The sequence below is a fragment of the Streptomyces sp. SDT5-1 genome, assembly GCF_052245995.1.
Classification (GTDB): Bacteria; Actinomycetota; Actinomycetes; order Streptomycetales; family Streptomycetaceae; genus Streptomyces.
In genome coordinates, this window is the sequence record NZ_CM125963.1 from 2457253 (window position 1) to 2569128 (window position 111876).

Annotated in this window: 106 protein-coding genes (2 of these 106 cut by a window edge); 41 read left to right on the top strand and 65 right to left on the bottom strand. The window is 71.0% G+C overall.

Features of this window, described 5'->3' with window-relative positions; translation table 11 throughout:
* Positions 1-244 carry the 5' portion of a hypothetical protein gene (locus ACTWJ8_RS11520; protein ID WP_443263749.1) on the bottom strand. 56 nt of this gene lie to the left of the window's left edge, so the window shows 244 of its 300 coding nt (coding positions 1-244); the start codon lies at positions 242-244; its stop codon lies off the left edge, out of view.
* Between the two features lie 93 nt (positions 245-337).
* On the opposite strand from ACTWJ8_RS11520, the gene dapA reads away from it, so the two are divergent.
* Together dapA and ACTWJ8_RS11530 are read left to right on the top strand one after the other, a co-directional pair.
* Entirely contained in the window at positions 338-1237 is a 900-nt protein-coding gene (dapA, locus tag ACTWJ8_RS11525) for a 4-hydroxy-tetrahydrodipicolinate synthase (protein WP_443263750.1), read from the top strand.
* 119 nt (positions 1238-1356) lie between these two features.
* Positions 1357-1680: an SCO4225 family membrane protein gene (locus ACTWJ8_RS11530; RefSeq protein ID WP_443263751.1), complete on the top strand. Its 324-nt coding sequence runs from the start codon at positions 1357-1359 to the stop codon at positions 1678-1680.
* A 62-nt stretch (positions 1681-1742) separates the two neighbouring features.
* Here ACTWJ8_RS11530 and dapD read toward each other — a convergent pair whose 3' ends face one another.
* The 11 genes from dapD to ACTWJ8_RS11585 form a co-directional block, all read right to left on the bottom strand.
* On the bottom strand, positions 1743-2744 hold the full coding sequence (gene dapD / locus ACTWJ8_RS11535) for a 2,3,4,5-tetrahydropyridine-2,6-dicarboxylate N-succinyltransferase (RefSeq protein WP_356388349.1): 1002 nt from the start codon (positions 2742-2744) through the stop codon (positions 1743-1745).
* A gap of 79 nt (positions 2745-2823) precedes the next feature.
* Positions 2824-3366, bottom strand: coding sequence for a TetR/AcrR family transcriptional regulator (locus ACTWJ8_RS11540; protein ID WP_443263752.1), 543 nt, complete (start codon positions 3364-3366; stop codon positions 2824-2826).
* On the bottom strand, positions 3366-3686 hold the full coding sequence (locus ACTWJ8_RS11545) for a DMT family transporter (RefSeq protein WP_356388345.1): 321 nt from the start codon (positions 3684-3686) through the stop codon (positions 3366-3368). The genes ACTWJ8_RS11540 and ACTWJ8_RS11545 overlap by 1 nt, the downstream gene beginning before the upstream one ends.
* 62 nt (positions 3687-3748) lie before the next feature.
* Complete coding sequence (locus tag ACTWJ8_RS11550; RefSeq protein ID WP_356388343.1) at positions 3749-4087, bottom strand: metal-sulfur cluster assembly factor; 339 nt, start codon at positions 4085-4087, stop codon at positions 3749-3751.
* On the bottom strand, positions 4084-4566 hold the full coding sequence (gene sufU, locus ACTWJ8_RS11555; RefSeq protein WP_443263754.1) for a Fe-S cluster assembly sulfur transfer protein SufU: 483 nt from the start codon (positions 4564-4566) through the stop codon (positions 4084-4086). Before sufU ends, ACTWJ8_RS11550 begins: the two co-directional genes overlap by 4 nt.
* A 19-nt stretch (positions 4567-4585) precedes the next feature.
* Positions 4586-5842, bottom strand: a complete 1257-nt coding sequence (locus ACTWJ8_RS11560; RefSeq protein ID WP_356388340.1) for a cysteine desulfurase — start codon at positions 5840-5842, stop codon at positions 4586-4588.
* Positions 5839-6603, bottom strand: a complete 765-nt coding sequence (gene sufC, locus ACTWJ8_RS11565) for a Fe-S cluster assembly ATPase SufC (protein WP_356388338.1) — start codon at positions 6601-6603, stop codon at positions 5839-5841. Before sufC ends, ACTWJ8_RS11560 begins: the two co-directional genes overlap by 4 nt.
* 7 nt (positions 6604-6610) lie before the next feature.
* Positions 6611-6934: a non-heme iron oxygenase ferredoxin subunit gene (locus ACTWJ8_RS11570; RefSeq protein WP_356388336.1), complete on the bottom strand. Its 324-nt coding sequence runs from the start codon at positions 6932-6934 to the stop codon at positions 6611-6613.
* On the bottom strand, positions 6934-8115 hold the full coding sequence (sufD, locus tag ACTWJ8_RS11575; protein WP_356388334.1) for a Fe-S cluster assembly protein SufD: 1182 nt from the start codon (positions 8113-8115) through the stop codon (positions 6934-6936). The genes ACTWJ8_RS11570 and sufD overlap by 1 nt, the downstream gene beginning before the upstream one ends.
* A 63-nt stretch (positions 8116-8178) precedes the next feature.
* Positions 8179-9603: a Fe-S cluster assembly protein SufB gene (sufB, locus tag ACTWJ8_RS11580; RefSeq protein ID WP_356388332.1), complete on the bottom strand. Its 1425-nt coding sequence runs from the start codon at positions 9601-9603 to the stop codon at positions 8179-8181.
* Positions 9600-10322, bottom strand: coding sequence for a helix-turn-helix transcriptional regulator (locus ACTWJ8_RS11585; RefSeq protein ID WP_356388330.1), 723 nt, complete (start codon positions 10320-10322; stop codon positions 9600-9602). Before ACTWJ8_RS11585 ends, sufB begins: the two co-directional genes overlap by 4 nt.
* A gap of 204 nt (positions 10323-10526) precedes the next feature.
* Here ACTWJ8_RS11585 and ACTWJ8_RS11590 point away from each other — a divergent pair, with 204 nt between their 5' ends.
* From ACTWJ8_RS11590 to ACTWJ8_RS11600, 3 genes are all read left to right on the top strand, one after another.
* A complete protein-coding gene (locus ACTWJ8_RS11590; protein ID WP_356388328.1) occupies positions 10527-11450 on the top strand; it encodes an ABC transporter ATP-binding protein in 924 nt (307 codons plus the stop codon).
* Complete coding sequence (locus ACTWJ8_RS11595; protein ID WP_443263755.1) at positions 11447-12235, top strand: ABC transporter permease; 789 nt, start codon at positions 11447-11449, stop codon at positions 12233-12235. The genes ACTWJ8_RS11590 and ACTWJ8_RS11595 overlap by 4 nt, the downstream gene beginning before the upstream one ends.
* 97 nt (positions 12236-12332) lie before the next feature.
* A complete protein-coding gene (locus ACTWJ8_RS11600; RefSeq protein WP_356388324.1) occupies positions 12333-13328 on the top strand; it encodes a COX15/CtaA family protein in 996 nt (331 codons plus the stop codon).
* 38 nt (positions 13329-13366) lie between these two features.
* Here ACTWJ8_RS11600 and ACTWJ8_RS11605 read toward each other — a convergent pair whose 3' ends face one another.
* The 3 genes from ACTWJ8_RS11605 to ACTWJ8_RS11615 all read right to left on the bottom strand — a co-directional run bounded on the left by ACTWJ8_RS11605 (position 13367) and on the right by ACTWJ8_RS11615 (position 15948).
* Positions 13367-14461 (bottom strand): amidohydrolase, encoded by a 1095-nt coding sequence (locus tag ACTWJ8_RS11605; RefSeq protein ID WP_443263756.1) that lies wholly within the window; start codon positions 14459-14461, stop codon positions 13367-13369.
* Positions 14462-14568: 107 nt separating this feature from the next.
* On the bottom strand, positions 14569-14904 hold the full coding sequence (locus ACTWJ8_RS11610; protein WP_356388320.1) for a hypothetical protein: 336 nt from the start codon (positions 14902-14904) through the stop codon (positions 14569-14571).
* Positions 14905-14997: 93 nt separating this feature from the next.
* Complete coding sequence (locus ACTWJ8_RS11615) at positions 14998-15948, bottom strand: heme o synthase (protein ID WP_443264871.1); 951 nt, start codon at positions 15946-15948, stop codon at positions 14998-15000.
* Between the two features lie 392 nt (positions 15949-16340).
* Here ACTWJ8_RS11615 and tkt point away from each other — a divergent pair, with 392 nt between their 5' ends.
* Genes tkt through pgl form a run of 5 tightly spaced genes read left to right on the top strand, consistent with a single transcriptional unit; the run spans position 16341 to position 22999 of the window.
* A complete protein-coding gene (gene tkt, locus ACTWJ8_RS11620; protein WP_356388318.1) occupies positions 16341-18428 on the top strand; it encodes a transketolase in 2088 nt (695 codons plus the stop codon).
* A 34-nt stretch (positions 18429-18462) separates the two neighbouring features.
* Positions 18463-19581 (top strand): transaldolase, encoded by a 1119-nt coding sequence (tal, locus tag ACTWJ8_RS11625; RefSeq protein ID WP_356388316.1) that lies wholly within the window; start codon positions 18463-18465, stop codon positions 19579-19581.
* Positions 19582-19585: 4 nt separating this feature from the next.
* Positions 19586-21121, top strand: coding sequence for a glucose-6-phosphate dehydrogenase (gene zwf, locus ACTWJ8_RS11630; RefSeq protein ID WP_356388314.1), 1536 nt, complete (start codon positions 19586-19588; stop codon positions 21119-21121).
* A complete protein-coding gene (opcA, locus tag ACTWJ8_RS11635) occupies positions 21118-22209 on the top strand; it encodes a glucose-6-phosphate dehydrogenase assembly protein OpcA (RefSeq protein WP_356388312.1) in 1092 nt (363 codons plus the stop codon). The genes zwf and opcA overlap by 4 nt, the downstream gene beginning before the upstream one ends.
* A 10-nt stretch (positions 22210-22219) precedes the next feature.
* Positions 22220-22999, top strand: a complete 780-nt coding sequence (pgl, locus tag ACTWJ8_RS11640) for a 6-phosphogluconolactonase (protein ID WP_356388310.1) — start codon at positions 22220-22222, stop codon at positions 22997-22999.
* Positions 23000-23060: 61 nt separating this feature from the next.
* Here pgl and ACTWJ8_RS11645 read toward each other — a convergent pair whose 3' ends face one another.
* The 12 genes from ACTWJ8_RS11645 to uvrC form a co-directional block, all read right to left on the bottom strand.
* The gene (locus tag ACTWJ8_RS11645; protein ID WP_356388591.1) at positions 23061-23282 is read right to left on the bottom strand and encodes a DUF2087 domain-containing protein; all 222 of its coding nucleotides are present in this window, start codon (positions 23280-23282) and stop codon (positions 23061-23063) included.
* 333 nt (positions 23283-23615) lie between these two features.
* Positions 23616-25271 (bottom strand): glucose-6-phosphate isomerase, encoded by a 1656-nt coding sequence (gene pgi / locus ACTWJ8_RS11650; RefSeq protein ID WP_356388308.1) that lies wholly within the window; start codon positions 25269-25271, stop codon positions 23616-23618.
* Positions 25272-25456: 185 nt separating this feature from the next.
* The gene (locus tag ACTWJ8_RS11655; RefSeq protein ID WP_003976875.1) at positions 25457-25792 is read right to left on the bottom strand and encodes an RNA polymerase-binding protein RbpA; all 336 of its coding nucleotides are present in this window, start codon (positions 25790-25792) and stop codon (positions 25457-25459) included.
* A 231-nt stretch (positions 25793-26023) separates the two neighbouring features.
* The gene (gene secG / locus ACTWJ8_RS11660) at positions 26024-26254 is read right to left on the bottom strand and encodes a preprotein translocase subunit SecG (RefSeq protein WP_306322637.1); all 231 of its coding nucleotides are present in this window, start codon (positions 26252-26254) and stop codon (positions 26024-26026) included.
* A gap of 118 nt (positions 26255-26372) precedes the next feature.
* Positions 26373-27128, bottom strand: coding sequence for a triose-phosphate isomerase (gene tpiA / locus ACTWJ8_RS11665; RefSeq protein WP_356388589.1), 756 nt, complete (start codon positions 27126-27128; stop codon positions 26373-26375).
* 39 nt (positions 27129-27167) lie between these two features.
* Positions 27168-28379: a phosphoglycerate kinase gene (locus ACTWJ8_RS11670; RefSeq protein WP_356388306.1), complete on the bottom strand. Its 1212-nt coding sequence runs from the start codon at positions 28377-28379 to the stop codon at positions 27168-27170.
* Positions 28380-28545: 166 nt separating this feature from the next.
* Positions 28546-29553: a type I glyceraldehyde-3-phosphate dehydrogenase gene (gene gap / locus ACTWJ8_RS11675; protein WP_356388304.1), complete on the bottom strand. Its 1008-nt coding sequence runs from the start codon at positions 29551-29553 to the stop codon at positions 28546-28548.
* Positions 29554-29745: 192 nt separating this feature from the next.
* On the bottom strand, positions 29746-32697 hold the full coding sequence (locus ACTWJ8_RS11680; protein WP_443263757.1) for a M14 family zinc carboxypeptidase: 2952 nt from the start codon (positions 32695-32697) through the stop codon (positions 29746-29748).
* A gap of 187 nt (positions 32698-32884) precedes the next feature.
* A complete protein-coding gene (gene whiA / locus ACTWJ8_RS11685; protein WP_356388300.1) occupies positions 32885-33898 on the bottom strand; it encodes a DNA-binding protein WhiA in 1014 nt (337 codons plus the stop codon).
* Positions 33889-34926 (bottom strand): gluconeogenesis factor YvcK family protein, encoded by a 1038-nt coding sequence (locus tag ACTWJ8_RS11690; RefSeq protein WP_356388298.1) that lies wholly within the window; start codon positions 34924-34926, stop codon positions 33889-33891. The genes whiA and ACTWJ8_RS11690 overlap by 10 nt, the downstream gene beginning before the upstream one ends.
* Complete coding sequence (gene rapZ / locus ACTWJ8_RS11695) at positions 34923-35987, bottom strand: RNase adapter RapZ (RefSeq protein ID WP_443263758.1); 1065 nt, start codon at positions 35985-35987, stop codon at positions 34923-34925. Before rapZ ends, ACTWJ8_RS11690 begins: the two co-directional genes overlap by 4 nt.
* The gene (gene uvrC / locus ACTWJ8_RS11700) at positions 35984-38077 is read right to left on the bottom strand and encodes an excinuclease ABC subunit UvrC (protein WP_443263759.1); all 2094 of its coding nucleotides are present in this window, start codon (positions 38075-38077) and stop codon (positions 35984-35986) included. Before uvrC ends, rapZ begins: the two co-directional genes overlap by 4 nt.
* 186 nt (positions 38078-38263) lie before the next feature.
* On the opposite strand from uvrC, the gene ACTWJ8_RS11705 reads away from it, so the two are divergent.
* A complete protein-coding gene (locus ACTWJ8_RS11705) occupies positions 38264-39190 on the top strand; it encodes a carbohydrate kinase family protein (protein WP_443263760.1) in 927 nt (308 codons plus the stop codon).
* 307 nt (positions 39191-39497) lie between these two features.
* Here the strand turns inward: ACTWJ8_RS11705 and uvrA are convergent, their stop codons facing one another.
* Positions 39498-42557 carry an excinuclease ABC subunit UvrA gene (gene uvrA, locus ACTWJ8_RS11710; protein WP_356388272.1) on the bottom strand — a complete coding sequence of 1020 codons (3060 nt, stop codon included), beginning with the start codon at positions 42555-42557 and terminating at the stop codon, positions 39498-39500.
* A 287-nt stretch (positions 42558-42844) separates the two neighbouring features.
* On the opposite strand from uvrA, the gene ACTWJ8_RS11715 reads away from it, so the two are divergent.
* On the top strand, positions 42845-43570 hold the full coding sequence (locus tag ACTWJ8_RS11715) for a maleylpyruvate isomerase family mycothiol-dependent enzyme (protein WP_356388270.1): 726 nt from the start codon (positions 42845-42847) through the stop codon (positions 43568-43570).
* A gap of 10 nt (positions 43571-43580) precedes the next feature.
* Positions 43581-44237 (top strand): MBL fold metallo-hydrolase, encoded by a 657-nt coding sequence (locus ACTWJ8_RS11720; protein ID WP_356388268.1) that lies wholly within the window; start codon positions 43581-43583, stop codon positions 44235-44237.
* Between the two features lie 49 nt (positions 44238-44286).
* Here ACTWJ8_RS11720 and aroQ read toward each other — a convergent pair whose 3' ends face one another.
* The 8 genes from aroQ to ACTWJ8_RS11760 all read right to left on the bottom strand — a co-directional run bounded on the left by aroQ (position 44287) and on the right by ACTWJ8_RS11760 (position 53391).
* Positions 44287-44760 (bottom strand): type II 3-dehydroquinate dehydratase, encoded by a 474-nt coding sequence (gene aroQ, locus ACTWJ8_RS11725; protein ID WP_356388266.1) that lies wholly within the window; start codon positions 44758-44760, stop codon positions 44287-44289.
* A gap of 87 nt (positions 44761-44847) precedes the next feature.
* Positions 44848-45948: a calcium:proton antiporter gene (locus ACTWJ8_RS11730; protein ID WP_356388264.1), complete on the bottom strand. Its 1101-nt coding sequence runs from the start codon at positions 45946-45948 to the stop codon at positions 44848-44850.
* Between the two features lie 83 nt (positions 45949-46031).
* Complete coding sequence (locus ACTWJ8_RS11735) at positions 46032-46334, bottom strand: hypothetical protein (RefSeq protein WP_356388262.1); 303 nt, start codon at positions 46332-46334, stop codon at positions 46032-46034.
* 128 nt (positions 46335-46462) lie between these two features.
* Positions 46463-47452, bottom strand: coding sequence for a TerC family protein (locus tag ACTWJ8_RS11740; protein WP_356388260.1), 990 nt, complete (start codon positions 47450-47452; stop codon positions 46463-46465).
* Between the two features lie 235 nt (positions 47453-47687).
* Positions 47688-49565: a TerD family protein gene (locus tag ACTWJ8_RS11745; protein ID WP_443263761.1), complete on the bottom strand. Its 1878-nt coding sequence runs from the start codon at positions 49563-49565 to the stop codon at positions 47688-47690.
* 10 nt (positions 49566-49575) lie between these two features.
* Positions 49576-50154, bottom strand: coding sequence for a TerD family protein (locus ACTWJ8_RS11750; protein ID WP_356388256.1), 579 nt, complete (start codon positions 50152-50154; stop codon positions 49576-49578).
* A gap of 151 nt (positions 50155-50305) precedes the next feature.
* Positions 50306-52456 carry an excinuclease ABC subunit UvrB gene (uvrB, locus tag ACTWJ8_RS11755; RefSeq protein WP_443263762.1) on the bottom strand — a complete coding sequence of 717 codons (2151 nt, stop codon included), beginning with the start codon at positions 52454-52456 and terminating at the stop codon, positions 50306-50308.
* 83 nt (positions 52457-52539) lie between these two features.
* Complete coding sequence (locus tag ACTWJ8_RS11760; RefSeq protein ID WP_443263764.1) at positions 52540-53391, bottom strand: MHYT domain-containing protein; 852 nt, start codon at positions 53389-53391, stop codon at positions 52540-52542.
* A 320-nt stretch (positions 53392-53711) separates the two neighbouring features.
* Between ACTWJ8_RS11760 and ACTWJ8_RS11765 the strand changes: the two genes are divergently transcribed.
* The 3 genes from ACTWJ8_RS11765 (at position 53712) to ACTWJ8_RS11775 (ending at position 56532) form a co-directional block, all read left to right on the top strand.
* Positions 53712-54536 (top strand): glycerophosphodiester phosphodiesterase, encoded by an 825-nt coding sequence (locus tag ACTWJ8_RS11765; protein WP_443264873.1) that lies wholly within the window; start codon positions 53712-53714, stop codon positions 54534-54536.
* Positions 54537-54577: 41 nt separating this feature from the next.
* Positions 54578-55150, top strand: coding sequence for a methylated-DNA--[protein]-cysteine S-methyltransferase (locus ACTWJ8_RS11770; protein WP_356388248.1), 573 nt, complete (start codon positions 54578-54580; stop codon positions 55148-55150).
* 101 nt (positions 55151-55251) lie between these two features.
* On the top strand, positions 55252-56532 hold the full coding sequence (locus ACTWJ8_RS11775) for an MFS transporter (protein WP_443264875.1): 1281 nt from the start codon (positions 55252-55254) through the stop codon (positions 56530-56532).
* A gap of 24 nt (positions 56533-56556) precedes the next feature.
* Here ACTWJ8_RS11775 and ACTWJ8_RS11780 read toward each other — a convergent pair whose 3' ends face one another.
* Entirely contained in the window at positions 56557-56931 is a 375-nt protein-coding gene (locus tag ACTWJ8_RS11780; protein ID WP_356388245.1) for a cupin domain-containing protein, read from the bottom strand.
* A 208-nt stretch (positions 56932-57139) separates the two neighbouring features.
* Between ACTWJ8_RS11780 and fdhA the strand changes: the two genes are divergently transcribed.
* The 3 genes from fdhA to ACTWJ8_RS11795 all read left to right on the top strand — a co-directional run bounded on the left by fdhA (position 57140) and on the right by ACTWJ8_RS11795 (position 60322).
* Positions 57140-58366 (top strand): formaldehyde dehydrogenase, glutathione-independent, encoded by a 1227-nt coding sequence (fdhA, locus tag ACTWJ8_RS11785; RefSeq protein WP_356388243.1) that lies wholly within the window; start codon positions 57140-57142, stop codon positions 58364-58366.
* A gap of 145 nt (positions 58367-58511) precedes the next feature.
* Positions 58512-59417: a pseudouridine-5'-phosphate glycosidase gene (locus ACTWJ8_RS11790; RefSeq protein WP_356388241.1), complete on the top strand. Its 906-nt coding sequence runs from the start codon at positions 58512-58514 to the stop codon at positions 59415-59417.
* Positions 59414-60322 (top strand): carbohydrate kinase family protein, encoded by a 909-nt coding sequence (locus tag ACTWJ8_RS11795; RefSeq protein ID WP_443263765.1) that lies wholly within the window; start codon positions 59414-59416, stop codon positions 60320-60322. Before ACTWJ8_RS11790 ends, ACTWJ8_RS11795 begins: the two co-directional genes overlap by 4 nt.
* Positions 60323-60400: 78 nt before the next feature.
* On the opposite strand, the gene ACTWJ8_RS11800 is transcribed toward ACTWJ8_RS11795, so the two are convergent.
* On the bottom strand, positions 60401-61198 hold the full coding sequence (locus tag ACTWJ8_RS11800; RefSeq protein ID WP_356388237.1) for a methyltransferase domain-containing protein: 798 nt from the start codon (positions 61196-61198) through the stop codon (positions 60401-60403).
* Between the two features lie 177 nt (positions 61199-61375).
* On the opposite strand from ACTWJ8_RS11800, the gene ACTWJ8_RS11805 reads away from it, so the two are divergent.
* The gene (locus tag ACTWJ8_RS11805; protein ID WP_356388235.1) at positions 61376-62503 is read left to right on the top strand and encodes a magnesium and cobalt transport protein CorA; all 1128 of its coding nucleotides are present in this window, start codon (positions 61376-61378) and stop codon (positions 62501-62503) included.
* A gap of 21 nt (positions 62504-62524) precedes the next feature.
* On the opposite strand, the gene ACTWJ8_RS11810 is transcribed toward ACTWJ8_RS11805, so the two are convergent.
* Complete coding sequence (locus tag ACTWJ8_RS11810; protein WP_443263766.1) at positions 62525-63157, bottom strand: uridine kinase; 633 nt, start codon at positions 63155-63157, stop codon at positions 62525-62527.
* Positions 63158-63201: 44 nt separating this feature from the next.
* On the opposite strand from ACTWJ8_RS11810, the gene ACTWJ8_RS11815 reads away from it, so the two are divergent.
* The 3 genes from ACTWJ8_RS11815 (at position 63202) to ACTWJ8_RS11825 (ending at position 66065) form a co-directional block, all read left to right on the top strand.
* Positions 63202-63879, top strand: a complete 678-nt coding sequence (locus ACTWJ8_RS11815; RefSeq protein WP_443263767.1) for a DUF2293 domain-containing protein — start codon at positions 63202-63204, stop codon at positions 63877-63879.
* A gap of 62 nt (positions 63880-63941) precedes the next feature.
* Complete coding sequence (locus ACTWJ8_RS11820) at positions 63942-64427, top strand: anthrone oxygenase family protein (RefSeq protein ID WP_443263768.1); 486 nt, start codon at positions 63942-63944, stop codon at positions 64425-64427.
* Positions 64428-64550: 123 nt separating this feature from the next.
* Positions 64551-66065 carry a glutamate synthase subunit beta gene (locus tag ACTWJ8_RS11825; RefSeq protein ID WP_443263769.1) on the top strand — a complete coding sequence of 505 codons (1515 nt, stop codon included), beginning with the start codon at positions 64551-64553 and terminating at the stop codon, positions 66063-66065.
* 66 nt (positions 66066-66131) lie between these two features.
* Here ACTWJ8_RS11825 and ACTWJ8_RS11830 read toward each other — a convergent pair whose 3' ends face one another.
* Both ACTWJ8_RS11830 and ACTWJ8_RS11835 read right to left on the bottom strand, forming a co-directional pair.
* A complete protein-coding gene (locus tag ACTWJ8_RS11830) occupies positions 66132-66404 on the bottom strand; it encodes a DUF397 domain-containing protein (protein WP_356388226.1) in 273 nt (90 codons plus the stop codon).
* The gene (locus tag ACTWJ8_RS11835; RefSeq protein WP_443263770.1) at positions 66405-67274 is read right to left on the bottom strand and encodes a helix-turn-helix domain-containing protein; all 870 of its coding nucleotides are present in this window, start codon (positions 67272-67274) and stop codon (positions 66405-66407) included.
* Between the two features lie 379 nt (positions 67275-67653).
* Between ACTWJ8_RS11835 and ACTWJ8_RS11840 the strand changes: the two genes are divergently transcribed.
* Complete coding sequence (locus ACTWJ8_RS11840) at positions 67654-68052, top strand: ATP-binding protein (RefSeq protein WP_443263771.1); 399 nt, start codon at positions 67654-67656, stop codon at positions 68050-68052.
* A 58-nt stretch (positions 68053-68110) separates the two neighbouring features.
* Positions 68111-68587 (top strand): hypothetical protein, encoded by a 477-nt coding sequence (locus ACTWJ8_RS11845; protein WP_356388223.1) that lies wholly within the window; start codon positions 68111-68113, stop codon positions 68585-68587.
* 24 nt (positions 68588-68611) lie between these two features.
* Here ACTWJ8_RS11845 and ACTWJ8_RS11850 read toward each other — a convergent pair whose 3' ends face one another.
* Together ACTWJ8_RS11850 and ACTWJ8_RS11855 are read right to left on the bottom strand one after the other, a co-directional pair.
* A complete protein-coding gene (locus ACTWJ8_RS11850) occupies positions 68612-68794 on the bottom strand; it encodes a hypothetical protein (protein WP_356388221.1) in 183 nt (60 codons plus the stop codon).
* A 186-nt stretch (positions 68795-68980) separates the two neighbouring features.
* The gene (locus ACTWJ8_RS11855; protein WP_356388219.1) at positions 68981-69673 is read right to left on the bottom strand and encodes a DUF899 domain-containing protein; all 693 of its coding nucleotides are present in this window, start codon (positions 69671-69673) and stop codon (positions 68981-68983) included.
* A 229-nt stretch (positions 69674-69902) separates the two neighbouring features.
* On the opposite strand from ACTWJ8_RS11855, the gene ACTWJ8_RS11860 reads away from it, so the two are divergent.
* Positions 69903-70865 (top strand): endonuclease/exonuclease/phosphatase family protein, encoded by a 963-nt coding sequence (locus ACTWJ8_RS11860; protein ID WP_443263772.1) that lies wholly within the window; start codon positions 69903-69905, stop codon positions 70863-70865.
* A gap of 1 nt (position 70866) precedes the next feature.
* Here ACTWJ8_RS11860 and ACTWJ8_RS11865 read toward each other — a convergent pair whose 3' ends face one another.
* Positions 70867-72657: an FUSC family protein gene (locus tag ACTWJ8_RS11865; RefSeq protein WP_443263773.1), complete on the bottom strand. Its 1791-nt coding sequence runs from the start codon at positions 72655-72657 to the stop codon at positions 70867-70869.
* Between the two features lie 139 nt (positions 72658-72796).
* On the opposite strand from ACTWJ8_RS11865, the gene ACTWJ8_RS11870 reads away from it, so the two are divergent.
* Entirely contained in the window at positions 72797-73324 is a 528-nt protein-coding gene (locus tag ACTWJ8_RS11870) for a 2'-5' RNA ligase family protein (protein ID WP_443263774.1), read from the top strand.
* Here ACTWJ8_RS11870 and ACTWJ8_RS11875 read toward each other — a convergent pair.
* The 3 genes from ACTWJ8_RS11875 to ACTWJ8_RS11885 are packed head-to-tail and all read right to left on the bottom strand — an operon-like array spanning position 73312 to position 76025.
* Positions 73312-74091: a nucleotidyltransferase domain-containing protein gene (locus ACTWJ8_RS11875; protein WP_443263775.1), complete on the bottom strand. Its 780-nt coding sequence runs from the start codon at positions 74089-74091 to the stop codon at positions 73312-73314. The genes ACTWJ8_RS11870 and ACTWJ8_RS11875 overlap by 13 nt on opposite strands.
* 9 nt (positions 74092-74100) lie before the next feature.
* Positions 74101-74532, bottom strand: a complete 432-nt coding sequence (locus ACTWJ8_RS11880) for a hypothetical protein (RefSeq protein WP_443263776.1) — start codon at positions 74530-74532, stop codon at positions 74101-74103.
* Positions 74533-74564: 32 nt separating this feature from the next.
* Complete coding sequence (locus ACTWJ8_RS11885; RefSeq protein WP_443263777.1) at positions 74565-76025, bottom strand: NCS1 family nucleobase:cation symporter-1; 1461 nt, start codon at positions 76023-76025, stop codon at positions 74565-74567.
* 146 nt (positions 76026-76171) lie between these two features.
* Here ACTWJ8_RS11885 and ACTWJ8_RS11890 point away from each other — a divergent pair, with 146 nt between their 5' ends.
* The gene (locus tag ACTWJ8_RS11890; RefSeq protein WP_443263778.1) at positions 76172-76855 is read left to right on the top strand and encodes a GntR family transcriptional regulator; all 684 of its coding nucleotides are present in this window, start codon (positions 76172-76174) and stop codon (positions 76853-76855) included.
* Here ACTWJ8_RS11890 and pip read toward each other — a convergent pair.
* From pip to ACTWJ8_RS11915, 5 genes are read right to left on the bottom strand one after another with little or no spacing between them, the layout of a single operon-like run.
* The gene (gene pip, locus ACTWJ8_RS11895) at positions 76807-77799 is read right to left on the bottom strand and encodes a prolyl aminopeptidase (protein WP_443263779.1); all 993 of its coding nucleotides are present in this window, start codon (positions 77797-77799) and stop codon (positions 76807-76809) included. The genes ACTWJ8_RS11890 and pip overlap by 49 nt on opposite strands.
* A 42-nt stretch (positions 77800-77841) precedes the next feature.
* Positions 77842-79047 (bottom strand): nitrate/nitrite transporter, encoded by a 1206-nt coding sequence (locus ACTWJ8_RS11900; RefSeq protein WP_443263780.1) that lies wholly within the window; start codon positions 79045-79047, stop codon positions 77842-77844.
* A 24-nt stretch (positions 79048-79071) separates the two neighbouring features.
* Positions 79072-79785 (bottom strand): uracil-DNA glycosylase, encoded by a 714-nt coding sequence (locus ACTWJ8_RS11905; RefSeq protein ID WP_356388200.1) that lies wholly within the window; start codon positions 79783-79785, stop codon positions 79072-79074.
* A gap of 18 nt (positions 79786-79803) precedes the next feature.
* Positions 79804-81336: a YfcC family protein gene (locus ACTWJ8_RS11910; RefSeq protein ID WP_443263781.1), complete on the bottom strand. Its 1533-nt coding sequence runs from the start codon at positions 81334-81336 to the stop codon at positions 79804-79806.
* Positions 81333-82709 carry a M20/M25/M40 family metallo-hydrolase gene (locus ACTWJ8_RS11915; protein WP_443263782.1) on the bottom strand — a complete coding sequence of 459 codons (1377 nt, stop codon included), beginning with the start codon at positions 82707-82709 and terminating at the stop codon, positions 81333-81335. The genes ACTWJ8_RS11910 and ACTWJ8_RS11915 overlap by 4 nt, the downstream gene beginning before the upstream one ends.
* A 117-nt stretch (positions 82710-82826) precedes the next feature.
* Here ACTWJ8_RS11915 and ACTWJ8_RS11920 point away from each other — a divergent pair, with 117 nt between their 5' ends.
* Positions 82827-83240 carry an RNA-binding S4 domain-containing protein gene (locus tag ACTWJ8_RS11920; RefSeq protein WP_356388194.1) on the top strand — a complete coding sequence of 138 codons (414 nt, stop codon included), beginning with the start codon at positions 82827-82829 and terminating at the stop codon, positions 83238-83240.
* A gap of 57 nt (positions 83241-83297) precedes the next feature.
* Here the strand turns inward: ACTWJ8_RS11920 and ACTWJ8_RS11925 are convergent, their stop codons facing one another.
* Both ACTWJ8_RS11925 and ACTWJ8_RS11930 read right to left on the bottom strand, forming a co-directional pair.
* Positions 83298-83708 (bottom strand): DoxX family protein, encoded by a 411-nt coding sequence (locus ACTWJ8_RS11925; RefSeq protein WP_443263783.1) that lies wholly within the window; start codon positions 83706-83708, stop codon positions 83298-83300.
* Between the two features lie 127 nt (positions 83709-83835).
* Positions 83836-84525, bottom strand: coding sequence for a class I SAM-dependent methyltransferase (locus tag ACTWJ8_RS11930; RefSeq protein WP_443263784.1), 690 nt, complete (start codon positions 84523-84525; stop codon positions 83836-83838).
* A 113-nt stretch (positions 84526-84638) separates the two neighbouring features.
* On the opposite strand from ACTWJ8_RS11930, the gene ACTWJ8_RS11935 reads away from it, so the two are divergent.
* Positions 84639-84953 (top strand): DUF6343 family protein, encoded by a 315-nt coding sequence (locus tag ACTWJ8_RS11935; RefSeq protein WP_443263785.1) that lies wholly within the window; start codon positions 84639-84641, stop codon positions 84951-84953.
* A 12-nt stretch (positions 84954-84965) separates the two neighbouring features.
* Here ACTWJ8_RS11935 and ACTWJ8_RS11940 read toward each other — a convergent pair whose 3' ends face one another.
* The 5 genes from ACTWJ8_RS11940 to rpsA form a co-directional block, all read right to left on the bottom strand.
* Positions 84966-85328 (bottom strand): tetratricopeptide repeat protein, encoded by a 363-nt coding sequence (locus tag ACTWJ8_RS11940; protein ID WP_356388187.1) that lies wholly within the window; start codon positions 85326-85328, stop codon positions 84966-84968.
* 91 nt (positions 85329-85419) lie between these two features.
* Entirely contained in the window at positions 85420-85851 is a 432-nt protein-coding gene (locus ACTWJ8_RS11945; protein WP_356388185.1) for a DUF3592 domain-containing protein, read from the bottom strand.
* Positions 85809-86417, bottom strand: coding sequence for a dephospho-CoA kinase (gene coaE / locus ACTWJ8_RS11950; protein ID WP_443263786.1), 609 nt, complete (start codon positions 86415-86417; stop codon positions 85809-85811). Before coaE ends, ACTWJ8_RS11945 begins: the two co-directional genes overlap by 43 nt.
* A gap of 42 nt (positions 86418-86459) precedes the next feature.
* Complete coding sequence (locus tag ACTWJ8_RS11955; protein ID WP_356388181.1) at positions 86460-87398, bottom strand: PAC2 family protein; 939 nt, start codon at positions 87396-87398, stop codon at positions 86460-86462.
* 211 nt (positions 87399-87609) lie between these two features.
* Complete coding sequence (rpsA, locus tag ACTWJ8_RS11960; protein ID WP_356388179.1) at positions 87610-89112, bottom strand: 30S ribosomal protein S1; 1503 nt, start codon at positions 89110-89112, stop codon at positions 87610-87612.
* Between the two features lie 375 nt (positions 89113-89487).
* Here rpsA and ACTWJ8_RS11965 point away from each other — a divergent pair, with 375 nt between their 5' ends.
* Together ACTWJ8_RS11965 and hrpB are read left to right on the top strand one after the other, a co-directional pair.
* Positions 89488-90315 (top strand): class I SAM-dependent methyltransferase, encoded by an 828-nt coding sequence (locus ACTWJ8_RS11965; protein ID WP_356388177.1) that lies wholly within the window; start codon positions 89488-89490, stop codon positions 90313-90315.
* 33 nt (positions 90316-90348) lie between these two features.
* Positions 90349-92946 carry an ATP-dependent helicase HrpB gene (gene hrpB, locus ACTWJ8_RS11970; protein ID WP_443263788.1) on the top strand — a complete coding sequence of 866 codons (2598 nt, stop codon included), beginning with the start codon at positions 90349-90351 and terminating at the stop codon, positions 92944-92946.
* On the opposite strand, the gene ACTWJ8_RS11975 is transcribed toward hrpB, so the two are convergent.
* From ACTWJ8_RS11975 to ACTWJ8_RS11985, 3 genes are all read right to left on the bottom strand, one after another.
* Positions 92936-93940, bottom strand: a complete 1005-nt coding sequence (locus ACTWJ8_RS11975; RefSeq protein ID WP_443263789.1) for a DUF3068 domain-containing protein — start codon at positions 93938-93940, stop codon at positions 92936-92938. The genes hrpB and ACTWJ8_RS11975 overlap by 11 nt on opposite strands.
* A gap of 38 nt (positions 93941-93978) precedes the next feature.
* The gene (locus ACTWJ8_RS11980) at positions 93979-94113 is read right to left on the bottom strand and encodes an SPW_0924 family protein (protein ID WP_356388171.1); all 135 of its coding nucleotides are present in this window, start codon (positions 94111-94113) and stop codon (positions 93979-93981) included.
* Between the two features lie 169 nt (positions 94114-94282).
* Positions 94283-96022 (bottom strand): lytic transglycosylase domain-containing protein, encoded by a 1740-nt coding sequence (locus ACTWJ8_RS11985; RefSeq protein ID WP_356388169.1) that lies wholly within the window; start codon positions 96020-96022, stop codon positions 94283-94285.
* Positions 96023-96219: 197 nt separating this feature from the next.
* On the opposite strand from ACTWJ8_RS11985, the gene ACTWJ8_RS11990 reads away from it, so the two are divergent.
* Entirely contained in the window at positions 96220-97035 is an 816-nt protein-coding gene (locus ACTWJ8_RS11990; RefSeq protein ID WP_443263790.1) for a DUF4184 family protein, read from the top strand.
* Positions 97036-97082: 47 nt separating this feature from the next.
* Here ACTWJ8_RS11990 and polA read toward each other — a convergent pair whose 3' ends face one another.
* Positions 97083-99752 (bottom strand): DNA polymerase I, encoded by a 2670-nt coding sequence (polA, locus tag ACTWJ8_RS11995; RefSeq protein ID WP_356388286.1) that lies wholly within the window; start codon positions 99750-99752, stop codon positions 97083-97085.
* Between the two features lie 248 nt (positions 99753-100000).
* Here polA and ACTWJ8_RS12000 point away from each other — a divergent pair, with 248 nt between their 5' ends.
* Complete coding sequence (locus tag ACTWJ8_RS12000; RefSeq protein WP_356388165.1) at positions 100001-102280, top strand: FdhF/YdeP family oxidoreductase; 2280 nt, start codon at positions 100001-100003, stop codon at positions 102278-102280.
* Between the two features lie 57 nt (positions 102281-102337).
* Positions 102338-102808, top strand: a complete 471-nt coding sequence (locus tag ACTWJ8_RS12005) for a hotdog fold thioesterase (RefSeq protein WP_356388163.1) — start codon at positions 102338-102340, stop codon at positions 102806-102808.
* Here ACTWJ8_RS12005 and ACTWJ8_RS12010 read toward each other — a convergent pair.
* Positions 102798-104720, bottom strand: a complete 1923-nt coding sequence (locus ACTWJ8_RS12010) for a Xaa-Pro dipeptidyl-peptidase (RefSeq protein ID WP_356388161.1) — start codon at positions 104718-104720, stop codon at positions 102798-102800. The genes ACTWJ8_RS12005 and ACTWJ8_RS12010 overlap by 11 nt on opposite strands.
* Positions 104721-104876: 156 nt before the next feature.
* On the opposite strand from ACTWJ8_RS12010, the gene ACTWJ8_RS12015 reads away from it, so the two are divergent.
* The 6 genes from ACTWJ8_RS12015 (at position 104877) to ACTWJ8_RS12040 (ending at position 111469) form a co-directional block, all read left to right on the top strand.
* Complete coding sequence (locus tag ACTWJ8_RS12015; RefSeq protein WP_356388159.1) at positions 104877-105488, top strand: hypothetical protein; 612 nt, start codon at positions 104877-104879, stop codon at positions 105486-105488.
* Between the two features lie 340 nt (positions 105489-105828).
* Positions 105829-107064 (top strand): branched-chain amino acid ABC transporter substrate-binding protein, encoded by a 1236-nt coding sequence (locus ACTWJ8_RS12020; protein WP_356388157.1) that lies wholly within the window; start codon positions 105829-105831, stop codon positions 107062-107064.
* A 118-nt stretch (positions 107065-107182) separates the two neighbouring features.
* Positions 107183-108112: a branched-chain amino acid ABC transporter permease gene (locus tag ACTWJ8_RS12025; RefSeq protein ID WP_356388155.1), complete on the top strand. Its 930-nt coding sequence runs from the start codon at positions 107183-107185 to the stop codon at positions 108110-108112.
* 5 nt (positions 108113-108117) lie between these two features.
* Positions 108118-109911, top strand: coding sequence for a branched-chain amino acid ABC transporter permease (locus ACTWJ8_RS12030; RefSeq protein ID WP_356388153.1), 1794 nt, complete (start codon positions 108118-108120; stop codon positions 109909-109911).
* A gap of 5 nt (positions 109912-109916) precedes the next feature.
* Positions 109917-110756 (top strand): ABC transporter ATP-binding protein, encoded by an 840-nt coding sequence (locus ACTWJ8_RS12035; protein WP_443263791.1) that lies wholly within the window; start codon positions 109917-109919, stop codon positions 110754-110756.
* Positions 110753-111469 (top strand): ABC transporter ATP-binding protein, encoded by a 717-nt coding sequence (locus tag ACTWJ8_RS12040; RefSeq protein WP_356388149.1) that lies wholly within the window; start codon positions 110753-110755, stop codon positions 111467-111469. The genes ACTWJ8_RS12035 and ACTWJ8_RS12040 overlap by 4 nt, the downstream gene beginning before the upstream one ends.
* 75 nt (positions 111470-111544) lie before the next feature.
* Here ACTWJ8_RS12040 and ACTWJ8_RS12045 read toward each other — a convergent pair whose 3' ends face one another.
* Positions 111545-111876: the 3' portion of an ANTAR domain-containing response regulator gene (locus ACTWJ8_RS12045; RefSeq protein ID WP_356388147.1), read on the bottom strand. Its footprint extends 322 nt past the window's final position; only the last 332 of its 654 coding nucleotides appear in the window; its start codon lies off the right edge, out of view; the stop codon is at positions 111545-111547.

Consider the following 111876-nt stretch of genomic DNA (forward strand, 5'->3'; position numbering starts at 1 on the left):
CATGGTGACGCATACGCCCGGTTTTGGCACCAGTGCGTCCCGCGTCGCACGTCAGCAGCGCGTACTGGTCGGCCACCACCGCCTCGGCCACGGCGACCGCCCGCTCGCCCGCGAGCCGGAGCCCGGCCTGTGACCAGGGTTCGGGGGCCGGACGCCGGCGGCGCCACCAGGCGGCGCACAGCGCGTAGAGCCCGCTCGCGCACATCACCGCGGGCGCGGCAAGCGCCACCATCACGTCTCGCACCACACGCACCTCGACGACCGTTCAGCGGTGCTCCGCACCACCTCGTAGCAGAATTAAGTGGAGCTTCACGGTCAGGAAGCCGACACTCCCCACATGACCGACGACGCACCCCGCCGCCCCACCCCCTTCAACCGCGCCCTGTGCGCCATGGTCACGCCGTTCACCGAGACGGGCGACCTCGACACGGCCGCCGCCCAGGAGCTGGCCGACCGTCTGGTGTCCGAGGGCTGCGAGGGCCTGGTCCTGTCCGGCACGACCGGGGAGTCGCCGACGACGACGGACGCGGAGAAGGCGCGGCTCGTCCGGGCGGTGCGGGAGGCGGTGGGCGACCGCGCGACGATCGTCGCCGGAGTCGGCACGCCCGACACCCGCCACACGATCACCCTCGCCCGCCAGGCCCAACAGGCGGGCGCCGACGGCCTGTTGGTGGTGTCCCCGTACTACAGCCGCCCGCCCCAGGACGCCCTGGAGCACCACTTCCGCACGGTCGCGGACGCCACGGACCTCCCCGTGATGCTGTACGACATCCCGACCCGCACCGGCACCCGCATCGAACCGGCCACGATGATCCGCCTCGCCGACCACCCCCGCATCGTCGCGGTGAAGGACTGCGCGTACGACCTGCTGTCCACCCAACAGGTCATGGCTGCCACGGACCTGGCCTACTACACGGGCTGCGACGAGTACGTCCTCCCCCTCTACGCCCTCGGCGGCGCGGGCTACGTCTCCACGGTCGCGAACGTCGCCCCCGCCGCCTTCCGCGCCATCATCGACGCCCACGACGACGCCAACCCCACCGAGGCCACCCACCGCCAACGCCTCACGATCCCCCTGACCACCCTGATGATGCACGCGGGCCTCCCCGGCACGGTGACCGCCAAGTCCCTCCTCGGTTACCCGGTCCGCGAGCCGTTGCGGCCCGCCGACGCCCGGACGGTCGCGGCGCTGCGGGCGGCGCACGCGACCCTGATCGACGCGACGGCGCGCCAGTAGATCGCGCACACGCTCACCCGAACACGCCCCGAAACCAGGTACGGATACTCATGACGGGGTCGTGCGCCCGGCGTGACCATGAGGGCAGCACGACACCTTCACCCACGGGGAGACGACCGATGAATGCCCGCACCCTGCTGCGCCTGACCGTCACCAACCCGGCGTCGGCCGTCTACCTCGGACTCGTCGGTGCGTCCGTCGTGTTCGAGGTCGTCGTGCTGCTCACGGCGTCCGACCCGGGGTTCGTGGGGGTGTGGCCGTTCTTCTTCACCGCGCCCGTGTCGCTGGTGATGGTCGCGGGGGTCGAGGCGCTCTGGGGCATGGACGCCCCGTACTGGGTGCTGATGGTCGGGCTCGCCGTGAGCGCGCTGCTGCAGTCGCTCGCGCTGGGCGCCACGTTCGAGGCTCTGCGGGGGCGCAGGCGCGTGGGGCGCGCTGCCTGAGCCACGTAACGCGCGAGCGCCCTCCCGTACGGAACGGGAGGGCGCTCGTGTGTGCGCGGGGCTCAGTTGTGGCTGTGGAGGATCTCGTTGAGGCCGCCCCAGACCGCGTTGTTCGGGCGGGCCTCGACCGTGCCGGTCACCGAGTTGCGGCGGAAGAGGATGTTGGAGGCGCCGGAGAGCTCGCGGGCCTTGACCACCTGGCCGTCGGGCATCGTGACGCGGGTGCCGGCCGTGACGTACAGGCCGGCCTCGACGACGCACTCGTCGCCGAGCGCGATGCCGACGCCCGCCTCGGCGCCGACGAGGCAGCGCTCGCCGATGACGATGCGGACGTTGCCGCCGCCGGAGAGGGTGCCCATCGTGGAGGCGCCGCCGCCGATGTCCGAGCCGTCGCCGACGACGACGCCCGCGGAGATGCGGCCCTCGACCATCGACGTGCCGAGCGTGCCGGCGTTGAAGTTCACGAAGCCCTCGTGCATGACCGTGGTGCCCTCGGCGAGGTGCGCGCCGAGGCGGACGCGGTCGGCGTCGGCGATGCGCACGCCCTTGGGGGCGACGTAGTCCGTCATGCGCGGGAACTTGTCCACGGACGTCACCTGGAGGTGCAGGCCCTCCGCGCGGGCGTTCAGGCGGGCGGTCTCCAGGTTGTCGACGGCGACCGGGCCGAGCGAGGTCCAGGCGACGTTGGCGAGGAAGCCGAACATGCCGTCCAGGTTCTGGCCGTGCGGCTTCACCAGGCGGTGGGAGAGCAGGTGCAGGCGCAGGTACACGTCGTGCGCGTCGAGCGGCTTGTCGTCGAGGGACGCGATGACCGTGCGGACGGCGACGGTCTCCACGCCGCGGCGGGCGTCGGGACCGATGGCCTTCGCCGCGCCCTCCCCGAGCAGCTCGACGGCCTTCTCGGCGGAGAGCTTCTCGGTCCCGGCCGGGCCGGGCTCGGCGACGAGCTCGGGCTTCGGGAACCAGGTGTCGAGCACGGTGCCGTCGGTGGTAACGGTGGCGAGACCGGCGGCGACGGCGCCGGTGGAGCGAGGACCTGCGGGGGAGGGTGTGGTGTCGGTCATGGGGCCAAACCTAATCGGCGCGGGCCCGCGGAGGCCAACCGGTGCCCACCCCCGTCTCACCAGCCGGGCGCCGCAGCCCTCACGGGATCAGCCGCGCCAGCATCGCGCGCGTGAACGCCTCGTCGTACTCGCCGCCGGTCAGCAGCACCTGCAGCGAGATCCCGTCCATGAGGGCCACGAGCGCCCGCGCCGTGACGTCGTCCGTGCGCCGCGAGACGACCTCGGCCAGCTCCTCGCACCACTCGGCCGCCACGGGCCGCAGCGCGGGCCTGCGCAGGGCCGCCAGATACAGCTCGTACTCCAGCTCGACGCCGACCCGGTCCCCCGCCAGCCAATCGCCCAGCACGGCGGCCAGCTCCGCCGCCAGGTCGGTGCGCGGGTCCTCGATGCCGTGGTGCGCGGCGACGACCTTCGCGAAGCCCTCGTTGGCCTGCCGCAGCGCCGCGACCATCAGCTCGTCGAGCGTCTTGAAGTGGTACGTGGTGGAGCCCAGCGGCACGTCCGCCTCCGCGGCGGCGCTGCGGTGGCTGAGCCCCGCGATGCCCTTCGAGCCGACGACCCGGATCGCGGCGTCGATGATCCGCTGGCGGCGCTCCGGATCGTAGCGGCGGCGGGGGGCCATCAGTGCGCGCCGCCCAGATTGAGCAGGACGACGCCGCCGATGACGAGCAGGATCCCGGCGGCCTTGGCGAGCGTGAGGCCCTCCCCCAGGAACAGCATGCCGATCGCGGCGATGACGGCGGTTCCGGTGCCCGCCCAGATCGCGTACGCGGTGCCGATCTGCACGGTCTTCAGCGTCTGCGCGAGCAGCGCGAACGCCACGATGTACCCGGCGATCGTGAGCAGCGAGGGCCAGAGCCTGCTGAACCCCTCGCTGTACTTCATGGCGGTGGTGGCCCCCACCTCGGCGGCTATGGCGCCGGCCAGCAGCACATATCCCATGTGTACGAGTGTACATAACGGCGCCCATGAAAAAGCCCCTCCAACCGGAGGGGCTTTTCGACTCAGACGTTGAAGCCGAGCGCCCTGAGCTGCTCGCGACCGTCGTCCGTGATCTTGTCCGGGCCCCACGGCGGCATCCAGACCCAGTTGATCCGGAGCTCGTTGACGATGCCGTCGGTGGCGGACTTGGCCTGGTCCTCGATGACGTCGGTCAGCGGGCAGGCCGCCGACGTCAGCGTCATGTCGATCGTCGCGATGTTCGCGTCGTCGATGTGGATGCCGTAGATCAGGCCCAGGTTGACGACGTCGATGCCCAGCTCCGGGTCGACGACGTCGTACAGCGCCTCGCGGACCTCGTCCTCGGAGGCGGGCTTCATCTCCACTGCCGTGCTGTCACTCATGCGGTCTTCGCCTCCTCCGGCCGATGCGGAGCATCTGATGTGCCCAGCGCCTGTGCCGTCGCGTCCTTCCACGCCATCCAGCTCAGGAGGGCGCACTTGACTCGGGCCGGGTACTTGGAGACGCCGGCGAACGCGACGGCGTCCTCCAGCAGCTCCTCCATGTCGTCGTCCGGCTCGATCTGTCCCTTCGACTGCATCAGGTCCAGGAACGTCTCCTGGATCTTCCGCGCGTCGGACAGCTCCTTGCCGACGAGAAGGTCGTTGAGGACGGACGCCGAGGCCTGGCTGATGGAGCAGCCCTGGCCCTCGTACGAGACGTCCGCGATCTTCTCGCCGTCGTACTTCACGCGCAGCGTGATCTCGTCGCCGCACGTCGGGTTGACGTGGTGCACCTCGGCGTCGCCATCCCGCAGACCGCGCCCGTGCGGGTGCTTGTAGTGGTCCAGGATGACTTCCTGGTACATCGAATCCAGCTTCATGCGATTCCTCGCCAACCCCTCAGCCGAAGAAGTTCCGTACGTGCTCCAGCCCCTCGACCAGAGCGTCGATCTCGGCGGGCGTGGAGTACAGATAGAACGACGCTCGCGTGGTCGCAGGAATTCCGTACCGCAGGCAGACCGGCCGCGCGCAGTGGTGGCCGACCCGGACCGCGATGCCCTGCTCGTCGAGGACCTGGCCCACGTCGTGCGGGTGGATGTCGCCCAGCGTGAAGGAGATCGCCGCACCGCGCTCCTCGGCCGTGGTGGGGCCGATGATCTTGAGGTCGGGGACCTCCTGGAGCCGCTTGACCGCGTACTCGGTGAGCGCCTGCTCGTGCCGGAGGATGTTCTCCATGCCGATCGAGTTCAGGTAGTCGATCGCCGCGCCGAGGGCCACGGCCTCCGCGATCGGCGGCGTACCGGCCTCGAACTTGTGCGGGGCGGGGGCGTACGTCGAGGAGTGCATGGACACCGTCTCGATCATCTCGCCGCCGCCGAGGAAGGGCGGGAGGTCCTCGAGCAGCTCCTGGCGGCCCCAGAGGACGCCGATGCCGGTCGGGCCGCACATCTTGTGGCCGGTGAAGGCCACGAAGTCGGCCTGGAGGGCCTGCACGTCGATCGGCATGTGCGGGGCGGCCTGCGAGGCGTCGATGCAGACCAGGGCGCCGACCTCCTGGGCGCGGCGCACGATGGCCTCGACCGGGTTGTGGGTGCCCAGGATGTTCGACACGAGCACGAAGGAGACGATCTTCGTCTTCTCGGTGATGATCTCGTCGATGTTGCTGAGGTCGAGACGGCCGTCGTCCGTCAGACCGAACCACTTCAGCTTCGCGCCGGTGCGCTGCGCGAGCAGCTGCCACGGAACGATGTTGGAGTGGTGCTCCATCTCCGTGATCACGATCTCGGTCTCGTGATCGACCTTGTACGGCTCGTCGGCCCAGCCGAGCATGTTGGCGACGAGGTTGAGCGACTCCGAGGCGTTCTTCGTGAAGACGACCTCGTCGCGGCTCGGCGCGTTGATGAACGCGGCGACCTTGTCGCGCGCACCCTCGTACAGCGCCGTGGCCTCCTCGGCCAGCACGTGCACGCCGCGGTGCACGTTGGCGTTGTGCTGCTCGTAGTACTCCGTGATGACGTCGAGGACCTGGCGCGGCGTCTGCGAGGTCGCCGCGTTGTCCAGGTACACGAGCTTCTTGTCGTCGTGCAGCACCCGGTCGAGGATCGGGAAGTCCTTGCGGATCGCCTCGGTGTCGAGGAGGCCCGGCAGCTGTGTCACGCGGATGCGCCACCCTTCACGTACTTGTCGTAGCCCTCGGCCTCGAGCTGGTCGGCGAGCTCGGCGCCGCCGGACTCGACGATGCGGCCGCCCGCGAAGACGTGCACGTGGTCGGGCTTGATGTAGCGCAGGATGCGCGTGTAGTGCGTCACGAGGAGGGTGCCGACCTCGCCGTTCTCACGGACGCGGTTGATGCCCTCGGAGACGATGCGCAGCGCGTCGACGTCGAGGCCGGAGTCGGTCTCGTCGAGCACGGCGATCTTCGGCTTGAGGAGCTCCAGCTGGAGGATCTCGTGGCGCTTCTTCTCACCGCCGGAGAAGCCCTCGTTCACGTTGCGCTCGGCGAAGGACGGGTCCATGGAGAGCCGCTCCATGGCCTCCTTGACCTCCTTCACCCAGGTGCGCAGCTTGGGGGCCTCGCCGCGCACGGCCGTGGCCGAGGTGCGCAGGAAGTTGGAGACGGAGACACCGGGGACCTCGACCGGGTACTGCATGGCGAGGAAGAGGCCGGCGCGGGCGCGCTCGTCGACGGACATCTCCAGGACGTCCTCGCCGTCGAGCGTGACGGTGCCGGAGGTGATCGTGTACTTGGGGTGACCCGCGAGCGAGTACGCCAGGGTCGACTTGCCGGAGCCGTTCGGACCCATGATCGCGTGGGTCTCGCCCTGCTTCACGGTCAGGTCGACGCCCTTGAGGATCTCCTTCGTGGCGTTGTCCGCCTCGACGGTGACGTGCAGGTCCTTGATTTCAAGCGTTGCCATGGGGACTTCAGTTCTCCTGGGTGAGGGAGACGAGAACATCGTCCCCTTCGATCTTCACGGGGTATACGGGCACGGGGCGGGTGGCGGGCAGGCCCGACGGCTTGCCGGTGCGCAGGTCGAACGCGGAGCCGTGCAGCCAGCACTCGATCTGGCAGTCCTCGACCTCGCCCTCGGAGAGCGAGACGTTCGCGTGCGAGCAGATGTCGTTGATCGCGAACACCTCGCCCTCGGTGCTCACGATGGACACGGGCGTACCGTCGATCTCCACCCGCTTCGGGGTGTCGGTCTCCAGCTCGGCGAGTCCACAGGCACGGACGAAAGCGGGGGCCATCAGACCGACGCCTCCAGCTCGGCCTCGATCTTCTCGAGCAGCCGCTCCTCGATGTCGTCGACACCGATCTGCTGGACCAGCTCGGCGAAGAAGCCGCGCACGACGAGGCGGCGCGCCTCGTGGGCCGGGATGCCGCGGGCCATCAGGTAGAAGAGCTGCTCGTCGTCGAAGCGGCCGGTGGCGGAGGCGTGACCGGCGCCGACGATCTCGCCGGTCTCGATCTCCAGGTTCGGCACGGAGTCGACACGGGCACCGTCGGTCAGAACCAGGTTCCGGTTCATCTCGTACGTGTCGGTGCCCTCGGCGGCGGCCTCGATGAGGACGTCGCCGATCCACACGGCGTGCGCGTCGTCGCCCTGGAGCGCGCCCTTGTAGACGACGTTCGACTTGCAGTGCGGGGTGTTGTGGTCGACCAGGAGGCGGTGCTCCTGGTGCTGGCCCGCGTCGGTGAAGTACAGGCCGAACAGCTCGGCCTCGCCGCCCGTGGCCGCGTACTGGACGCGGGGGTGCAGGCGGACGACGTCGCCGCCGAAGGTGACGACGACCGACTTGAAGGAGGCGTCGCGGCCGACGAGCGCGTTGTGCTGCGCCACGTGGACGGCCTTGTCGTCCCAGTCCTGCACGGAGACGACCGTCAGCTTCGCGCCGTCGCCGAGCAGGTAGTCGACGTTGGCGGCGAGCACCGCGTCACCGGTGTGGTCGATGACGACGACGGCCTCGGCGAAGGCGCCCAGCTCGATGACCTGGTGGCCGTAGGCGACGCCGCCCTCGCCGTGCACGCGGACACGGATCGGCTCGGTGAGCACCGTCTCCTTGGGCACGGAGACGACGGACGCCTTCTCGAACGCCGAGTACGCCTGCGCGGCGATCCGGTCGACGGGCTTGCCGGCCTTGCCGACGCGGGCGTCGTCGCGGCCGACGAGCTCGACGGTGACGCCCTCGGGGGCCTCGACGTCGACCTTCACGCCGTCGCCGGTCGCGGTGGCGGTGCCGTCGTGCAGTCCGCGCAGCCGCTCCAGCGGCGTGAACCGCCACTCCTCCTCGCGGCCGTGCGGGACCGGGAAGTCCTGCACGTCGTAGGAGGGGGGCGCGCTCATGCGGGTGGCGACGGTCGACTCGGCGGCGACCGCGATCTGTCCGGCGGTCGTCGACCCGGCCGGGATGTTCTGAGCCTCAGCCATGGCTGTCGTGGTGCTCGCTTTCGTTTACGTGAGTGGCTTGACGGAGGGGGCCGTGGAGCTGGATCAGCCGACGGCGCCTTCCATCTGGAGCTCGATCAGCCGGTTGAGCTCGAGCGCGTACTCCATGGGCAGCTCCTTGGCGATCGGCTCGACGAAGCCGCGCACGATCATCGCCATGGCCTCGTCCTCGGAGAGGCCGCGGCTCATGAGGTAGAAGAGCTGGTCCTCGGAGACCTTGGAGACGGTCGCCTCGTGGCCCATGGACACGTCGTCCTCGCGGACGTCCACGTACGGGTACGTGTCGGAGCGCGAGATCTGGTCGACGAGCAGGGCGTCGCACAGCACGTTCGACTTGGCGCCCGGGGCGCCCTCGCCGATCTCGATGAGGCCGCGGTAGGAGGTGCGGCCGCCGCCGCGCGCCACGGACTTCGAGACGATGTTGGACGACGTGTTCGGCGCCATGTGGACCATCTTCGCGCCGGCGTCCTGGTGCTGGCCCTCGCCCGCGAAGGCGATGGACAGCGTCTCGCCCTTGGCGTGCTCACCCATCAGGTAGACGGCCGGGTACTTCATGGTGACCTTGGAGCCGATGTTGCCGTCGACCCACTCCATGGTCGCGCCCTCGTAGGCCACGGCGCGCTTGGTGACCAGGTTGTAGACGTTGTTCGACCAGTTCTGGATCGTCGTGTAGCGGCAGCGGGCGCCCTTCTTCACGATGATCTCGACGACCGCGGAGTGCAGCGAGTCCGACTTGTAGATCGGCGCGGTGCAGCCCTCGACGTAGTGGACATAGGCGTCCTCGTCGACGATGATCAGCGTCCGCTCGAACTGGCCCATGTTCTCCGTGTTGATACGGAAGTAGGCCTGGAGCGGGATCTCGACGTGCACGCCCTTCGGCACGTAGATGAACGAGCCACCGGACCACACGGCCGTGTTCAGCGCGGCGAACTTGTTGTCACCGGCGGGGATGACCGTGCCGAAGTACTCCTTGAAGAGCTCCGGGTGCTCCTTCAGGGCCGTGTCGGTGTCCATGAAGATGACACCCTGCTCCTCCAGGTCCTCGCGGATCTGGTGGTACACGACCTCGGACTCGTACTGGGCCGCGACACCGGCGACGAGGCGCTGCTTCTCCGCCTCCGGGATGCCGAGCTTGTCGTACGTGGCCTTGATGTCCTCGGGCAGGTCCTCCCAGGACTCCGCCTGCTTCTCCGTGGAGCGCACGAAGTACTTGATGTTGTCGAAGTCGATGCCCGACAGGTCCGAGCCCCAGTTCGGCATGGGCTTCTTCTCGAACAGCTTCAGACCCTTGAGGCGCAGCTTGGTCATCCACTCGGGCTCGGACTTCTTGTCCGAGATGTCGCGGACGACGTCCTCGTTGATGCCGCGCTTGGCAGAGGCACCGGCCTCGTCGGAGTCCGCCCAGCCGTATTCGTACTTGCCCAGGCCCTCGAGCTCAGGGTGGGCAGTCTCCTCGATGGGGAGAGTCATGCGGGGTTCCTCCCGGCCGTGCTTGCAGATGCGTTGGTGGTCGTGTTGGGGGTGTTCTTGGGGATGAACGTCGTGCAGACCCCGTCGCCGTGGGCGATGGTGGCCAGCCGCTGTACGTGGGTGCCCAGCAGCTGCGAGAACATTTCGGTCTCGGCCTCGCACAATTGCGGGAACTGCTCGGCTACGTGGGCGACTGGGCAGTGGTGCTGGCAGAGCTGCTCACCGACCGGTGCGCTACGCGCCGTAGCAGCGTACCCGTCCGCGCTCAAGGCCCTTGCCAGGGCCTGGGCGCGCTCCTCGGGGGCCGCGGCCTCGATCGCCTCCTTGTAGGGCCCGGCCTGCGCGGCGATGCGCGCACGGGCGAAGGAGACGAGCGCCTCGTCGCCGCCGGCCTGCTCCTTGATCCAGCGGAGCGCCTCGGCGGCGAGCTTGTCGTAGGACTGGTCGAAGGCGTCCCGGCCGCAGTCGGTCAGCGCGAACACCTTCGCGGGGCGGCCGCGGGTGCGGGCTCCGTAGACGCGCTTCTCCTTGGGGGTCACGACGTCGTCCGCCACGAGGGCGTCGAGGTGGCGGCGGACGGCGGCCTGCGTGAGACCGAGGCGTCCCGCCAGCTCGGCGACCGTGGACGGGCCGTGGTCCAGGATGGAGCGCGCGACCCGGTTGCGGGTGGACCGCTCCCCGGTCGTGAGCTCCTCAGGGGCCTCGCCGACGTTTTTCACAACGCCATTGTTGCGTAATTCCTCAGACCCTGACAAGCGGCGCGATGATCGCCGCACGGTGCGCTGCGTCACTTAGGCATACCTAAGTGAATACGCGGCGTGACCTGCGCAAACGATCTTTGATCGATCAGAATCGGGGTACGGCGACGAGCTGCCCGGGGCCGGGCATCCGGAGGCCTCGCCGCGTCCTTAGACTGGCGCACCATGCGAACCGAGCCAGTCGTCCACGTCACCGGTCTGGTGAAGCGGTACGGATCCAAGACCGCGGTCGACGGCCTCGACCTCACGGCGGCGCCCGGCATCACGGCCGTTCTCGGTCCGAACGGCGCGGGCAAGACCACCACCATCGAGACCTGCGAGGGCTACCGCAGGCCGGACTCCGGCACGGTCCGGGTCCTCGGCCTCGACCCCGTCAAGCAGGCCGCGGCGCTGCGCCCCCGGATCGGTGTGATGCTCCAGTCCGGCGGCGTCTACTCCGGCGCCCGCGCCGACGAGATGCTCCGGCACATCGCCAAGCTGCACGCCCATCCGCTGGACGTCGACGCCCTCATCGAGCGGCTCGGCCTCGGCAGCTGCGGCCGCACCACCTACCGGCGGCTCTCCGGCGGCCAGCAGCAGCGGCTCGCGCTCGCCATGGCCGTGGTCGGCCGCCCCGAACTGGTCTTCCTCGACGAGCCGACCGCGGGGCTCGACCCGCAGGCCCGGCACGCGACGTGGGACCTGGTGCGGGACCTGCGCGCGGACGGCGTCTCCGTCATCCTCACCACGCACTACATGGACGAGGCGGAGGAGCTGGCCGACGACGTCGCGATCGTCGACGCGGGCAAGGTCGTCACGCAGGGCTCCCCCGAGCAGCTGTGCCGCGGCGGCGCCGAGAACACGCTCCGCTTCTCCGGGCGCCCCGGCCTCGACGTGGCCTCGCTCCTCAAGGCGCTGCCCGCGGACGCGGCGGCGGCCGAGCTGACCCCCGGCTCGTACCGCGTGAGCGGCAAGGTGGACCCGCAGCTCCTCGCGACGGTCACTTCCTGGTGCGCCCAGCACGGCGTGATGCCGGACAAGATCTCCGTGGAGCGGCACACCCTGGAAGACGTCTTCCTCGAACTGACCGGCAAGGAGCTGCGCGGATGAGCGCCACCGACACGCACCGCAACGCCGGTACGTACGCCCCGAACCCCGGAGCCGCCCCGCTCCCCCGCATGATCGCGACGCAGGCCGCGCTCGAGACGAAGATGCTGCTGCGCAACGGTGAGCAGCTGCTGCTCACCGTCGTCATCCCGACGCTGCTGCTCGTCCTGTTCTCGGCCGTCGACATCGTCGACACCGGCTCAGGCAAGGCCGTCGACTTCCTCGCCCCCGGCATCCTCGCGCTCGCCGTGATGTCCACGGCCTTCACGGGCCAGGCCATCGCCACCGGCTTCGAGCGCCGCTACGGGGTGCTCAAGCGGCTCGGCGCGTCCCCGCTCCCCCGCTGGGCCCTGATGACCGCGAAGACGATCTCCGTGCTGGTCACCGAGGTGCTCCAGGTCGTCCTGCTCACGGTCATCGCGTTCGCGCTCGGCTGGTCGCCGCACGGGAACCCGTTCGCCGTTCTGCTCCTCCTGGTGCTGGGCACGGCGGCGTTCTCCGGACTCGGCCTTCTCATGGCGGGCACGCTGAAGGCGGAGGCCACGCTGGCCGCCGCGAACCTGGTGTTCCTGCTGCTCCTGGTCGGTGGCGGTGTCATCGTGCCGCTCGACAAGTTCCCCGACGCCGCGCAGTCGGTGCTCGGCCTGCTGCCGATCTCGGCGCTCTCCGACGGGCTGCGGGACGTGCTGCAGCACGGCGCGTCGATGCCGTGGGGCGACCTCGGGATCCTCGCCGCCTGGGCGGTCGTGGGACTCGGCGCGGCGGGCCGCTTCTTCCGCTGGGAGTGACGGTCGACCGCCTCCGGGCGACGTAACCCCCGTCACAGTTGGCCCAGTTACGTCCCCCTCGTGAAGCCGTGCACAAGCGGCGGCCTACGATGGGCCCGTGCCAAAGCTGACCCCCACCGACGCCGCGCGGGCGCTGCGCAACCCGCTCGCCTTCATCGCCGAGTACTGGACCCCCACGCAGCGGACCGTCCAGCGCGCGGCCATGTCCGCCGTCGTCATGACGGTGATCATCGTCTGCACGGGCGGCGCGGTGCGCCTCACGGGCTCGGGCCTCGGCTGCCCGACCTGGCCCAAGTGCACCGACCAGTCGCTGACCGCGACGAGCGAGATGGGCTTCCACGGCGCCATCGAGTTCGGCAACCGCATGCTGACCTACGTGCTGTGCGCCGCGGTCGGCTGGGCCATCATCGCCGCCCGCTCGCAGAAGCCGTGGCGGCGCACGGTCACCCGGCTCGGCTGGGCCCAGTTCTGGATCGTGATGGGCAACGCGGTGCTCGGCGGCATCGTCGTCCTCGTCGGCCTGAACCCGTACACGGTGGCGGCCCACTTCGTCCTGACGACGGCCCTCCTGACGGTCGCCGTCCTGATGTGGCAGCGCACCCGTGAGGGCGACGCGGAGCCGCGTCCGCTGGTCGGCAAGGCCATCAAGCAGCTGGTGTGGTTCCTGGTGGTGGCGGCGGGCCTCCTCATCCTCGTCGGCACCGTGGTGACCGGCGCGGGCCCGCACGCGGGCGACTCCAGCGACGTGCACCGCATGCCGCTCGACTGGGAGACGGTCTCGAAGGTGCACGCCGTGCTGGCGTGGATCGTGGTGACCCTGACGTTCGCCCTGTGGTTCGTCCTCAAGGCCGTCGACGCCCCGAAGGGCCCGCTGCACCGCACCCGCGACCTGTTCCTGATCCTGCTGGCGCAGGGCGTCATCGGCTACGTCCAGTACTTCACGGACCTGCCGGAGATCCTGGTCGGCCTGCACATGCTGGGCTCGGCCCTGGTGTGGATCGGGGTGCTGCGCGTGGTGCTGTCGCTGCGCGAGCGCCCGGTGGTGGAGCCGGGTCTGCCGTCCCAGTCGGGCCAGGAGCTCTCGGCGGTCTGACGCCCCTCGGTCACATCCGTACGGGCTCCGGAGCCGGCTCAGTCCGCGCCGAGCCCGTACACCCGCCGAGCCGTCCCCGACGCGATCATCCCGGCCACCCGCTGCGCGTCGCTCAGCGACCACGCCCCGTCGGCCACCCACTCGCCGAGCACCCGCCCGAGCGCCTGCCGGAACAGGTGTGCGCCCACCACGTGCAGCTCCGGCAGCCCGCGCGCGCCGGTCGAGAACAGCAGCTTCCCGAACGGCGCCAGCTCCAGGAACTCCGCGAGCAGCCCCGCCGCCCGCGCCCCCGTACGGGCGAGCGCGGGCCCCAGGTCCGCGTACACGTGCGGGAAGGCTCCCGCGAGGTGCGCCGCGTGCCGGTGGTACGGGTAGCCGTGCAGCAGGACGACGTCCGTGCCGAGCCCCGCGGTGGCGCGCGCGAAGTCGGCGAGCGTCACCGGGTCGGTGGGGTCGAGGTGGCCCCAGCGCAGTTGCAGCGGGCGGCTGGTGGCGACGGCGATCCACAGCAGGTGCCGCAGCAGCACGGGGTCCGTGAGGGCGCCGCCGACCTGCCGCCCGGCCAGCCAGCGGGCCGCCGCGCCGCGCACCTCGCCGGGTCCCGGCGGCTGGGGGTCGAGCGCGAGGCCGTGGCGGACGCCGGCGGTGGAGGTGAAGGCGACCGCGCCGGACGCCGCTGCGTGCACCGATTCGGCGAGGTTGGCGAGGAAGGACTCGACGGTCCCCGAGGTGTCGGCGACCTGTTCCGCGAGGAGTTCGAGGCGGACGATCTCGTGGGCCTCGCCGCGGGCGGCCGAGGCCAGCTCGGCCGGGTCGGTCAGGTCGTCGGGCTGTCCCGTGTCCACGAGGTACGTGGTGATGCCGCTTCCGCGCAGCAGCCTGCGCCCCGCCTCGACGACGCCGAGCTCGCGGCGCCTGGCCAGATAGCGGGCGGGCGGGCAGTGGGGCTCGAGGCCGAGCAGCGGCGGGCACCAGCGGCGCACGGCGAACCCGGTCTGGGTGTCGAAGAAGGTGGTGCCGGGGGCGGGCGGGCCCTCGCCCCGGCCGAGGTGGGCCTCGAAGGTGCCGAGGCCCAGCTCCGTACGCAGCACCCCGTGGCAGTACTGATCCACGAGGGACGGCGTTTCGATCATCCGGGCTCCCGTGAGTGGACCGTGCTCCTACAGTCCTAACGGGTGAACGGGCGACTGGTGTTGCTCCAAACCCGGTCGCTTGCCCGGGGCACCGGATTCGGCTGCGTTCAGCCGCCGAGCTGAATGCCCGCCATCCGCTTCCATTCGTACGGGCCCGTCTCGACCTTGGCCGCGAAGTCGCCGTCGAAGTCCTCGTGGACGGTGATGCCGGCCTTCTCGACGGCCTTCTGCGCGATCTCGTAGGTGCGGGCCACCAGGTCGCCCCAGCCGCCGTCCTCGCCGACGAGCACGATGCGCGTGCCGTGCTCGCCGATGTACGCGAGCTGCCCCTCGGCGCCGCCGTGCGCCTTGGCGAACACGCCGATCTCCTTGGCCAGCTTGGCCGCGCGACGCTCGTCCCTGGCCGCCCCGCGGGTCGGCTCCACCGTTTGAGTCTCTGCCATGGACAGGATGCTACCGACGAGTAGCCAAACAAGCGACAAGTGGGGTACGTGGCCTGGGCCACGTACCCCACAAGGAAAGAGCAGCGAGGACGATCAGCGCAAGAAGGGGTCCACCGCGATCGCCACGAAGAGCAGCGAGACATAGGTGATGGACCAGTGGAACAGCCGCATCTCCTTGAGCTTCGCGCCCGTGATCTCGGCCTTGGCCCGGTTCTGCAGGCCGTGCGCCTCCCACAGCCAGAACCCGCCGGCGAGCAGCGCGACCGCCGTGTAGAACCAGCCCGTGTAGCCGAGCGGCTGGAGCAGCAGCGACACCGCGACCATCACCCAGCTGTAGGCGACGATCTGCTTGGCCACGACCTTGTTGGAGGCGAGGACGGGAAGCATCGGCACGCCCGCGCGCGCGTAGTCCTCCTTCACCTTCATGGACAGCGGCCAGTAGTGCGGCGGCGTCCAGAAGAACATCACCCCGAAGAGGATGATCGGCGCCCACGACATGGAGTTCGTGACCGAGGACCAGCCGATGAGGACGGGCAGGCAGCCCGCGATGCCGCCCCACACGATGTTCTGGGCGGTGCGCCGCTTGAGGATCATCGTGTAGACGACGACGTAGAAGAGCAGGGCGCCCAGGGACAGCCAGGCCGACAGCCAGTTCACGGCGAAGCCGAACAGCAGCGTCGAGATCACCGCGAGGGAGATGCCGAAGGCCAGGCACTCATTGGGGCTGACCATGCCGGTGACCAGCGGTCGCTGCGACGTGCGCTCCATGAGGGCGTCGATGTCGCGGTCGTACCACATGTTCAGGGCATTGGCGCCGCCCGCGGACAGGTAGCCGCCGAGGCAGGTGACCAGCACCAGCCAGAGGTCGGGCACGCCCTGTTCGGCGAGGAACATCACCGGAACGGTGGTGATGAGGAGCAGTTCGATGATTCGCGGCTTGGTCAGCGCCACGAACGCCTTGATGCGGGCCCCGAACGGCCGCTGGCCCCGACTATTGCTCGTCAGCGCTCCCGCTGGACGGGATTCGACGGCCGTCACGCACACCCCTGACAGAGACTCCAGCGAGCCCCCGTTGCGGACCACTTGATGTGAAGTCCCGGTAAAGGCTCGCGCGTACCACGCCACTCTAGACGTTGCCCATACCCAGCCCTTCGTGGGGGTGGGTCGTGTTGGTCCGCATGCCGTAAAGGGGCTGCGCGGACCCCTCGGAAGGCGTCTTCGGATGAGCTTTTCCGGGCACGGATGAGCCCCCATCTGAGCACGTTCGTATTCAGGTGTCGAAAGCCCGCCGATCCGCGTCAGGAGGCGGATCCGACGGACTCCCGGCAGTCTGGAACGAGTCGAAAAAAAAGCACGTTCCAGCGCAGGTAGGCTCGACACCGGCCGGTGACGGACGTCACCGGCATGAGACATGTGGAGAGGAGCCCTGACCCAGGGTGAGCACCAAGCCGACCACCACAGACTTCGAGTGGACCGATGTGGACCAGCGGGCCGTTGACACGGCGCGTGTCCTGGCCGCCGACGCCGTACAGAAGGTCGGTAACGGCCATCCCGGTACGGCCATGAGCCTGGCCCCGGCCGCGTACACCCTCTTCCAGAAGGTGATGCGGCACGACCCGGCGGACGCCGACTGGGTCGGGCGGGACCGTTTCGTCCTGTCCGCGGGCCACTCGTCCCTGACCCTCTACATCCAGCTCTACCTGGCCGGCTTCGGCCTGGAGCTGGACGACCTCAAGGCCTTCCGCACCTGGGGCTCCAAGACGCCGGGCCACCCGGAGTACGGGCACACCACCGGTGTCGAGACCACCACGGGCCCGCTCGGCCAGGGCGTCGCCAACGCGGTGGGCATGGCCATGGCCGCCCGCTACGAGCGCGGCCTCTTCGACCCGCAGGCCGCGGCCGGCGAGTCCCCGTTCGACCACTACGTGTACGCGATCGCCGGCGACGGCTGCCTCCAGGAGGGCATCTCCGCCGAGGCCTCCTCCATGGCGGGCCACCAGCAGCTCGGCAACCTGATCCTGCTGTGGGACGACAACCACATCTCGATCGAGGGCGACACCGAGACCGCCGTCTCCGAGGACACCTGCAAGCGCTACGAGGCGTACGGCTGGCACGTCCAGCGCGTCGAGCCGAAGGCCGACGGCGACCTGGACCCGAAGGCGATCTTCGAGGCCATCGAGGCCGCGAAGGCCGTCACGGACAAGCCGTCCTTCATCGCCATGCGCTCGATCATCGCCTGGCCCGCCCCGAACGCGCAGAACACCGAGGCCGCGCACGGCTCGGCGCTCGGCGACGACGAGGTGGCCGCCACCAAGCGCGTCCTCGGCTTCGACCCCGAGAAGACCTTCGAGGTCTCCGACGAGGTCATCAACCACACGCGCGGCGCCCTGGAGCGCGGCGCGCAGGCCAAGGCCGAGTGGGACAAGCGGCTCGCCGAGTGGCGCGCCGCCAACCCGGAGCGCGCCGCCGAGTTCGACCGCATCAACGCGGGCGAGCTGCCGGCCGGCTGGGAGGAGAAGCTCCCCGTCTTCGAGACCGGCAAGGGCGTCGCCACCCGCGCCGCGTCCGGCAAGGTCCTCCAGGCGCTCGGCGGTGTGATCCCCGAGCTGTGGGGCGGCTCCGCCGACCTCGCGGGCTCGAACAACACGACGATCGACAAGACGTCGTCGTTCCTGCCCCAGGGCAACCCGCTGCCGGAGGCCGACCCGTACGGCCGCACGATCCACTTCGGCATCCGCGAGCACTCCATGGCCGCGGAGATGAACGGCATCGCGCTGCACGGCCACACCCGCATCTACGGCGGCACGTTCCTCGTGTTCTCCGACTACATGCGCAACGCGGTGCGCCTCTCCGCCCTGATGTCGCTGCCCGTCACCTACGTGTGGACGCACGACTCCATCGGCCTCGGCGAGGACGGCCCGACCCACCAGCCGGTCGAGCACCTGGCGTCGCTGCGCGCGATCCCCGGCCTCAACGTCGTCCGCCCCGCGGACGCCAACGAGACGGCCATCGCCTGGCGCGAGATCCTCCGTCGCGGCAAGAAGGAGTTCGGCGTCTCGCACCCGCACGGCCTGTCGCTGACCCGCCAGGGCGTTCCGACGTACGAGCCGAACGAGGACACCGCCAAGGGCGGCTACGTCCTGGCGGAGGCCTCCAAGGAGACCCCGGACCTGATCCTGATCGCCACCGGTTCCGAGGTGCACCTGGCCGTCGAGGCCCGTGAGCAGCTGGAGTCCGAGGGCATCGCCACCCGCGTCGTCTCGATGCCGTGCGTCGAATGGTTCGACGAGCAGGACCAGGGGTACCGGGACAGCGTCCTGCCGCCCGCGGTGAAGGCGCGTGTGGCCGTCGAGGCCGGGATCGGTCTTACCTGGCACCGCTTCGTCGGTGACGCGGGCCGCATCGTTTCGCTGGAGCACTTCGGTGCGTCCGCGGACGGCAAGGTCCTCTTCAAGGAGTTCGGCTTCACTGCCGAGAACGTGGCCGCGAAGGCGAAGGAATCTCTCGCCGCGGCTCAGCGCTGACGCCAGTACACGACCTGTAGGAGATGCAATTTCCATGACAGACGCACTGAAGCGCCTCTCCGAGGAAGGCGTCGCGATCTGGCTGGACGACCTGTCGCGCAAGCGGATCACGTCCGGCAACCTCGCCGAGCTGATCGACGAGCAGCACGTCGTGGGCGTCACCACCAACCCGTCGATCTTCCAGAAGGCGATCTCCAGCGGTGACGGCTACGAGCAGCAGCTCGCCGACCTCGCCGCTCGCAAGGTCACCGTCGAAGAGGCCATCCGCATGATCACGACGGCGGACGTCCGTGACGCCGCCGACATCCTGCGCCCGGTCTTCGACGCGACGGGCGGCCAGGACGGCCGCGTGTCGATCGAGGTGGACCCGCGCCTCGCGCACAACACCAGGGCGACGGTCGCCGAGGCCCGCCAGCTGGCCTGGCTGGTCGACCGTCCGAACACGCTGATCAAGATCCCGGCGACCAAGGCGGGCCTGCCCGCGATCACCGAGACGATCGGCAACGGCATCAGCGTCAACGTCACGCTGATCTTCTCCCTCGAGCGCTACCGCGAGGTCATGGACGCCTACCTCGCGGGCCTGGAGAAGGCCAAGGCCAAGGGCCTCGACCTGTCCAACATCCACTCCGTCGCGTCCTTCTTCGTGTCCCGCGTGGACACCGAGATCGACAAGCGGATCGACGCCCTGGGCACGGACGAGGCCAAGGCGGCGCGCGGCAAGGCCGGTCTCGCCAACGCGCGGCTCGCCTACGAGGCGTACGAGGAGGTCTTCTCCTCCGACCGCTGGGCCGCGCTCGACAAGGCGCAGGCCAACAAGCAGCGTCCGCTGTGGGCCTCGACGGGCGTCAAGGACAAGGCGTACAAGGACACCCTGTACGTCGACGACCTGGTCGCTCCCGGCACGGTGAACACCATGCCGGAGGCCACGCTCGAGGCGTCGGCGGACCACGGCCAGATCACGGGCAACACGATCGCGGGCACGTACGACCAGTCCCGCAAGGAGATCGAGGCCGTCGAGAAGCTGGGGATCTCGTACGACGAGGTCGTGCAGCTCCTGGAGGACGAGGGCGTCGACAAGTTCGAGGCGTCCTGGAACGACCTGCTGAAGTCGACCGAGGCGGAGCTCAAGCGCCTCGCCCCCTCGGAGGGCTGATCCCTTGACCGCACACGGAGCGAACCGCAATCCGCTCCGTGACGCCGCGGACCGACGGCTCCCGCGCATCGCGGGGCCGTCGGGTCTGGTGATTTTCGGCGTCACGGGCGATTTGTCACGTAAGAAGCTGATGCCTGCCGTTTACGACCTCGCGAACCGGGGTCTGCTCCCGCCCGGCTTCTCGCTGATCGGGTTCGCCCGGCGCGAGTGGCAGGACGAGGACTTCGCGCAGGAGGTGCACGACGCGGTCAAGCAGCACGCGCGCACGCCGTTCCGCGAGGAGGTCTGGCAGCAGCTCATCCAGGGGATGCGCTTCGTCCAGGGCAACTTCGACGACGACGAGGCGTTCGAGCAGCTCAAGGCGACCATCAACGACCTGGACAAGTCGCAGGGCACGGGCGGCAACTTCGCCTTCTACCTCTCCGTACCCCCCAAGTTCTTCCCCCAGGTCGTCCAGCAGCTCAAGAAGCACGAGCTGGCGGACGCGCCCGAGGGCTCCTGGCGGCGCGCCGTCATCGAGAAGCCGTTCGGCCACGATCTCGCCTCCGCCAAGGAGCTGAACGCGATCGTGCACGAGGTGTTCGACCCGGACCAGGTCTTCCGGATCGACCACTACCTCGGCAAGGAGACGGTGCAGAACATCCTGGCGCTGCGCTTCGCCAACCAGATGTTCGAGCCGATCTGGAACCGGTCGTACGTCGACCACGTGCAGATCACGATGGCCGAGGACATCGGCATCGGTGGCCGCGCCGGCTACTACGACGGCATCGGCGCCGCGCGTGACGTCATCCAGAACCACCTGCTCCAGCTGATGGCGCTGACCGCGATGGAGGAGCCCGCCTCCTTCGACGCGGACGCGCTCGTCGCGGAGAAGGCCAAGGTGCTGGGCGCCGTGAAGCTGCCGAAGGACATCGGCCGCGACACCGTGTTCGCGCAGTACGCGGCCGGTTGGCAGGGCGGCGAGAAGGCCGTCGGCTACCTCCAGGAAGAGGGCATCGACCCCAAGTCGAAGACCGACACCTACGCGGCCATCAAGCTGGAGGTGGACAACCGCCGCTGGGCGGGCGTCCCGTTCTATCTCAGGACCGGCAAGCGCCTCGGCCGCCGCGTCACCGAGATCGCCGTCGTCTTCCAGCGCGCCCCGCACTCCCCCTTCGACCACACGGCGACGGAGGAGCTGGGCCAGAACGCGATCGTGATCCGCGTCCAGCCGGACGAGGGCATCACGGTCCGCTTCGGATCCAAGGTGCCGGGCACGTCGATGGAGATCCGGGACGTGTCCATGGACTTCGCGTACGGCGAGTCCTTCACGGAGTCGAGCCCCGAGGCGTACGAGCGGCTCATCCTCGACGTCCTCCTGGGCGACGCCAACCTCTTCCCGCGCACGGAGGAGGTCGAGCTGTCCTGGAACATCCTCGACCCGATCGAGGGCTACTGGGACGAGCACGGCAGGCCGGCGCAGTACCCGGCCGGCACGTGGGGGCCCGCCGAGGCGGACGAAATGCTCGCACGAGACGGACGGAGCTGGCGCCGGCCATGAAGATCGACCTCACGGACACCACCTCCAGCAAGATCAACAAGGCGCTCGTCAAGGGCCGCAGGGCCATCGGCACGCCCGCCGTCGGCATGGTGCTCACCCTCGTCATCGTCACCGACGAGGAGAACGCCTACGACTCCCTGAAGGCCGCCAACGAGGCCTCCCGCGAGCACCCCTCGCGCACCCTCGTGGTCATCAAGCGGGTCTCCCGCTCCCCCCGCGACCGCACCAAGTCCCGGCTCGACGCCGAGGTCAGGGTGGGCGCCGAGGCGGGCACGGGCGAGACCGTCGTCCTGCGGCTGTACGGCGAGGTCGTCAACCACGCCCAGTCGGTCGTGCTCCCGCTGCTCCTGCCGGACGCCCCGACGGTGGTCTGGTGGCCCGTGGACGCCCCGCTGGACCCCGCGAACGACCCGCTCGGCGCCCTGGCCCAGCGCCGCGTCACGGACACGTACGCGGCCGAGCAGCCGATCCACGAGCTGGAGGCGCGGGCCGAGTCCTACGCCCCCGGCGACACGGACCTGTCCTGGACCCGGATCACGCCGTGGCGCTCCATGCTGGCCGCCGCGCTCGACCAGGTGACGACCGACGTCACCTCGGTCGAGGTCGAGGGCGAGGAGTTCAACCCGAGCTGCGAGCTGCTCGCGATGTGGCTCGCGGACCGGCTCGACGTCCCGGTGCGGCGCAATCTGTCGGCGGGCCCCGGCCTGACCGGCGTACGCATGGAGTCCACCAGCGGTCCCATCGTGCTCGACCGGGCCGACGGCACCCTGGCCACGCTCTCCATCCAGGGCCAGCCGGACCGCGCGGTCGCGCTCAAGCGCCGCGAGACGTCCGAGCTGATCGCGGAGGAGCTGCGCAGGCTCGACCCGGACGACACGTACGCCGCAGCGCTGAGGTTCGGCGTGGACCGGCTCGGGGAACCCGCGGAGCAGACGACGGTGCCGGACTCGGTGGCGTCGGCCGCCTCCGCCGCTCCCTCGGCGGCGCCCGCCCAGAAGGCGGCCGCCAAGAAGGCGCCGGCGAAGAAGGCCACCACCAAGAAGGCGGCGGCCAAGAAGTCTCCGGCCAAGAAGGCAACGACGAAGTGAGCGCAGACAAGTGAGTGCAGCACCCCAACTCGTCGTCCACCGGGACAAGGAGCTGATGGCGCAGGCGGCAGCGGCCCGGCTGATCACCAGGATCGTCGACGCCCAGTCCGCCCGCGGCTCCGCATCCGTCGTCCTCACGGGCGGCCGCAACGGCAACGGCCTGCTGGCGGCGCTGAAGGCGGCGCCCGCCAGGGACGCGGTCGACTGGGGCCGCATCGACCTGTGGTGGGGCGACGAGCGGTTCCTGCCGGACGGCGACCCCGAGCGCAACTACACGCAGGCGAAGGAGGCCCTCCTCGACTCCGTTCCGCTCGACCCCGCGCGCGTGCACCCCATGCCCGCGTCGGACGGGCCGTACGAGGCGGACGCCGCGGCCGAGGCGTACGCGGCGGAGCTGGCGAACGCGGCGGGACCCGAGGACCACGGCCCGGTGCCGACCTTCGACGTCCTGATGCTCGGCGTCGGCCCCGACACGCACGTCGCGTCGCTCTTCCCCGAGCTTCCGGCGGTCCGTGAGACGGAGCGCACGGTCGTCGGCGTGCACGGCGCCCCCAAGCCCCCGCCGACCCGCACCACGCTCACGCTCCCGGCGATCCGGTCGGCGCGCGAGGTGTGGCTGCTCGCCGCGGGCGAGGACAAGGCGAAGGCGGCGGCGATCGCGCTGTCCGGCGCGGGCGAGATCCAGGCCCCGGCGGCGGGCGCCTACGGGCGCTCGCGCACGCTGTGGCTGCTCGACGCGGCCGCGGCCTCGCAGCTCCCGCCGGAGCTGTATCCGCCGGCCGTCGCGTGACGACGCCCTCCGCAGGCACCGAGGCCCCGCTTCTTGAAGAGCTTCTTCAAGAAGCGGGGCCTTACGCGTGCTGCGGCACCCGGTAATCGGAGCCGTCCTTCTCCCGTACGAGGAGGCCGTCGATGACGCAGTAGCGGCGCAGCGCCGCCGTGTCGTCGTGGACCGTCCGCAGCGCCTCGTTGACCTCGCGCTCGCTGTACGTGCGCTCGGCGTCGAAGAGGGTGCCGGTGAGGTGCACGAGGAGGTCGTGGCGGACGGCGGGGCGCACCGGTATGGCCGTCAGCCGGCCCCGCGAGAAGAACCCGGTGAGGTGGCGCGGGACGCCCGCGGCGGTGTCGGGCGCGCGATGGTGGCGGAAGACCTCGGGCCCGGCCCGCAGCGACCCGTCGTCGAGCCGCTGCACGAGGCCCGCGGCGATCAGCTTGCCGAGGTGCTTGCGGGCGACCGGGGAGTCGGCCTCCCGGGGTGGCAGGTCGTCGAGGACGATGCGCGCGTAGAGCCTGAGTCGTTCGGGATCGGCGAGCGCCGACATGAGCTGGTCCACAGGGTGCCTCCCGGCAGGGTCACGGACGGGCAGTCTCACCCGCCGAGAGGACTTTGCGCACCCCAATAAGTATTAACGTCCCCGCAGCTCGCGGTACTTCGCGACCAGCGCCTTCGTCGACTCGTCGAGGCCCGGCACGTCCGCGCCCTCGGTGAGCGCCGGTTCGACGCGCTTGGCGAGGACCTTGCCGAGTTCGACGCCCCACTGGTCGAAGGAGTCGATGTTCCACACGGCGCCCTGCACGAACACCTTGTGCTCGTAGAGGGCGACCAACTGCCCGAGCACGGACGGCGTGAGGTTCTTGGCGAGGATCGTGGTCGTCGGGTGGTTGCCCTTGAACGTCTTGTGCGGCACCAGCTCCTCGGGCACCCCTTCGGCGCGCACCTCGTCGGGCGTCTTGCCGAAGGCGAGCGCCTGGGTCTGCGCGAAGAAGTTCGCCATCAGGAGGTCGTGCTGGGCGACGAGGCCCGGCAGCAGATCGGCGACGGGCTCGGCGAAGCCGATGAAGTCCGCCGGGATCAACTTCGTTCCCTGGTGGATGAGTTGGTAGTACGCGTGCTGGCCGTTCGTGCCCGGCGTGCCCCACACGACGGGGCCGGTCTGCCAGCCGACCTCCTCGCCGTTGCGTTGCACGTACTTGCCGTTCGACTCCATGTCGAGCTGCTGGAGGTACGCGGTGAACTTGGAGAGGTAGTGCGAGTACGGCAGCACGGCGTGCGACTGCGCGTCGTGGAAGTTCCCGTACCAGATGCCCAACAGGCCCATCAGCAACGGCACGTTGGACTCGGCGGGCGCGGTGCGGAAGTGCTCGTCGACGAGGTGGAAACCGTCGAGCATCTCGCGGAAGCGGTCCGGGCCGATGGCGATCATCAGCGACAGGCCGATCGCGGAGTCGTACGAATAACGTCCGCCGACCCAGTCCCAGAACTCGAACATGTTGTCCGTGTCGATGCCGAACTCCGACACCTTCTCGGCGTTGGTCGACAGCGCCACGAAGTGCTTGGCGACGGCTTCCTGATCGGCCCTCAACTCGGTGAGCAGCCAGTTCCGCGCGGACGTCGCGTTGGTGATCGTCTCGATCGTGGTGAAGGTCTTCGAGGCGATGATGAACAGCGTCTCGGCCGGGTCCAGGTCCCGTACGGCCTCGTGCAGGTCCGCGCCGTCGACGTTCGACACGAAGCGGACGGTGAGCTCGCGGTCCGTGAAGGAGCGCAGCACCTCGTACGCCATCGCGGGCCCGAGGTCGGAGCCGCCGATGCCGATGTTGACGACGTTCCTGATGCGCTTGCCTGTGTGTCCGGTCCACTCCCCCGACCTGACCCGGTCGGCGAAGGCGGCCATCTTGTCGAGCACGGCGTGCACGCCCGGCACCACGTTCTCGCCGTCGACCTCGATCACGGCGTCGCGCGGGGCGCGCAGCGCGGTGTGCAGGACGGCCCGGTCCTCGGTGGTGTTGATCTTGTCGCCGCGGAACATGGCGTCGCGCAGCCCGAACACGTCGGTCGCCCGCGCCAGCTCGCGCAGCAGCCGCAGCGTCTCGTCGGTGACCAAATGCTTCGAGTAGTCGACGTGCAGATCACCGATATCGAGGGTCCACTCCGATCCGCGCGCGGGATCGGCCTCGAACAGCTCCCGCAGCTGTACGTCGCCCAGCTGCTCGCGGTGCTTGACGAGCGCCTGCCACTCGGGCGTCTGGGTCGGTGCTGTCTGCTTGTCGGACGCGTTCATCTCGAACTTCAGCCTTCTCTCGTACCCGTGTACGTACGTGCCCCGCTGCTCCCACCCAACCTAATTGATCAGGGTGAATCGGGCCTTTCGGTGTCCACACGAACGAGGGACGAGAGGGGGTGCGCGCGGCACCACGAGAAGGGGCCGGACACCTTCCCCGGTGCCCGGCCCGTCCCGTCGGTCGGTCAGATCTCGCCCCGCAGTTTCGCGAGCGCCTCGGCGAGGATCGCCTCGCCGTCCGCGTCGCTGCGCCGCTCCCTGACGTAGGCCAGGTGCGTCTTGTACGGCTCCGTACGCGGCGGGTCCGGCGGGTTGTCCCGGTCCTGCCCGGCCGGGAAGCCGCAGCGCGGACAGTCCCAGGTCTCCGGCACCTGCGCGTCGGAGGCGAAGCTCGGCTGCGTCTCGTGCCCGTTCGAGCACCAGAAGGAGATGCGCAGGCGCGGCGCGGACTCGCCGCGCTCGGCCTCACCCATCGGCCCCGCCCCGACCCGACTTCCTCGGATCGCGTTGCCACTTGCCACGGTCGTAACTCCCTGCGTGATGGTGCCGCGAAGCGTGTCGGCGTTCGCGCTTCGCCGCGGAGCGCCTCAGTCTACGTAAGGCCCAACGCGCGTCCAGTGATTGGAGTTACATCGCTCCCCAGACGCAAGCCCCATGATAGGCCGCGCTGTTGGGCGCGTACCCGTACATGGGGCTTTACGTGAGCGATATGCGGTTGTGGCGGGCCGACGCGGTCGGCCGGGGCCCGGAAGTCAGTTGTTGATCTTCATCAGGATGCCGAGCACCACGATGCACGCGAACCACAGCAGACCGACCACGATCGTGATCCGGTCCAGGTTCCGCTCGGCGACCGAGGAGCCGCCGACGGAGGACTGCATGCCGCCACCGAACATGTCGGAGAGGCCGCCACCCTTTCCCTTGTGCATCAGCACAAGGAGCATCAGCAGCAGGCTGAAGACGATCAGGGCGATCGAGAACCCCATAACCACGGCTGGACCAACTTCCTCGGACTTATTTGGACGACGGGGCCGAAGCTCGGCGAAGAGCCTCGGCCCCGCAAGGGTACGACGTATGGCGCCTAGCGCCTACTCGCTGATCGTGTCACTGCTCGTGGAAGCGAACGATCTTGACGAACTCGTCCGCGTCCAGCGAGGCGCCGCCGATCAGCGCGCCGTCGATGTCGGGCTTGGCCATGATCTCCGCGACGTTCCCGGACTTCACGGAGCCGCCGTACTGGATGCGGATCTTGTCGGCGACGTCCTGCGAGTACAGCTCGGCGAGCTTGCCGCGGATCGCCGCGCAGACCTCCTGCGCGTCGTCGGCGCCGCACACCTTGCCGGTGCCGATGGCCCACACCGGCTCGTACGCGATGACGATGGTCTCGGCCTGCTCGGCGGGCAGGTCCTTGAGGCCGCCCTCGACCTGGGCGAGCGTGTGGGAGACGTGCTCGCCCGCCTCGCGGACGTCCAGCTCCTCGCCGACGCACAGGATCGGCGTGAGGCCGTGCTTGTACGCGGCCTTCACCTTGGCGTTGACGATCTCGTCGGTCTCGTCGTGGTACTGGCGGCGCTCCGAGTGGCCGATCGCCACGAAGGTGCACTTCAGCTTGGCGAGCATCGGGCCGGAGATCTCACCCGTGTACGCGCCGGAGTCGTGCGCCGACACGTCCTGGGCGCCGTACTTGATCTTGAGCTTGTCGCCGTCGACCAGCGTCTGCACGGAGCGCAGGTCGGTGAACGGCGGCAGGACGGCGACCTCGACGGCGTCGTAGTCCTTGTCCGCGAGAGCGAAGGCGAGCTTCTGGACGTGCGCGATGGCCTCGAGGTGGTTGAGGTTCATCTTCCAGTTGCCCGCCATCAGCGGCGTGCGGCCCTGTACGGGAGCAGTCATGCGGGGTCAGTCCTCCAGTGCGGCGAGACCGGGCAGCGTCTTGCCCTCGAGGTATTCGAGGGAGGCGCCGCCACCGGTCGAGATGTGGCCGAATGCCTTCTCGTCGAAGCCCAGGGTACGGACCGCCGCGGCGGAGTCGCCGCCGCCCACCACGGTGAAGCCCGGAGCGTCGATGAGGGCCTGGGCGACCGCCTTGGTGCCCTCGGCGTAGTCGGGGTGCTCGAAGACGCCCATCGGACCGTTCCAGAAGACGGTCTGCGCGTCGGCGAGCTTCGAGGCGTACAGCTTGCGGGTCTCGGGGCCGATGTCCAGGCCCTCCTGGTCGGCCGGGATGGCGTCCGCGGCGACGGTCGAGGGGTTGGCCGGGGTCTTACCCTTGAGGTCCGGGAACTCGGACGAGACCAGGACGTCCACCGGGAGCACGAGCTCCACGCCGTTCTTCTCGGCGCGCTCCATGTACTCCTTGACGGCCGGGATCTGGTCCTCCTGGAGGAGCGAGATGCCGACCTCGTAGCCCTTGGCCTTGAGGAACGTGTACGCCATGCCGCCGCCGATGAGGAGACGGTCGGCCTTGCCGAGCAGCTGGTCGATGACGGCGAGCTTGTCGGAGACCTTGGCGCCGCCGAGCGCGACCACGTAGGGGCGCTTGACGTCCTCGGTGAGCTTCTTCAGGACGCCGACCTCGGTGGCGATGAGGTAGCCCGCGTAGTGCGGGAGGCGCTTCGGGAGGTCGTAGACGGAGGCGTGCTTGCGGTGCACGGCGCCGAAGCCGTCGCCCACGTACACGTCGGCGAGGTTGGCGAGCTGCTCGGCGAAGTCGCCGCGCTCGGCGTCGTCCTTGCTGGTCTCCCCGGCGTTGAAACGCAGGTTCTCGATGACGGCGACCTGGCCGGGCTCCAGGCCGTCCACGGCCTCGTTCGCGGCGGGGCCGACCGTGTCCTGGGCGAAGGCCACCGGCTTGCCGAGCAGCTCGCCGAGGCGCTCGGCGGCGGGCAGCAGCGAGAACTGCGGGTCCGGGGCGCCCTTCGGACGGCCCAGGTGGGAGGCGACGATCACCTTGGCGCCCGCCTCGGCCAGGGCCTCGACGGTGGGCAGGACGGCGCGGATGCGGCCGTCGTCCGTGATGAGGCCGTCGGCCAGCGGCACGTTGAGGTCGGCGCGGACGAACACCCGCTTCCCGTCGACCCCTTCGGCGAGAAGTTCCTCAATCGTCTTCATGGATGGGCTCCTTGAGAGGGCTGGTCGTGCACGTTCTTTTGTAGCGGCCTTGAAGGCTGAGCCGTGACGGCTGACGTGCGAAGGGTCCGGACGGTCGCGCGGCGTCGCGCGGGTCCGGACCCTTCGCTCACATCTGAGTGCCTTGCTGCTCCAGAACCTTAGAGGTTCAGAGCTGGCCGCCGACGAAGACCGTCAGGTCGACGAGGCGGTTGGAGTAGCCCCACTCGTTGTCGTACCAGCCGAGGATCTTCACCGAGTTGCCCTCCTGGACCATCGTCAGGGAGGAGTCGAAGGTGCAGGAGGCCGGCTCGCCGACGATGTCCGAGGAGACGATCGGGTCCTCGGTGTAGTACAGGATGCCCTTGAGCTCGCCGTCCGCGGCCTTCTTGAACGCGGCGTTGACCTCTTCCTTCGTGGTCTCGCGCTGGAGCTCCACGACCAGGTCGGTGGCCGAGCCGGTCGGGACCGGGACGCGCATCGCGATGCCGTCAAGCTTGCCCTTGAGCTGCGGCAGGACCAGGGCGGTGGCCTTGGCGGCGCCCGTCGTGGTCGGGATGATGTTCTCCGCGGCGGCGCGGGCGCGGCGCAGGTCCTTGTGCGGGAAGTCCAGGATGCGCTGGTCGTTCGTGTACGCGTGGACCGTCGTCATCAGGCCGCGGTTGATGCCGAAGTTCTCGTCGAGCACCTTCGCCATGGGCGCCACGCAGTTGGTGGTGCAGGAGGCGTTGGAGATGACGTGGTGCTTCGCCGGGTCGTACTGGTCCTGGTTGACGCCCATCACGATGGTGATGTCCTCGTCCTTGGCCGGAGCCGAGATGAGGACCTTCTTGGCGCCGCCGGCGATGTGCTTCTCGGCGTCGGCCTTCTTCGTGAAGATGCCGGTGGACTCGACCACGACGTCGACACCCAGCTCGCCCCACGGGATCTGGGCGGGGTCGCGCTCGGACAGCACCTTGATGGTGTGGCCGTCGACCGTGATGGTGTCCTCGGTGTGCGACACGTCGGCCTTGAGGCGGCCCAGGATGGTGTCGTACTTCAGGAGGTGTGCGGTGGTCGCGGTGTCACCCAGGTCGTTGACAGCCACGATCTCGATGTCTGCACCCTGGTCAAGGAGGGCGCGGAAATAATTGCGACCGATGCGGCCAAAGCCGTTGATGCCTACGCGGATCGTCACGAACCGATCTCCTCGTTGGTACGCCGGAGTATCGACGCCGGCGAGATTTATTGGGATGTCCCCGACCGCCTCCGACCCTACCTCCCATAAAGGCTTGGGGTGACATCGAGCGACTCTATGGAGGGCACAGCGGCCCGTACTCGTCAGTAACGTACGGGCCGCCGTGTATTTCGCGGGTAATTCAGACCTCGATCACTCGCTAATTGAGCGCAGGGCCTTTCGGATGAGCGCATTTCGATCCGCTGTCGACGTGACGTGTTCCAGACCGAATCCGAGCAACACCGTGTCCGGGGTGCTGATCGCGCCGTAGGTCGTGAAGAGATCCTTGGCGAGCGCCCAGTCCTTCACGGCCGGCGGGCTGCCCGCGGGCGGCCCGGGAACCTTCCAGACGCCGAGCGACGTCTCGAAGTCCGCCGTCTCGGTGGCCTGTCCGTTGACGACGACCGACGCGTTGTCGGCGCGCACGCCCTCTCCCCCGGTGCCGGGGTCGGTCACGTAGCTCAGGGACACCTCCACGGTCTTGCCGGCGTACGCGCTCAGGTCGTACGTCACGGTCTTCCAGTCGTCCGAGGACCCGGTGAGGCTGTTCCACTGGCCCGAGGTGCCGGTGTTGCCGCAGGCGGCGCCGTCCGGCGTGAGGTAGCGGGTGAGCGCCGGGTGGTCCTGGATGAAGAACCCGGCCTCGCACTCGGTGGGCACCTTGGTCGACGTGTAGCCGTCCCGGTCGGGCAGCGTCGTCCAGTCCTCGGCCCCGGTGGTGTGCGCCTCCAGGAGGACGTGGTCGTAGCCGGGCTCGGTGTCCCACAGGAGCTGCATCCGCAGGGCCGGGGCCTGCGCCGCGGTGACCTGCGTGAGGTCGATCGTGCGGGTCAGACGCTTGTACGCGTCGTCGGTGTGCACCGCGGCGGCCATGCCCGCGCCCTCGTACTGGCCCGCGCCCGCGCTGGTGAACTGCGGCAGCGTCGCCGAGGTCGCCTCGTACAGGCCCGCCGCGTTCAGCGGGTTGCCGGGGGCGTCGCCGAGGGCCGCGGCGATCCCGTCGAGGGCGCCGGAGCCGTCGAAGCGGCTGGCGACCGGGGAGGCCGTGCGCGAGTAGGCGCCGAGGTAGTACTGGCTGAAGTCGTTCGTGGTGGTGTCGCCGATGTCGACGGAGCCGCCCGCCTTCTCGCCGGCCTCGACGAGCTTGCCGCCCTCGTTCAGGTAGTCGCGCAGGGCGAGCTGCGTGGCGAGGGCGGGACGGTCGGCGCCGGTGTAGTGGACGACGGCCTTGAAGTGGCCGAGGACCGCGAGCGGGTCGGGAGCGCCCTGCTTGGCGACGTTCCAGACGACCGGGGAGCGGCCGGCGGCCTTGAGGGCGTTCACGTAGGCACTCGACTGCACACCGGCGGAGTCGTTCTCCGCGACGACGAGCGTGTCGCCCTTGTCGCGGGCGGCGACGGTGTACGTGAAGTGCTCGCTGCTGGTGCGCTTTCCGGATTTCGTCCGCCCCGTGAACCACACCTCGACCTTGTCGCCCACATCGGCGTCCTCGATCTTCGCTCTATACGCGTCGAAGTGCAGATTGTCGTCGCCGCCGTAGGTCTCGCCGCCCTTCCAGGCGCGCAATTCCTCGTCGTGCGTACGACCGCCATTGACGCGGTAGTTCAACTCCTTGTCCTTGACGGACTTCCGGGCGGTCACGGCGACTTCCTGGTCGGCGCCGCGCGCGTACGAAGTCGTGAACTTCGCCGGGGTGAAGTCGGGTGCCTCCAGGCCGACCGAGGACGAGGGCTGGTCGGGGTGGATCGCCGTCTCGGCGACCGACATCGCGAACGGGATGTTCTTCGCGAACTCGGCCTGGATCAGCTTCTCGTCGTCCGGGAACGTGAACACCGAGGCGCAGTCGCCGGGGTTCCAGGCGTCGTTGGGGTCGACGTTCGACGCGGTCTGGCAGGTGCTCATCTCAGGGGTGAACATCGAGATGCCGTTGACGTTGCCCGCGTGCCCGTCGGCCTCGCCGTTCGTCGTGTAGAGCTCCGAGGAGACCTGCGGGTGGTAGCCGGGGATCGCGGAGTTCTCCGGGGTGCCGGCGAGCGCCTTGTAGAGGACGTCGTCCGGGGTCGGCGTGGCGACCTGCCAGCCCACTCCGTAGAGCAGCAGTTCGGCGGCCGAGTGATAGTTGATGGCGTAGTCGAAGCCGACGCGCTTCTCGAAGGCGTCGAGGGCCTTGGTCTCCGGCTCGGAATTCGGGCCCGGGCCGCGGTACGTCTGGTTGGCGGGGTCGGGCGACGAACCCTCGTCGTCGTAGCCCCACTTGTAGGCGAAGTTGCGGTTGAGGTCGACGCCGTCGCCCGTGGTGATCTTGCCGTCGCCGTTGTTGTCGCGCAGGTTCTTGCGCCACTGGCGGTTGGCGGCGGCCTTGAACGTCCAGTCGTAGCCGTCGGGGTTGGCGGAGAGGACGAACCACATCTCCGTGGAGTCGACGAGCTTCTTGACCCGGGTGTCCTTGGAGTAGTTGTCCAGGTAGTGGTGCATGAGGCGGCGGGTCATCTCGGGGGTGATCCACTCGCGCGCGTGCTGGTTCGACATGTAGAGCACGGACGGCTTCGCGCCGTCCTTGACCTTCTTCGCGTTCTTGCTGAGCTTGAGCGCGAGGATGTCCTGGCCCTGGAGCGTCTTGCCGATGGAGACGACCTTGGTGAGGTCGGGGTGCTCCTGGCCGGTGCGCAGGATCTCCTCCTGGAGTCCCCCCGCGCCGCTGTACGGGCGGAAGACGCCGTCGCCCGCGGCCTTCACGCGGGCCGCCGCCGCGCTGCTCAGCTTGTGCTCGGTGAGCTCGACGCCCTTCTTGCGCAGACCGTCGGCCTGCTTGTCGGTGAGGTAGACCTCGACCTTCGCGGTGCCCTTGTCCGGCGCCTGAGTGCTCAACTCATGAGCGTCCTGGCCCGCCTTGAGGAGCAGGGGTATCTGCTCCTTCGACACCTCGGCGCGGAACACCTTGACGGCGTCCGCGCCGGGTCTGTCTCCCGCCGGTCCTTCGTCCGCGTGGGCCACGGGCGCCAGTGCGGCGCCTCCCACCCCCAGGACGAGCGCGCCGACGGCGAGGATCGATCTCGCTCTTCGCCCCGCTCCCCGTTCCCCTCTTCGTCCCACACTTCGTCGCATGAGCCCCCCTTGCAGTTGTCTGCCACGGTTGTGGCGCGATGCCGCAGAAGCGAACAAGCGCCAGAATCATGACCGTTCATGGTCAAGTCAAGGGGGCCTCAACGACCGTTCACAGACAGGGAAAAGCCGGTGGCGGCGCCCCTGGTCGGGCACCGCCACCGGCTTGACGAAAAGAGGGTCCCGCGGGTCAGCCCGCCAGGTTCTCCGCGAGGTTGTCCGCCATCTCCTCGGTCATGTCCTCCGTGATGTTGGACTCCGTGCCGGGGATGCCGAGGTCCTGGGCCCGCTTGTCGGCCATGGCCAGCAGACGGCGGATACGGCCCGCGACCGCGTCCTTGGTCAGCGGCGGGTCGGCGAGCGCGCCCAGCTCCTCCAGGGAGGCCTGCTTGTGCTCCATGCGCAGCCGCCCGGCCGCGGCGAGGTGCTCCGGCACGTCGTCCGCGAGGATCTCCAGGGCGCGCTGGACCCGGGCGCCCGCCGCCACGGCCGCGCGGGCCGAGCGGCGCAGGTTCGCGTCGTCGAAGTTCGCCAGGCGGTTCGCCGTGGCGCGCACCTCGCGGCGCATCCGGCGCTCCTCCCAGGCGAGCACCGATTCGTGTGCGCCCATCCGGGTGAGCAGGGCGCCGATCGCGTCGCCGTCACGCACCACCACGCGGTCCACGCCGCGCACCTCACGGGCCTTGCCCGCGATCTGCAGCCTGCGGGCCGCGCCGACCAGCGCGAGGGCCGCCTCCGGGCCCGGGCACGTCACCTCGAGCGAGCTGGAGCGCCCCGGCTCGGTCAGCGAACCGTGCGCAAGGAACGCGCCGCGCCAGGCCGCCTCGGCGTCGCAGGTGGCCCCCGAGACCACCTGCGGCGGCAGGCCCCTGATCGGGCGGCCGCGGCCGTCCACCAGGCCCGTCTGCCGGGCCAGCTGATCGCCGCCCGCCACCACTCGTACGACGAAACGCGAGCCGCGGCGCAGCCCGCCGGGCGCCATCACGATCAGCTCCGAGCTGTGCCCGAAGATCTCGAGAATGTCCCGCTTGAGCCGCCTCGCGGCCATCGCCGTGTCCAGCTCCGCCTCGATCACGATGCGGCCGCTCACCAGGTGAAGGCCGCCCGCGAACCGCAGAATGGCCGATACCTCGGCCTTCCTGCAGCAGGTCCGGGTGACGGGAAGCCGGGAGATCTCGTCCTTCACCGCTGCCGTCATCGCCATGGGCCGATCCTTCCATGCATCCGAAAAATACGGTCGTACGCGGCGGCCAACAGCTCCGGATCATGTCTCGGAGTCCCGTCGGGCCTGGCCACCGGCGCCAGCTCGACCGCGGCGCCGAAACGCTCACGCGCGGTTTCGGTCAGGGACTCGCGATCGGGCACGGCGGCCTCGTCGGCCAGCACCACGTCCAGGGCGAGTTTAGGGGCGTGTCGTCCCAAAACTTCCAAATGACGCTGCGGTGAGAAGCCCTCAGTTTCTCCGGGTTGCGGAGCGAGGTTCAGCGAGAGGACCCGGCGGGCCTTCGTCTCGACCAGCGCGTCCAGCAGTTCCGGCACCAGGAGGTGCGGGATCACGGACGAGAACCAGGAACCGGGGCCGAGCACCACCCAGTCCGCGTCGAGCACCGCGGCGACCGCCTCGGGCACGGCCGGCGGGTCGTGCGGCACGACGTGCACGGACTGGACCTCGCCGCGGGTGAGCGCGACCGTGGCCTGCCCGCGCACCGTCCCGATGTCCTCCGGACGGTCCGGGTCGTGCCCCTTGACCTGCGCCTGGAGCTCCAGCGGGACGGCCGACATGGGCAGCACGCGGCCCTGCGCGCCGAGCAGCTTGCCGACGAGGTCGAGCGCCTGCACATGGTCGCCGAGCTGCTCCCACAGGGCGACGATCAGCAGATTGCCGACCGCGTGCTCGTGCAGCTCGCCCTGCGACTGGAAGCGGTGCTGGATGACGCGGGCCCAGGTCTGGCCCCAGTCGTCGTCCCCGCACAGGGCCGCGAGCGCCTTGCGCAGGTCGCCGGGCGGCAGCACGCCCAGCTCGTCCCGCAGACGGCCGCTGGAGCCGCCGTCGTCGGCCACCGTGACGACGGCGGTCAGATTGTTCGTGATGCGGCGCAGCGCGGCCAGGGACGCCGACAGGCCCATGCCGCCGCCGAGGGCGACGACCTTGGGCGTGGCGCCCTTGCCCGGCTTCACCGGTGAGGTCCTGCGGCGGATCCTGCTCGTGAGCCGCAGCGTGCGTCCCGTCATTCCCGTCCCATGTCGCGGTGGACGACCACGGTCTCGACGCCCTGCGCGGCGAGGCGGGCGGCGAGCTTCTCGGACGTCGCGACGGAGCGGTGCTTGCCGCCCGTGCAGCCGACGGCGATCGTCACGTAGCGCTTGCCCTCGCGGCGGTAGCCGGCGGCGATCAGCTGGAGCAGCTCGGTGTAGCGGTCGAGGAACTCCTTGGCGCTGGGCTGCGAGAAGACGTAGTTCGACACCTCCTCGTTCAGGCCCGTGAAGGGGCGCAGCTCGGGGACCCAGTGCGGGTTCGGCAGGAAGCGCATGTCGACCACGAGGTCGGCGTCGACCGGCAGGCCGTACTTGAAGCCGAACGACATGACCGTGGCCCGCAGCTCGGGCTCCTCCTCGCCGGCGAACTGGGCGTCCATCTTGGCGCGCAGCTCGTGCACGTTCAGGCTGGAGGTGTCGATGACGAGGTCGGCGTCGCCGCGCAGCTCGCGCAGGAGCTCGCGCTCGGCCGCGATGCCGTCGACGATGCGGCCGTCGCCCTGCAGGGGGTGCGGGCGGCGCACCGACTCGAAGCGGCGCACGAGGGCCTCGTCGGAGGACTCGAGGAAGACGATGCGCCGCGTGACGTTCTTGGCCTCCAGGTCGGCGAGGGACTGCCGGAGGTTGTCGAAGAAGCGCCGTCCCCGGACGTCGACGACGACCGCGATCCGCGCCACGTTGCCCTGCGAGCGGGCGCCGAGCTCCACCATGGTGGGGATCAGCGCGGGCGGCAGGTTGTCGACGACGAACCAGCCGAGGTCCTCCAGGCACTTCGCGGCCGTGGAGCGGCCCGCGCCCGACATCCCGGAGATGATCACCAGCTCGGGGATGGCGGCGTCCGGTACGCCCGGAGCCTCGACGGCCTTGGCGGCGCCCGCGTCGGCCGCGGCGCCCGTACTCGTACTCGTACCCGTCTCTGAACCTGAACCTGATCCGGTGCCCGTGCTCACTTCTGCTCCGTGCTGTGGTTGCGGCTGTTCGTGTGCTGCGGGGCCCCGTGGGGTGCCGCCGGTGTCGCTGCTCTCGTGCTCGCTCATGGCTCCTGCCCCCGTCGTTCCTCCGGGGCGCCCGCGCTGACGGGGTCCCCGCCGGTCGGCACGTCCGTCGTCCCGGCCGTTTCGTCTTCGTCTTCAATGATCTCTCCGGTGGCCGTGTTCACCGCGGGAGCGGCGGGCGCGGCCTGCGCGAAGGCCGCCACGATGGCCTCGGCGGTCTTCCGGCCTATCCCGGGGACCTCGCAGATCTGGTCGATGGTGGCGGCCCGCAGCCGCTTCACCGACCCGAAGTGCTTGAGCAGAGCCTGCTTGCGCGAGTCGCCCAGGCCCGGCACCTCGTCCAGCGGGCCCGCCCGGAAGCGCTTGGCCCGCTTGGTGCGCTGGTAGGTGATCGCGAAGCGGTGTGCCTCGTCGCGCACGCGCTGGAGCAGGTAGAGGCCCTCGCTGGTGCGGGGCAGCACCACGGGGTCCTCCTCGTCGGGCACCCAGACCTCTTCGAGGCGCTTGGCGAGGCCGCACACCGCGATGTCGTCGATGCCCAGCTCGTCCAGGGCCCGCTTGGCCGCCGCGACCTGCGGCTGCCCGCCGTCGACCACGACGAGCTGCGGCGGGTAGGCGAACTTCTTGGGGCGGCCGTCGTCCTCCGTGAGGCGCGACTCGACGACCTCCTCGTCCACCGCCTCGGCGGCCTCGGCCGACGCCGGCTCCTCGTCCGACCAGTCGCGCGACTTCTCCTGGGCGGCGAGGTAGCGCTTGAAGCGGCGGGTGATGACCTCGTGCATGGACCGGACGTCGTCCTGGCCCTCGAAGCCCTTGATCTCGAAACGGCGGTACTCGCTCTTGCGTGCGAGGCCGTCCTCGAACACGACCATGGACGCCACGACGTCGTCGCCCTGGAGGTGCGAGATGTCGTAGCACTCGATGCGCAGCGGAGCGCTGTCCAGGTCGAGGGCCCCCGCGATCTCCTCCAGCGCGCGCGAGCGCGTGGTGAGGTCGGAGGCGCGCTTCGTCTTGTGCAGGACAAGCGCCTGCTGCGCGTTCCTGTGGACCGTCTCCATGAGCGCCTTCTTGTCGCCGCGCTGCGGGATGCGCAACGACACGTTCGACCCGCGGCGCTCCGTGAGCCAGGCCTGGACGGGCTCCAGAGGGTCGGGCAGCGCGGGGACGAGGACCTCCTTGGGGACGGCGTCCCCGGTCTCCTCGCCGTAGAGCTGCTGGAGCGCGTGCTCGACGAGGTCACCGCTGGTGACCGCCTCGACCTTGTCGGTGACCCAGCCGCGCTGGCCGCGCACGCGTCCGCCGCGCACATGGAAGATCTGGACGGCCGCCTCCAGCTCGTCCTCGGCGAGGGCGACGAGGTCGGCGTCGGTGGCGTCGGTGAGCACGACCGCGCTCTTCTCCATGGCCTTCTTCAGCGCCTCGATGTCGTCGCGCAGGCGGGCCGCCCGCTCGTACTCCATCTCGTCGGCAGCCGACGCCATGTCCTTCTCCAGGCGCCGGATGTACGTGCCGGTGCGCCCCGCCATGAAGTCGCAGAACTCCTCGGCCAGTTCGCGGTGCTCGTCCGGCGTGACGCGGCCGACGCAGGGCGCGGAGCACTTGCCGATGTAGCCGAGCAGGCAGGGGCGGCCGGTGCGCTCCGCGTTCTTGAACACGCCCTTGGAGCACGTGCGCACCGGGAAGACGCGCAGGAGCAGGTCCACGGTGTCGCGGATCGCCCACGCGTGCCCGTACGGGCCGAAGTAGCGCACGCCCTTCTTCTTCTGGCCGCGCATCACCTGGACCCGCGGGAACTCCTCGTTCATCGTCACCGCGAGGTACGGATAGCTCTTGTCGTCGCGGTACTTGACGTTGAACCTGGGGTCGAACTCCTTGATCCAGGAGTACTCCAGCTGCAGAGCCTCGACCTCCGTGGACACCACCGTCCACTCCACGGACGCGGCCGTGGTGACCATGGTGCGGGTGCGGGGGTGCAGATGCGCCAGGTCCTGGAAGTAGTTCGCCAGGCGCTGGCGCAGGCTTTTCGCCTTCCCGACGTAGATCACCCGGCGGTGCTCGTCGCGGAACCTGTACACCCCTGGGGAGTCGGGGATCTGTCCCGGCTTGGGGCGGTAGCTGGAGGGGTCGGCCATGTCAGACACCCTACTGGCGGTGTGTGACAGTTCGGGGTGCCCGGTTTCCCGGCTCGCGTGCCCGGTTCGGGTGAGGCGGGTGCCGTGCGGGGCGCGAGGGCCTAGCGTCGGCGTGTGGTTTTCGCGGCGCCGCGCGCGGTTTCCGCCACCATCCGTCCTGGACCCGCCCGTACGAGAGGAAGCACCGTGATTGTCGTCGCAGGAGAGGCCCTGATCGACCTCGTCCCGCAGGGCGCGCGCGGCGACGCCGGGCTGCCCGACCTCGCGCCGCGCCTCGGCGGCGGTCCCTACAACACGGCGGTGGCGCTGGGCCGCCTCGGCTCGTCCGTCGCGTTCTGCTCGCGGGTGTCGCGGGACGCCTTCGGCGAGGCCCTGCTGGACGGTCTGCGGGCGGCGGGGGTCGACGTGGCGCCGGTGCAGCGGGGTGCGGAACCGACGACGCTCGCCGTGGCCTCGATCGGCGCGGACGGCTCCGCCGGATATTCGTTCTACGTGGAGGGGACGGCGGACCGGCTCTTCGCGGCGCCCGAGGCGCTGCCCGCGGGCACGCGCGCGGTGTCGTTCGGCACCTGCTCGCTGGTCCTGGAGCCGGGCGCCACGGCGTACGAGGAGATGATGCGCTCGGCCGCGGCTCAGGGTGTGTGCACGGCGCTCGACCCGAACATCAGGGCGGGCCTGATCCCGGACGCGGACGCCTACCGGGCGCGCTTCAAGAGCTGGCTCGCCTCGACGACCCTGCTGAAGCTCTCCGAGGACGACGCGGAGTGGCTGGGCGGCACGCCGCGGGAGTGGTTGGCGGCGGGGCCCGCGGCCGTGGTGGTCACGCGCGGCGGGGACGGTCTCACCGCCTTCACGCGGGACGGAGGCGAGCACACGGTGCCGGGCGAGCGGGTCGACGTCGTGGACACGATCGGCGCCGGTGACACGGTCAACGCGGCGCTGCTGCACGGGCTTTCGCGGCTCGACGCGCTCTCCCCCGCGGCGATCGCCGGGCTGGACGGCGACGCCTGGTCCCGGCTGCTGCGGTTCGCCGCGCGGGCGGCGGCGATCACGTGCTCGCGCGCGGGGGCGGAGCCGCCGTACGCGGACGAGCTGGTGGGTCCCGCCTGGTGAGGGTGCGCGGCCATGGCTGAGAGGTGAACGCGCGGCGCCCCGTGGGGAGTTCCCACGGGGCGCCGAGCGTCTGTCTCTCGGGCCGACGGGTCGGGCCGAGGCTGGCCCGGGGCCGGTCGCCCCGACCGGGACGGACGGCGACTGAGCCGCGCCGGTCATCCCGACCGGGACGGACAGCGACTGAGCCGCGCCGGTCACCCCGACCGGACCGGACGGCAACTGAGCCATGTCGGACGCCCCGACCGGACCGGACGACGGCCCGGCGGGCCAGTCGGCCGGGCCGGTCCGGACCGTCGGCCGGCGGTCGTCAGGCCTTGGTGGAGCGGCCGGTCGCCTTCTTGGTGGCGGACTTCTTGGCAGCCGTCTTCTTGGCGGTCGACTTGGCGGTGGTCGTCTTGGTGGCCGCCTTGGCTGTCGTCGACTTCGCCGTGGCCGTCTTCTTGGCCGGGGCCTTCGTCGCCGCCACCGTCTTCTTCGCCGCCTTGCGCGGACGCGCGGTGGTGGCCACGCCGCCGTCGCTGACCCGGTCGGCACCGAGGACGTCGCGGAGGAACTTGCCGGTGTGGCTGGCTGGTTCGGCCGCGACCTGCTCCGGGGTGCCCTCGGCGACGACGATGCCGCCGCCGCTGCCGCCCTCGGGGCCCATGTCGACGATCCAGTCGGCGGTCTTGATGACATCGAGGTTGTGCTCGATGACGATCACCGAGTTGCCCTTGTCGACGAGGCCGGACAGCACCGAGATCAGCTTGCTGATGTCCTCGAAGTGCAGACCGGTGGTCGGCTCGTCGAGCACGTACACCGTGCGCCCCGTGGACCGCTTCTGCAGCTCGCTGGCGAGCTTGACGCGCTGCGCCTCACCGCCGGAGAGCGTCGGCGCGGGCTGTCCGAGCCGGACGTAGCCGAGACCCACGTCGTTGAGCGTCTTGAGGTGGCGGGAGATCGCCGGGACGGCCTCGAAGAAGCTCAGCGCCTCCTCGATCGGCATGTCCAGGACCTCGGAGATGGACTTGCCCTTGTAGTGGACCTCGAGGGTCTCCCGGTTGTAGCGCGCACCGTGGCAGACCTCGCACGGGACGTACACGTCCGGAAGGAAGTTCATCTCGATCTTGATGGTGCCGTCGCCCGAGCAGTTCTCGCAGCGGCCGCCCTTGACGTTGAAGGAGAAGCGCCCCGGCAGGTAGCCGCGGACCTTCGCCTCGGTCGTCTCGGCGAACAGCTTGCGGACGTTGTCGAAGACTCCGGTGTACGTCGCCGGGTTCGACCGCGGGGTGCGGCCGATGGGCGACTGGTCGACGTGCACGACCTTGTCGACGAGGTCGTCGCCGTCCACGCGCGTGTGCCGGCCGGGGACGGTCCGCGCCCCGTTCAGCTCGCGTGCCAGGTGCGTGTAGAGGATGTCGTTCACCAGCGTCGACTTGCCGGAGCCCGAGACGCCGGTGACGGCCGTGAGGACGCCCAGCGGGAACGACACGTCGATGTCCCGGAGGTTGTTCTCCTTCGCGCCGTGCACCGTGAGACGGCGGCCCGGGTCGACGGGGCGGCGGACGTCGGGGATCGCGATGGCCCGCTTGCCCGCCAGGTACTGGCCGGTCATCGACTCGGCGTTGTCGAGGAGCTCCTTGACCGGGCCGCTGTGCACGACCTTGCCGCCGTGCTCGCCCGCGCCGGGGCCGATGTCGACGATCCAGTCGGCGACCTTGATCGTGTCCTCGTCGTGCTCGACCACGATGAGCGTGTTGCCCATGTCACGGAGCCGGACGAGGGTCTCGATCAGCCGGTGGTTGTCGCGCTGGTGCAGACCGATGGACGGCTCGTCGAGCACGTAGAGGACGCCGACGAGGCCGGAGCCGATCTGCGTGGCGAGCCGGATGCGCTGGGCCTCGCCGCCGGACAGGGTGCCGGCCGCACGGTTCAGCGACAGGTAGTCGAGGCCGACGTCGACGAGGAAGCGCAGCCGCTCGTTGACCTCCTTGAGGACGCGCTCGGCGATCTTCTTGTCGCGCGCGTTGAGCCTCAGCTCGCTCAGGAAGTCGGCGCAGTCACTGATGGACATGGCCGAGACCTCGGCGATGGACTTGCCCATCACCGTGACGGACAGGATGAGCGGCTTGAGGCGCGTGCCCTCACAGGTCGGGCAGGGCACCTCGCGCATGTAGCCCTCGAAGCGCTCGCGGCTCGCGTCGGACTCGGCCTCGCTGTGGCGGCGCTTCACGAACGGCACGGCGCCCTCGAACGGCGTCGTGTAGCGGCGCTCGCGCCCGTACCTGTTCCGGTAGCGGACCTCGATCTGCGTCTTGTGGCCGTTCAGGAGCGCCTTCTTCGCGCGCTGCGGCAGGCCGGCGAACGGGATGTCCGTACGGAAGCCGAGCGCGTCCGCGAGGGCGCCGATGAGGCGGCCGAAGTAGTCCTTGGTGTGGCCGTGCGACCACGGGTGGATGGCGCCCTCGTCGAGCGACTTCTCCTCGTCCGGGACGATCAGCTCGGGGTCGACCTCCATGCGCGTGCCGATGCCGGTGCAGTCGGGGCAGGCGCCGAACGGCGAGTTGAAGGAGAAGGAGCGGGGCTCCAGCTCCTCGAAGGAGAGGTCGTCGTGCGGGCAGTACAGGTGCTCCGAGTACATGCGCTCGCGCTCCGGGTCGTCCTCGGGGAGGTCGACGAAGTCGAGCACGACCATGCCGCCGGAGAGGCCGAGCGCGGTCTCCACGGAGTCGGTCAGGCGCCGCTTGGCGGAGCTCTTCACGGTGAGGCGGTCGACGACCACCTCGATGGTGTGCTTCTCCTGCTTCTTCAGCGTCGGCGGCTCGGACAGCTGGATCGTCTGCCCGTCCACGCGCGCGCGGGAGTAGCCCTTGGTCTGGAGGTCGCTGAAGAGGTCGACGAACTCGCCCTTGCGCTCGCGCACGAGCGGCGACAGGACCTGGAAGCGGCTGCCCTCGGGCAGCTCGAGGACCTTGTCGACGATGGCCTGCGGCGACTGCCGGGCGATCGGGCGCCCGCACTCCGGGCAGTGCGGCTTGCCCACGCGCGCGAAGAGCAGGCGCAGGTAGTCGTAGACCTCGGTGATGGTGCCGACCGTGGAGCGCGGGTTGCGCGACGTCGACTTCTGGTCGATCGAGACGGCCGGCGAGAGGCCCTCGATGAAGTCGACGTCCGGCTTGTCCATCTGGCCGAGGAACTGGCGGGCGTACGAGGACAGCGACTCGACGTACCGGCGCTGACCCTCGGCGAAGATCGTGTCGAACGCGAGGGAGGACTTACCGGAGCCGGACAGACCGGTGAAGACGATGAGGGAGTCGCGCGGGAGGTCGAGCGAGACATTCCGGAGATTGTGCTCGCGCGCGCCACGGACGATGAGACGGTCGGCCACGCCGGTCCGCACCTTTCTTGAGAGAAGTGACAGGGGCGGGCCCCCGTCTCTCGAGGTCTGACTCTCGAGGCGCTCACGCCGCGGTCGAGGCGGAGCGGCCCTGAGAAGGCTGTCCTTCGAAGACTAGAGGGAGCCACTGACAACGCCGGTCGGATTCCGTGGTTGGTAACAAACCAGGAGCATCAAGAATGCCCGACGCCACCTTCGACCATATAGCACGTACATTCGATTCAAGCGGGCCGTCGGCCACCTTCACCCAAACGTGTGGCGGGGCTATCGTCGGCGCCATGAGTGATCATGTGCGCGACCTGGCGTCAGTACGCGAAGCGACCGACCGGCTGCTCGCCGCGGTCGGCACCCTGGACAACGCCGCGGTGGCCGAGCCGTCACGGCTCCCGGGGTGGACCCGCGGACACGTTCTCGCCCATCTCGCCCGCAACGCGGACGCCCTCGTCAACGTCCTCGAGGGCCGCCCCATGTACGCGAGCGCCGAGGCCAGGGACGCCGACATCGAGCGGGACGCCCCGCGCGGCCTTCGCGAGCAGCTCGGCGACGTGCAGGAGAGCGCCGAGCGGCTCCAGCGCCTGGGCGCGGCGGACGCCGACTGGGCCCGCACCGTGGAGCTGCGCAACGGCGTGAAGGACCTGGCGTCGAACGTGCCGTTCCGGCGCTGGATCGAGGTCGAGCTGCACCACGTGGACCTCGGGATCGGCTACGAACTGGAGGATCTCTCCCCCGAGTTCACCCAGCGGGAGATCAACTTCCTCGCGAAACGGTTCCGCGACCAGCCGGGCCTGCCGCCGCTGCTGATCAAGCAGGACGACGGCCGGATGATCTCCACGGGAGCCGTGCAGCCGGCCTCCCTGGACGAGATCAAGGGCGACGCCCCCGTGGAGCTCGGCATCGTCGTCCGGGGCCGCCAGGCCGACCTCCTGGGCTGGCTCGCGGGCCGGAGGGACGGTGCCGCCCTGAGCGTCGACCGCGGCTCCCTGCCGAGCCTGCCCCCGCTATAGGCTGAATCCCATGACGTACAGCGGAGCGGTGAAGGTCGGCGGCCCGGCGGACGTGCACGAGCTGCAGGACCTGATGATCTCCAAGGTCGCGGTCGGCCCGATGGACAACAACGCCTACTTGTTGCGCTGCCGCGCGACGGATCAGCAGCTGTTGATCGACGCGGCGAACGAGCCGGAGACGCTGCGGAACCTCATCGGCGACGACGGCATCGCGGCGGTCGTCACCACCCACCGGCACGGCGACCACTGGCAGGCCCTCCAGGAGGTCGTGGAGGCGACCGGCGCGCGCACGTACGCGGGACGCGAGGACGTCGAGGGGATCCCGGTGGCGACGGACGTACCCGTCGCCGACGGCGACACCATCGAGTTCGGCCGGATCACGCTCACGGCCCGCCACCTGGTCGGGCACACGCCCGGTTCGATCGCCCTGATCTACGACGACCCGCACGGCCACCCGCACGTGTTCACCGGTGACTGCCTGTTCCCCGGCGGCGTCGGCAACACGTGGAAGGACCCGGAGGCCTTCGCGAGCCTCATCGAGGACGTCGAGACGAAGATCTTCGGCACCCTGCCGGACGAGACGTGGGTGTACCCGGGGCACGGGAACGACACGACGCTGGGCGCCGAGCGTCCCCACCTCCCGGAGTGGCGCGAGCGCGGCTGGTGACCTCGTAGGCGGGCCTTTTCGTTTCGGCCCGCCTACGAGGTCGCGTTTTTTATGCCTGGGCGGCGCCCGGAGCGGCCAGCGCCGCCACCCGCTCCACCCCGAACGCGTAGCCCTGCACGCCGCAGCCCGCGATCACGCCGTCGGCGCGCAGGGACACGTAGGAGTGGTGCCGGAACTCCTCGCGCTGGTGGATGTTGGAGATGTGGACCTCCACCACCGGCATGCCGTCGCACGTGTTGAGCGCGTCCAGGATCGCCACCGAGGTGTGCGAGTAGGCGGCGGGGTTGATGACGATGCCGACGTGGTTCTCGCGGGCCTCGTGGATCCAGTCGACCAGCTCGCCCTCGTGGTTGGACTGCCGGAAGTCGACGGTGGCGCCGTGCGCGGTGGCCGCCTTCACGCAGAGCGCCTCGACGTCGGCGAGGGTGTCGCGGCCGTAGATCTCCGGCTGGCGCTTGCCGAGAAGGTTCAGGTTCGGGCCGTTGAGAACCATGATCGGGGCGTTGGCGAGCGTGCGCGGCACGAGGGACCTCCGTAGACGAGCTGATGCTCCTTGAGGGTCTATCACGGCGCCGCGGCCCGTCTTGAGGGCGTTCGGTGGGCGGACCGCTCAGGGCGTCACGGCGAGTTCGATGTACGCGGCGAGGATCACCAGATGGACACCGCCCTGGAGCGGGGTGGCGCGGCCCGGGACGATGGTCAGGGTGGCCACCGCCACGGTCAGCGCGAGCAGCACCATGTGCGTGGCCCCGAGGCCGAGTACCAGCGGCCCGGTGAGCCAGAACGAGGCGATGGCGACGGCCGGCACGGTCAGGCCGATGCTCGCCATGGCGGAGCCGAGCGCGAGGTTGAGGCTGGTCTGCACGCGGTCGCGGCGGGCCGCGCGGAGCGCCGCGATGGTCTCCGGCAGCAGCACGAGCATCGCGATGATCACGCCGACCACCGCCTGCGGCATGCCGGCCGCCTCCACGCCGTGCTCGATCGTCTTCGAGACGCCCTTGGCGAGGCCGACGACGGCGACCAGGGCGAGCGCGAGCAGGCCGAGGCTGACCAGGGCGGTGCGGGTGCTGGGCACCTCGGCGTGGTCGTCGGCGTCGATGACCTCGCCGTGCCGGGTGATCGGCAGGAAGTAGTCGCGGTGCCGCACGGTCTGCGTCGCGACGAAGAGCCCGTACAGGACGAGCGCGGCGACGGCCGAGAAGATCAGCTGGGACGTGGAGAACTCAGGGCCCAGCTTGCTGGTGGTGAACGTCGGCAGGACCAGGCAGAGCGTCGCGAGGGTGGCCACGGTGGCGAGCGCGCCGCCGGTGCCCTCGGACTGGAAGATCGCCACCCGGTGCCGCAGGGAGCCCGCGAGCAGGCTGATGCCGACGATGCCGTTGCAGGTGATCATGACGGCGGCGAACACCGTGTCGCGCGCGAGCGTGGAGCTCTTGGCCCCGCCGTCGGCCATCAGTGTGACGATCAGCGCGACCTCGATGATCGTGACGGCCACGGCCAGGACCAGCGAGCCGAAGGGTTCACCGACCCGGTGGGCGACGACCTCCGCGTGGTGCACGGCCGCGAGCACCGACAGCGCGAGGACCACCGCGACCACGGCGACCAGGACGCCCGGCAGGTCGCGCCCCCAGGTGAACGCGAGGAGGACGACCGCGACCAGGGGCACCACCACGGTCCACTGTGTGCTCAACGCCCGGACTCTGGTGATCATTCATCGATGGTGCCGGTGACGCGGCGGGGGCGCGACTCAGGGCCGGGCGGCGCCCCTCCGGCCCAGGGCGCCGCCCGCGTACGTCACTTGAGTTCGCGGACGTCCTTGAGGTCGCAGTTGATGAAGGCCGGCGGCCGGGTGCACAGGGCCGACAGGCGCTGGTTCAGCTCGACCACCTCGGGGTGTTCGTTGCTGCGCATCGCGTCCTCGTAGGACTCGAACTCGATGACCGCGAGGTAGCGGCCCGTGGCGTCGCGGTCCTTGAGCATCATGCGGTGCGTGGGGCCGCCCGGCGTGCCCTGCATCCGCTGCTCGAAGGCCTCCAGGAGCTCACGCATCTCGCCGAACCGCTGGGACTCGAAGTCGATGATCTGGACGAACTTCATGGGGTCCTCCCCCGTCGTGCCTCGCGCCCGCACGGAGCGCGCTCAGGGCACAACGAAGCACCGGGAGCCGCACGCGGCAATCGGCCGCGCACCGCTCCCGGTGCTGGTAATTCCTACGCCCGACGCGGTCAGGCCTCGATGCTGTCCTTCTGAGCCTTTTCGGCCGCGTCCCGCTCGGCCTGCTTCTTCGAGGCGATGAGGCTGGTGATCGTCGTGATGATCAGCACGCCGCAGATGACGGAGAGCGAGACCGGGATGGAGACCTCCGGTACGTGCACCCCGGACTCGTGCAGCGCGTGCAGGATCAGCTTCACGCCGATGAATCCGAGGATCACCGACAGGCCGTAGCTGAGGTGCACCAGCTTCTTGAGCAGTCCGCCGATCAGGAAGTACAGCTGACGCAGGCCCATCAGGGCGAACGCGTTGGCGGTGAAGACGATGTACGGGTCCTGGGTCAGGCCGAAGATCGCCGGGATCGAGTCCATCGCGAACAGCACGTCGGTCATGCCGATGGCGAGCATGACGACCAGGAGCGGCGTCATGACCTTCTTGCCGTGCTGGACGATGAAGAGCTTCGTGCCGTGGTACCGGTCCGCGACGCCGAACTTCTTCTCGATCGACTTCAGGATGCGGTTCTCCTCGAACTCCTCCTCTTCCTCGTCCGCCATGGCCTCCTTGATCAGCTTCCAGGCGGTGTACAGGAGGAAGGCGCCGAAGATGTAGAACACCCAGGAGAAGCTGGCGATGATCGCCGCGCCGGCCGCGATGAAGATCGCCCGCAGCACGAGCGCGATCAGCACGCCGAAGAGCAGCACCCGCTGCTGCAGGTGGGACGGGACCGAGAACTTCGCCATGATCAGGATGAAGACGAAGAGGTTGTCCACACTGAGCGACTTCTCGGTGATGAAGCCCGCGAAGAACTCGCCGCCGGCCTGGCCGCCGCCCCAGATCATCACGCCGACGCCGAAGAGCGCGGCGAGCACGATCCAGACGACCGTCCAGATGCCCGCTTCCTTGATCGACACGTCGTGGGGCTTGCGCCCGATGAAGAAGTCGACCGCGATGAGGGCGCACAGACCGAGAACGGTCAGCACCCACACACTCATTGATACGTCCACTACTGCGCCTCCGGCGTCGTACGGCTACTGATCAGCGTCGTCGCTGCCGGAGGTCTCTTCCACCCGAGCGCCTTGGCGCGTCTCGGGCCGGCGCCCCGGGATCCAGGCTCTGCGAGGCCTGTCGTCCGTATTGACGGGAACGCCGCGTTGGAGTACTCCCCTCCGCGTCAAGGAGCGTACTCGAAACACCCATGAAAGGTAAAGGGAAAGGTAAAGAGGTCACCAAGTTCGCAGGTCAGAGTCCCTTCCTCCGACGGGCTTCCGCCACTGCCGCGAGCACGTCGCGCAACACCCCACTGCCCCGCGGAACCACCGGAGGCCCGTACGTCCACGCATGCCCCACCCAGGGGTCCGCGAGATGGTCGTCGGGTACGGGCGTGAGGCGCAGCAGGGCGCGCCACAGCGGGTCCAGCAGCGGCCCGTACTCGGCGGCGTCCTCCCGGTCGGCCACGAGCATCAGGTGCACGCCGACGCGCGGCCCCTCGTCCGCGAGATAGCGCAGCCGGGTGATGGCCCGGTCGTCGAAGCCGTACGGGAAGTCGTGCACGACCAGGAGCTGCTCGGCCGTGTCCAGGCCGGGCGGCAGCGCGTCGGCCGCGCCCGCGGCGACGGCCATCTGCACGAGGTCGACGCGCTCGGTCAGCCGCGTCAGCGTCTCCGTGACCCCTGCCGCTCCCCTGGCCGGCGGGGCGGCCAGCACGCCCGCGTCCACGAGCGGCGCGAGGGCGGCAGCGGCGGTGCTCGCCGGGTCGACGACGTGCACGCTGAGCGCGCCCGCCGGATGGGCCGCGAGCAGCCGGGCCGCGTGCAGGACCGCGGTGTGGGCGGCACGCGCGCGCAGTGCGTCGGCGTCGGCGGGGCCGTCGGCGGAGGACGCCCCCGCGTCGACCCACAGGCCGCGCTCCAGGGGCAGGCGCAGCAGCATCGGGACGCGCAGCCCCACGCTCTCGCTCTCGGGCAGGCTCAGCTCACCGACGCGGACCGCCATGGGGTGCTCGGTGGGGCTGCGGTAGGCCTGCCAGCAGGGGTTGTCCCAGTCCGCGTACGCCGCGGGGAGCGCGGGCTCGACGACCTCGGCCTCGGCGGCGAGCTGCGCGAGGTCCCGGTCGAGAGCCTCCTTGGCGCGGTCGACGAGGGCGGCGTGCCGGGCACGGGCGGACTCGCGGGCGGCGTCCCCCGCGCCGCCGAGGCGGCTGCGCGGGTCGGCCAGGGCGCCGTCCAGCTCCCGCTCCATCCGGGCGTCCGCGAAGTCGACGGCGCTGCGGTACGCGGCGGTGGTCCTGGCCAGGTCCTCGAACATGCCCCACACCTGGTTGTAGAGCCGCTCCTCCGGGGACCAGCCCGGCGCGTCGCCCGCGACCGGCGCCTCGGGCCGCTGTGCGGGCGCGGACGGGGCGGGATCCCGGCGGCCGGGGTGCGTGTAGTCGATGGGGCCGCCGGTCCCTCCCGCGGGCGCCTGCGGCGTCGGAGGCGGCAGGGCGCCGGAGGCGTGGCCCGCGGTGGCCGCCGCGCGGACGTGCGTCCCGTCCGTCGTACGCGGCGGGGGCGCCACCGCGCGGCCCCGTTCGCGGGCGACGGCGTCGTGGACGGCCCCGGCGATGCTCCGGGCGTCCGCGAGTCCCTGGTCGGCGAGGAGGGCCGCGAGCCCGTCGGCGTAGCCCTGGCCGACGGCGCGCACCTTCCAGGCGCTGTTCCTGCGGTAGAGCTCGAGGGCGACGACGGCCGACTCCGTGTCGAGGTCGGTGATCGTGTAGCTGGCCTCCTCCGTGCCGTCCGGGCCCGTGACGGCGACGAACGGGGCGGCCGCCGCGCCGAACCGGGTCGGCCCGCCGCCGCCCACGGGCAGCGCGAGCAGCACGGTGACGCGGTGCACGTCGCCCGGCATCGCGTCCAGGTCGACGGCGATGCGGTGGTCGGCCGCGGCCTGGCGCGGCACGTCGAGGCCCGGGAGCACGGGGGCGCCGGGGTGGGCGATCCGGTCCGCGCCGCGCACGACGCCCCGGTCGTCGGCGAGCGTGGCGCCCGCGACGACCGGGTGGCCCGCCGACACCCGGATCTCCAGTCGGGTCCGGGCGAGGGGGTGGTTCTGGCCCCTCACCAGTTCGGCGGCCATGGTGGGCCCGCTACAGGCTGGGCAGGATCGACGGCATCAGGTCCTGGAACGTCCGGCCGTTGGCCGCCGCGCCCAGGGCCGTCATCTTCCAGCCGCTGCCCGCGCGGTGCACCTTGGCCATGATCTGCGCCGTGTACTGGCCGCCGCCGTCCAGCGTGTACCGGGCCAGCTCCTCGCCCGTCGTCTCGTCCACAAGGCGGCAGAACGCGTTCTTCACTTCCTGGAAGGTCTGCCCCGTGAAGGAGTTGACCGTGAACACGATCTGGTCGATGTGGACCGGGACGCGCTGGAGGTCGACGACGATCGACTCGTCGTCCCCGCCCTGTCCCGCGCCGCCGACCAGATTGTCCCCGGTGTGCCGCACCGATCCGTCGTCGCTGACGAGGTGCCGGAAGAAGACCACGTCGACCGGCTGCTTGTCGGCGAAGAGGACCGCCGACGCGTCGAGGTCGATCTCACGGGTGCGGGTGCCGAACAGCCCCCGCCGAGGGGCCGCCTGCCAGCCGAGCCCCATCCGTACCGCTGTGAGGGTGCCCCCGCCCTGCTTCTCCAGGCTGATGGCCTGACCCTTGGTCAAGTCGATGCCCACGCACTGTCCCCTCTCGTACGGTCCCCTGTTGCCGCGGCGAACGCGCGGTTGGGCCAAACCCTAGAGGGCGGCACCGACACCACCGCCAGCACGGGCGGGGAATTGTGGCGGTCTTGCAACACGCCCCGACCGCCCCGCCCGTCGTGGCAGGTCAGGCGATACCCGCCTCCTTCATCTGCCGCAGCTCCTTCTTCATCTCCGACACCTCGTCGCGCAGCCGTGCCGCGACCTCGAACTGCAGATCCGCGGCGGCCGCGCGCATCCGCTCGGTCAGCTCCTCGATCTGCTCGGACAGCTCGGCCGCGGGCCGGTCGGTGGGAACCGTCTCCTCCGCCTTGCCGCGCTTCTTCTTGGCCGGCGCCTTGTCCGCCTTGCCGGCCTTCCCGGCCGACGGGACGGGGGCCTTGGCGCCCTTTCCGTCCTTGCCGCCCTTGCGGTATCCGGTGCCGAGCAGGGCCTCCGTGTCGACGTCCTCGCGCGCGATGGACGCCACGATGTCGTTGATCTTCTTCCGGAGGGGCTGGGGGTCGATCCCGTTCGCCTCGTTGTACGCGATCTGCTTCTCCCGGCGGCGGTTCGTCTCCTCGATGGCCTTCTCCATCGCCGGGGTGATCTTGTCGGCGTACATGTGGACCTGACCCGACACGTTTCGCGCCGCGCGGCCGATCGTCTGGATCAGGGACGTGCCGGAGCGCAGGAAGCCCTCCTTGTCGGCGTCGAGGATCGCCACCAGGGAGACCTCGGGCAGGTCGAGGCCCTCGCGCAGCAGGTTGATGCCGACCAGCACGTCGAACTCGCCGGCGCGCAGCTCGCGCAGCAGCTCGACGCGGCGCAGCGTGTCGACGTCGCTGTGCAGATAGCGGACCTGGATGCCCAGCTCGATGAAGTAGTCCGTGAGGTCCTCGGCCATCTTCTTGGTGAGCGTGGTGACCAGGACGCGCTCGTCCTTCTCGGTGCGCGTGCGGATCTCGTGCACCAGGTCGTCGATCTGCCCCTCGGTGGGCTTCACGACGACCTCCGGGTCGACGAGACCCGTGGGGCGGATGATCTGCTCGACGTGGCCGTCCGCGCGCGACAGCTCGTAGTTCCCCGGCGTCGCCGACAGGTAGACGGTCTGGCCGATGCGCTCCTGGAACTCCTCCCACTTCAGCGGGCGGTTGTCGAGCGCGGACGGCAGCCGGAAGCCGTGGTCCACGAGGGTGCGCTTGCGGGAGGCGTCGCCCTCGTACATGGCGCCGATCTGCGGCACGGTGACGTGCGACTCGTCGATGACGAGCAGGAAGTCGTCCGGGAAGTAGTCGAGCAGCGTGTTCGGCGGGGAGCCGGGCTCGCGGCCGTCGAAGTGCATCGAGTAGTTCTCCACGCCGGAGCAGGAGCCGATCTGGCGGAGCATCTCCAGGTCGTACGTGGTGCGCATGCGCAGACGCTGGGCCTCCAGCATCTTGCCCTGCTTCTCGAGCTCGGCGAGGCGCTCCTCGAGCTCCTTCTCGATGTCGTTCGCCGCGCGCTCCAGGCGCTCGGGGCCCGCCACGTAGTGCGTCGCCGGGAAGATGTACAGCGACTCGTCGTCGCTGATGACCTCGCCGGTGAGGGGGTGCAGCGTGGAGAGGGACTCGATCTCGTCGCCGAACATCTCGATGCGGACCGCGAGCTCTTCGTAGACGGGGAAGATCTCGATGGTGTCGCCGCGCACCCGGAAGGTGCCGCGCTGGAACGCCATGTCGTTGCGCGTGTACTGGATGTCGACGAAGCGGCGGAGCAGCTCGTCCCGGTCGATCTCGTCGCCCACCTTCAGGGGGACCATGCGGTCCACGTACTCCTGCGGCGTGCCGAGGCCGTAGATGCAGGAGACGGAGGCGACCACGACGACGTCCCTGCGGGTCAGCAGCGAGTTCGTCGCCGAGTGGCGCAGGCGCTCCACCTCCTCGTTGATCGAGGAGTCCTTCTCGATGTACGTGTCCGACTGCGGAACGTACGCCTCGGGTTGGTAGTAGTCGTAGTACGAGACGAAGTACTCGACCGCGTTGTTCGGCAGGAGCTCGCGGAACTCGTTCGCCAGCTGGGCGGCCAGCGTCTTGTTCGGCGCCATCACGAGCGTCGGGCGCTGGAGCTTCTCGATCATCCACGCCGTGGTGGCGGACTTGCCGGTGCCGGTGGCGCCGAGCAGGACGACGTCCTTCTCGCCCCCGGTGATGCGCTTCTCCAGCTCGGCGATGGCCGCGGGCTGGTCACCGCTGGGCTGGTACGGGCTGACGACCTCGAAGGGCGCCACCGTGCGTTCGATCTTGGATACGGGCCGCATGGAATCAACCGTACGACCCACCACTGACAACCGGGCCCGAACCGCTGTCGGGCCCGGCCTCCGGGCCGCTCAGGGCCCGCGGGTCACCAGTCCTGCGGGGTGCGCTGGGCGGGCCCGCGCAGCGGGCGGCGCAGCCGGGTGACGGCCGGCGCCGGGGTGCCGATCCGGTCCTGGGCCGCGCGGGCGTCGCGCCAGTCGGGGCGTCCCGTGACGAGCATGGGGTCGAACATGACGACCACGCCGGCCAGCAGCAGGAAGCCGAGCGGGCCGATGAGCATGGGCCCGAGGATGCCGGCGGCCGAGTCCCCTCCGGGCGAGCCCGCGGTGTCGGCGTGCGGATGGACGCTGACCCCGGCCATCGCCATGTAGTGCATGCCGGAGACGGCGAGCCCCATGACGAGGCTCGCGCCGATGCTCCACCCGATGCCGCGCACCTGCACGGCCGCCCACAGGGCGGCGGTCGCGGCGGCCATGGCGATCACCACGGAGGCCACCACGGTGACCGTGCTGTAGCTGATCGTCCCGTGAAGGCGCATTCCGGCCATTCCGAGGTAGTGCATCGATGCCACGCCGAGGCCCGTGATGGTGCCTCCGGTGAAAAGGGAGGCTCCGGTGGCGCCCTTGTAGCCGACGATGAGGACGCCGATGCCGACCATGAGGATGGCCACCCCGAGGCTCGCGAAGGTGGTCAGCGGGTCGTAGCGGATCGGCACGCCCTCCACGCTGAAGCCCATCATCGCGATGAAGTGCATGGTCCAGATTCCCGAGCCGATCGCCGCCGAGCCCAGCGCGAGCCAGCCCATCCGCCAGCTGTTGGCGACGAGCAGGGATCTCGTGGTGCAGCGCAGCCCGAGGGCGCCTCCGAGGCAGGCCATGAGGTACGCCACCACCGGGGTGACGAGCCCGTAACTGAAGCCGTCGACCGTGCCCTGCATGTGTGGCAGCCCTTCCGCCTGTTGATTCGAGAGATGTGCGGCTCGTCCCTTCGCGAGCTGCGGCCGGGCGGCCGCTGGTGAGGCAGAGATTAAAGCGCACGCGGGAACGTCCGAACGATTTTCCGGCAAAGAAGCCGGGCGCTCGACCCCGGGGTCAACAGCACTTGAGTGACTCCGTTCAACTCGTGACCATCCTGCGCCTACTTTTCGTTCGCTCTCCGCTGTCAATCTCGTACAGTCCGTGATCCCACGACGCATGAGGAGCACACGTGTACGGACGCACAGCAACCGCCCTGACCGCAGTGGCGGGCTCCGTCGTCATCGGTGTCCTGGTCCTGCCCACCACCGCGCACGCCGCCGCAGGCAACGACAGAACCACCGTGGTCGCCCACCGCGGGGCCTCCGCGTACGCCCCCGAGAACACCCTGGCAGCCGTCGACAGAGCGCACTCGCTCGGGATCGACTGGGTCGAGAACGACGTGCAGCGCACCAAGGACGGCGCCCTCGTCGTCCTCCACGACACCACGCTGGCGCGCACCACCAATGTCGAGCAGCTCTATCCCGACCGGTCCCCGTGGAACGTGTCGGACTTCACCTCGGCCGAGATCCGCAAGCTGGACGCGGGCAGCTGGAAGGGCGCCCAGTACGCCGGCGCGCGGATCCCGACGCTCCACGAGTACCTGCGGCGCGTCGAGCGGAACGATCAGAAGCTGCTCATGGAGATCAAGTCCCCGGAGCTGTACCCGGGCATCGAGGACCAGATCCTCGTCCAGCTCCTCAAGGACGGCTGGCTCGACCCCGGGCACGTGAAGAACCGGCTGATCGTCCAGAGCTTCAGCGCGAACAGCGTCCGGGCCGTGCACCTGCGGCGCCCCGACATCAAGACGGGCTTCCTCGGCACGCCCGCGGCGGCGGACCTGCCCTCGTACGCGAAGTTCGCGGACCAGATCAACCCGTCGCACACGACGATCTCCGCGGACTACGTCAAGAAGGTGCACGCGCTCAAGGGCCCGCACGGCAAGCCGCTCGAGGTCTTCACGTGGACCGTCAACGACGCGGACACGGCCCGCAAGGTCATGGGCTACGGCGTCGACGGAATCATCAGCAACGCCCCTGACGTGGTGCGGGACGCGATCAAGGGCTGATCCGGGCGGCGTTGTCAGTGGCCGGCCGTAGCGTGGTCGGCATGAACGCCACTGGAGCAAGCGAGAGCACCTCCGCCGCACCGCGGCGGGCCGTGTGGGCCGTCGTGCGCAGCGACATCGGCCCGCTGCTGCTGGCCGCGACGGACACGGGCCTGGTGAACGTGGTCTTCCACGCCACCGACGCGGTGCGGGACAAGGCGCTCGACCGGCTCGGCTCCCGGCTCGGGGCCGAGCCCGTCGAGGCGCCCGACTCGCCCCTGCTCGCCGAGGCGATACGGCAGCTCGACGAGTACTTCGCGGGGCGCAGGCGCACGTTCGACGTACCGTTGGACTGGTCCCTGATCACCGGGTTCAACCGTGAGGTGCTGCGCGAGCTGGCCGCCGGGGTGCCGTTCGGCGCGGTGGTCGGGTACGGGGATCTGGCGCACCGGGTCGGGCAGCCGGGGGCCTCGCAGGCCGTGGGCCTGGCGATGGGCTCGAATCCGCTGCCGGTCGTCGTGCCGTGCCACCGGGTCGTGGAGCGGGACGGCGGGATCGGCGGCTTCGGGGGCGGACTGGAGACGAAGCGGCGGTTGCTGGCCCTTGAAGGGGTGTTGCCCGAGCCGTTGTTCTGAGACGGTCCTGGGGCTGGGCGGGCCGCGGGAGTCCGCGGGGCGATCGGGGCGGGGGTTGTGCGGTGAGCACGGACGAGGGGCAGCTGGAGCGACCGGAGGACATGCCTCCGCAGGACCCGCGCGCCACCGCGGCGGGCCGCGCCGCCGACGCGGGGCCGGGGACGGACGCGCTCCAGCGGCGTACGCAGCGGGTCCTCGTGGCCTCGCAGATACTCGGCGGGCTCGGCACCGCCACCGGGATCGCGCTCGCCGCCGTGCTCGCCAAGAAGGTCAGCGGCGACGAGGCGCTCTCCGGGCTCGCGTCCACGGCGAGCGTCGCGGGCACGGCGGTGCTCTCGGTGCCGCTGGCCGCGCTCATGAACGCGCGCGGACGGCGGGCAGGGCTCGTGCTGGCCTATCTGATCGGCACGCTGGGTGCCGTCGTCACCGTCGTCGCCGCGGTGGTCGGGAGCTTTCCGCTGCTGCTCATCGGGCTCATGGGGTTCGGCGCGGCCTCGTCCGCGAACCTTCAGGCCCGGTACGCGGCCGCCGACCTCGCCGCGCCCGACCACCGCGCCCGCGCCATCTCGACGGTCGTGTGGGCGACGACGATCGGCGCCGTCCTCGGGCCGAACATCGCGGCGCCCGCGGGCCGCAGCGTGTCCGGGCTCGGCGTCCCCGCGGAGGCGGGCCCCTTCGTCTGGGCGGCCGGGGTGTTCCTGATATCGGCGTTCGTCGTGCACATACGGCTGCGCCCCGACCCGCTGCTGACCGCGCGGGCCCTGTCGCCCGCCGAGGACCAGTCGCCCGCCGCGCGCTCCATACGGGCGGGGCTCGCGGCCGTGTCGGCGTCCCCGCGAGCCCGGCTCGCGCTGGTGACGGTGGCGGTGTCGCACACGGCGATGGTGTCCGTCATGTCGATGACGCCGGTGGACCTCGAACACCACGGCGCGGGCATCGAGTTGATCGGGCTCGTCATCAGTGGGCACATCGCGGGCATGTACGCGTTCTCGCCGGTGATGGGGCGGCTCGCGGACCGGTTCGGGCGGCTCACCGTGATCGGGCTCGCGGTGGCGCTGCTGGCGTGCGCGGCGCTGCTCGCGGGGACCGCGGGCGGCAGCCACGGGCAGAGCGCGGCGGCGCTGTTCCTGCTGGGCCTCGGCTGGTCGGCCGGGCTCGTCGCGGGCTCGGCGCTGCTCACCGACTCGGTGCCGCAGGCCGCGCGGGCCGCCGCGCAGGGGCTCTCCGACCTGACGACGAGCCTGTCGGCGGGGATCGGCGGCGCGGCGGCGGGCCTGGTGGTGGCGACGGCGAGCTACGCGTGGCTGAACCTGGCGGCGGCCTGCCTACTGCTCCCGCTCGGGGCGCTCGCGCTGTTCACGCGGCGCGCCCAACAGCCGTAGCGGGAGCGGGGGTTCGTCCGCGGGTCAGGGCAGGGTGATGTGGTACGCCTTGCGCAGCGTCTCGTGCACGGTCCATGTCGTGCGGTCGCCCTCGCGCAGCACGGCGGCCGTGCCGGGGCCGAGCTCCAGGGTCCCGCCGCCGTCGACGTCGACGGTGGCGCGGCCACTGACGACGACGAACAGCTCGTTCGCCTCGGTGTCGGTGACCACGCCGGGAGTGATCTGCCAGATGCCGCGCAGCTGCTTGCCGTCGGCCGACTCCCACAGCACCTTCCCGGTCACCTCGGGGGTCCCGGAGACGATCTGGGCGGGGTCGAGCGGCTCCGGTTCGAGGTCCGCGTCGGGGACGTGGACGGCGAAGGAGCCGGGGGTGGTCGTGGGGTGGTCGTTCGTGGTCATGGGCAGTCACCGTAGATGACCTGCGCCTCTCCTCTCACTGGACGGCCTGTGCCGTTCGGGGCCCGCCGACTGGACGGCTCGTCGAGGCTTCAACAACCCGGCCCGTGAGGGCTCCTCAGAACGCCGATTCGGTAGCAGACTCCGCCGTGCGCACAGCCGGAGCATCCGCCGTAGAGGAGTCACGGAGCCGAAGGGACGGCGATCAGGGATGAGCGGAAACAGGGCAGTCGCCTATCTCAAGCCGGGCACGGTCGAGGTCAGGACCATCGACCACCCGACCCTCGAACTGAAGGACGGGCCGGGGGTGGCCCCGCAGAACGTGGGCAGGACCTGTCGGCACGGCGTGATCCTCAAGGTGCTCGCCACCAACATCTGCGGCAGTGACCAGCACATGGTGCGCGGCCGGACCACGGCGCCCGAGGGCCTCGTCCTGGGGCACGAGATCACCGGCGAGATCGTGGAGAAGGGCCCGGACGTCGAGTTCCTGGACGTCGGGGACATCGTCTCCGTGCCGTTCAACATCGCGTGCGGGCGCTGCCGCAACTGCAAGGAGCGCAAGACGGGCATCTGCCTGAACGTCAACCCGGCACGGCCGGGGGCCGCTTATGGCTATGTCGACATGGGCGGCTGGGTCGGCGGTCAGGCCGAGTACGCGATGATCCCGTACGCGGACTTCAACGTACTGCGCTTCCCCGATGCCGACCAGGCGCGCGAGAAGCTGCTCGACCTGACCATGCTCTCCGACATCTTCCCGACCGGCTTCCACGGCGCGGTGTCCGCGGGCACCACGGTCGGTTCGACGGTGTACGTGGCGGGGGCCGGGCCCGTCGGGCTCGCGGCGGCGGCGTCGGCGCAGCTCCTCGGCGCGGCCGTGGTGATCGTCGGGGACCTGAACGCCGAACGGCTCGCGCAGGCACGGAGCTTCGGCTGCGAGACGGTCGACCTGACGCGCGGCACCGTCGAGGACCAGGTCGCCGAGATCCTCGGCGTGCCCGAGGTGGACGCGGCGGTCGACGCGGTCGGCTTCGAGGCCCGCGCGCACGGCCCGGACGCACCCGAGGCGCCGGCCACGGTCCTCAACTCGCTGATGGGGCTCACGGCGGCCGGTGGCGCGCTCGGCATCCCCGGCCTGTACGTGACCGACGACCCGGGCGGCGTCGACCAGGACGCGCGCAGCGGCACCCTGAAGGTGCGGCTGGGGCTCGGCTGGGCGAAGAGCCACACGCTCACGACGGGTCAGTGCCCGGTGATGAAGTACCACCGGGGGCTGATGATGGCGATCCTGCACGAGCGGGTGCACATCGCGAAGGCCGTCAACGCGACGGTGATCGGCCTGGAGGACGCGCCGCGCGGCTACGCGGAGTTCGACCATGGCGCGAGCCGTAAGTACGTCCTCGACCCGCACGGCGCGCTGAACGGCGTCCGGCCGGTCTGAGGTCCGGTGATGTTGGGCTCCACGCGCGCGTGGAGCCCAATTTCTTTGCCACCGGAGCCTCTTGGGCGTTTGCGGGCGAGGCGCGTCCGCCAGTGATGTCAGTGGAGCGTGGGACGGTGAAGGCCGACTGACCGGAGGCGAACGCATGCTGATCGTTTCGGACGAGGTACGGGACGCGCTCGACGCGGGGCGCCCGGTGGTGGCCCTGGAGTCGACGATCATCGCGCACGGGCTGCCGCGGCCCCGGAATCTGCGGGTGGCGCACGAGCTGGAGCAGGTCGTCAGGGACGAGGGGGCCGTGCCCGCGACGATCGCGGTGCTCGACGGGCGGCCTCATGTCGGCCTGGACAAGCAGCAGTTGGAGCGGGTCGCGAACGACGACGGGATCCGCAAGTTCAGCCACCGCGACCTTCCGCCCGCGATGGCGACGGGCGCGAGCGGGGCGACCACCGTGTCGGGGACGGCGCTGCTGGCGGCGCGGGCCGGGATCCGGGTGTTCGCCACGGGCGGGCTCGGCGGGGTGCACCGGGGGTGGACGCAGACGCAGGACGAGTCGGCGGATCTGCGGCTGCTCGCGCGGACCCGGATCACCGTCGTGTGCGCCGGGGTGAAGTCGATCCTGGACGTGCCGGCGACCTTGCAACGCCTGGAGACCCTGGGGGTGGCCGTGGCGGGATACGGGACCGGGCGGTTCCCCGGCTTCTACCTCGCCGACTCGGGCGAGCCCGTCGACTGGACGCTGCGTTCTCCCGAGGAGGTGGTGGCCGTGATGCGGGCGCAGGACGAGCTGGACGCGGGCGATTCCGCGCTGCTCGTCGCCAATCCCGTACCGGAGGCGGAGCAGTTGGATCCGGCGCTGCACGCGCGCGTGCTGGAGAGCGGGTTGCGGGAGTGCGAGCGGCAGGGGATCGGCGGTCAGGCCGTGACGCCGTTCCTGCTGGACTACGTGGCGCGGCAGACGAAGGGCGCGTCCCTGGAGGCCAACCTGGCGGCGGTGCGCGGGAACGTACGGCTCGCGGGGCGGATCGCGGCGGCCTGGGCGACGGTGTGACCGGGGGCGACGGCGGGGCGCTGCTGGTGGTCGGCGACGTCGTCACGGATGTCGTCGCGCGGCACCGAGGGGCACTGTCCACGGGCACGGACACCGTGGCGTCCATCCGTACGGTGCCGGGTGGGGCCGGGGCCAATGTGGCGTGCTGGGCGGCGCGTTCGGGATGCCGGGACGTCGCGCTGCTCGGCCGGGTGGGCGCGGACTCCGCGCGCTGGCACGAGGCGGAGCTCGTACGGTGCGGGGTGCGGCCGCGGCTCGTGGTGGACGCGGAGGCGCCGACCGGAGCGGTGATCTGCCTCGTGGACACGGGGTCCGGGGGCGAGCGGACGTTCCTGACGGACAGCGGGGCGTCGCTGCGAGTGGGACCCGAGGACTGGTCGCCGGACCTGCTCGACGGGGTGGGCCTGCTGCATCTGTCCGGCTACCTGTGCTTCTCCGCGTCGGGGCGGGAGTTGGTGTCCACCGCCGTGGCCGACGCACGCGCGCGTGGTGTGCCGGTGAGCCTGGATCCGGCGTCCACGGGGTTCCTGCGGGAGCTCGGGGTGGAGCGGTTCCTCGGGCTGGTGGACGGGGTGGACGTGCTGACGCCCAGCCGGGACGAGGCGACGCTGCTGAGCGGTGCGGCCGGACCGGAGGAGGCGGCGGCGAAACTGAGCGGCCGCTTCCCCGTGGTGGTCGTGAAGTCGGGGGCGGAGGGCGCCTGCGTGGCCCGGGGCGGCGTCGTAAGGGAGCGCTCGCACGCGGTGCGGGGCGTGACGGTACGCGACTCCACGGGCGCCGGCGACGCCTTCACCGGAGCACTCCTCGCAGCCCGCCTCCGAGGAGCACCCTGGCGGGAGGCCCTGAGCGAGGGCTGCCGCGCGGGAAGCGAGGCGGTGACCCGGGTGGGCGCCCGTCCCCCGTGAGCCGCCCACCACGCCGACACATCGCATGCCTGCCGCAGTCACCGCGACCCCGCCTCCCACCCGGTCCCGGCCGGAGGCCTACCGTCTGCCCCACGCCGAGATCAGCGGAGCCGTCGCCAGGTCCATCGGAGTGGTGGCGATGTTCGACAGGTGGCGGTCGATCTCCTCGTGGCTCGCCAGGTTCGCCGCCACCAGCTCGTCGCGGATCCGGGTCACCGTGGCCGTCTCCAGGGCAGTACACGCGGGAGACGCCAGCGGGAAGTACGCGTCGGCCTCGACCTGGCGCAGGCCCGCCGCGCGCAGCAGCCCAGGCAGCCTGCGGCCGTACGACAGGTCGGCGCCGCGCTCCGCGAGCAGGGAACGGAAGCCGTGGCGCAGCCGGTTGGCCAACTCCTGCGCGGGGCCGGTCTCGTCCGGGCAGAGCAGCGGTTGCAGCGCCGGGTCGGCGTCCTCGACCAGCAGCCGACCGCCGGGCCGCAGCGCCCGGATCATCGACGCCAACGCCCGCTCCCGGTCCGGCACATGGGCCAGGACGAGCCGCGCGTGCACCAGGTCGAAGCTCTCGGCGGGCGGCTCGTCGACCCCCACGTCGTGCCGCCGCACCTCGACCGGCGTGCGGGGCGCCGCGGTCTGCCAGGACGTGTCGATGTCGGTGGCGAGCACCCGCCCCGTGGGCCCGACCTTCCGCGCGAGCCACGACACCACCGACGGGCCGCCGGCCCCGACCTCCCAGCAGCGCCACCCGGAACCGATGCCGAGCCGCTCGATGTGCCGGAAGGTCGTGGGGTCGAAGAGGGCCGAGAGCGCGTCGAACCGCTCCCCCGCCTCGGGCCGCCGGTTGTCGAGGAGATACGCGTGTTCGCCGGATCGCATCATGAACCGATCATCCCAGTCGAATCACCCAATTCCGGGCATTGCCCGACGGAGTGGAGTCCTCCGTTCCCACAGGGGTAGACGCGCTGTCGGTGGCCGCTGGCAGACTGGCCCACCAAGTCAACGAATTCCTGCAATTCAACGAGACCCACCAGGTCAACGAGATCGAAGGGGCCCAGCATGTCGATGGCGGGCAATCTGCGGAAGGTCGGCGGTCTGCGCAGGGTGGGCAGCCTGCGCAAGGTCGCGCGGCTCGCACGGCGCAGGCCCAAGGTCGACCTGAGCCACCCCGCGCGCTCCCCGCTGGGCTCCGCGGTGGTGAACTGCGTGACGTACCGGGACGGCGTGCGCGAGTCGGGCGACAGCGACCTCGTCGACTCGGTGCGCGCGGTGCGCAAGTCGGCGGACGGATTCGTCTGGCTCGGCCTGCACGAGCCGTCGGAGCTGGAGTTCGCCGACATCGCCGAGCTGTTCGACCTGCACCCCCTGGCGGTGGAGGACGCGGTGCACGCGCACCAGCGCCCGAAGGTGGAGCGGTACGGCGAGACGCTGTTCACGGTCCTGAAGACGGTCTGCTACGTCGACCACGCGGAGCTCACGGCGACCAGCGAGATCGTGGACACCGGCGAGCTGATGGTGTTCCTCGGGCGGGACTTCGTGATCACGGTGCGGCACGGCAGGCACGGCTCGCTCGGCCCGGTGCGCGAGCGGCTCGAGTCCGACACGGAGCAGCTCGCCAAGGGCCCCGCGGCAGTGCTGCACGCGATCGCGGACAGCGTGGTGGACGACTACCTGACGGTGATCGACGAGGTGCAGTCGGACATCGACGAGGTCGAGGCGGCTGTCTTCGCGCAGAACGGCGCGAAGGTCGACCCCGGCCGCATCTACCAACTCAAGCGGGAGCTGCTCGAGTTGAAGCGGGCCGTGGTGCCGCTGTCCCGGCCGATACAGGAGCTGTCGAGCCGCGCCTTCCCCGTCGTGCCGCCCGAGATACAGGCGTACTTCCGCGACGTCTCGGACCATCTGCTGCGGGCGGCGGAGCAGATAGCGGCCTTCGACGAACTGCTCAACTCGATCCTTCAGGCCCATCTGGCCCAGGTGACGGTGGCGCAGAACGAGGACATGCGGAAGATCACGGCATGGGCGGCGATCGTGGCCGTACCGACCATGGGCACGGGCGTCTACGGCATGAACTTCGAGTACATGCCGGAGCTGCACTGGCGGTTCGGCTACCCGCTCATGGTGTCCGTGATAGCCGTGATCTGTTTTGTGGTCTACCGGGGCTTCAAGCGCAACGGCTGGCTGTAACGCCGGGACCAGGCCGAGGGCTCAGCCGCTCCACGCCGGGTGGCGCGGGTCGTCCGCCCGGACGACGACGTCCGCGCTCGCGGCGGGGTCGGTCTCGGAGTCGTAGCGCTCGAACGCCGGGAGGGTCCACTGCTCGGACTCGGGGGTGCGGCGGCGCAGCGCGCCCTTCGAGAGGCTCACGTGAACGGTCAGGTCGAACGGGAACCAGTGGTGCAGGAGGAGGGGGCCATGCATCAACAGGACGCCACCGGGCGGGAGTTGAACATAGGGGCTGCGCGTCGCGCGGTCCGTGACCGGGTCCCACAGGTCGGGCAGGACGCGTCCGGTGCCGTCCGGTTCGAGGGGGCCGAACACCTCGCGCCACAGGGCGCCGGTGTCGAACCAGCCGCTGTAGTACGCCTCGACGTCGCGGCGGCCGTACTCGAAGCGGAGCGAGGCCGGGCGCAGGAAGCCCTCGGTGCCGACCGTGAGCGAAGACCGGCCGCGGGTGCGCAGGGACGCGGAGACGAGCGCCGCGAGTTCGCCGGGGCGGGCGGCGGGGGCGCCGTCGATGGCGACCTTCGGCCAGGAGCCGCCGTCGGCCGGCTTCAGGTCGAGCAGCCGCTCGGCGAGGGTGTCGCCGAGCCGTTCCCAGGTGATCGCTTCGAGTCGCACGCACTCAATGATGCCGGGCGCGTCCGGGCGGGCATCACGGTCCTATGAGCCTCGTCGTCTTCCAGCCGGTGAAACGCAAGCGGTGCGGCGCCTGCCACCGGGGGCCGCTCCTGCTGCTGGCCCTGGAGGGCGGGCAGCCGCGGTGTCTGGACTGCGCCGACCTGGGTCACCTCGTGTTCCTGCCGCGCGGCGACACGGCGCTGACGCGCAGGGCGCGCGAGGAGAGCACGCTGTCGGCGGTCGTCGTGCGCTTCCATCGGCGGCGCGGGCGGTACGAGCGGCAGGGCGTGCTCGTCGAGGAGGCGGCGCTGGCGCGGGCCGAGGCGCGGTGCCTGGCGGACGCGGAGGCACGGGCGCGGCGGCGGGCCAGGGACGCGGCGCGGCGGGCGGCGCGGGACGTGGTGTTCGTGGCGGAGTTCGCCGCGCGGATCCGGGTGCTGTTCCCGGGCTGCCCGGCGGAGCGGGCGGCGGCGATCGCCGCGCACGCCGGGGAGCGCGGCAGCGGCCGGGTGGGCAGGAGCGCGGCGGGTCGGGCGCTCGCGGACGGGGCGGTCGAGGCAGCGGTGCGGGCCGCCGTGCGGCACGTGGACACGCCCTACGACCGGCTGCTGATGGCGGGCGTGCCGCGGCGGGAGGCGCGGGCGCGGGTCGCGCAGGCCGTGGCGGCGGTGCTGGACGGGTGGCGGGAGGCGTCGCATGCCGACACCGTTCGCTCAACGTAATCGTGAAATCACTGTCGACAACCGACAAACTGCGGCATGATCGCTCTCGGATAGGGGGGCGAATGATCGAAGGTCCGTATTTCGCGCTGGTCGTGCTGGGGGCTGTCTGGTGCGGCGTGAGTTCCGGGGTGTTCGTCGCGTTCTCCACGTTCGTGATGCGCGGCCTCGGCGCGCTGCCCGCCGCGCAGGGGATCGCGGCGATGAACGCCATCAACGTCGCCGCGCTGACGCCCGCGTTCATGGTGGTGTTCCTCGGTGCCGCGGTGCTGTGCGCGGTGATCGCGGTCGTGACGTTCGTGCTGTGGCCCGATCCGGGGACGGCCGAGCTGCTGGTGGGGTGCGTGCTGTACCTGGTGGGCTCGTTCGGGGTGACGGTTCTGGCGAGCGTGCCGCGCAACGCGGCGCTCGCGGGCCTGTCCGGCGCCGAGGAGTCCGAGGGCGCGGCGGCGCAGTGGCGGACGTATCTCGTCGAGTGGGTGCGGTGGAACCACGTGCGGGCGGCGACGGCGGCCGCGGCCTCCGCCCTCTTCGTCCTGGCCCTGACCTGAGCCGCCCTCGTCCCGCCCTCGCCCCCGCCTCGCCCCGACCCGAGCCGCCCGATCCCGGGCAGGCGCGCCGGACCCGACGTATCGTGACGAAAGAGCCACGACGCACGGCGTAGGGAGACGGCCATGGCCGACCCCAAGGGCTTCCTGAGCACACCCCGGCGGGAGGCGCCGCGCCGCCCCGTCGAGGAGCGGGTCCGCGACTGGGACGAGGTGTACGTCCCCGGCGGACTGCTGCCGATCATCGAGGCGCAGGCGGACCGCTGCATGGACTGCGGGATCCCGTTCTGCCACGAGGCGTGCCCGCTGGGGAACCTGATCCCGGAGTGGAACGAGCTGGTCGCGCGCGACGACTGGCGGGCGGCGAGCGAGCGGCTGCACGCCACGAACAACTTCCCCGAGTTCACCGGCCGCCTCTGCCCTGCGCCCTGCGAGGCGGGCTGCGTCCTCGCCATCAACCAGCCGGCCGTCACCATCAAGAACGTCGAGGTCGCGATCGCCGACCGCGCCTGGGACGACGGTTTCGTGGGTGCGCAGCCGCCCGAGCGGCACAGCGGCCGCACCGTCGCCGTCGTCGGCTCGGGCCCCGCGGGCCTTGCCGCGGCGCAGCAGTTGACGCGGGCCGGGCACACGGTCGCGGTGTACGAGCGGGACGACCTGCCGGGCGGTCTGCTGCGCTACGGCATCCCGGCGTTCAAGATGGAGAAGCGTCACCTGGACCGCCGCCTCGACCAGTTGGCCAAGGAGGGCGTGCGGTTCCGTACGTCGACGGAGATCGGCCGCGACATCGGGGCCGCCGAACTGCGGACCCGCTACGACGCCGTGGTGCTCGCGACCGGGGCCACGGCCTGGCGCGAACTCGACGTCCCGGGCCGCGAACTGGCCGGGATCGAACAGGCGATGCCGTATCTGACCTGGGCCAACCGCACGTACGAGAACGGGCGGAGCCCTGCGCGGGAGGCGCCGGAGACGCCGGAACCGCTCAGCGCCGCCGGCAAGCACGTCGTCATCGTCGGCGGCGGCGACACCGGCGCCGACTGCCTGGGCACGGCGGTACGCGAACGGGCCGCGTCCGTCACCCAGTTGGACATCTACGACCGGCCGGGCGACGAGCGGGACGAGGACGCCGAGCCCTGGCCGACGTATCCGAAGCTGTACCGGCTCTCCGCCGCGCACGAGGAGGCGGGTGAGCTGCGCACGGCCCCGGCGGCTGACGCGGACGCCCGCCTGTTCGCGGCGTCCACGCTGCGCTTCACCGGGGACGCGGCGGGGCATGTACGGGAGTTGCACCTCGTGGAGGTGGATGCGGCGCGCCGTCCGCTGCCCGGTACGGGGCGGACGCTGCCCGCGGATCTGGTGCTGCTCGCGCTCGGTTTCCACGGGCCCGAGAACCGGGCCGGTGGCCTCATCGAACAGTTGGAGCTCGGTCTGGACGACCGGGGCCGTCTCGCGCGGGACGCCGCCTTCGCCACGGACGTGCCGGGCGTCTTCGTCGCGGGGGACGCGGGGCGGGGCGCGTCGCTCGTGGTGTGGGCGATCGCGGAGGGCCGGGCGGCGGCCGCCGCTGTCGATCGCTGGCTGACGGGCCGGACGCGGCTTCCCGAGCCGATCGGGGCGCACGACCGCCCGATGGCCGTCTGAGCGCCACACGCAACCACGCCACGCGCAACAACCACGTCACGCATAACCGCGCCTCGGACGACCCCGTCACGAAAGCAGGAAGTCCGCGGCGCCCGCCTTCGCGCCCTCGATGAACGCGGTGATCTCGCCGAGGGTGTAGATCAGGGCCGGCCCGTCCGGGTCGGACGACTGGCGTACGGCGACGCGCCCGTCGGCCAGCTTCATGGCTTCGAGGCAGTTGCCCCCGTTGCCACCGCTCCAGGGCTTGTGCCAGCCCTCGCTGCCGAGTTCGCGTGCCGGCATGCCGTTGTAGATCGGCTCGCCGTCGACGCCTCGTATTCGGTCCTTGATCGAGTCCATTCACAGCTCCTTGCGGAGATCACGGAGGATCTCCTTTGTGCGTTGCGCCGTCGCGGCATGCGCCGCCATGCGGTCCATGACCTCGAGGTGAGTGGCCACCTCAGGGCGCGCGTCGAGGTAGACGGCGCCTGTCAGGTACTCGCTGTAGACCATGTCCGGCAGTTCTGACATGGCAAATCGGAACAGGACGAAGGGTCCGTACGTGCCCGGGTGCGGGCCCGCGGCGAACTCCGCGACCTGAAGCGTCACGTTGGGCAGCTCCATCGCCTCGAGCAGCCGGTCGATCTGGCCGCGCATCACGTCCGCGTCGCCGACCGGGCGGCGCAGGGCGGTCTCGTCCATGACCACCCAGAGCCGCGGCGCGTCCTCGCGGGTGAGCAGCGCCTGGCGCCGCATGCGCAGCGCGACGTGCCGCTCGACGACATCGGGGTCCTCGGCGAGCGCCCGCCCTATGGCACCGGAGGCCAGCACCCCGCGCGCGTAGTCCTCCGTCTGGAGCAGGCCCGGCACGAAGTGGGGGTCGTACGACCTGATGAGCTGGGCCGCGCCCTCCAGGCTCACGTACATCGAGAACCAGCCGGGCAGGATGTCGTGGTAGCGCTGCCACCAGCCGGGCTTGTTCGCCTCCTCCGCGAGCTGCACGAAGGACGCGGCCTCCTCGTCGGTGACCCCGTAGGCCTTGAGGAGCACCTGGACGTAGGGAATCCGCAGCGAGACCTCGGCGGTCTCCATGCGCCGGACGGTCGCGGCGGTCACGCGGAGTACTCTCGCGGCCTCCTCGCGCTTGAGCCCGGCGCTCTCCCGCAGGTCCTGGAGTCGGCGTCCGAGAACGACCTGGCCGACCGTCGGCGCGGACCGCGGTTCGCTCACGACCCCTACCTCCCAGTGCTCCCGGTGTCTGAATCCCGCCACTTTTCGCCATGAGAAAAGGCCTGGGAGGAGATCCTCACCGGCCGTTTCCCTGCGGTTCACGCCCATGGGGGGCGCGTGGCGCGCTGCTGCGAGCAGTGTGCCATGTCCACTGCACAAGGCATACGCCACTCTGCACTTTTCAGAGTGACCCTTGCCAAGTGTTCTTGACGGGGAGATAGTGGCAAGCGTGACTCCGTCTGCGCCTTTAGGAACAGAAGCCAGCGAGACTACGCTCGGTGACCGTTCGGGTACCCCGACAGGGGCCCTCCCGTCGGCGACCCGCCGCAGCAGTTTCGAACTGGCTCCCCATCCGGGCTCCGCCGCTCAGGCCCGGCGCGTGACGCGTACCCATCTCAATGCGTGGGGCGCGTGCGAGGACACCTGCGACGCGGCGGCCCTCGTCGTGTCCGAACTGGTCACGAACGCGATCGTGCACACCGCGAGCCGGCGCATCCACTGCGAGCTGCGCGAGTTGCGCGACGACGCGGGTGACCGCCTGCGCATAGCGGTCCGCGACGAGGGCTGCATTCCGGGCGACGCGCGCGTCGGCCGGGTCGCGCCGGAGGAGGAGCACGGCAGAGGCCTGCTTCTGGTGGCCGCGGTCGCCACCGCCTGGGGCGCCCAGGAGACCGGGCCCGGACTGCTGGTCTGGGCCGAACTGCCCCGCGACGACCGGGCCCCGGAGTCGGCGGGCCCCGTCCCCGGCGCGTCGGACGGCGCCGGGTGGGCCTGGTGAACGTCCGCCGCCCGCGGGCGGCGGACGCAGGAAGGACGAACGTGCGGAACGGGATCGAATGGGCGTGGTGACGACGGGCAAGCGGACGATGCACTTGAACTCGCTGGCCGGCCTGGCTCGCAAACACCTTGCCCGGCGGCCCGAGCAGCCGGGCGCCGCCCGCGCGGACCGCGCGCGGCCCGTCCGGCTCAGCGTTCCCGCGGGCATGACCGCGCCGCTCGGCTGCGACGCCGTCGCGGTGCCCGAGGAGTTCGGCCGCGCGATGGCGAAGCGCCTGCCGCGGATGGGCTGTGTGTACGCGGACGGGGCGCACTGGTGGTGGCTCGTGCCGTCGGACTCCGACGTGTCCCTGGAGTGGCCCGCGCCCGCGTGCTACACGGCGGGCGCGGTGGTGCGCGACGCGCCGCAGCCGCCCGCGCTCGTGCACTGCCCGGACGGTTCGGTGCCGTACACGCCGCCGATCCCGCTGTACCTGGCGCTGTGCCGGGTCACCGGGACCACGCCGGTGTGGTCGCGCTCGGTCGGCGCCTCCTAGGCCGGGGCGCCCCGGGGCGGGGCGTCAGCCCACCGGTTCGGCCGTCGGCTCCCGCACGATCACCAGGAACGCGTCGGTGGCCAGGTCCATGACCACCTCGGCCGGCTGGCCCTCCTGACGGCGCCGGTTCGCGTACTCCTCCGCGGGCCAGGAGCCCCGGGGCCCGCCCGCGGGAAATCGTCGCAGCACCACTCGTCCGTTGATCATCGCTCGTCCCTGCCCCCGTGATCGTGCGGATGTGCCGCGTCCGGTGCGTCCGGACGCTTCATGAGGGAGAACGCGGGTGGGGGCGGTTCCGGCTCACGGTGTGACGAGAACGACACCGAGTTGAGACACGGTCAGGTCGTCCGCGCGGCGCTCGCGGCGGAGTTCAGGCCCTGCTCGCGGCGGAGTTCAGTCCACGTACTCGTCGTGATAGCGCACCCGGGCGCTGCCCGCGGGCGCGCCGAGGGCCGACGCGCGCCCCTCCGGCTTCTCCCACTCCTCCTGGCGGCCCAGCGCGGTGAGGTCGAGGAGGTTCGTGGTGAACCCGATGTGGTCCATGCCGCGGGCGAACGTCGAGTACGTGTGGAAGACCCGCTCCCCCTCGCGCAGGAAGCAGCTGATCGCGGGCTGCTCCTGGAGCGCGCCGTCCTCGCCCACGACCGTGGCCCCGAAGTCCAGGTTGAAGTCGCTGAGATGGGACGAGTACCAGGGCACCGTCCAGCCCATCCGCGCCTTGAACGGCAGGATGCTGGTGAACGGCGCGCGGGACACCGCCGCGAACTCCGTGCCCCGGGCCCGCAGATGGGCCAGGTGCCCGATCTGGTCGAGGAATCCGGAGCAGCTGCGGCAGCCCGCGTCCCAGTCCGGGGCGAACATGAAGTGGTACACGACGAGTTGGGCCCGGCCCTCGAACAGGTCGAGCAGCTCCGACTTGCCGTCCGGGCCCTCGAACACGTACGACTTGTCGATCTCGACCATGGGCAGCTCCCGCCGCCGCGCGTTGAGTTCGTCCCGCGCCCGGGTCGCCGCCTTCTCCAGGGCGAGCAGTTCCTCACGCGCGGCGCGCCACTCCTCGCGCGTGACCACCTTCGGCAGCCCCATGGTTCCTCCCTCGGTCGTGTCTCTGGGAGGGCTGACCGGAGGGCGGCGCGGAACTCATCGCCGCGGCGGAAGTTTTTCCCGAGGAACTTTTCACGGGGCGTCCCGTCGAAGAACGTTCGCGGGCGAAGTTTTCGCGACGAGTCCTGGAGGAGTCCTGTCCTCCCCCGCCCTGCCGCTGGCAGGCTGGCCGCCCCGGCCCGTCCGGGCCGGCCAGAGGACGGAGCACACCATGCTCGTCGGCACCTGGAACCTCGAGAACCTCTACCGCCCCGGCGGCCCCTACGGCCCCCGCGACAAGGCCACGTACGAGGCGAAACTGGCCGCGCTCGCCGGCACCCTGAACCGTCTGCGGCCCACCCTGCTCGGCGTCCAGGAGGTCGGTGACCCGGCGGCGCTCGACGATCTCGTGCAACTGCTCGACGGCCGCTACACGGCGACAATGTCGCAGTACCCCGACGAGCGCGGCATCCGGGTCGGCTTCCTCTCCGACGTCGCCGTGACCGTGGTCGCGGACACCGCCGCGTTCCCCGAACCGCTGCGTCCGGTGCAGATCGACGACTCGGGGCGGACGGCGGACCGGGCGGGCCGTGGCGTGCTCGCCGTGCACTTCTCGACGCGGGCGACGTGGCTGACGGCCGCCGTCTGCCATCTGAAGTCGAAGCTGCTCGGCTATCCGGGCGGCCGGTTCGTGCCCCGCGACGAGGGCGAGCGGGCGCGGTACGCGGCGTACGCGCTGGGGCGGCGGGCCGCGGAGGCCGCGACGGCGCGCGCCCTCGCGGACACGCTGCTCGGCGAGGACGGCCGCCGCGAACGCGTCGCCGTGCTCGGCGACTTCAACGACGAGGTGTCGGCGGCGACGACCCAGATCCTCCAGGGCCCGCCGGGCTCCGAGATCGGCACGCCGGGGTTCGACCACGCCGACAAGGGCGACGCGCGCCGGCTGTGGAACGTGGCGCCGCTGATCCCCGAGGACCAGCGGTACTCCCGGGTGCAGGCGGGCCACCGGGAGCTGATCGACCACGTCTTCGTCTCGCACGAGCTGCTGGGCCACGTCGTGCGCGCGGGGACCGGCGTGCCGCACGAGGAGGACGCCGCGCCCGCGCCGCTGCCGTCGGTGGGCACGGATCCCGAGGAGCGCAGGGACGCGCCGGGCTCGGACCACGCGCCCGTCTGGGTCGACCTGCGCCCGTGAGTCAGGCGGCGAGTTCCGCGAGCAGCACGTCGATCCTGCGCGCGTGCTGCTCGGGCACCCGCCCGGTGTCGTCGACCTGCACGGCGCACGCGGTCGTGGTGTCGACGAGCCGTTCCAGGACGACGGTCACCTGCCGGGAGCCGTCCGCGTACCGCGCGAGCACGGGCAGTTCGGCGGCGGCGAGGTCGACGGCGGCCCGCGCCTGCGCGAGCGTCCGGTACGCCTCGCGCCGCAGCGCCCACCGCCCGTGCCGGTCGACTCCCTGGACGTCTTCGCTGAGCACGTGCCGTACGTAGGCGTGGGCGGCGTCGTGCGCGGCGGCGAGCCGCACCCTGACCCCGCCGGCCCGGTGTCCGCGCGGCAGCGGCAGATGCCCGGCGACCAGCACGATCGCGCAGGCGAGGAGGGTTTCGGTGATCCGCCCCCAGGACGCCTCCGGTTCGCCGCCGACCATCACGAGGGACAGCACGAGCACGGTGACGACGGCGGTCTGCGCCGCGAAGTGCCGGGTGGCGACGGGGATCAGCGCCCCGCACGCGGCGACGAGCGCGACGAGTCCGAGCGGATCGGGCAGCACGGCGGCGAGCCCCGCGAAGAGCACGGCCCCCGCGACCGTCCCCGCGGCCCGGCACAGGGCGCGCGAGGCGAGCGGCCCGAGGTCGGGCTTGACCAGGAAGACGGCGGTGGCGGGCAGCCAGTACCAGTGCAGCGGGTGCAGGGCCTGGGCGACGGCGGCGCTCGCCCCGAAGGAGAGCCCGACCCGGACCCCGTACTCGCGGCCCGCGGGTCCCGCGGCGCGGCGCAGGACACGCGCGGGCACGCGCCGCCGCGTCGGCGCCTTGGCCTCGGCGCCCGGGCCGGACCCGTCGAAGGTCTCGGCGGCCCGCAGCAGGGACTCGTCGAGGGCGCGCAGGCCCGCGTCGGCGCGCGCGGGGGCGGGGAGGGCGCCGGGCGCCGCGCCGGAGCGCACGGCCGCGGCGAGGCGGCGCGGCCCCTCGGCGGCCCGTGCGGGCACCGGCCGTCCGGCCCAGGCGAGTGCGGTGGCGGCCTCGGCGAGCGGCAGCGCGGCGGAGAACTGGCGGCGCAGCCGCCGGGTCGCCGCGGAACGGCCGGGCCGCAGGGCGTCCTGCGCCTGGTCGAGCGCGGCGGTCAGGGCGACGCGGCGGGCCTGCGCGTCCGGTCCGCCGGCCGCTTCGAGGAGCCGGGCCACGGCCTCGTACACGGCGGCGACGGCCGCGCGCTCGCCGTCGTACAGGTAACCGAGGCGCTGCCCGCGGGCCGGGGACGGCAGCACGAGGCGCAGCAGGATCAGCCACGCGGCGCCGCCCGCGAAGAGCAGGGCGCGCTGCCAGCCGGGTTCCGGCAGTGGCATGCCCGCGCCTATGGCGACGGTGACGAGGAACTGGGTTCCCGCGGACGACGCGACGGGCCCCGCGGCGCTGAAGGCGCCGCCGACGAGTCCGAGCAGTCCGAAGACGACCGCGATCAGCGCACCACTGGGGAGCGCGCTCCCGAGGAGGCTCCCGACGGTCATCCCGAGCGCCCCCGCGAGCGCGGGCCCGCCGAGCCGGGTGACGGCGGCGAGCCGCGGTCCCGGCCGGTCGTTGACCCCGGCGAGCAGCGTCCCGAGCGCGAGCAGCACCCCGCTGGAGGGGCGTCCGGCGGCGACGGCGGCGAGCAGCAGCGGCCCGCCGGCCAGCGCCCCGCGCACGACGGCGGGCCACGGCACGGGCGCGCGCTGGGCGCGCAGGGCGTGGCTCAGCCAGGGCGGGAGCGTGTGAGGGCGGCGCATGACGGCGGACGGACTCCTGTCGTACGAGCACGGGGGTGGTGCCGGACGCCGTCGGCCAGCTCTGGACTGGTGAATCAAGCGTAAGCGGAGTTGTTGGAGGGCGGGAAACAGCGAGGTTTCCGGAATGTGACACTTGACCGTGCCCACGACCCCACCCGCCGACGACGGCTGGCCCGACACCGCCGGCGACACAGCGCTCACCCTCCACGTCCCCGAGGCGGACGCCCTGGTCCGCACGCCGTCGAGGGCGCATGTGACGGTCCTCTACCCGTTCCTGCCGCTGGACCGGATCACGTCGGAAACGGAAGCGGAACTGCGCGACCTGTTCGCGTCGGCCCCGCCCCTCTCCCTCGCCTTCACGGAACTGCGCCGCTGGCCCGGAGTGCTGTACCTCCCGCCGTCCCCTGACGATCCGCTCCGCGCGCTCATGAAGGCGCTGCGGGAGCGGTGGCCGGAGGCCGTCCCGTACCGGGGCGTCTTCGGCGACGAGGGCCTCGACCCGCATCTGACGCTGGCGAGCGGCTGGGGCACGGACGAGCTTCCGGACGCGGAGTTCACGGGTGCGCTGCCGCTGTACGCGCGCGTGGACGCGGTGAAGCTGATCGTGACGGACGGCGCGGGCTGGCGCGACCTGCGGGCGTACCCACTGGGGCGTCAGGCCCGCTGAGCGTCGGCGACGGCTCCGGCCAGCAGCTCCCGCGCCCGCTCGACGACGTCCTCCAGCTCGACCGCCGGGTCGGCGACGACGTCATCGATCCCCCGCAGCCCGGCCCGCTCCAGCAACCGCTTCTCGTTGGTCACCCACTCCCCGCGCGCCGCGAGCACGGCGTGGGCCGCCTGCGCCGCGGCGACGGCCACGGCCCCCAGGACCTCGGTGCGCCCGCCGAGGGGCGCGTTGTTGGCCCGCGCGTACTCCAGGGTGATCGCCGCGCGCCCCCACCACACGTCGGGCGCGGCCTTGCGCAGGGCGGCGGGATACCCGTCGGGGCGGGGCGCGGAACCGCGCAGCACACGGTTGGCGGCGAGCTCGGCGACGACGAGGTAGCTCGGAATCCCGGCGAGGTGGAACATCAGCGGCTCCCAGTGGAACCGCCCCGCCTCCGCCTCCCTCATCTCGTGCTCGACGACGTCCAGATCCCGGTAGTGCACATCGACGCGCCGCCCGTCGACGGTGAGCCAGGCCCCGCCGTTGAACACACCGCCGCCCCACCCCCCGATCTCGGACACCTCGCCCTCCCACCCGACGTCCCGCAGCTCCCGAGGCGCGAACACCCCTTCGCTCCCCCGGTAGTACACGGCGGTGTCCCAGTCGCTCCGCTCGGTGTGGGTCCCCTGCGCCCTCGACCCGCCCAGGGTCACGGCACGCACACCGCTCAGCGAGGCGAGCCTCCCGGCAAGCCGGTCGAGAAACACGTCGTCGGAATACTCAGGCATGCGCCCACGCTACGCCCGCGGCCCGCGTTCCACCCGCCCCACGGAGCCCGCCTGCACGGTGAACCCGTGGCTGCCGCCGCTGATGTTGTTGTGCACGTGGTACGTCACGGTGGGCGCGGCGGCGCCGCCCTTGTCCAACTCGGCCAGGATCTCCCGGAGTTCGGCCGCGGCCTCGGGGTTGGCCCGCAGAGCCTGCCGCATCCGGTACCGCCACGCGCCCTCGACGGCGCCGACGGCCTCCTCGTCCCCGGCCTCCCGGGCCTCGGCGACGTCTCCCCGCGACTCCTCCAACTCCCCGGCGACCGCGCCCTCTTCGGCCCCCCGCCCGCGCGACACGATGCGCGCGACCCGGTCCCGCACCCGCGTCCAGGCGTCGGTCGTCATCTGCTGCACGAGGGCGGTGGCTCCGGCGGCGGCGAGGGCGGTGAGTTCGGCATCCATGCCCGCACGGTAGGCGAACGGCACCCTCCGCGTCAGGACCCCGTCCCGGCCGCCTCCGCCCGCTCCCGCCGGCACACCATCCCGTAGACCCCCGCCCCCACCACCGTCCCGATGAACCACGAATACGCCGCCACCGCGTCGAAGTACGGGACCAGTGCCAGGATCACGGCCAGGGTCGCCGAGGGGACGAAGGCCGCCAGGGCCTTGGGGTTCACGCCGTGGCGGTAGTAGTAGCGGGAGCCGGGGCGGGCGTCGAAGAGGGCGGCGTCGTCGATACGGCCGCGCTTCACCCAGAAGTAGTCGAGCATCATGATGCCGAACAGGGGGCCGAGGAACGCGCCCAGTCCGCCCAGGAAGTAGTTGACCACGGTCGGGTTCGAGTAGAGGTTCCACGGGGTGACCACGAGGGCCAGGACCGTGGAGATCGCCCCGCCCACCTTGAACGTGATCTTCTGCGGCCAGACGTTCGCCAGGTCGTAGGCCGGGGAGACGAAGTTGGCGACGATGTTGACGCCCATCGTGGCGATCGCGAAGGTCAGGGCGCCGAAGACCAGGACCCACGTGTTGCCGATCTTCGCCACCAGCAGCGCCGGGTCGGTGATCGCCTCCCCGAAGACCTCGACGCTGCCCGCCGTGACGACGACCGAAAGGACCACGAAGGCCGTGGAGTTGATCGGCAGGCCCCAGAAGTTGCCCCGACGGACCGTGCGGTAGTCGGGCGCGAAGCGGGAGAAGTCGCAGAAGTTGAGCATCAGCGTGCCGTACGTGGCGAGGATCAGGCCGATCGCGCCGAACCACTGGCGGAACTGTTCGCCGGTGGAGACCGGATGCGGTGTCGACGTCAACGAAATCGTCCAGCCCGCCTTCGACCAGATCCAGACCGCCAGCGCGAGCATCACCACCCAGATCGCGGGGCCGCAGAAGTCCTGGAACTTGCGGACCGACTCCATGCCGCGCGTGATGATCAGCGACTGGACGAGCCAGAGAAGGAGGAAGGAGGCCCAGCCCAGGGCGTGCAGGCCGAGGAAGGAGTGCTCCGTCCACGCCTTCGTCCCCGGGAAGGCCGCGAGGACCATCACGTTGACCGCCACCGAGGCGAGGTAGGTCTGGATTCCGTACCACATGATGGCGATCACGGCGCGGATCAGTGCGGGGATGTTCGCGCCCCAGACGCCGAAGCTGATGCGGCTGACGACCGGGAACGGGACGCCGTGGCGCTGTCCGACGCGACCCATCGCGTTGCAGCCGACGTAGATGAGGACGAAGCCGACGAGCAGCGACGTGAAGACCTGCCAGGCGTTCAGGCCGAGCACCAACAGGCCCGCCGCGAACGTGTAGTTGCCGAGGTTGTGGACGTCGGACATCCACAGCGCGAAGAGGTCGTAGACCTTCCACTTCCGTTCGGCCGCGGGCGCGAGGTCCTCGTTGGTCAGGCGCGGATCGGGCGGCTGCGCGGCGCTGGTCTGGGGGTGCGCTGGTTCGGCCACGGACATGGCGGACCTCCGGCGTGAAGGTTTGGTATACCAATACCGCGCGATCGTCCCGCTGCCGACCGCGCCCGGCAATGTCCGTGCGGTTACAGCTCAGTAAATCCACCCCGCTCCCCCGGCCCGCGCGAGCCATCGACGAAGATGGACCCATGACGACGGCAGGATCGGTGGAGCCCCTGGGCGCGGTGCGCGAGCGCGTGCTCGCGGCGTTGCGCGAGGACATCATCGGAGGCCGCCGCAGGCCGGGCGACCGGCTCGTCGAGCGGGACCTCGCCGAGCGGTTCGGGGTCTCCCGGGTCCCGGTCCGCGAGGCCATCAGGGCCCTGCTCGCCGAGGGCTTCGTGACGTACGAGACGCCGCGCAGGGCCGTCGTGCGCACCCTGACCCGCTCCGACGTCACCGAGCTGTACGAGCTGCGCGAGGCCCTCGAGGTCTACGCCGCGGGGCTCGCGGCCGAGCGCGCCACCGACGAGGACCTGGCGGAGCTCGCGGAGCTGCTCGCGCGCGCCACCCGCGCCACCGAGGAGGGCGACGCGGAGACCAACACCGACGTCAACTCCCGTTTCCACGACCGCCTGTTGGCGATGGCCCGCAACGAACTGATCGTCTCCGTGATGCAGCCGGTCGGCGGCCGGCTGCGCTGGCTGACCCGGCGCGGCGAGGAGTGGTCCCAGCAGCTCGCCGAGCACCGGGAGCTGTACGAGGCGATGGCGGCGCGCGACGCGGACCGGGCGCGGTCGATGGCGCTCACCCACGTCCGCACCAACTACCGCTCGACCGTGCGTCAGCTCTTCCCCGAGAGCCCGGAGGGCCCGGAGGACACGGCGTCCTGAGCGAACCGGTCGAGGGCCGCGACGAGTTCGTCCGCGATCCCCGGCGCCCCCGCGTTGTGCCCCGCGTCGTCCACGACGACCAGCTCGGCGTCCGGCCACGCCGACGCGAGGCGCCACGGGATGCCGAGCAGGTTGCCGAGGTCGACCTTCCCCTGCACGACGACCGCGGGAAGCCCCGACAGAAGCGGCAGGTCGCGCAGCACCGTGTCCGGCGCGTCCAGGAAGTGGTTCCGTGACCAGTAGTGCGTGACGGTGCGCGCGAAGCCGTAGCGGAAGTCCGGGTCCTGGTAGCGGGGCACGGAGCGCGGTGGCTGCGAGGCGATCGCGGTCTCCCAGTCGGTCCAGGCGAGGGCCGCCCGCTCGCGCACGGCCGGATCGGGCGACTCCAGGAGCCGGCTGTACGCGGCCGTGAGATCGCCGTCCCGCTCCTCGGGCGGCACCCCCTCGACGAACTCGGCGAACGCCTCGGGGAACACCTTCCCGAGCCCCCGCGTCATCAGGTCGACCTCTTCCCGGCTGCCGGTGGCGAGGCCCGTCAGGACAAGGCCGGTGACGGAGTCCCGGTGCGTCTGCGCGTACCGCAGGGCGAGCACGGAGCCGAAGGAGACGCCCCACACCAGCCAGCGCTCGACGCCGAGGTGGGCGCGCAGCAGCTCCAGGTCGGCGATCAGCTTCGGCAGCGTGTTGACGCTCATGTCGGTGCCGGGCGCGCTCGCAGGCGGCGTGGAGCGGCCCGCGCCGCGCTGGTCGAACTGCACGATCCGGTAGCGCTCGGGGTCGAACAGGCGGCGCGGGTAGGGCGTGGCCCCTGACCCGGGCCCGCCGTGCAGCACGACGGCGGGCCTGCCGCGCGGATTCCCCGAGACCTCCCAGTGGATCCGGTTGCCGTCCCCGACGTCGAGGAGGCCCTGCTCGTACGGTTCGACCGGTGGGTACAGAGGCATCCGGCGAACCTACTACCGGCCCGCCGCGCCCCGCCCCCGGATTTACTGCGGCCTGATGCCGCGCATCCGCCCGTACGCGTACACGCAGCCCGCGAGCGCGAGGTCGGACAGGAGCATGAAGCCGATGGAGTACGAGTTCTGCGAGCTGTAGATGGCGCCCATGACGAGCGGCGGGACGAAGCCGCCGAGTCCGCCGATGGCGCCGACGATGCCGGTGACGGAGCCGACCTGGGGTTGCGGGGTGACCTGGGCGACGAGGGCGAAGACGCTGCCGCTCGCGGTGCCGAGGCCCGCGCCCATCACCAGCATGTCGACGGTGCCGCCGGGCGCGAGGTGCGGGTTGAAGGCCTGCACGATGGCGAACAGCGCGACGACGCCGAGCGCCCACGCCGTGACGACCGCCGGGTGGATCCGGTCGGAGAGCCAGCCGCCGATCGGCCGGAAGATCACGGTGACGAGGGCGAACCCGGCGGCCTTGGTGCCCGCGTCGACGGGGTCGAGGTCGTACCAGGTCTTCAGGTAGGTGGGCAGATAGGTGCCGTACGCGACGATGCCGCCGAAGCCGATCGCGTAGAGCGCCGACAGCTCCCAGGTGACCCGCAGCTTCCCGGCCTCGCCGAGGCGTTCGCCGAGCGAGGTGGTGGGGATGGTGCGGCCGGGGTGGTCGCTGATGAAGAGCCAGGCGATCACCACGTACGCGGCGAGGGCGATGGCGACGATGTAGAACGGCAGGTTCTCGCCGTGCTTGGCGATGCGCGGCGTGAAGTAGCCGGACAGCGCGACGCCGCCCATGCCCATGCCGAAGATTCCGACCGCGGCGCCGCGCTGGGCGGGCGGGAACCAGGAGTTCACCAGCGGGACGCCGATGGCGAAGGTGGTGCCGCCGAGCCCCAGCAGGAAGCCCACGAGGATCATCGCGAGGTAGGAGTCCCTGGCCACCGTCACGAGCAGCACGGGAATGATGGTCAGGGCGGTCACCAGCGGGAACATCAGCTTGGCGCCGAACTTGTCGGTCAGGGCGCCGACCGGGATCCGGCCGAGCGAGCCGACGATCACCGGAACGGCGACGAGGAAGGACTGCTCGAAGGAGCTGAGGCCGAGCTTCTCCCCGAAGGCGCTGCCGAGCGGCGCGATGAGGTTCCACGCCCAGAACGTGAGCGCGAACCCCACCGTCGCCACGATGAGGTTGCGGTACGCCGCCGGGGGCGGCTTGGCCGTCGTCGTCTCCTGCGCTGTCTGTGCTGCCACACCGCCACGCTAGGAAGCGGGTGATCAACCAGCCTGCGGAGTTGGGCCGAACGGGTGCAGGCCCGCCGTCCGTGCCGCCTCCCGCAGTACGTCCCGCAGCATCTTTGGAGTGAGCCGGCCCGTGAACGTGTTGCGCTGGCTGACGTGGAAGCAGCCGAACAGCGTCAGCCCGTCGAGGTCGACGCGGGCGCCGTGGCCGAACGCGGGGCGCGGGCGCGGCACCTCCCAGCCGGCCTCGGCGAACGCGGGGAGCGCCGCCTGCCAGCCGAAGGCGCCGAGCACGACGACCGCGCGCAGCGTGGGCCGCAGCAGGTGCAGTTCCTGGACGAGCCAGGGCCTGCACGTGTCGCGCTCGGCGGGCGTCGGCTTGTTGGCGGGCGGCGCGCAGTGCACGGGCGAGGTGATGCGGACGCCGTGCAGGGTCAGCCCGTCGTCAGCGCTCACCGCGTCGGGCCGGGACGCGAGCCCGATGTCGTACAGAGCCTGGTAGAGGACGTCGCCCGAGCGGTCGCCGGTGAACATCCGGCCGGTGCGGTTGGCGCCGTGCGCGGCGGGCGCGAGGCCGACGATCAGGAGCGGCGCGTCGTGCGGGCCGAATCCCGGGACCGGGCGGCCCCAGTACGTCCAGTCGGCGAAGGCCGCGCGCTTGGTGCGCGCGACCTCCTCCCGCCAGTCGACGAGCCGGGGGCAGGCCCGGCAGTGGGTGATCCGCTCGTCGAGTTCACCGAGACCGTCCATGCCTGACGACGATAGGCGCTACGTGAACGCGGCTCCCAACGCGACGAACACGCAGATCAGCACGAACAGGATCGCCAGCAGCGGCCACACGAACCGCAGGTACTTGTCGTAGCCGACCTTGGCGAGGGCGACGCCGCCGATGGTGACGGCGGTCGTCGGCACCCACAGGTTCATCCAGCCGCTCGCCGCCTGCCACGCCGTGACGACGACCGCGCGGGACACCCCGGCGAAGTCGGCGAGCGGCGCGAGGATCGGCATGGCGAGCGTGGCGTGTCCGGACGTGGACGGGATGAGGAAGGCCAGCGGCAGGTTCACGACGAACACGATGATCGCGAAGACGCCCGACGAGGTGCCCTTCACGACGCCCTCGATGGCGTGCAGGACGGTGTCCGTGATCTTCGAGTTGTTCATGATCACGGTGACGCCGCGGGCCAGCAGGATGACCAGCGCGGGCGACACGAAGTCGGCGGCGCCCTGGACGATCGTCGAGCTGAGCTTCTGCTCGCCCATCCGCGCGACGATCCCGACGAGCACGGCCGCGACCAGGAAGAGCGCGGCCAGCTGCGGGAACGACCAGTCGAGCTCGAAGCCGTACGGCGTCGCGTCGGCGTCGCCCGTCAGGGCGCTCGCCCAGGGCACCACCGAGAAGATCATGAAGGCGAAGACGAGGGCGGTGACGACGAGCACCGACTTGTGCAGCCCGGTCAGCTCGGGCACGTCGGCTGCCGTGGTCGCCGTCTCGTCGAGGTCCCTGTCCCCCGGCAGGAACCCGGACAGCGAGCGGTCCGGGTTCTTCTGCACGCGCTTCGCGTACCGGATGACGTACGCGGCGGTCACCGCGGTCAGCACGAGCCACATCGCGAACCGCAGCGCGATGCCGTCGCCCAGCGAGATGTCGGCGGCCGAGGAGGCGACGCCGGTGGCGAACGGGTTGACGGTCGAGCACAGCACGCCGACGCCCGCGCCGAGGATGATCGCGCCGACCGCCGTCATCCGGTCGTACCCGAGCGCCAGCATCAGCGGCACGATCAGCCCGTAGAACCCGAGCGTCTCCTCCGCGAAGCCCTCGACGGTGCCGAGGACCGAGAAGACGACCATGACGCCCGCGATGAGCAGCGCCCCGCGCTCGCGCAGCCGGTGGGCGAGGCGGCCGATGCCGCGGTCGAGGGCGCCGGTCGCGAAGACGACGGTGATGAAGGCGCCGATCGCGAGCACGAACAGGAAGACGCCCGCACTGCCGTACAGATCGCCGGAGTTGTCGGGCGAGACGAGGGAGGTCTTCGGGTCCTGGATGCCGTAGAGCCCGTTGACCGGGGCGAGGAACAGGTCGTTGAGCCGGTCGACGAAGGACTGCCCGGACTCGACGCGCTGGTACGTGCCCTGGACCGGCGCGCCCTGGCTGTTCCTGTCGTACTCCCCCGACGGGATCAGGAACGCGAGCAGCCAGATCGCGATCGTGACGACGGCGAGGACGGTGAGGGCGCTGGGGAAGCTGAACTTCTTCTTCGCCGGGGGCCGTTCGGGCGCCTCGGTCGTGTCGGCGGTGCTCATCGGCCGCTCCGGAAGTCGGCCGCGTACGCGCGGACGAACGCGCACATCGCGACGACGGTCGCGTGCAGCTCGGAGAAGAGGACGCGCTCGTTCGGGGCGTGCAGATTACAGAGGTTGTCCTGCGCGCCGAAGAGCAGCACCTCGGCGTTCGGTGCGGCCTGCGCGAGACCGTTGACCAGCGGAATGGAGCCGCCGGTGGCGACGTACGAGGCGTCGGTGCCCCAGGCCTCCTTGAGCGCGGCGCGGGCGGCGCGGTAGGCGGGCCCGTCGGTCCGGGCCTCGTAGCCGGGGCCCGTGTCGCCGGGGGTGACGGTGAGCGCGACGCCGAAGGGGCGCAGCGAGCGCAGATGCCGTACGAGGTGGTCCTGGGCCTCGCGCGGGTCCTGCTGCGGGTGGAAGCGCAGGTTGAGCTTGGCGCGGGCGTGCGGCACGACGGCCGATGCGGCGCCCGCCACGCTCGGCGCGTCGAGGCCGATGACGGTGATCGCGGGGCCGCTCCAGAGGCGTTCGCCGAGGGTGCCGCTGCCGAGGAGCGGGAGGCCGGGCTCGATGCCGGCGAGCTCGCGGAACTCCTCCTCGGTGTAGCTCGTGCCGGTCCACTCGTCGCGGCGCAGGCCCTCGACGGCGACGTCGCCGTGCACGTCGTGGAGCGTGGCGAGGGCCTTGAGGAGGACGAGCAGGGCGTCGGGGGCGGCGCCGCCGAACTCGCCGCTGTGCCGGGCCTCTTCGAGCGTGCGGACCTCGACGGTGACCTCGGCGGCGCCGCGCAGGCCCGTGGTGAGGGTGGGGGTGCCGGGGCGGATGTTGCCGAGGTCGGCGATGACCATGGCGTCGCAGGCGAACCGGTCGGCGTCGGTCGGCGGGTACTCGTCGAAGGGGCTGCCGTACTCCTCCTGGCCCTCGAAGACGATCTTCACGCCGACGGGCGGTCGGCCGCCGAAGGCCCGCAGCATGCCGAGGTGCGCGATGACGTTCGACTTGTCGTCCGCGATGCCGCGGGCCCGCAGCCCGCCCTCGATCTCCGTCGGTGTGAACGGCGGCGACTTCCACAGGCTCTCGTCGCCGGGCGGCTGCACGTCGTAGTGCGAATAGAGCAGGACGGTCGGGGCGTCGGGCGTGGGCGGCGGGATCTCGCCGAAGATCACCGGGGCCGTGTCGGGGAGTTCGAGGCTCTCGACGTGCTCCACGCCCGCGTCGCGCAGCAGCCCGACGAGCAGGTCGTGGGCCTCGCGCACCGGCTCGGGCGGGTGGCCGGGGAAGGCGACGGACGGGATGGCGGCGAGCCGCTCCAGGTCGGACCGCAGCCCGTCCATCAGCCGGTCGACCGTCTCCCGCAGCTCGCCGGTCGGCTCCATGGCGTCACTGTCACCCATCTCGTACGCACCCCTCGCTGTCGATTACGCGCCTTTCGCCCGGATTATCCGGGGCGGAGGCGAGTCACCCGGACGGGGCTCGCCGAGGGGCGCGACAACGGCGCTAAGGTCGATGGCATGGCATCGGAGACACCGGGTGACGGCGGGACCGTGCGGGTCGACAGCTGGATCTGGGCCGTGCGGCTCGTCAAGACCCGCTCGGCGGGCGCCGCCGCCTGCAAGGGCGGACACGTCAAGGTCAACGGGACGAGCGTCAAGCCGGCGTACGCGCTGCACGTCGGCGACGAGGTGCGGGTGCGCCAGCCCGGCGGGCGCGAGCGCCTGGTCAAGGTGGTGCGGCTGATCCGCAAGCGGGTCGGCGCGCCGGTCGCCGCCGAGGCCTACATCGACAACTCACCGCCGCCGCCCCCGCGCGCGGTGGTCGCCCCGGTCGGCGTCCGCGACCGCGGCACGGGCCGCCCGACGAAGCGGGACCGCAGGGAGCTGGAGCGGCTGCGCGGCATCTTCGGGCAGGGGCCCGAGCAGCAGTGAGCCGAGGCCGCCCGGGTGGGCGCCTCGGCTCGGGGCCCGACACGGGCACGGCCGCCCTCACCTGCGCAGGAGGGTGAGCAGCTCCCGGTTCCGCGCCCGCCGCGTCCACGCGAGGGCGGCGAGCGGCACCAGCAGGATCACCGGCGTCGCCGCGTTCTCCCCGTGGAAGACCACGACCTGCATGAAGAACGCGCCGACCATCAGCACGCCCAGACCGAGCGCGGCGAGCCCGGAGAGCACGGGCACCAACAGGCCGACGGCCCCGGCGACTTCGAGCAGCCCGATGGCGTACATGCCGGGCCTGCCCCACCCGATGCCGTCGAAGGCCTCGACGGCCGTGGGGTGCGCGATCAGCTTCGGCAGACCGCTCGCGATCCCGTAGAACAGGGCGAGCACGACGGTGACGGTGTGCAGCGTGATCCGGGCGGCGCGGGAACGGACGGGCGCGACGGCGGTGGCGTTCGACATGACGGGGCTCCTCGGTGGACGAAGGGGGACGCGGCCCGCACGGTGCGGTGCGCTGTCACAGAGGTAGACCCGCCGCCGGTCCCGAACTCATCGCCGCGCGCCCGCCGTTGCCCGACGCCCCGTCCCGTTACGCCGGCACCGCCCGCACCCAGGAGCCGTCCTCCGTCAGCACCCGGTCGATCCGCAACCCGGCCTCCGCGAGGGCCTGTTCGAACTCCTCCTGGCTCAGCGGCCTGCACCGGTACGTCTGCGTCCACACGGCGTCCGGGAACTCGTACTCGACCTTCACCGAGCGCACGCCGTCGCCGACCGGCTCCGAGTGCAGCTTGCGGATGGTGAGCCCGCCGGGCAGCTCCACCTCCCGCGGCAGGTTCTCGTGCGCGCCCGGTCGCTCCCGCTGGATCAGCACGCAGCCGTCGTCCGCGACATGGCGGCGGCACGCGGCGAGCATGCCCGCGCGCACCTCGGCGTCCCCGGTGTGCACGAGGATCGACCCGAGGATCACCGCGTCGAACGTCTCGCCGAGGTCGAGGCGCTCGATGGCGCCGCGCACCGTGCGCGCGCCCCTGACCCGCTCCAGCATCTCCGGCGACTCGTCGACCGCCGTCACCCGGAAGCCCCGCTCGACCAGCGGATGCGTGACGCGGCCGACGCCGCAGCCCAGCTCCAGGAGGCTCGCGCCCGCGGCCACGGCCCCCGCGACGACGTCCGGTTCGCCCTCGACCGCGAGCCGCGAGTAGAGCTCCACCGCGCACCCGTCCGGCGTGATCGCTCCCGGTCCCGTGCCCTCGTATCCCGTACGCATCTCAAGACCCATGCCCGCCCAACGAACCGCCCGCGACCGCCGTTCCCCGCCCGCGCGTGGCACCCTGGAAGAGGGAGCCCGTACGGCCCCCTGCCCGTCGTGCACGCGCCGAGGGGATGGCGACCATGGCCCGTACGCATACAAACCCGCATCACACGCCCCACCTGCCGCATCCGGCGCACTTCGTGCGGACCGGTGACGAGCCGGTCACCGCGCGCAGCCCACTGCGGCTCCGTCTCGGCCTGGCGCTCTTCGGGCTCGCCTGGACGGTCTTCGGCACGGTCGCGTTCCTGCTGGCGCACCGCCCGTGGTGGGCGCTGGCCTGCGGGATCCTGTGGCTGATCACGACGGTCGACCTGTTCATGATCGTGCGGCACATCCGCCAGGGCCCGCACTACCAGCCCGGCCGCGACATCCCGCCGTACCGCAGGCCGCGGTGAGGCCGGGCCGGATCAGTCGTCGAAGCGGGCCGCCCGTACGTACTCCGGCTTCGGGTCGAGGGCCGCGGCGAGCCGGAAGTGACGCTTGGCCTGCTGATGCCGCGAGCCCCGCTCGTACGTCCTGGCCAGCGCGAAGTGCGCGAACGCGTTGTCCGGCTCGCGCTCCAGGACGATCGTGAACTCCAGCTCGGCCGCCCGCAGTTGCGCGGCGGCGAAGAACGCGCGGGCCCGCAGCAGCCGCGCCGCCGTGTTCTCGGGGTACACCGCGATGACCTCGTCCAGGAGCTTCACTGCTCCACGCGGATCCCGCGCGTCGAGCAGCTGCTCGGCGGCGCGGTAGTCGATGACGTGCGTCTCCGGGGTGGCTTCGGGCACGGCGGACTCCCTCCTGGTGTCGACCACGTCAACACCGCGAACCGTAAGGGCTATTCCTGCCCGGGGCCCGCCCGGGGAACACGCGCCCTGTTCAGCGCGAGCGGCTCAGGGACACCGTGAGCACCATGCCGACGAGCACGAGCAACGCCCCGGCGAGCATGAACGCCCGGTCCACGCCGGGCCGTTCCCCGCCCAGCAGCACGGTCTCGCGCGGATCGTCGACGTCGTACGCGACGCTGACCAGCGCCCCCGCGGGCAGCGGCCGCCGTTTGCTGGGCGGCTCGGGCGAGACCACCTCGACGACCCGGCCGTCCTCCGTCTCGAACTGCAGCAGCGGCCGCTCGGAGCCCTGCCGCGGCGGCTTGACCAGGGCCCGCGCCACGTTCCCCGCGCCCCGGACCCTGCGCGTGCGCCGCAGTCCGTACGCGCCCGCCATCAGCGCCACCAGGCCGCCCAGCGCGGTGCAGGCGGCGAGGACGATCACGCGGTCGCGGCACGCGCCCGGCGCGCCAGCTCCGCCCACACCTCGTCGACCCGCTCCGTGAGCCGGTCGAGCGGTACGTCGTTGTCGATCACGATGTCCGCGATCTCGAGCCGCTTCTCGCGGGTGGCCTGCGCGGCCATCCGGGCCCGCGCGTCCTCCTCGGTCATGCCGCGCAGCCGGGTGAGGCGGTCGAGCTGGGTGGCGGGGCCCGCGTCGACGACGACCACGAGGTCGTAGAGGGGCGCCAGCCCGTTCTCCGTGAGCAACGGCACGTCGTGCACGACGACCGAGTCGGCGCCCGCCGCGGCCTCCAGCTCGGCGGAGCGGGCGCCGACCAGCGGATGCACGATCTTGTTGAGCGTGGCGAGCTTCCCGGAGTCGGCGAACACGATCGAGCCGAGCTTCGGCCGGTCGAGGCTCCCGTCCGCGGCGAGCACCTCGTCGCCGAACGCCTCGACGACGGCCGCGAGCCCCTCGGTCCCGGGCTCGACGACCTCGCGCGCGATCCTGTCGGCGTCGATCAGCACGGCCCCCCGCTCCACGAGCAGCCGCGACACCTCACTCTTGCCGGCGCCGATGCCGCCGGTCAGCCCCACCTTCAACATAAGCGGAAGCTTAGGCCCTGCCGGGCCGATCATGCAGTGCCGTCAGGCGTCGCCCTCGCGCTCCGCCAGGAACTTCTCGAACTCCTTGCCGATCTCGTCCGCCGACGGGATGTCCACGGGCTCCGCCAGCATGTTGCCGCGCTGGTCGGCGCCGGCCGCCGCGTCGTACTGGTGCTCGAGCCCCTGCACCAGGGACACCAGCTCCTCGTCGCCCTCCTGCACCTGCCGGTCGATCTCCGTCTGGGTGCGGTGCGCGTCCGTGCGCAGTCCGTGCGCGACGCCCGGCAGCACCATTCCGGTCGCCGCCGTGATCGCCTCGAGGACGGTCAGCGCGGCGTCCGGGTACGCGGAGCGGGCGATGTAGTGCGGCACGTGCGCGGCGACACCGAGGACGTCGTGCCCGGCCTCCATGAGCCGGTACTCGACGAGGGCCGCGGCGCTGCCCGGCACCTGCGCCTCGTCGAACGGGCTGCGGTGCCCGGGGATCAGGTCGGTCCTGTTGCCGTGCGGGGTGAGGCCGACGGGGCGGGTGTGCGGGACGCCCATCGGGATCCCGTGGAAGTTCACCGCGAGGCGCACGCCGAGGCGCTCCACGATCTGGCCGACGGCGGCCGCGAAGCGTTCCCACTCGACGTCCGGCTCGGGCCCGGCGAGCAGCAGGAACGGCGCGCCCGTGGCGTCCTGCACGAGCCGCACCTCCAGGACCGGCGTCTCGTACTCGGTCCACCGGTCGCGCCGGAACGTGAGCAGCGGGCGTCGCGCCCGGTAGTCCACGAGCCGGTCGTGGTCGAAGCGGGCGACCACCTGGTGCGGCAGGGAGTCGATGAGACGCTCGACGATCTGGTCGCCGGTCTCCCCCGCGTCGATGTATCCGTCGAAGTGGTAGAGCATGACCAGCCCCGCCGACTCCTGGGCCAGCGCCATGTCCACGGCGGCGAGCCCCTTCGGCTCCCATGAGTACAAATCCTGCGGATCAAACACAGCGACCGCTCCTCCTCGTGTTCCACCCGAACAACGACGGGAGCGTGCCAACACATTCCCTGTTCTGGGGACGCGGGGAACCGCGCGCGCAACACCTCGCCGGTGACACGGCCGACGGGGCGAGCCCCTGTGGCCCAGGGCACAAAAAAAACGGTTGGGCCGCACCTCCCGGTGCGGCCCAACCGCTAACTACCTGCTAGCGCAGAGCGTTTCAGCTCTGGCCACCCGCCAGCTTCTCGCGAAGCGCGGCCAGCGCCTCGTCCGAGGCGAGGGCGCCGGAGTTGTCCTGCGACTCGGAGGAGTACGAGCCGCCGCCGGAGGCGGCCGGAGCCGCACCCTGCGGAGCGGCCGCACCCTCGGCCTCGGCCTGAGCGTCGGCCTCGCGGGACTTGATGACCTGAGCCTGGTGCTGCTCGAAGCGCTGCTGCGCCTCGGCGTACTGGGTCTCCCAGGCCTCGCGCTGGGTCTCGTAGCCCTCGAGCCAGTCGTTGGTCTCGGGGTCGAAGCCCTCGGGGTAGATGTAGTTGCCCTGGTCGTCGTAGGACGCGGCCATGCCGTACAGGGTCGGGTCGAACTCGACGGCCGACGGGTCGGCGCCGAAGGCCTCGTTGGCCTGCTTCAGCGAGAGGCTGATGCGGCGACGCTCGAGGTCGATGTCGATGACCTTGACGAAGATCTCGTCGTTGACCTGGACGACCTGCTCCGGGATCTCCACGTGGCGCTCGGCCAGCTCGGAGATGTGGACCAGGCCCTCGATGCCCTCGTCGACGCGGACGAACGCACCGAACGGAACCAGCTTCGTGACCTTGCCGGGAACGACCTGGCCGATCTGGTGCGTGCGGGCGAACTGCTGCCACGGGTCTTCCTGCGTCGCCTTCAGCGACAGGGAGACACGCTCGCGGTCCATGTCGACGTCGAGGACCTCGACGGTGACTTCCTGGCCGACCTCGACAACCTCGGACGGGTGGTCGATGTGCTTCCAGGAGAGCTCGGAGACGTGGACGAGACCGTCGACGCCACCCAGGTCCACGAAGGCACCGAAGTTGACGATCGAGGAAACGACGCCGGAGCGGACCTGACCCTTCTGCAGGGTGGTGAGGAACGTCTGGCGCACCTCGGACTGGGTCTGCTCGAGCCAGGCACGGCGGGACAGGACCACGTTGTTGCGGTTCTTGTCCAGCTCGATGATCTTCGCCTCGAGCTCCTTGCCCACGTACGGCTGGAGGTCGCGGACACGGCGCATCTCGACGAGGGAGGCCGGCAGGAAGCCACGGAGGCCGATGTCGAGGATGAGACCACCCTTGACGACCTCGATGACGGTACCGGTGACGATGCCGTCCTCTTCCTTGATCTTCTCGATCGTGCCCCAGGCACGCTCGTACTGAGCGCGCTTCTTGGACAGGATGAGACGGCCTTCCTTGTCCTCCTTCTGGAGAACCAGGGCCTCGATCTCGTCGCCGACGGCCACGACCTCGTTCGGGTCGACGTCGTGCTTGATCGAGAGCTCGCGGCTCGGGATGACACCTTCGGTCTTGTAACCGATGTCGAGGAGGACCTCGTCCCGGTCAACCTTGACGATGACGCCGTCGACGATGTCGCCATCGTTGAAGTACTTGATCGTCTCGTCGATGGCGGCGAGGAAAGCTTCCTCGTTACCGATGTCGTTGACCGCAACCTGCGGGGTGGTGGCGGTGGTCTCGGTGCTGCTCGTCATGTGGGAAAGGGCTCCGGCGGACATTGAAAGTCGGTGGGTACTGCTACGCCGGGAGCCCGTTTCGCTCTGAAGAAGCCGGACAGCCTTGGAAGCGCCGAATCCGGGCTTCCCTTGGGGAACCGGTGGCGCCTCGATAACCGAGGGGACATACAACAGATGCGAGCACAGCCTGCTATGTCCGAGGTGCGCAGGCCCGCAGCGCAACTTGTAGCATACGGGGGCAGCCGGACAGGGTCAATGCGCGAACGCGCACACCCGGGGCGGATCGCCGCATACCCGGCAGAAAACCTGTCGCAGGAGGCCACTGGCGCCGCCGTGGCCCCGCAGGGCCCGCACACTATTACGAGGGAGCCGATCATCCAAGAGTCCGGACCAATGGAAGCGTACGACTCCCCCGCCTCGATCGACGACGACTCCACGGCGACCCGCCGTGACGCGGACACGTCGGAGAGCTCACGGGCCAATCGCGGCTGGTGGGACAGGAACGCGGACGAGTACCAGATCGAGCACGGCACGTTCCTGGGGGACGACCGTTTCGTGTGGTGCCCCGAGGGGCTCGACGAGATGGAGGCCGAGCTGCTCGGCCCGCTCGACGACCTCGCGGGCAAGGACGTCCTGGAGATCGGCGCGGGCGCCGCGCAGTGCTCGCGCTGGCTGCTCGCGCAGGGCGCGCGCCCCGTCGCCCTCGATCTCTCGCACCGGCAGCTCCAGCACGCGCTGCGCATCGACGGCGGCAAGGTGCCGCTCGTGGAGGCCGACGCCGGGGTGCTCCCCTTCAAGGACGGCTCCTTCGACCTGGCCTGCTCCGCGTACGGCGCGCTGCCCTTCGTCGCGGACCAGGTGAAGGTGCTCCGCGAGGTGCACCGAGTGCTGCGGCCCGGCGGCCGCTTCGTCTTCTCGGTCACGCATCCGATCCGCTGGGCGTTCCCCGACGAGCCGGGCCCCGAGGGCCTGTCGGTCTCCGCGTCGTACTTCGACCGCACCCCTTATGTGGAGCAGGACGACCAGGGGCGTGCCGTGTACGTCGAGCACCACAGGACGGTCGGCGACCGGGTGCGGGACATCGTGGCGGGCGGCTTCCGGCTCGTCGATCTCGTGGAGCCCGAGTGGCCCGAGTGGAACACGCAGGAGTGGGGCGGCTGGTCCCCGCTGCGCGGCAACCTGATCCCCGGCACGGCGATCTTCGTCTGCGAGCGCCGTTAGTTCCGCCCGTCCGCGGCGTTGGACACTGGTCGCGTGATCCGTGACGACGCCCTGCGAGCACTCCCCGTACGTTCCGCGCTGCCCGCGCTGACCTCCGCGCTCGACGCGGACGGCGTCGCGGTGCTCGTCGCGCCGCCCGGCACGGGCAAGACGACGCTCGTGCCGTTGGTCCTGGCCGGGCTGCTCGACGAGGGCGCTCCGGTGCGGCGTGTGGTGGTCGCGGAGCCGCGGCGGATCGCGGTGCGGGCCGCGGCGCGGCGGATGGCGTGGCTGCTCGGCGAGAAGCCCGGGGAGAGCGTCGGGTACACGGTGCGCGGCGAGCGCGTCGTCGGGCCCCGTACGCGCGTCGAGGTGGTGACGACGGGTGTGCTGCTGCAACGGCTGCAGCGGGACCAGGAGTTGGCCGGCGTCGACGTCGTGATGCTCGACGAGGTGCACGAGCGGCACCTCGACGCCGACACCGCGACCGCGTTCCTCTGGGACGTGCGGGAGACGCTGCGGCCCGAGCTGCGGCTCGTGGCGGCGTCGGCGACGACGGACGCCGAGGGCTGGTCGGCGCTGCTCGGCGACGCCCCGGTCGTCGAGGCCGATGGCGTCTCGTACCCGGTGGACGTGGTGTGGGCGCCGCCCGCGCGTCCGGTGCGGCCGCCGCACGGGATGCGGGTGGATCCGGCGCTGCTCACGCATGTGGCGGCCGTGGTGCGGCGGGCCCTGGCCGAGCGGGACGGCGACGTGCTGTGTTTCCTGCCGGGCGTCGGGGAGATCGCGCGGGTCGCCGGGCAGTTGGGCACGCCGGACGACGTCGAGGTGCTTCAGGTGCACGGGCGGGCGCCCGCCGCCGTGCAGGACGCGGTGCTCGCGCCGGGCGCGCGGCGCCGGGTGGTGCTGGCCACGGCCGTCGCGGAGTCGTCGCTGACCGTGCCGGGGGTGCGGGTCGTCGTGGACGCGGGGCTCGCCCGTGAGCCGCGGGTGGACCACGCGCGCGGGTTGAGCGCGCTGACGACCGTACGGGCCTCTCGGGCGACCGGGACGCAGCGGGCGGGGCGTGCCGGGCGTGAGGCGCCGGGCGTGGTGTACCGGTGCTGGGACGAGGCGGAGGACGGGCGGCTGCCGCGCTTCCCCGCGCCGGAGATCAAGGTGGCGGATCTGACGGCGTTCGCGCTCCAGGTGGCGTGCTGGGGCGATCCTGACGCGTCCGGGCTCGCGCTGCTCGACGCGCCTCCGGGCGGGGCGATGGCGGCGGCGCGGGCCACTTTGGCCGTGGTGGGTGCGGTCGAGGGGGATTCGGGGCGGGCCACCGGGCGGGGCGGGCGGTTGGCCCGGATCGGGGTGCACCCGCGCCTTGGACGTGCGCTCGTGGATGCGGCTCCCGTGGTGGGGGCCGAGCGGGCCGCGGAGGTCGTGGCGCTGCTGAGCGAGGAGCCTCCGCGCGAGTACGGGGACGATCTGGGGCGGGCGTTGGGGAGCGCGCGGCGGGGGCGGGACGCGTATGCCGGGCGGTGGGCCCGAGAAGTCCGGCGGCTGGCCCGTCTGGTCCCGGACCCCGCGCCTTCGGCGCGGGAGACGCCCCTCCCACCCATCCATGCCACCGAACCGGGTGGCACCGGGGTGACCGGCGGCGCGGACGGCGCCGGCGTGAGCCGCTCCGGAGCCGGTCGTGACGACTACGTCGCCGGGATCGTCGCCGCCCTCGCCTTCCCCGAGCGGGTCGCCCGCAAGACCGGCGGGTCGCTGCTCATGGTCTCCGGTACCCGCGCCGACGTTCCCGACGGATCCACCCTGCGGGACGCCGAGTGGGTGGCGGTCGCCGTCGCCGACCGGCCGGTGGGGGCCGGGCACGCGCGCGTGCGGCTCGGCGCCGTGGTGGACGAGGAGACGGCGCGCCGGGCCGCCGCCCCGCTGTTCGGAGAGGGCGACGAAGTGGCATGGGCCGACGGCGACGTGGTCGCGCGGCACGTGACCCGGCTCGGTGCGATCGAGCTGGCCGTGCGCCCGCTCAGGGAGCCCGCCCCCGGCCTCGTAAGGGACGCGCTGGTCGAGGGGCTGCGGCGGGAGGGGCTCGGGCTGCTGCGGTGGGGCAGGGACGCCGTGGCGCTGCGGGAGCGGCTCGCGTTCCTGCGGCGGCACGTAGGAGAGCCGTGGCCCGACGTGGGCGACGAGGCGCTGCACGCGCGCGTGGACGAGTGGCTGGAGCCGGAGCTGAGCGCGGCGCGGCGCCGGGCGGACCTCGGGCGGATCGACGCCGGGGAGGCGCTGAAGCGGCTGCTGCCGTGGGCCACGGGCGAGGCGGCCCGGCTCGACGAGCTGGCTCCGGAGCGCCTCGAGGTGCCCAGCGGGTCGCGGGTGCGGGTCGACTACGCGGATCCCGAACAGCCGGTGCTGGCGGTGAAGTTGCAGGAGATGTTCGGGCTGCGGGAGACGCCGCGGGTGGCCGGGGTCCCCGTCCTCGTCCACCTGCTGTCGCCCGCCGGGCGGCCGGCGGCGGTCACCGCCGACCTCGCCTCGTTCTGGGGCGACGGCTACCGCTCCGTGCGGGCCGATCTGCGCGGCCGCTACCCGAAGCATCCGTGGCCGGAGGACCCGGCGACGGCCGAGCCCACGCGGCACACGAACGCCCGTCTCAGACGGTGACCGGGTCCGGTTCGGGCTCGGCCGCCGGGGTGTCCTCCGGTTCGCCGGGGCGCCGGCTGCGGGCCTCCAGCCACAGGGAGAGCGCGAGCAGCAGCGCGCCGAGGATCAGGAAGCCCCAGGGGAGGTAGGACGTCAGGAGGAGGACGAGGACGCGCTGGGACTTCACCAGGTCGACCGTCGACTCGATGAAGTCGGGGCGCATCTTCACGTGGCCGGCGAACGCGGTGACCTTCTTGTCGGGGTCGGCGGCGAGGAGCGTGCCGCCGCGCATCTCCTCCTTGTGGATCTCCTCGCCGTAGACGGGGGCGCCGGTCGTCGGGTCGACCCAGAACTTGCGGACCGTCGTGTAGTACATCTTGGTGCCGGTCTTGGCGACGGACTCCGGGGTGATGCCCTTGACGGGGAGCTTCTTGGGGAAGGGGACCTTCGTCCACGGGATGGTCTGCTCGAAGTAGTAGACGCTCAGGCCGTGGAAGTTCTGGGTGCCCTTGTAGTGGATGGGGCGGGTGACGCGGGCGCGCGCGTCGAAGTACTCGTAGTCCCGCTTCTCCGTCAGGAACGGCCACTTGAACTCGATGCCCTGGCGCTTGACCGGGTCGCCGTCGACGGATTCGCCCTTGGCGTGCACGGGGGCGGAGCTGTGGGCGTCGAAGATGTAGCGCTCGGGGATCTGGGAGACCATCTTGCCGTCGGGTCCCACGACGTAGGTGAGGCCGTCCCAGACGACGACGTCGCGTCCGGCGCTCTCCTCCACCTTGTCCGACGCCTCGACGTTGCCCTTGAGGGTCTGCACGATGCTGAGCTTGGGGACCTTCTTCTCCTTCATGGTCCCGTAGTCGACGAGCGTCGCGTTCTTCGCCTCCAGGACCATCGTCTGGTACTGGCTGGGCGGGATCTTCGCCAGGCGCGGGAACGCGTACCAGCGCATCAGCGGGGACAGCGCCGTGAAGAACACGGCGAAGGCGAGCAGGATCAGGCTGGCCTTGCGGCGCATCGCGGCGGCCCTCCTCAGCTACGGGCGTGTCACGGGTTCTACGGGTGTTTCGGGACCGAGTGCAGCAGCGGTTTCGGGGACGTCTCGCCCGGCGGGGCGCCGATGGCGCTCATGGTGAGGACGAGGGCGAGTGCCGCGGCGAGTCCGATGGCGGCGGCGATGAGGGCACGCATGTCCGACCTCCCTGCAGCCCTGTGACAGACGGAATCTGATGAGGCGTCAGGCCTCCGGGTCGGTGCACCGTAGCAACGCGGAGCGGGAATGAGAACAGCTTGTACGGGACGTAGTTGAGCCCCCGGCCGAGTGCGGCCGGGGGCTCAACCATGGGCTGTGCGGGGCGGGTTACGAGGCCGTGGCGGCGGTCACCTTCAGGTCGACGACGATCGTCGCGCCGCCCGTCGTGGTGACGCGCAGCGGGAAGGTGCCGGTGGTGTCGTCCGCGTACAGCTTGGGCAGCACGAGGTGTCCGTCGGCGTCGGTCTCGAGGCCCTTGAGGGTGCGGACCGGCTTGCCGTCGGCGTCCTTGAAGTAGGGGCCCTTGTCGGCCTCCGTCGCGTCGTCCTTCGACTTCACGAGGGTGGCGGTCGCGGCGACCTTGTCGGCGACCGCGCCCTTGTACGTGGCCGCCAGCTCGACGGCCTTGGCGAAGGTGCCGCCCGCCTCGCAGCTCAGCTCGTCGTCACCGACGCGGGTCAGCTCGTCGGCGGCGCGCGGGGTGACGCTCGCCTTGTAGTCGAGGGCCACCGAGCGGCCGACGACCATGGCGCGGACCGTGAACGAGCCGGTCTTCTCGCCCGCCTTGAGGGCCGGCGCGGTGGCGGTGCCGGAGCCGCTGGTGGTGACGGTGGCGCTGGTGGCTCCGCCGGAGAACGTGGAGTCGGTGTCACCGACGATGCTGAAACGGATCTTCACGGAGCCGACGCCGGAGCCCGCCGCGTTCTTGGCCTTGACCGAGACCTTGGTGGTGAAGGGGTCGCCCGCCATGGTGCTGAGGCTGCCGGTGCCTGCGTCGGCGAGCTTGGTGACGGATTCGGCGGGGCTGGTGACGGGCGGCGAGGTGGTCCCGCCTCCGCTGTCCGAACCGCCGCCCGTGCTGCCGCCGGTGCTCCCGCCGGGCGTCGTCGAGCCGCCGCCGGGGGACGTGGAGCCGCCGCCGGACGACGGGGGCTTGGACGGGTTCTTCGGTGTCGTCGAGCCGGAGGGCCGGTCGGACGGTCGGCCGCTGGTGGTCGGCGACGGGCTCGCGCCGCTGCCGCCGCCGGTGCTCGGGTGCCGGGGCAGCACGCCGGTGCCGTCGGGGACCGAGTGGGAGTGCTTGCGGTAGTAGTCCAGCCAGGACAGGACCGTGGCGAGGTACTTCGTCGAGTTGTTGTAGCTGAGGATCGCCTTGTTCAGGTCCGTCGCGTTGGACAGGTCGCGGTCGGCGCGGCACAGGTAGTGGCCGGCGGCGAGGGCCGCGTCGTAGACGTTGTTGGGGTCCTTCTTGCCGTCGCCGTTGCCGTCCCGGCCCGCCCACTCCCACGTGGAGGGGATGAACTGCATGGGGCCCACGGCCCGGTCGTGGACCGTGTCGCCGTCCCAGGAACCGCCGTCGGTGTCGCTGATCTTCGCGAAGCCGTTGCCGTCCAGCGGCGGACCCGTGATCGCGTGCAGCGTGTTGCCGTCCTTGTCGACGTCGCCGCCGCGGGCCTGCCCGGACTCGACCTTGCCGATCGCGGCGAGCAGCTGCCAGTCCAGGTTGCAGCCCGGCTTCGTGGTGCCTATCTCGGCCGCGGCCTTCTTGTACGCGTCGAGGACGGTCGCGGGGATGCCGGAGTCGTCGCCCTTCTGCGCGGAGCCGCCGGGCGGGGTCGTCGGCTCGTCGGTGGGGCTGTCGAGCGGGGGCAGGTCCGTGTAGTAGTCGGGGCCCGTCGCCGAGTCCGGCGGCGTGTCGTCGGAGCGGTCCGCCGCGGACCTGCCGCCGTCCGCGCTCGGAGTGCTCACGCCCGGTGCCTGGGACGCGGTCAGGGCCGCCACCGCCGCGGCGGCGACCGCGGCCGTCGTGACACCCCTGCGCAGTCGCCTGCCGAATACCGCCGCCATGCCGCGTACCCTCCCCTTGTCGCCTGCCACCGGTGTCGACCGTTCCCGGACCGGCGCGCTCCCCAGCGCACCGATCCGCCGACCCTACGACAACTTCCGCCGCACAGACACCCGTTCGTGCCCGGTATTGACCGAATGGCCGGGTGCCGGGTGTCGTACGATGCCACGCTCGCACGTACGGGACAGCGGGGGGACACGTGCCGTTCACCATCAGCCATGCCGCGGCGGTGCTGCCGTTCGTGCGGCGGGACGGGGCGGGGCGCGGGCCGTTCGTTCCCGCGCTGCTCGTCGCGGGGTCGTGCGCGCCCGATCTGACGTACTACGCGGCGGGCGCGGTGCCGGGGGCCATGGAATTCGGCGCGTTCACGCACTCGTTCGCGGGCGTGTGCACGGTCGACGTGGTGCTGGCGGTGACGCTGGTGGGGGTGTGGCGGCTGGTCCGCGACCCGCTGCTCGGGCTCACGCCGGAGCGGCTGCGGGGACGGCTCGCGGCGGTGCTCGGGCCCCGTGCGCGTACGGGGTGGTGGCCGGTGTGGTGGTACGCCTCGGCGGTGCTCGGGGCGACGACGCACATCGTCTGGGACGCCTTCACGCATCCGGACCGGTGGGGCGTGCGTCTCTTCCCGATCCTCGACGAACCCTTCGCGGGCTCGCCGTTGTACTGGTACGCCCAGTACGCGGGTTCGGCGGTGGCGCTGGCCGTCCTGGCGTGGTTCGCGTGGCGGGCCCTGCGCTCGGCCACCCCCGTCCCCGCCCCGGTCGGCGGCCCGCGGTGGCTCGGCTGCCTCCTGATCACGTCGTGCGCCTGCCTTGCGGCCACCCTCCGGGTGACGCGCTGGCTGTCCTACGTGAACGAGGCCGACCTGCCTTGGCAGCCCTGGGAAATCATCCCGGCCCTGTGCTTCGGGGCGGGTGCGGGGGCCGCGGTGGGGGTGGTGCTGTACGCGCTGGTGAGCCGTGCCCGTAAGGCTTCGCCGACGAAGCCTGCCGACACGTCGAGCCCCGTGACGTAAGGCCGGTGCAGGCCGCGAAGACGCGACCCGCACCGGCCGGCCAGGCCCTAGTGGGCCGCGGACTCCCAGTCCGTGCCGAGGCCCACGGAGACGTCCAGCGGCGCGCGGAGCGACACCGCTCCGGCCATCTCGCGACGCACCAGCTCCTCCGCCGCCTCGGCCTCGCCGGGCGCGATCTCGAGCACCACTTCGTCGTGCACCTGGAGCAGCATCCGGGACTTGAGGTTCGCCTCCGTGAGCGCCTTGTCGACGTTCAGCATCGCGATCTTCACGATGTCGGCCGCGGTGCCCTGGATCGGCGCGTTGAGCGCCATGCGCTCGGCCATCTCGCGGCGCTGCCGGTTGTCCGAGTTCAGGTCGGGCAGGTAGCGGCGGCGCCCCAGCATCGTCTCGGTGTAGCCGGTGGCGCGCGCCTCGTCGACGACGCGCCGCAGGTAGTCCCGCACCCCGCCGAACCGCTCGAAGTACGTGTCCATCAGGCCGCGCGCCTCGCCCGGGTCGATGCCGAGCTGGCCGGAGAGGCCGAACGCGGAGAGTCCGTACGCGAGCCCGTACGACATCGCCTTGATCTTGCGGCGCATCTCGGCGTCGACCTCGTCGCGCCCCACGCCGAAGACCTGCGAGGCGACCGTGGTGTGCAGGTCCTCGCCGGAGGTGAACGCCTCGATGAGGCCCTCGTCCTCCGACAGGTGCGCCATGACCCGGAGTTCGATCTGGCTGTAGTCGGCCGTCATCAGCGACTCGTAGCCCTCGCCGACGACGAAGCCGCGGCGGATGGCCCGGCCCTCGTCGGTGCGCACCGGGATGTTCTGGAGGTTCGGGTCCGTCGACGACAGGCGGCCGGTCGCCGCCACCGTCTGGTTGAACGTCGTGTGGATCCGGCCGTCCGCCGCGATCGTCTTGATCAGGCCCTCGACGGTGACACGGAGCTTGGCCTGCTCGCGGTGGCGCAGCATGATCACGGGCAGCTCGTGGTCGGTCTGCGTGGCGAGCCAGGCGAGCGCGTCGGCGTCCGTCGTGTAGCCGGTCTTGGTCTTCTTCGTCTTCGGGAGGTCGAGCTCTTCGAAGAAGACGGCCTGGAGCTGCTTCGGGGAGCCGAGGTTGAACTCGTGCCCCACCGAGTCGTGCGCCTCCTTCACCGCCTGCTGGACGGCGCCCGCGAACATCTGCTCCATCTTCTCCAGGTGGGCGCGGTCGGCGGCGATGCCGTGCCGCTCCAGGCGGGCGAGGAGCGTGGACGTCGGCAGCTCGATGTCGGTGAGCAGCTCCGCCGCGTTGACCTCCTTGAGGCGCTCGCCGAAGGCCTCGCCGAGGTCGAGGATCGCGCGGGCCTGCACCATGAGGGCGTCGGCCTCGGCCTGGTCGTCCTCGTCGGTGCCGAACGCCAGCTGCCCGTCGGCGGGGCCCGCCGGTGCCAGCTCGCGGCCCAGGTACTCGAGGGACAGCGCGTCGAGCGCGAAGGAGCGGCGGCCGGGCTTGACCAGGTACGCGGCGAGCGCGGTGTCCATGGTGATGCCGTCGACGGTCCAGCCGTGCTCGGCGAAGACCCGCATGACGCTCTTCGCGTTGTGCAGCACCTTCGGCTTCTTGGCGTCGGCGAGCCAGGCGGCGAACGCCTTCTCGTCGGCCTCGTCGAGCGTCGACGGGTCGAACCAGGCGGCCTCTCCCCCGGCCGCGGCGAGCGCGACCTCGGTGACGGAGCCGGTGCCGAGCGACCAGGTGTCGACGGACGCCATGCCGAGGACCGCCTTGCCGTGCTCGGCGAGCCACGGGGCGACCTCGCCCGTGCCGAGCACCGTGCCGTCCAGCTCGACGCCCGGCTCGGCCGGCGTCTCCTCGGCCTCCGCGGCGCCCGGGTCGACGGCGAACAGGCGCTCGCGCAGCGACGGGTTACGGATCTCCAGGGTGTCGAGGATCATCGCGATGGCCGTGCGGTCGTACGCCGTGCGCGCGAGCTCGTCGACCGTCTTGTCGAGCTTGACGTCCCGCACCATCTCGGTCAGCCGCCGGTTGAGCCGGACCGAGTCGATGTGCGCCCGGAAGTTCTCCCCGCCCTTGCCGGTGATCTTGTCCGCGTTCTCCAGGAGCGCGTCGAAGGAACCGAACTTGTTGATCCACTTCACCGCGGTCTTCTCGCCGAAGCCCGGGACGCCCGGCAGGTTGTCCGAGGAGTCGCCGCGGATCGCCGCCACGTCCGGATAGATGGAGGGGTGGACTCCATACTTCTCCTCGATCTTCTCCGGTGTGAACCGGGTCAGCTCCGAGACGCCCTTCGTCGGGTACAGCACCGTCACGTTCTCCGTGACCAGCTGGAACGAGTCCCGGTCGCCCGTGACGATCAGGACCTCGAAGCCCGCGGCCTCGGCCTGCGTGGCGAGCGTGGCGATCACGTCGTCGGCCTCGAAGCCGTCGACCGCGAAGCGCGGCGTGTGCATCGCGTCGAGCAGCTCGCCGATCAGCTCGACCTGGCCCTTGAACTCGTCCGGGGTCTTCGACCGGTTCGCCTTGTACTCGGCGAACTCCGCGGAGCGCCACGTCTTGCGCGACACGTCGAACGCCACCGCGAAGTGCGTGGGCTCCTCGTCGCGCAGCGTGTTCGCCAGCATCGACGCGAAACCGTAGATCGCGTTCGTCGGCTGGCCCGTCGCCGTCGTGAAGTTCTCCGCGGGCAGCGCGAAGAACGCCCGGTACGCCAGCGAGTGCCCGTCCATGAGCATCAGGCGGGGACGCCCGCCCGAGCTGCCGTCTGCTGCCTTCGCCACCGGATCCACCGTCTTCTTAGCCGTCTTCGCTGCTGCTTTCTCTGCCACGCCCACGATCCTGCCACGCCCCACTGACAGCGCGGCCCACCTCGGTCCGGCAACGGCGTTGTCACACCCCCGTGCGAAGATCGGAGACGTAGCTCACAGCACCGCTCAGGAGCACGCACAGCGCATCGCAGGACCGCTCAAAGGGGAGCCGACCCATGGCAAGCAAGCCGCCCGCATCCGACCCGGTACAGGACGCGCCGCAGGTCGCGGCGCCGCAGCACCATGCCGCCGGGCTCCCCGCCGTGAAGCACTCGCTCAAGATGGCCCGCGAGCAGATGGGCGTGAAGCGGACGGCGCTGACGCTTCTGCGCGTCAACCAGAAGGACGGCTTCGACTGCCCCGGCTGCGCCTGGCCCGAGCCGGAGCACCGGCACGCGGCGGAGTTCTGTGAGAACGGGGCGAAGGCGGTCGCCGAGGAGGCCACGCTGCGCCGGGTGACGCCGGAGTTCTTCGCTGCGCACCCGGTCGCCGACCTGGCGACGCGTTCCGGGTACTGGCTGGGCCAGCAGGGCCGGCTCACCCACCCCATGCTCCTCGACGAGGGCGGCACGCACTACGAGCCGGTGACGTGGGAGCGCGCCTTCGACCTGATCGCGGACGAGCTGACCGCGCTGTCCTCCCCCGACGAGGCCGTCTTCTACACGTCGGGGCGCACCAGCAACGAGGCGGCGTTCCTCTACCAGCTGTTCGCCCGCGAGTTCGGCACGAACAACCTGCCGGACTGCTCGAACATGTGCCACGAGTCGTCCGGCTCCGCGCTCACGGAGACGATCGGCGTCGGCAAGGGCAGCGTCCTGCTCGAAGACCTCTACAAGGCGGACCTGATCATCGTCGCCGGGCAGAACCCCGGCACGAACCATCCGCGGATGCTGTCCGCCCTGGAGAAGGCGAAGGCGGGCGGCGCGAAGATCATCTCCATCAATCCGCTGCCGGAGGCGGGCCTGGAGAGGTTCAAGAACCCGCAGACCCCGAAGGGCCTCACCAGGGGCGCCGCGCTCAACGACCTGTTCCTGCAGATCCGCCTCGGCGGCGACCAGGCCCTGTTCCGCCTCCTCAACAAGCTGATCCTCGCCACGGACGGCGCCACCGACGACGCCTTCATCGCCGAGCACACGCACGGCTACGAGGAGTTCGCGCGGGCCGCCCGGGACGCCGACTGGGACGAGACCCTCGCGGCGACGGGCCTGTCCCGCGCCGACATCGAGCGCACCCTGGAGCTGGTCCTCGCCTCGAAGCGGACCGTCGTGTGCTGGGCCATGGGCCTCACCCAGCACAAGCACTCCGTGCCGACGATCCGCGAGGTGGTCAACTTCCTGCTGCTGCGCGGCAACATCGGCCGCCCCGGCGCGGGCGTCTGCCCCGTGCGCGGCCACAGCAACGTGCAGGGCGACCGCACCATGGGCATCTTCGAGCGCCCCGCCCCCGCGTTCCTCGACGCCCTGGAGAAGGAGTTCGGCTTCGCCCCGCCGCGCGAGCACGGCTTCGACGTGGTGCGCGCCATCCGCGCGCTGCGCGACGGGCAGGCGAAGGTCTTCTTCGCCATGGGCGGCAATTTCGTCTCGGCCTCCCCCGACACCGAGGTCACCGAGGCGGCGATGCGCCGCGCCCGCCTGACCGTGCACGTCTCCACGAAGCTGAACCGCTCGCACGCGGTCACCGGTGCCCGCGCGCTGATCCTGCCGACGCTCGGCCGCACCGAGCGCGACCTTCAGGGCGGCGGCGAGCAGTTCGTCACCGTCGAGGACTCGATGGGCATGGTGCACGCCTCGCGCGGGCGTCTGGACCCGGCGAGCCGCCACCTGCTGTCCGAGCCGGCCATCGTGGCCCGCCTCGCCCGCCGCGTCCTGGGCGCCGAATCCCTCACCCCGTGGGAGGAGTTCGAGAAGGACTACGCGACGATCCGCGACCGCATCGCGCGCGTGGTGCCCGGCTTCGAGGACTTCAACGAGAAGGTCGCCGACCCGTCCGGCTTCGCGCTTCCGCACGCCCCGCGCGACGAGCGCCGCTTCCCCACCACGACCGGCAAGGCCAACTTCACGGCCGCCCCGGTCGAGTACCCGCGCGTGCCCGAGGGCCGCCTCCTGCTCCAGACGCTGCGCTCGCACGACCAGTACAACACCACGATCTACGGCCTGGACGACCGCTACCGCGGCATCAGGAACGGCCGCCGTGTCGTCCTCGTCAACGCGGACGACGCCAAGGACCTCGACCTCGCCGAGGGCAGCTACGTGGACCTCGTGAGTGAGTGGGAGGACGGCGTGGAGCGGCGCGCGCCCGGCTTCCGCGTCGTGCACTACCCCACGGCCCGCGGCTGCGCGGCGGCGTACTACCCGGAGACGAACGTGCTGGTGCCGCTGGACGCCACCGCGGACACCAGCAACACACCCGCCAGCAAGTCCGTCGTGGTGCGCCTGGAACAATCCAGGACCGACTGAGCGTTTGCTCAGCCATCAGGGACACACGAACAGGCACGAGGAACGGAGCAGGGCCCCATGGGCGAGCAGAACCGGACGCAGTTCCCTCAAGAGGTCATCGACGAGTACGCCGCGCTCGGCATCGACCTCGTCGCCCTGTTCTCCGCGGGCCACCTCGGCACCCGCATGGGCATCGACGTGAAGGAGGCCTCGGCGGAGCGCGTCGTCGGCACCATGCCCGTCGAGGGCAACACCCAGCCCTACGGGCTGCTGCACGGCGGCGCCTCCGCCGTCCTCGCCGAGACCCTCGGCTCCGTCGGCGCGATGCTGCACGGCGGCAGCGGCAAGATCGCCGTCGGCGTCGACCTGAACTGCACGCACCACCGCGGCGCCCGCTCCGGCCTGGTCACCGGGGTCGCGACGCCGCTGCACCGCGGCCGGTCCACGGCGACGTACGAGATCGTGATCACCGACGAGCAGGACAGGCGGGTCTGCTCGGCCCGCCTGACCTGCATGCTCAAGGAAGCACCGAACGCGCCTACGGCGTAGGCGCCACCGGCAGCGTCACCGAGCTGTCCCCGGCGCGCACGGTCATCCGCGTGCCCGCCGGGTACCGCAGGGTGTAGTCGTAGTCGGTCGAGATCAGGACGACGCCCAGCCGGTGCCCGGCCTTGAAGACGTAGTCCTGGGGCTGCATGTCCCACCGCAGCCGGTACTCGCGGCCCTCGACGACCTTGGACTGCCGCTCGTACGAGACGCGGTTGCGGGCGTCCAGCCAGCCCCGCGACACGATCTTGTAGTCGGCGGTCTCGGTGCGGTGCTTCGTGCGGTACGCGCAGCCCGTCTCACCGGCGAGGCCCGGCACCCCCTGCCCGTAGCAGACCTGCTGCGACGTGTCGGTGACCGTGCCCGCCGTGGCCCGGGTGTCGCGCCCGTAGTCGACGAGCAGCGCGGTCACGTACGGCGACGTGCCCGCGAGCGAGGCCCGCACATCGACCTCGGGCACCCCGTTCAGCCGGACGTCCTTGTCGAGCGTCCCGGTCGTGTACGCGAGCCGGTTCGGGTTCGCCGCGTCCGGTGACGTCACGAGCTGCTCGGCGGGCACGGTGCGGCCCGCGTCGGTGAGCGCCTGCACCCGCGAGGGGCCCGCCGCGCTCCCGAGCGTCCCGTCGGCGCGCATCCGCAGCGTCGTCGAGCGGGTGCCCGGGGCCGGCCAGTCCTTCTGCTGCTTCCAGCCGAAGTCGGCCTGTTCGACGTCGACCCCGGGCTCCTTGGTGACGCCGTTGTCGATGCCGTACAGATAGTGGTCGAACCAGCGGTGGACCTGGCTCAGCCACTCCTCCATGCGCAGCGGCATCGGGTTGGAGTGCCCGGCCTGGTGCAGCCACAGCTTGCGCGGCACATGGTTCTTCTTCAGTGCCTCCCACAACTGACCGGCGTTCTTGGTCTTCACGTTCCAGTCGTTGAGGCCGTGCACGACGAACGTCGCCGCCTTGATCCGGCGGGCGTCCTTCAGATAGTCGCGCTCCTGCCAGTACGGCGACCAGTCCCCCGTCACCCGGTCCTGATCACGCTCCAGCCGGTCGAGCACCGGCTTGCAGATCTCCCGGTCGGCCCGCGAGTACACGTACCGGGCGAGCACGTCGGTGTCCTCGCCCTGGTACGTGCCGGGCGCCACGACTCCGCCGTTCGCCCGGTAGTAGTCGTACCAGGAGGAGATCCCGGAGATCGGCACGATCGCCTTGAGGCCCTCGACTCCCGTACTGGCGACGGCCGTCGGCAGGGTGCCGTTGTACGAGATGCCCATCATGGCGGAGTCGCCGGTCGACCAGTCGGCGCGCACCGGGCGGCCTTCGGTGTCCCAGCCCTTGGCACGGCCGTTCAGCCAGTCGATCGCGGCCTTCGCGCCCAGCGTCTCGTTGCGGCCGCCCGAGGTCGGACAGCCGGTGGAGCCGCCCGTACCGAGGCTGTCGACCTCGGCCACGGCATAGCCGCGCGGCAGGAAGTAGTTGTCGTAGTACCCGCCGTACGCCACGGCAGGACCCGCCAACCCGGCCTTTCCCGGCTCCTGTTGGAACCGGCCCCCGGACTCCGGAAGCCCGTCCTCATCCAGGTCGACGACATGGTTCGGGACATCGTTGCCACCCGCCCAGTACGGGCTCGCCTCGACGATCGTCGCGACCTTCAGGCCCGCCGACTCCGTCTCCTTGGGCCGCAGGATCCGCATGCGGACGGTGTCCCGCTTCCCGTCGCCGTCGCTGTCGGCCTCGGTCTGCACATCGACCTTCTGAAGCACCGCGTCGGCGCGCGAGAAGACGGGCTGCGTCTCACGGTCCGCGATCTTCAACTCGGCCCGCTCGGACGGCGGTTGGGCCGCGTACGCGGAGGGGGCGGCCAGCGCCGCCACCAGCGCGCACACCAGGGTCGTACCTGTTCGTCTCTTGCCGGTGGATCTCGCCATCGTGCCTCCAGGGGCGCGTTCGGGAGTTCACTCACGGGACGGGAGGTGACGTGAGGTATTCCACCGCGCCTCGCCCGCGCCGACCAGAGGGCCTCACCAACCACCCATCCCCGCACGGACGTTGGCGGAATCCGCCGCTCCGCCCTACCGTCGAGCATGACCGGCATCGGGCCCGTCGAGCCGCACGACCCGGCCGACAGCCACCCCTTCGCCCCGCACCCCACCGACGTCGTCGGCGCCGACTCCCCACGCCCGTACGACCGTTGGAGGTCACTGGGCCCCCGCGGTCGGCGCGGCCTCCTCGCGGGAGCCGTCGCCGCGGCCGGGACCGCGGGGGTGCTCCTGTTCCCCGAGCCGGAGCGGCCCGCCCCGCCGCCTCCCGCGCCCTGGCCCACCCAGGTCACCCACCTGCGCTACGACGGACCGCACGGCACGGCCTTCCGCTTCACCGCCCACGTCGACCACGGAGGGCCCGTGACGATCAGTCACATCCAGGCGGGCGACCCCCGGTTGACGTCCCGCACGACCCCAAGGCCGCCCGTCTCCGTCACCCCCGACACACCCCGCACCCTGACCGTGCGGATCTCCGTGCGCGACTGCGCCGCCCTGCCCCGCGCCCTCGACATGTCCTACCTCGACCTCACCCTGACCAACCCGCGCGCCAGGGAGCAGCACAGCTTCATCTTCGTCGACCGCTACCCGCACGACCTGCTCGCGCTGCTGCGCTCCCGCTGCGGGAAACCCGGCACCGAACTCACACAGCGGTAACACTCGGTTACCTCTGCGGCAACGAAGCAATGCGAGCATCGCGCGGCACGCCCCTGACCGCACCCCGGGGGCCGTCACAGGCGTGTCGATCTTGAGAACACCCCGTTCCACTACGGCACTTGAGGTGATCTTGAACCGGGGCCGCCCGACCGACGCCCCGGCATAACAAGAACGTCACAGCCTCTTCCGCACCCGCGCTCCACCCCCCACCTGCGCTTATAGTCACGGCCAGTCACCGCGCCGCCGGGCGCGTCACTTGCACGGCCCAGTACCACTCCGTACGGCCCGGCGAGACACACGGCCCCTGGACCAGGGGACCGCGCCAGGGAGAGGAATGATCGTGCGACACCGTTCTTTGCTCACACTCACCGCCGTGCTCACCACCGGAGCACTCACACTCACCGCCTGCGGATCGCGCGACGACGACAACAAGTCCGGGGGCGGCAAGAAGACCACCGTGGTCATCGGCGTCGACGCCCCGCTCAGCGGCGACCTCTCGGCCATCGGCATCGGCATCAAGAACTCCGTCGACCTGGCCGCGAAGATCGCCAACAAGAACAACGAAGTCAACGGCGTCACCTTCAAGACGCTGCCGCTCGACGACGTCGCCAACCCCTCCACCGGCGGACAGAACGCCACCAAACTCGTCGGCAACGACGAGGTGCTCGGCGTCGTCGGCCCCCTGAACTCCAGCGTCGCCCAGTCGATGCAGAAGACCTTCGCCTCCGCGAACCTCGTCCAGGTCTCGCCCGCGAACACCGCCCCCGAGCTCACCCAGGGCGCCAAGTACGCGACCACCAAGTCCCGCCAGTTCGACACGTACTTCCGCACCGCCACCACCGACGCCCTCCAGGGCCCGTACGCCGCCCAGTACGCGTACAACACCCTGAAGCTGAAGACCGTCTACTCCGTCGACGACAAGAAGACCTACGGAGCGGGCCTCGCCCGCACCTTCCGCCAGGAATTCACCAAGCTCGGCGGCAAGGTCGTCGCCACCGACCACATCAACCCCGACGACCGCGACTTCGGCGCCATCGCCACGAAGATCAAGAACTCCAAGGCCGACTTCGTCTACTACGGCGGCGAATACCCGGCCGGCGCCCCGCTCTCCAAGCAGATCAAGGACGCCGGAGCCAAGATCCCCGTCGTCGGCGGCGACGCCCTCCAGAGCGCCGACTACACCAAGCTCGCCGGCAAGGCCGCCGAAGGCGACTTCGCCACCTCCGTCGGCGCCCCGCCCGAGAAGCTCGACACCGCCAAGAAGTTCATCGCCGACTACAAGGCCGCCGGCTACAAGGAGCCCTACGAGACCTACGGCGCCCTCTCCTACGACGCCGCCTGGGTCATCATCCAAGCCGTCAAGCAGGTCATGTCCGACAACGACGGCAAGCTTCCCAGCGACCCCAAGGAAGCCCGCAAGAAGATCACCGAAGCCACCCAGAAGGTCTCCTTCAACGGCGTCACCGGCAACGTCGGCTTCGACAAGTACGGCGACACCACCAACCGCACCCTGACCGTCTACCAGGTCAAGAGCGGCAAGCACACCCCGGTCAAGACCGGCGAGCTGGAGCAGTAACCCACCGGGAGAGCCCGGCACCCCGGCCACTCCCCCACAGCACAGCACCGAGCGCGGGGGGCCCACCAACAGCCCCCCGCGCACCCGTACTTGACACCACACCCACGGAGGCCCAGCGGTGCACGATCTGCCGCAACAGCTGGTCAACGGCCTGATCCTCGGAGCCCTGTACGGCCTCATAGCCGTCGGCTACACCATGGTCTACGGCATCATCCAGCTCATCAACTTCGCCCACGGCGAGATCTACATGATCGGCGGCTTCGGAGCCCTCACCATGTGGCTCTGGCTCCCCGGCGGAACCTCACTCGCCATCGCCCTGCCCCTCATGCTCCTGATGGGCATCACCTGCTCCGTCCTCATCGCCGTCGGCGCGGAACGTTTCGCCTACAGACCGCTCAGAAACGCCCCACGCCTCGCACCCCTCATCACCGCCATCGGCCTCTCCATCGCCCTCCAGCAGGCGATCTGGGCCTTCTACCCCGACGCCAAGGCCGACCGCACCTTCCCCCAGTTCGAAGGCGGACCCTTCGACCTCGGCGCCTTCACCCTCCAGCGCGGCGACATCTTCCTCATCATCGCCGCCCCCATCTGCATGGCCGCCCTCGCCTTCTTCGTCGCCAAGACCCGCACCGGCCGCGCCATGCAGGCCACATCGCAGGACCCCGACACCGCCAAGCTCATGGGCATCAACACCGACCGCATCGTCGTCACCGCCTTCGCCATCGGCGGCGCCTTCGCCGCGGTCGCCGCCATGGCCTTCGGCCTCAAGTACGGCCAGATCGGCTTCAAGATGGGCTTCATCGCCGGCCTCAAAGCCTTCACCGCGGCCGTACTCGGCGGCATCGGCAACATCTACGGCGCCATGATCGGCGGCCTCGCCCTCGGCCTCGCCGAAGCCCTCGCCACCGCCTACATCCAGGACATCCCCGGCATGGAACTCCTCGGCGGCGGAGCCTGGAAGGACGTCTGGGCCTTCGTCCTCCTCATCCTCGTCCTCCTCCTGCGGCCCCAGGGCCTGCTCGGCGAGCGCGTCGCGGACAGGGCGTGATCACCATGACCGACACCACCACCGCCACCACGCCCAAGGCACTCGTCCCGCTGCCCGAACGGACCGCCCGCTACGGCACCGCCGCGGGCGCCCTCCTCACCGCCGCGAGCACCTTCCTCGCCTGGACCTGGACCGACGAATTCCCCGGCGACCTCACCGTCACCGGCTACCCCGGAGGACTCCAGGTCCTCACCCTCGTCGGCGCCCTCCTCACCCTGCTCCTCGCCCTCTCAGGACTCGGCACCCGCGGCCTCCAATGGCTCACCCCCGGCGGCACCAACGCCCCCACCCTGCTCCTCGCCCTCGGCACCCTCGGCACCACCGGCTACACCATGGGCGCCATCTCCGCGAAGCTCGGCGGCGTCGTCAACCTCGAACCCGGAGCCTGGATCGCCGGCATCGCCGCCCTCCTCACCACCGTGTTCGCCCTCGCCCTCCCCGCCGACCTCCCCGACCCCGAGGCCAAGGGCGCCTGGGCCCGCTTCCGCGCCTCACTCAAGGCGCCCACCGCACGCCCCAGCACCACCGAACTCCCCGCCTGGGCCGAAATCCTCCTCATCGCCGTCTCCTTCGGCCTCGCCCTCTACGTCTTCACGTACGGCATCGACACCGAATACGGCGAACTCTTCGTCGGCTACCTCATCATCGTCGCCTTCGGAGCCGCCGCACTCTCCAAGTCCGGCCTCCTCAGCCGCATCACCGGCCTCACCAACAAACACCGCAACATCAGCCTCACCGCAGCCTTCGTCGCCGCGGCCGCCTTCCCCTTCACCCAGACCAACGACACCTACACCAACGTCGCCGCCAACATCCTCGTCTTCGCCACCGTCGCCCTCGGCCTCAACGTCGTCGTCGGCCTCGCCGGACTCCTCGACCTCGGCTACGTCGCCTTCCTCGGCGTCGGCGCCTACGCCGCGGCCCTCGTCTCCGGCAGCCCCGACTCCACCATCGGCGTCCACTTCCCCTTCTGGGCAGCCGTCCTCACCGGCGCCGCCGCCTCACTCGTCTTCGGCGTCGCCATCGGCGCCCCGACCCTGCGGTTGCGCGGCGACTACCTCGCCATCGTCACCCTCGGCTTCGGCGAGATCTTCCGCATCACCATGAACAACCTCGACGGCGACTCGGGCCCCGACGTCACCAACGGCCCCAACGGCATCCCCAACATCCCCGACCTCAAGATCTTCGGCTTCGACCTCGGGGAAACCCACACCGTCCTCGGCGTCGACCTCGGCCGCTTCGCCAACTACTACCTGTTGATGCTCTTCTTCACGATCATCGTCGTGACCGTCTTCCGCCGCGCGGGCGCCAGCCGCATCGGCCGCGCCTGGGTCGCCATCCGCGAGGACGAAACAGCCGCCCGCGCCATGGGCATCAACGCCTTCCGCCTCAAACTCCTCGCCTTCGCCCTCGGCGCCGCACTCGCCGGCATGGCTGGCTCCGTCCAGGCCCACGTCCAGTACTCCGTCACCCCCGACCAGTACAAATTCGTCGAGAACGCCCCGCCGAACTCGGCCTTCCTCCTCGCCGCCGTCATCCTCGGCGGCATGGGCACCGTCAGCGGCCCCCTCATCGGCGCCGCCCTGCTCTACCTCATCCCGGCGAAACTCCAGTTCATCGGCGACTACCAACTCCTCCTCTTCGGCGTCGCCCTCATCCTCCTCATGCGCTTCCGCCCCGAAGGCCTCGTCGCCGACCGCCGCAAGCAACTCGAATTCCACGACACCGGCCAACTCGACATCCCCGAACAAACGAGCCTGCCCGGCACCGCCACCACGGCAACGACCAAGGCAGGAGCGTGACCACCATGACCACAGTGCTCGAAGCCAACGGCGTCACCATGCGCTTCGGCGGCCTCACCGCCGTACGCAACGTCGACCTCCACGTCGACCAGGGCGAGATCGTCGGCCTCATCGGCCCCAACGGCGCCGGAAAGACCACCTTCTTCAACTGCCTCACCGGCCTCTACGTCCCCACCGAAGGCAAGGTCTCCTACCAGGGCAACGTCCTCCCGCCCCAACCCCACCTCGTCACCAAGGCCGGCGTCGCCCGCACCTTCCAGAACATCCGCCTCTTCGCCAACATGACCGTCCTGGAGAACGTCCTCGTCGGCCGCCACACCCGCACCAAGGAAGGCCTCTGGTCCGCCCTCCTCCGCGGCCCCGGCTTCAAGAAGGCCGAACGCGGCAGCGAAGAACGCGCCATGGAACTCCTCGAGTTCATCGGCCTCTCCCACAAACGCGACCACCTCGCCCGCAACCTCCCCTACGGAGAACAGCGCAAGCTGGAAATCGCGCGAGCCCTGGCCAGCGAACCGGGCCTGCTCCTGCTGGACGAACCCACCGCCGGCATGAACCCGCAAGAAACCCGCGCCACCGAAGAGTTGGTCGTCGCCATCCGCGACAAGGGCATCGCCGTCCTCGTCATCGAGCACGACATGCGCTTCATCTTCAACCTCTGCGACCGCGTCGCCGTCCTCGTCCAGGGCGAAAAACTCGTCGAAGGCACCAGCGAAGTCGTCCAGGGCGACGAACGCGTCATCGCCGCCTACCTCGGCACCCCCTTCGAAGGCGCCCCCGAGGACACCGCCATCGACGAGGTCCAAGCCGCGGAGGCCCAGGCCGGCGGGGAAGGAAACGACCAGTGACCGCACTGCTCGAGGTCGAGGACCTCAAGGTCGCCTACGGCAAGATCGAAGCCGTCAAGGGCATCTCCTTCAGCGTGGAGGAAGGCCAGGTCGTCACCCTGATCGGCACCAACGGCGCCGGCAAGACGACCACCCTGCGCACCCTGTCGGGCCTGCTGAAACCATCAGGCGGCAAGATCAGCTTCGCGGGACAACCACTCGCCACCGTCCCCGCACACAAGATCGTCGCCATGGGCCTCGCCCACTCCCCCGAAGGCCGCCGCATCTTCCCCCGCCTCACCATCGCCGAGAACCTCCAACTCGGAGCGTTCCTCCGCAAGGATCAAGCGGCCATCGACAAGGACATGCAGCGGGCGTACGAACTGTTCCCCATCCTGGGAGAACGCAGAAAACAAGCGGCCGGAACGCTCTCGGGCGGCGAGCAGCAAATGCTGGCCATGGGACGGGCGTTGATGTCCCAGCCCAAGCTCCTGATGCTCGACGAACCCTCCATGGGCCTCTCCCCGATCATGATGCAGAAGATCATGGCCACCATCAGCGAACTCAAGTCCCAGGGCACCACCATCCTGCTCGTCGAACAGAACGCCCAAGCCGCGCTCTCCCTCGCCGACCAGGGCCACGTCATGGAAGTCGGCTCCATCGTCCTCTCCGGCACCGGACAGGACCTGCTCCACGACGAATCCGTACGCAAGGCCTACCTCGGCGAGGACTGACGGCCTTGCGTGCCTTACGCACATGTGGCCCGTGCCCCACGAAGGGACACGGGCCACATTGCGTACGCTCGGGGCTCAGCCCTTCGACGCCTTCTTCTCCTCGGCGTCCTGGATGACCGCCTCGGCGACCTGCTGCATCGAAAGCCGACGGTCCATCGACGTCTTCTGAATCCAACGGAACGCCGCCGGCTCCGTCAGGCCGTACTCCGTCTGAAGCACCGACTTCGCCCGGTCCACCAGCTTCCGCGTCTCCAGGCGCTGCGTCAGGTCCGCGACCTCGTTCTCCAGCGTCTTCAGCTCCGTGAAGCGCGAGACGGCCATCTCGATCGCCGGCACGACGTCGCTCTTGCTGAAGGGCTTCACCAGGTACGCCATCGCGCCCGCGTCGCGCGCACGCTCCACCAGGT

What these genes read in the sequence shown, in the direction of transcription:
- dapA (WP_443263750.1), top strand. Translation starts at nt 338, where the DNA reads ATGACCGACGACGCACCCCGCCGCCCCACCCCCTTCAACCGCGCCCTG.
- ACTWJ8_RS11530 (WP_443263751.1), top strand. Translation starts at nt 1,357, where the DNA reads ATGAATGCCCGCACCCTGCTGCGCCTGACCGTCACCAACCCGGCGTCG.
- dapD (WP_356388349.1), bottom strand. Translation starts at nt 2,744, where the DNA reads ATGACCGACACCACACCCTCCCCCGCAGGTCCTCGCTCCACCGGCGCC.
- ACTWJ8_RS11540 (WP_443263752.1), bottom strand. Translation starts at nt 3,366, where the DNA reads ATGGCCCCCCGCCGCCGCTACGATCCGGAGCGCCGCCAGCGGATCATC.
- ACTWJ8_RS11545 (WP_356388345.1), bottom strand. Translation starts at nt 3,686, where the DNA reads ATGGGATATGTGCTGCTGGCCGGCGCCATAGCCGCCGAGGTGGGGGCC.
- ACTWJ8_RS11550 (WP_356388343.1), bottom strand. Translation starts at nt 4,087, where the DNA reads ATGAGTGACAGCACGGCAGTGGAGATGAAGCCCGCCTCCGAGGACGAG.
- sufU (WP_443263754.1), bottom strand. Translation starts at nt 4,566, where the DNA reads ATGAAGCTGGATTCGATGTACCAGGAAGTCATCCTGGACCACTACAAG.
- sufC (WP_356388338.1), bottom strand. Translation starts at nt 6,603, where the DNA reads ATGGCAACGCTTGAAATCAAGGACCTGCACGTCACCGTCGAGGCGGAC.
- ACTWJ8_RS11570 (WP_356388336.1), bottom strand. Translation starts at nt 6,934, where the DNA reads ATGGCCCCCGCTTTCGTCCGTGCCTGTGGACTCGCCGAGCTGGAGACC.
- sufD (WP_356388334.1), bottom strand. Translation starts at nt 8,115, where the DNA reads ATGGCTGAGGCTCAGAACATCCCGGCCGGGTCGACGACCGCCGGACAG.
- sufB (WP_356388332.1), bottom strand. Translation starts at nt 9,603, where the DNA reads ATGACTCTCCCCATCGAGGAGACTGCCCACCCTGAGCTCGAGGGCCTG.
- ACTWJ8_RS11590 (WP_356388328.1), top strand. Translation starts at nt 10,527, where the DNA reads ATGCGAACCGAGCCAGTCGTCCACGTCACCGGTCTGGTGAAGCGGTAC.
- ACTWJ8_RS11595 (WP_443263755.1), top strand. Translation starts at nt 11,447, where the DNA reads ATGAGCGCCACCGACACGCACCGCAACGCCGGTACGTACGCCCCGAAC.
- ACTWJ8_RS11605 (WP_443263756.1), bottom strand. Translation starts at nt 14,461, where the DNA reads ATGATCGAAACGCCGTCCCTCGTGGATCAGTACTGCCACGGGGTGCTG.
- ACTWJ8_RS11610 (WP_356388320.1), bottom strand. Translation starts at nt 14,904, where the DNA reads ATGGCAGAGACTCAAACGGTGGAGCCGACCCGCGGGGCGGCCAGGGAC.
- tal (WP_356388316.1), top strand. Translation starts at nt 18,463, where the DNA reads ATGACAGACGCACTGAAGCGCCTCTCCGAGGAAGGCGTCGCGATCTGG.
- opcA (WP_356388312.1), top strand. Translation starts at nt 21,118, where the DNA reads ATGAAGATCGACCTCACGGACACCACCTCCAGCAAGATCAACAAGGCG.
- pgi (WP_356388308.1), bottom strand. Translation starts at nt 25,271, where the DNA reads ATGAACGCGTCCGACAAGCAGACAGCACCGACCCAGACGCCCGAGTGG.
- secG (WP_306322637.1), bottom strand. Translation starts at nt 26,254, where the DNA reads ATGGGGTTCTCGATCGCCCTGATCGTCTTCAGCCTGCTGCTGATGCTC.
- tpiA (WP_356388589.1), bottom strand. Translation starts at nt 27,128, where the DNA reads ATGGCGGGCAACTGGAAGATGAACCTCAACCACCTCGAGGCCATCGCG.
- ACTWJ8_RS11670 (WP_356388306.1), bottom strand. Translation starts at nt 28,379, where the DNA reads ATGAAGACGATTGAGGAACTTCTCGCCGAAGGGGTCGACGGGAAGCGG.
- ACTWJ8_RS11680 (WP_443263757.1), bottom strand. Translation starts at nt 32,697, where the DNA reads ATGCGACGAAGTGTGGGACGAAGAGGGGAACGGGGAGCGGGGCGAAGA.
- whiA (WP_356388300.1), bottom strand. Translation starts at nt 33,898, where the DNA reads ATGGCGATGACGGCAGCGGTGAAGGACGAGATCTCCCGGCTTCCCGTC.
- ACTWJ8_RS11690 (WP_356388298.1), bottom strand. Translation starts at nt 34,926, where the DNA reads ATGACGGGACGCACGCTGCGGCTCACGAGCAGGATCCGCCGCAGGACC.
- rapZ (WP_443263758.1), bottom strand. Translation starts at nt 35,987, where the DNA reads ATGAGCGAGCACGAGAGCAGCGACACCGGCGGCACCCCACGGGGCCCC.
- uvrC (WP_443263759.1), bottom strand. Translation starts at nt 38,077, where the DNA reads ATGGCCGACCCCTCCAGCTACCGCCCCAAGCCGGGACAGATCCCCGAC.
- ACTWJ8_RS11715 (WP_356388270.1), top strand. Translation starts at nt 42,845, where the DNA reads ATGAGTGATCATGTGCGCGACCTGGCGTCAGTACGCGAAGCGACCGAC.
- ACTWJ8_RS11720 (WP_356388268.1), top strand. Translation starts at nt 43,581, where the DNA reads ATGACGTACAGCGGAGCGGTGAAGGTCGGCGGCCCGGCGGACGTGCAC.
- ACTWJ8_RS11730 (WP_356388264.1), bottom strand. Translation starts at nt 45,948, where the DNA reads ATGATCACCAGAGTCCGGGCGTTGAGCACACAGTGGACCGTGGTGGTG.
- ACTWJ8_RS11735 (WP_356388262.1), bottom strand. Translation starts at nt 46,334, where the DNA reads ATGAAGTTCGTCCAGATCATCGACTTCGAGTCCCAGCGGTTCGGCGAG.
- ACTWJ8_RS11745 (WP_443263761.1), bottom strand. Translation starts at nt 49,565, where the DNA reads ATGGCCGCCGAACTGGTGAGGGGCCAGAACCACCCCCTCGCCCGGACC.
- uvrB (WP_443263762.1), bottom strand. Translation starts at nt 52,456, where the DNA reads ATGCGGCCCGTATCCAAGATCGAACGCACGGTGGCGCCCTTCGAGGTC.
- ACTWJ8_RS11760 (WP_443263764.1), bottom strand. Translation starts at nt 53,391, where the DNA reads ATGCAGGGCACGGTCGACGGCTTCAGTTACGGGCTCGTCACCCCGGTG.
- ACTWJ8_RS11770 (WP_356388248.1), top strand. Translation starts at nt 54,578, where the DNA reads ATGAACGCCACTGGAGCAAGCGAGAGCACCTCCGCCGCACCGCGGCGG.
- ACTWJ8_RS11775 (WP_443264875.1), top strand. Translation starts at nt 55,252, where the DNA reads ATGCCTCCGCAGGACCCGCGCGCCACCGCGGCGGGCCGCGCCGCCGAC.
- ACTWJ8_RS11780 (WP_356388245.1), bottom strand. Translation starts at nt 56,931, where the DNA reads ATGACCACGAACGACCACCCCACGACCACCCCCGGCTCCTTCGCCGTC.
- fdhA (WP_356388243.1), top strand. Translation starts at nt 57,140, where the DNA reads ATGAGCGGAAACAGGGCAGTCGCCTATCTCAAGCCGGGCACGGTCGAG.
- ACTWJ8_RS11790 (WP_356388241.1), top strand. Translation starts at nt 58,512, where the DNA reads ATGCTGATCGTTTCGGACGAGGTACGGGACGCGCTCGACGCGGGGCGC.
- ACTWJ8_RS11800 (WP_356388237.1), bottom strand. Translation starts at nt 61,198, where the DNA reads ATGATGCGATCCGGCGAACACGCGTATCTCCTCGACAACCGGCGGCCC.
- ACTWJ8_RS11805 (WP_356388235.1), top strand. Translation starts at nt 61,376, where the DNA reads ATGTCGATGGCGGGCAATCTGCGGAAGGTCGGCGGTCTGCGCAGGGTG.
- ACTWJ8_RS11815 (WP_443263767.1), top strand. Translation starts at nt 63,202, where the DNA reads ATGAGCCTCGTCGTCTTCCAGCCGGTGAAACGCAAGCGGTGCGGCGCC.
- ACTWJ8_RS11820 (WP_443263768.1), top strand. Translation starts at nt 63,942, where the DNA reads ATGATCGAAGGTCCGTATTTCGCGCTGGTCGTGCTGGGGGCTGTCTGG.
- ACTWJ8_RS11825 (WP_443263769.1), top strand. Translation starts at nt 64,551, where the DNA reads ATGGCCGACCCCAAGGGCTTCCTGAGCACACCCCGGCGGGAGGCGCCG.
- ACTWJ8_RS11830 (WP_356388226.1), bottom strand. Translation starts at nt 66,404, where the DNA reads ATGGACTCGATCAAGGACCGAATACGAGGCGTCGACGGCGAGCCGATC.
- ACTWJ8_RS11845 (WP_356388223.1), top strand. Translation starts at nt 68,111, where the DNA reads ATGGGCGTGGTGACGACGGGCAAGCGGACGATGCACTTGAACTCGCTG.
- ACTWJ8_RS11850 (WP_356388221.1), bottom strand. Translation starts at nt 68,794, where the DNA reads ATGATCAACGGACGAGTGGTGCTGCGACGATTTCCCGCGGGCGGGCCC.
- ACTWJ8_RS11855 (WP_356388219.1), bottom strand. Translation starts at nt 69,673, where the DNA reads ATGGGGCTGCCGAAGGTGGTCACGCGCGAGGAGTGGCGCGCCGCGCGT.
- ACTWJ8_RS11860 (WP_443263772.1), top strand. Translation starts at nt 69,903, where the DNA reads ATGCTCGTCGGCACCTGGAACCTCGAGAACCTCTACCGCCCCGGCGGC.
- ACTWJ8_RS11865 (WP_443263773.1), bottom strand. Translation starts at nt 72,657, where the DNA reads ATGCGCCGCCCTCACACGCTCCCGCCCTGGCTGAGCCACGCCCTGCGC.
- ACTWJ8_RS11875 (WP_443263775.1), bottom strand. Translation starts at nt 74,091, where the DNA reads ATGCCTGAGTATTCCGACGACGTGTTTCTCGACCGGCTTGCCGGGAGG.
- ACTWJ8_RS11880 (WP_443263776.1), bottom strand. Translation starts at nt 74,532, where the DNA reads ATGGATGCCGAACTCACCGCCCTCGCCGCCGCCGGAGCCACCGCCCTC.
- ACTWJ8_RS11885 (WP_443263777.1), bottom strand. Translation starts at nt 76,025, where the DNA reads ATGTCCGTGGCCGAACCAGCGCACCCCCAGACCAGCGCCGCGCAGCCG.
- ACTWJ8_RS11890 (WP_443263778.1), top strand. Translation starts at nt 76,172, where the DNA reads ATGACGACGGCAGGATCGGTGGAGCCCCTGGGCGCGGTGCGCGAGCGC.
- pip (WP_443263779.1), bottom strand. Translation starts at nt 77,799, where the DNA reads ATGCCTCTGTACCCACCGGTCGAACCGTACGAGCAGGGCCTCCTCGAC.
- ACTWJ8_RS11905 (WP_356388200.1), bottom strand. Translation starts at nt 79,785, where the DNA reads ATGGACGGTCTCGGTGAACTCGACGAGCGGATCACCCACTGCCGGGCC.
- ACTWJ8_RS11910 (WP_443263781.1), bottom strand. Translation starts at nt 81,336, where the DNA reads ATGAGCACCGCCGACACGACCGAGGCGCCCGAACGGCCCCCGGCGAAG.
- ACTWJ8_RS11915 (WP_443263782.1), bottom strand. Translation starts at nt 82,709, where the DNA reads ATGGGTGACAGTGACGCCATGGAGCCGACCGGCGAGCTGCGGGAGACG.
- ACTWJ8_RS11920 (WP_356388194.1), top strand. Translation starts at nt 82,827, where the DNA reads ATGGCATCGGAGACACCGGGTGACGGCGGGACCGTGCGGGTCGACAGC.
- ACTWJ8_RS11925 (WP_443263783.1), bottom strand. Translation starts at nt 83,708, where the DNA reads ATGTCGAACGCCACCGCCGTCGCGCCCGTCCGTTCCCGCGCCGCCCGG.
- ACTWJ8_RS11930 (WP_443263784.1), bottom strand. Translation starts at nt 84,525, where the DNA reads ATGGGTCTTGAGATGCGTACGGGATACGAGGGCACGGGACCGGGAGCG.
- ACTWJ8_RS11935 (WP_443263785.1), top strand. Translation starts at nt 84,639, where the DNA reads ATGGCCCGTACGCATACAAACCCGCATCACACGCCCCACCTGCCGCAT.
- coaE (WP_443263786.1), bottom strand. Translation starts at nt 86,417, where the DNA reads ATGTTGAAGGTGGGGCTGACCGGCGGCATCGGCGCCGGCAAGAGTGAG.
- rpsA (WP_356388179.1), bottom strand. Translation starts at nt 89,112, where the DNA reads ATGACGAGCAGCACCGAGACCACCGCCACCACCCCGCAGGTTGCGGTC.
- ACTWJ8_RS11965 (WP_356388177.1), top strand. Translation starts at nt 89,488, where the DNA reads ATGGAAGCGTACGACTCCCCCGCCTCGATCGACGACGACTCCACGGCG.
- ACTWJ8_RS11975 (WP_443263789.1), bottom strand. Translation starts at nt 93,940, where the DNA reads ATGCGCCGCAAGGCCAGCCTGATCCTGCTCGCCTTCGCCGTGTTCTTC.
- ACTWJ8_RS11980 (WP_356388171.1), bottom strand. Translation starts at nt 94,113, where the DNA reads ATGCGTGCCCTCATCGCCGCCGCCATCGGACTCGCCGCGGCACTCGCC.
- ACTWJ8_RS11985 (WP_356388169.1), bottom strand. Translation starts at nt 96,022, where the DNA reads ATGGCGGCGGTATTCGGCAGGCGACTGCGCAGGGGTGTCACGACGGCC.
- polA (WP_356388286.1), bottom strand. Translation starts at nt 99,752, where the DNA reads ATGCTCATGGACGGGCACTCGCTGGCGTACCGGGCGTTCTTCGCGCTG.
- ACTWJ8_RS12000 (WP_356388165.1), top strand. Translation starts at nt 100,001, where the DNA reads ATGGCAAGCAAGCCGCCCGCATCCGACCCGGTACAGGACGCGCCGCAG.
- ACTWJ8_RS12005 (WP_356388163.1), top strand. Translation starts at nt 102,338, where the DNA reads ATGGGCGAGCAGAACCGGACGCAGTTCCCTCAAGAGGTCATCGACGAG.
- ACTWJ8_RS12010 (WP_356388161.1), bottom strand. Translation starts at nt 104,720, where the DNA reads ATGGCGAGATCCACCGGCAAGAGACGAACAGGTACGACCCTGGTGTGC.
- ACTWJ8_RS12015 (WP_356388159.1), top strand. Translation starts at nt 104,877, where the DNA reads ATGACCGGCATCGGGCCCGTCGAGCCGCACGACCCGGCCGACAGCCAC.
- ACTWJ8_RS12030 (WP_356388153.1), top strand. Translation starts at nt 108,118, where the DNA reads ATGACCGACACCACCACCGCCACCACGCCCAAGGCACTCGTCCCGCTG.
- ACTWJ8_RS12035 (WP_443263791.1), top strand. Translation starts at nt 109,917, where the DNA reads ATGACCACAGTGCTCGAAGCCAACGGCGTCACCATGCGCTTCGGCGGC.